93 protein-coding genes (1 of these 93 running past the window's edge) are annotated in these 115,343 nt (G+C 41.7%); 52 read left to right on the forward strand and 41 right to left on the reverse strand.

Features of this window, described 5'->3' with window-relative positions; translation table 11 throughout:
- Positions 1-179: 179 nt before the first annotated feature.
- Both H6G41_RS16505 and H6G41_RS16510 read left to right on the forward strand, forming a co-directional pair.
- On the forward strand, positions 180-5,630 hold the full coding sequence (locus tag H6G41_RS16505) for a hypothetical protein (RefSeq protein ID WP_190747276.1): 5,451 nt from the start codon (positions 180-182) through the stop codon (positions 5,628-5,630).
- Positions 5,631-6,027: 397 nt separating this feature from the next.
- Complete coding sequence (locus H6G41_RS16510; RefSeq protein ID WP_190747277.1) at positions 6,028-6,465, forward strand: hypothetical protein; 438 nt, start codon at positions 6,028-6,030, stop codon at positions 6,463-6,465.
- A 38-nt stretch (positions 6,466-6,503) separates the two neighbouring features.
- Here the strand turns inward: H6G41_RS16510 and H6G41_RS16515 are convergent, their stop codons facing one another.
- Positions 6,504-7,067 carry a Uma2 family endonuclease gene (locus H6G41_RS16515; RefSeq protein ID WP_190747278.1) on the reverse strand — a complete coding sequence of 188 codons (564 nt, stop codon included), beginning with the start codon at positions 7,065-7,067 and terminating at the stop codon, positions 6,504-6,506.
- A 271-nt stretch (positions 7,068-7,338) separates the two neighbouring features.
- On the opposite strand from H6G41_RS16515, the gene leuB reads away from it, so the two are divergent.
- The 4 genes from leuB (at position 7,339) to accD (ending at position 11,650) form a co-directional block, all read left to right on the forward strand.
- Positions 7,339-8,421: a 3-isopropylmalate dehydrogenase gene (leuB, locus tag H6G41_RS16520; protein ID WP_190747279.1), complete on the forward strand. Its 1,083-nt coding sequence runs from the start codon at positions 7,339-7,341 to the stop codon at positions 8,419-8,421.
- Positions 8,422-8,671: 250 nt separating this feature from the next.
- Positions 8,672-8,941 (forward strand): hypothetical protein, encoded by a 270-nt coding sequence (locus H6G41_RS16525; RefSeq protein WP_190549830.1) that lies wholly within the window; start codon positions 8,672-8,674, stop codon positions 8,939-8,941.
- A 175-nt stretch (positions 8,942-9,116) separates the two neighbouring features.
- Positions 9,117-9,938 carry an A24 family peptidase gene (locus tag H6G41_RS16530; protein ID WP_190747280.1) on the forward strand — a complete coding sequence of 274 codons (822 nt, stop codon included), beginning with the start codon at positions 9,117-9,119 and terminating at the stop codon, positions 9,936-9,938.
- 761 nt (positions 9,939-10,699) lie between these two features.
- Positions 10,700-11,650 carry an acetyl-CoA carboxylase, carboxyltransferase subunit beta gene (accD, locus tag H6G41_RS16535; RefSeq protein ID WP_190747281.1) on the forward strand — a complete coding sequence of 317 codons (951 nt, stop codon included), beginning with the start codon at positions 10,700-10,702 and terminating at the stop codon, positions 11,648-11,650.
- A 146-nt stretch (positions 11,651-11,796) separates the two neighbouring features.
- Here accD and H6G41_RS16540 read toward each other — a convergent pair whose 3' ends face one another.
- On the reverse strand, positions 11,797-13,209 hold the full coding sequence (locus tag H6G41_RS16540) for an MFS transporter (RefSeq protein WP_190747282.1): 1,413 nt from the start codon (positions 13,207-13,209) through the stop codon (positions 11,797-11,799).
- A gap of 231 nt (positions 13,210-13,440) precedes the next feature.
- Between H6G41_RS16540 and H6G41_RS16545 the strand changes: the two genes are divergently transcribed.
- On the forward strand, positions 13,441-14,652 hold the full coding sequence (locus H6G41_RS16545) for an ABC transporter substrate-binding protein (protein ID WP_190747362.1): 1,212 nt from the start codon (positions 13,441-13,443) through the stop codon (positions 14,650-14,652).
- A 139-nt stretch (positions 14,653-14,791) separates the two neighbouring features.
- Here H6G41_RS16545 and H6G41_RS16550 read toward each other — a convergent pair whose 3' ends face one another.
- From H6G41_RS16550 to H6G41_RS16560, 3 genes are all read right to left on the reverse strand, one after another.
- Positions 14,792-16,051: an FAD-dependent hydroxylase gene (locus tag H6G41_RS16550; RefSeq protein ID WP_190747283.1), complete on the reverse strand. Its 1,260-nt coding sequence runs from the start codon at positions 16,049-16,051 to the stop codon at positions 14,792-14,794.
- A 192-nt stretch (positions 16,052-16,243) separates the two neighbouring features.
- The gene (locus H6G41_RS16555) at positions 16,244-18,973 is read right to left on the reverse strand and encodes a cyclic nucleotide-binding domain-containing protein (protein WP_199316196.1); all 2,730 of its coding nucleotides are present in this window, start codon (positions 18,971-18,973) and stop codon (positions 16,244-16,246) included.
- Between the two features lie 1,112 nt (positions 18,974-20,085).
- Positions 20,086-20,844 (reverse strand): YebC/PmpR family DNA-binding transcriptional regulator, encoded by a 759-nt coding sequence (locus H6G41_RS16560; RefSeq protein ID WP_190747284.1) that lies wholly within the window; start codon positions 20,842-20,844, stop codon positions 20,086-20,088.
- A 326-nt stretch (positions 20,845-21,170) separates the two neighbouring features.
- On the opposite strand from H6G41_RS16560, the gene H6G41_RS16565 reads away from it, so the two are divergent.
- Both H6G41_RS16565 and H6G41_RS16570 read left to right on the forward strand, forming a co-directional pair.
- A complete protein-coding gene (locus H6G41_RS16565) occupies positions 21,171-22,514 on the forward strand; it encodes an ABC transporter substrate-binding protein (RefSeq protein WP_190747285.1) in 1,344 nt (447 codons plus the stop codon).
- Between the two features lie 231 nt (positions 22,515-22,745).
- A complete protein-coding gene (locus tag H6G41_RS16570; RefSeq protein WP_190747286.1) occupies positions 22,746-24,236 on the forward strand; it encodes a S8 family peptidase in 1,491 nt (496 codons plus the stop codon).
- Positions 24,237-24,386: 150 nt separating this feature from the next.
- Here the strand turns inward: H6G41_RS16570 and H6G41_RS16575 are convergent, their stop codons facing one another.
- From H6G41_RS16575 to H6G41_RS16585, 3 genes are all read right to left on the reverse strand, one after another.
- Positions 24,387-25,883, reverse strand: coding sequence for an HlyD family efflux transporter periplasmic adaptor subunit (locus H6G41_RS16575; RefSeq protein ID WP_190747287.1), 1,497 nt, complete (start codon positions 25,881-25,883; stop codon positions 24,387-24,389).
- 24 nt (positions 25,884-25,907) lie between these two features.
- Entirely contained in the window at positions 25,908-26,093 is a 186-nt protein-coding gene (locus H6G41_RS16580) for a hypothetical protein (protein WP_190747288.1), read from the reverse strand.
- Positions 26,094-26,170: 77 nt separating this feature from the next.
- Positions 26,171-27,046 (reverse strand): SDR family oxidoreductase, encoded by an 876-nt coding sequence (locus H6G41_RS16585; protein WP_190747289.1) that lies wholly within the window; start codon positions 27,044-27,046, stop codon positions 26,171-26,173.
- Positions 27,047-27,596: 550 nt separating this feature from the next.
- Between H6G41_RS16585 and H6G41_RS16590 the strand changes: the two genes are divergently transcribed.
- Complete coding sequence (locus H6G41_RS16590) at positions 27,597-28,109, forward strand: tetratricopeptide repeat protein (protein WP_242037951.1); 513 nt, start codon at positions 27,597-27,599, stop codon at positions 28,107-28,109.
- Positions 28,110-28,300: 191 nt separating this feature from the next.
- Here the strand turns inward: H6G41_RS16590 and aroC are convergent, their stop codons facing one another.
- Entirely contained in the window at positions 28,301-29,389 is a 1,089-nt protein-coding gene (aroC, locus tag H6G41_RS16595) for a chorismate synthase (protein ID WP_190747291.1), read from the reverse strand.
- 64 nt (positions 29,390-29,453) lie between these two features.
- The gene (locus H6G41_RS16600) at positions 29,454-29,687 is read right to left on the reverse strand and encodes a hypothetical protein (RefSeq protein WP_190747292.1); all 234 of its coding nucleotides are present in this window, start codon (positions 29,685-29,687) and stop codon (positions 29,454-29,456) included.
- A 410-nt stretch (positions 29,688-30,097) separates the two neighbouring features.
- Between H6G41_RS16600 and H6G41_RS16605 the strand changes: the two genes are divergently transcribed.
- From H6G41_RS16605 to H6G41_RS16615, 3 genes are all read left to right on the forward strand, one after another.
- Positions 30,098-30,637: a GAF domain-containing protein gene (locus H6G41_RS16605; protein ID WP_190747293.1), complete on the forward strand. Its 540-nt coding sequence runs from the start codon at positions 30,098-30,100 to the stop codon at positions 30,635-30,637.
- Between the two features lie 407 nt (positions 30,638-31,044).
- A complete protein-coding gene (pabB, locus tag H6G41_RS16610) occupies positions 31,045-33,162 on the forward strand; it encodes an aminodeoxychorismate synthase component I (RefSeq protein ID WP_190747294.1) in 2,118 nt (705 codons plus the stop codon).
- A gap of 159 nt (positions 33,163-33,321) precedes the next feature.
- Positions 33,322-33,741 (forward strand): helix-turn-helix transcriptional regulator, encoded by a 420-nt coding sequence (locus H6G41_RS16615; protein ID WP_190747295.1) that lies wholly within the window; start codon positions 33,322-33,324, stop codon positions 33,739-33,741.
- 128 nt (positions 33,742-33,869) lie between these two features.
- Here H6G41_RS16615 and H6G41_RS16620 read toward each other — a convergent pair whose 3' ends face one another.
- From H6G41_RS16620 to H6G41_RS16640, 5 genes are all read right to left on the reverse strand, one after another.
- Positions 33,870-34,625: a phycobilisome rod-core linker polypeptide gene (locus H6G41_RS16620; protein WP_190747296.1), complete on the reverse strand. Its 756-nt coding sequence runs from the start codon at positions 34,623-34,625 to the stop codon at positions 33,870-33,872.
- Between the two features lie 150 nt (positions 34,626-34,775).
- Positions 34,776-35,066, reverse strand: a complete 291-nt coding sequence (locus H6G41_RS16625; RefSeq protein WP_190747297.1) for a phycobilisome linker polypeptide — start codon at positions 35,064-35,066, stop codon at positions 34,776-34,778.
- Positions 35,067-35,300: 234 nt separating this feature from the next.
- On the reverse strand, positions 35,301-37,976 hold the full coding sequence (locus H6G41_RS16630) for a PAS domain S-box protein (protein ID WP_190747298.1): 2,676 nt from the start codon (positions 37,974-37,976) through the stop codon (positions 35,301-35,303).
- Positions 37,977-38,064: 88 nt separating this feature from the next.
- The gene (locus H6G41_RS16635; protein WP_190747299.1) at positions 38,065-38,820 is read right to left on the reverse strand and encodes a phycobilisome rod-core linker polypeptide; all 756 of its coding nucleotides are present in this window, start codon (positions 38,818-38,820) and stop codon (positions 38,065-38,067) included.
- Between the two features lie 13 nt (positions 38,821-38,833).
- The gene (locus H6G41_RS16640; protein ID WP_190747300.1) at positions 38,834-39,166 is read right to left on the reverse strand and encodes a CpeR family transcriptional regulator; all 333 of its coding nucleotides are present in this window, start codon (positions 39,164-39,166) and stop codon (positions 38,834-38,836) included.
- 512 nt (positions 39,167-39,678) lie between these two features.
- Between H6G41_RS16640 and H6G41_RS16645 the strand changes: the two genes are divergently transcribed.
- Positions 39,679-40,359, forward strand: coding sequence for a response regulator transcription factor (locus H6G41_RS16645; protein ID WP_190747301.1), 681 nt, complete (start codon positions 39,679-39,681; stop codon positions 40,357-40,359).
- A 176-nt stretch (positions 40,360-40,535) separates the two neighbouring features.
- On the opposite strand, the gene H6G41_RS16650 is transcribed toward H6G41_RS16645, so the two are convergent.
- The 4 genes from H6G41_RS16650 to H6G41_RS16665 form a co-directional block, all read right to left on the reverse strand.
- Positions 40,536-40,910: a hypothetical protein gene (locus tag H6G41_RS16650; protein ID WP_190747302.1), complete on the reverse strand. Its 375-nt coding sequence runs from the start codon at positions 40,908-40,910 to the stop codon at positions 40,536-40,538.
- 442 nt (positions 40,911-41,352) lie between these two features.
- On the reverse strand, positions 41,353-41,715 hold the full coding sequence (locus H6G41_RS16655) for a phycobilisome linker polypeptide (protein WP_190747303.1): 363 nt from the start codon (positions 41,713-41,715) through the stop codon (positions 41,353-41,355).
- Between the two features lie 273 nt (positions 41,716-41,988).
- Positions 41,989-42,468, reverse strand: coding sequence for a cupin domain-containing protein (locus H6G41_RS16660; RefSeq protein WP_190747304.1), 480 nt, complete (start codon positions 42,466-42,468; stop codon positions 41,989-41,991).
- A gap of 216 nt (positions 42,469-42,684) precedes the next feature.
- Positions 42,685-43,533 carry a thermonuclease family protein gene (locus H6G41_RS16665; protein ID WP_190747305.1) on the reverse strand — a complete coding sequence of 283 codons (849 nt, stop codon included), beginning with the start codon at positions 43,531-43,533 and terminating at the stop codon, positions 42,685-42,687.
- A 147-nt stretch (positions 43,534-43,680) separates the two neighbouring features.
- Between H6G41_RS16665 and H6G41_RS16670 the strand changes: the two genes are divergently transcribed.
- Positions 43,681-45,639 carry a response regulator gene (locus tag H6G41_RS16670; protein ID WP_190747306.1) on the forward strand — a complete coding sequence of 653 codons (1,959 nt, stop codon included), beginning with the start codon at positions 43,681-43,683 and terminating at the stop codon, positions 45,637-45,639.
- On the opposite strand, the gene H6G41_RS16675 is transcribed toward H6G41_RS16670, so the two are convergent.
- A complete protein-coding gene (locus tag H6G41_RS16675; protein WP_190747307.1) occupies positions 45,620-45,775 on the reverse strand; it encodes a histidine kinase in 156 nt (51 codons plus the stop codon). The two genes, H6G41_RS16670 and H6G41_RS16675, sit on opposite strands and share 20 nt — an antisense overlap.
- Positions 45,776-45,871: 96 nt before the next feature.
- On the opposite strand from H6G41_RS16675, the gene H6G41_RS16680 reads away from it, so the two are divergent.
- The 3 genes from H6G41_RS16680 (at position 45,872) to cpcA (H6G41_RS16690) (ending at position 48,670) form a co-directional block, all read left to right on the forward strand.
- Positions 45,872-46,636, forward strand: a complete 765-nt coding sequence (locus H6G41_RS16680; protein WP_374939433.1) for a phycocyanobilin:ferredoxin oxidoreductase — start codon at positions 45,872-45,874, stop codon at positions 46,634-46,636.
- Positions 46,637-47,589: 953 nt separating this feature from the next.
- Positions 47,590-48,108: a phycocyanin subunit beta gene (locus H6G41_RS16685; RefSeq protein WP_190747308.1), complete on the forward strand. Its 519-nt coding sequence runs from the start codon at positions 47,590-47,592 to the stop codon at positions 48,106-48,108.
- A 73-nt stretch (positions 48,109-48,181) separates the two neighbouring features.
- A complete protein-coding gene (cpcA, locus tag H6G41_RS16690; protein ID WP_190747309.1) occupies positions 48,182-48,670 on the forward strand; it encodes a phycocyanin subunit alpha in 489 nt (162 codons plus the stop codon).
- On the opposite strand, the gene H6G41_RS35775 is transcribed toward cpcA (H6G41_RS16690), so the two are convergent.
- Positions 48,654-48,788, reverse strand: coding sequence for a hypothetical protein (locus H6G41_RS35775; protein WP_277878139.1), 135 nt, complete (start codon positions 48,786-48,788; stop codon positions 48,654-48,656). The genes cpcA (H6G41_RS16690) and H6G41_RS35775 overlap by 17 nt on opposite strands.
- Between H6G41_RS35775 and H6G41_RS16695 the strand changes: the two genes are divergently transcribed.
- From H6G41_RS16695 to H6G41_RS16705, 3 genes are read left to right on the forward strand one after another with little or no spacing between them, the layout of a single operon-like run.
- The gene (locus tag H6G41_RS16695) at positions 48,787-49,596 is read left to right on the forward strand and encodes a phycobilisome linker polypeptide (protein WP_190747310.1); all 810 of its coding nucleotides are present in this window, start codon (positions 48,787-48,789) and stop codon (positions 49,594-49,596) included. The two genes, H6G41_RS35775 and H6G41_RS16695, sit on opposite strands and share 2 nt — an antisense overlap.
- Before the next feature lie 43 nt (positions 49,597-49,639).
- Positions 49,640-50,512 carry a phycobilisome linker polypeptide gene (locus tag H6G41_RS16700; protein WP_190747311.1) on the forward strand — a complete coding sequence of 291 codons (873 nt, stop codon included), beginning with the start codon at positions 49,640-49,642 and terminating at the stop codon, positions 50,510-50,512.
- Between the two features lie 14 nt (positions 50,513-50,526).
- Positions 50,527-50,784 carry a phycobilisome linker polypeptide gene (locus H6G41_RS16705; protein ID WP_190747312.1) on the forward strand — a complete coding sequence of 86 codons (258 nt, stop codon included), beginning with the start codon at positions 50,527-50,529 and terminating at the stop codon, positions 50,782-50,784.
- 130 nt (positions 50,785-50,914) lie between these two features.
- On the opposite strand, the gene H6G41_RS16710 is transcribed toward H6G41_RS16705, so the two are convergent.
- A complete protein-coding gene (locus tag H6G41_RS16710; RefSeq protein ID WP_190747313.1) occupies positions 50,915-51,487 on the reverse strand; it encodes a Uma2 family endonuclease in 573 nt (190 codons plus the stop codon).
- A 255-nt stretch (positions 51,488-51,742) separates the two neighbouring features.
- Between H6G41_RS16710 and H6G41_RS16715 the strand changes: the two genes are divergently transcribed.
- The 15 genes from H6G41_RS16715 to H6G41_RS16785 all read left to right on the forward strand — a co-directional run bounded on the left by H6G41_RS16715 (position 51,743) and on the right by H6G41_RS16785 (position 68,301).
- A complete protein-coding gene (locus tag H6G41_RS16715) occupies positions 51,743-51,949 on the forward strand; it encodes a hypothetical protein (protein WP_190747314.1) in 207 nt (68 codons plus the stop codon).
- A gap of 744 nt (positions 51,950-52,693) precedes the next feature.
- Entirely contained in the window at positions 52,694-53,212 is a 519-nt protein-coding gene (locus tag H6G41_RS16720) for a phycocyanin subunit beta (protein WP_190747315.1), read from the forward strand.
- A 96-nt stretch (positions 53,213-53,308) separates the two neighbouring features.
- Positions 53,309-53,797: a phycocyanin subunit alpha gene (cpcA, locus tag H6G41_RS16725; protein WP_190747316.1), complete on the forward strand. Its 489-nt coding sequence runs from the start codon at positions 53,309-53,311 to the stop codon at positions 53,795-53,797.
- 182 nt (positions 53,798-53,979) lie between these two features.
- Complete coding sequence (locus H6G41_RS16730) at positions 53,980-54,810, forward strand: HEAT repeat domain-containing protein (protein WP_190747317.1); 831 nt, start codon at positions 53,980-53,982, stop codon at positions 54,808-54,810.
- A 51-nt stretch (positions 54,811-54,861) separates the two neighbouring features.
- Positions 54,862-55,686 (forward strand): HEAT repeat domain-containing protein, encoded by an 825-nt coding sequence (locus H6G41_RS16735; protein WP_190747318.1) that lies wholly within the window; start codon positions 54,862-54,864, stop codon positions 55,684-55,686.
- Positions 55,687-56,448: 762 nt separating this feature from the next.
- A complete protein-coding gene (locus tag H6G41_RS16740; protein WP_190747319.1) occupies positions 56,449-59,514 on the forward strand; it encodes a PAS domain S-box protein in 3,066 nt (1,021 codons plus the stop codon).
- Positions 59,515-59,622: 108 nt separating this feature from the next.
- Positions 59,623-59,850 (forward strand): ferredoxin family protein, encoded by a 228-nt coding sequence (locus H6G41_RS16745; RefSeq protein WP_167723064.1) that lies wholly within the window; start codon positions 59,623-59,625, stop codon positions 59,848-59,850.
- Between the two features lie 182 nt (positions 59,851-60,032).
- Complete coding sequence (locus tag H6G41_RS16750; protein WP_190747320.1) at positions 60,033-60,758, forward strand: ABC transporter ATP-binding protein; 726 nt, start codon at positions 60,033-60,035, stop codon at positions 60,756-60,758.
- Between the two features lie 236 nt (positions 60,759-60,994).
- Positions 60,995-61,735: a carbonic anhydrase gene (locus H6G41_RS16755; protein WP_190747321.1), complete on the forward strand. Its 741-nt coding sequence runs from the start codon at positions 60,995-60,997 to the stop codon at positions 61,733-61,735.
- Between the two features lie 1,291 nt (positions 61,736-63,026).
- Complete coding sequence (locus tag H6G41_RS16760) at positions 63,027-63,386, forward strand: four helix bundle protein (protein ID WP_190747322.1); 360 nt, start codon at positions 63,027-63,029, stop codon at positions 63,384-63,386.
- A complete protein-coding gene (locus H6G41_RS16765; RefSeq protein ID WP_190747323.1) occupies positions 63,386-63,844 on the forward strand; it encodes a Mov34/MPN/PAD-1 family protein in 459 nt (152 codons plus the stop codon). The genes H6G41_RS16760 and H6G41_RS16765 overlap by 1 nt, the downstream gene beginning before the upstream one ends.
- Positions 63,845-63,910: 66 nt before the next feature.
- Positions 63,911-65,083 carry a molybdopterin-synthase adenylyltransferase MoeB gene (gene moeB, locus H6G41_RS16770; protein ID WP_190747324.1) on the forward strand — a complete coding sequence of 391 codons (1,173 nt, stop codon included), beginning with the start codon at positions 63,911-63,913 and terminating at the stop codon, positions 65,081-65,083.
- Between the two features lie 79 nt (positions 65,084-65,162).
- Positions 65,163-67,052 (forward strand): DUF3370 family protein, encoded by a 1,890-nt coding sequence (locus H6G41_RS16775; RefSeq protein ID WP_242037952.1) that lies wholly within the window; start codon positions 65,163-65,165, stop codon positions 67,050-67,052.
- Positions 67,053-67,139: 87 nt separating this feature from the next.
- Complete coding sequence (locus H6G41_RS16780; RefSeq protein WP_190747326.1) at positions 67,140-67,679, forward strand: Uma2 family endonuclease; 540 nt, start codon at positions 67,140-67,142, stop codon at positions 67,677-67,679.
- A gap of 148 nt (positions 67,680-67,827) precedes the next feature.
- Positions 67,828-68,301, forward strand: coding sequence for a DNA phosphorothioation-associated protein 4 (locus H6G41_RS16785; RefSeq protein WP_190747327.1), 474 nt, complete (start codon positions 67,828-67,830; stop codon positions 68,299-68,301).
- Positions 68,302-68,316: 15 nt separating this feature from the next.
- Here the strand turns inward: H6G41_RS16785 and H6G41_RS16790 are convergent, their stop codons facing one another.
- Positions 68,317-69,519, reverse strand: a complete 1,203-nt coding sequence (locus tag H6G41_RS16790) for a DNA sulfur modification protein DndB (RefSeq protein ID WP_190747328.1) — start codon at positions 69,517-69,519, stop codon at positions 68,317-68,319.
- A gap of 88 nt (positions 69,520-69,607) precedes the next feature.
- The gene (locus H6G41_RS16795; RefSeq protein WP_190747329.1) at positions 69,608-71,206 is read right to left on the reverse strand and encodes a DGQHR domain-containing protein; all 1,599 of its coding nucleotides are present in this window, start codon (positions 71,204-71,206) and stop codon (positions 69,608-69,610) included.
- A 217-nt stretch (positions 71,207-71,423) separates the two neighbouring features.
- Between H6G41_RS16795 and dndC the strand changes: the two genes are divergently transcribed.
- The 3 genes from dndC (at position 71,424) to H6G41_RS16810 (ending at position 77,302) form a co-directional block, all read left to right on the forward strand.
- Complete coding sequence (dndC, locus tag H6G41_RS16800; protein WP_190747330.1) at positions 71,424-73,154, forward strand: DNA phosphorothioation system sulfurtransferase DndC; 1,731 nt, start codon at positions 71,424-71,426, stop codon at positions 73,152-73,154.
- A 159-nt stretch (positions 73,155-73,313) separates the two neighbouring features.
- The gene (locus H6G41_RS16805) at positions 73,314-75,842 is read left to right on the forward strand and encodes a cyclic nucleotide-binding domain-containing protein (RefSeq protein ID WP_190747331.1); all 2,529 of its coding nucleotides are present in this window, start codon (positions 73,314-73,316) and stop codon (positions 75,840-75,842) included.
- A 602-nt stretch (positions 75,843-76,444) separates the two neighbouring features.
- Positions 76,445-77,302, forward strand: coding sequence for a hypothetical protein (locus tag H6G41_RS16810; protein WP_190747332.1), 858 nt, complete (start codon positions 76,445-76,447; stop codon positions 77,300-77,302).
- A gap of 355 nt (positions 77,303-77,657) precedes the next feature.
- Here the strand turns inward: H6G41_RS16810 and H6G41_RS16815 are convergent, their stop codons facing one another.
- Both H6G41_RS16815 and H6G41_RS16820 read right to left on the reverse strand, forming a co-directional pair.
- Positions 77,658-77,891, reverse strand: coding sequence for an antibiotic biosynthesis monooxygenase family protein (locus H6G41_RS16815; RefSeq protein WP_190747333.1), 234 nt, complete (start codon positions 77,889-77,891; stop codon positions 77,658-77,660).
- A 149-nt stretch (positions 77,892-78,040) separates the two neighbouring features.
- Complete coding sequence (locus tag H6G41_RS16820; protein ID WP_190747334.1) at positions 78,041-79,054, reverse strand: NAD(P)-dependent alcohol dehydrogenase; 1,014 nt, start codon at positions 79,052-79,054, stop codon at positions 78,041-78,043.
- Positions 79,055-79,177: 123 nt separating this feature from the next.
- Here H6G41_RS16820 and H6G41_RS16825 point away from each other — a divergent pair, with 123 nt between their 5' ends.
- Positions 79,178-81,442, forward strand: coding sequence for a lipopolysaccharide assembly protein LapB (locus tag H6G41_RS16825; RefSeq protein ID WP_190747335.1), 2,265 nt, complete (start codon positions 79,178-79,180; stop codon positions 81,440-81,442).
- A gap of 143 nt (positions 81,443-81,585) precedes the next feature.
- On the opposite strand, the gene secA is transcribed toward H6G41_RS16825, so the two are convergent.
- The 4 genes from secA to H6G41_RS16845 form a co-directional block, all read right to left on the reverse strand.
- On the reverse strand, positions 81,586-84,378 hold the full coding sequence (gene secA / locus H6G41_RS16830) for a preprotein translocase subunit SecA (protein WP_190747336.1): 2,793 nt from the start codon (positions 84,376-84,378) through the stop codon (positions 81,586-81,588).
- 320 nt (positions 84,379-84,698) lie between these two features.
- The gene (locus tag H6G41_RS16835) at positions 84,699-85,064 is read right to left on the reverse strand and encodes a type II toxin-antitoxin system RelE/ParE family toxin (RefSeq protein WP_190747337.1); all 366 of its coding nucleotides are present in this window, start codon (positions 85,062-85,064) and stop codon (positions 84,699-84,701) included.
- The gene (locus tag H6G41_RS16840; RefSeq protein WP_190747338.1) at positions 85,054-85,311 is read right to left on the reverse strand and encodes a hypothetical protein; all 258 of its coding nucleotides are present in this window, start codon (positions 85,309-85,311) and stop codon (positions 85,054-85,056) included. Before H6G41_RS16840 ends, H6G41_RS16835 begins: the two co-directional genes overlap by 11 nt.
- 96 nt (positions 85,312-85,407) lie before the next feature.
- A complete protein-coding gene (locus H6G41_RS16845; protein WP_190747339.1) occupies positions 85,408-86,001 on the reverse strand; it encodes a diheme cytochrome c in 594 nt (197 codons plus the stop codon).
- 152 nt (positions 86,002-86,153) lie between these two features.
- Here H6G41_RS16845 and H6G41_RS16850 point away from each other — a divergent pair, with 152 nt between their 5' ends.
- On the forward strand, positions 86,154-89,729 hold the full coding sequence (locus tag H6G41_RS16850; protein ID WP_190747340.1) for a CHAT domain-containing protein: 3,576 nt from the start codon (positions 86,154-86,156) through the stop codon (positions 89,727-89,729).
- 487 nt (positions 89,730-90,216) lie between these two features.
- Positions 90,217-90,591, forward strand: a complete 375-nt coding sequence (locus tag H6G41_RS16855) for a hypothetical protein (protein ID WP_190747341.1) — start codon at positions 90,217-90,219, stop codon at positions 90,589-90,591.
- A gap of 153 nt (positions 90,592-90,744) precedes the next feature.
- Here H6G41_RS16855 and H6G41_RS16860 read toward each other — a convergent pair whose 3' ends face one another.
- From H6G41_RS16860 to H6G41_RS16875, 4 genes are all read right to left on the reverse strand, one after another.
- The gene (locus tag H6G41_RS16860; RefSeq protein WP_190747342.1) at positions 90,745-92,022 is read right to left on the reverse strand and encodes a dihydroorotase; all 1,278 of its coding nucleotides are present in this window, start codon (positions 92,020-92,022) and stop codon (positions 90,745-90,747) included.
- 330 nt (positions 92,023-92,352) lie between these two features.
- The gene (locus H6G41_RS16865) at positions 92,353-93,705 is read right to left on the reverse strand and encodes a histidine phosphatase family protein (protein ID WP_190747343.1); all 1,353 of its coding nucleotides are present in this window, start codon (positions 93,703-93,705) and stop codon (positions 92,353-92,355) included.
- Positions 93,706-93,849: 144 nt separating this feature from the next.
- Complete coding sequence (locus H6G41_RS16870) at positions 93,850-96,183, reverse strand: serine/threonine-protein kinase (protein WP_190747344.1); 2,334 nt, start codon at positions 96,181-96,183, stop codon at positions 93,850-93,852.
- Positions 96,184-96,533: 350 nt separating this feature from the next.
- Entirely contained in the window at positions 96,534-96,749 is a 216-nt protein-coding gene (locus H6G41_RS16875; RefSeq protein WP_190747345.1) for a hypothetical protein, read from the reverse strand.
- 366 nt (positions 96,750-97,115) lie between these two features.
- Here H6G41_RS16875 and H6G41_RS16880 point away from each other — a divergent pair, with 366 nt between their 5' ends.
- Both H6G41_RS16880 and H6G41_RS16885 read left to right on the forward strand, forming a co-directional pair.
- Entirely contained in the window at positions 97,116-97,637 is a 522-nt protein-coding gene (locus H6G41_RS16880; RefSeq protein ID WP_190747346.1) for an NYN domain-containing protein, read from the forward strand.
- Positions 97,638-97,733: 96 nt separating this feature from the next.
- Positions 97,734-99,338 carry a 2-isopropylmalate synthase gene (locus tag H6G41_RS16885; RefSeq protein ID WP_190747347.1) on the forward strand — a complete coding sequence of 535 codons (1,605 nt, stop codon included), beginning with the start codon at positions 97,734-97,736 and terminating at the stop codon, positions 99,336-99,338.
- A gap of 186 nt (positions 99,339-99,524) precedes the next feature.
- Here the strand turns inward: H6G41_RS16885 and H6G41_RS16890 are convergent, their stop codons facing one another.
- Together H6G41_RS16890 and H6G41_RS16895 are read right to left on the reverse strand one after the other, a co-directional pair.
- Positions 99,525-101,252 carry an MHYT domain-containing protein gene (locus H6G41_RS16890; protein WP_190747348.1) on the reverse strand — a complete coding sequence of 576 codons (1,728 nt, stop codon included), beginning with the start codon at positions 101,250-101,252 and terminating at the stop codon, positions 99,525-99,527.
- Positions 101,253-101,461: 209 nt separating this feature from the next.
- Positions 101,462-101,899 carry a GNAT family N-acetyltransferase gene (locus H6G41_RS16895; RefSeq protein ID WP_190747349.1) on the reverse strand — a complete coding sequence of 146 codons (438 nt, stop codon included), beginning with the start codon at positions 101,897-101,899 and terminating at the stop codon, positions 101,462-101,464.
- 128 nt (positions 101,900-102,027) lie between these two features.
- Here H6G41_RS16895 and H6G41_RS16900 point away from each other — a divergent pair, with 128 nt between their 5' ends.
- Complete coding sequence (locus H6G41_RS16900) at positions 102,028-103,485, forward strand: ATP-dependent DNA helicase RecQ (RefSeq protein WP_190747350.1); 1,458 nt, start codon at positions 102,028-102,030, stop codon at positions 103,483-103,485.
- 68 nt (positions 103,486-103,553) lie between these two features.
- Here H6G41_RS16900 and H6G41_RS16905 read toward each other — a convergent pair whose 3' ends face one another.
- Genes H6G41_RS16905 through pheS form a run of 3 tightly spaced genes read right to left on the reverse strand, consistent with a single transcriptional unit; the run spans position 103,554 to position 105,062 of the window.
- Complete coding sequence (locus tag H6G41_RS16905; protein ID WP_190747351.1) at positions 103,554-103,838, reverse strand: type II toxin-antitoxin system mRNA interferase toxin, RelE/StbE family; 285 nt, start codon at positions 103,836-103,838, stop codon at positions 103,554-103,556.
- Positions 103,835-104,050, reverse strand: a complete 216-nt coding sequence (locus H6G41_RS16910; protein ID WP_190747352.1) for a hypothetical protein — start codon at positions 104,048-104,050, stop codon at positions 103,835-103,837. The genes H6G41_RS16905 and H6G41_RS16910 overlap by 4 nt, the downstream gene beginning before the upstream one ends.
- 19 nt (positions 104,051-104,069) lie before the next feature.
- Positions 104,070-105,062, reverse strand: a complete 993-nt coding sequence (gene pheS, locus H6G41_RS16915; protein ID WP_190747353.1) for a phenylalanine--tRNA ligase subunit alpha — start codon at positions 105,060-105,062, stop codon at positions 104,070-104,072.
- Between the two features lie 249 nt (positions 105,063-105,311).
- Here pheS and surE point away from each other — a divergent pair, with 249 nt between their 5' ends.
- The 6 genes from surE to H6G41_RS16945 all read left to right on the forward strand — a co-directional run bounded on the left by surE (position 105,312) and on the right by H6G41_RS16945 (position 113,472).
- The gene (gene surE / locus H6G41_RS16920) at positions 105,312-106,109 is read left to right on the forward strand and encodes a 5'/3'-nucleotidase SurE (protein ID WP_190747354.1); all 798 of its coding nucleotides are present in this window, start codon (positions 105,312-105,314) and stop codon (positions 106,107-106,109) included.
- Positions 106,110-106,401: 292 nt separating this feature from the next.
- The gene (locus tag H6G41_RS16925) at positions 106,402-107,286 is read left to right on the forward strand and encodes an MBL fold metallo-hydrolase (RefSeq protein WP_190747355.1); all 885 of its coding nucleotides are present in this window, start codon (positions 106,402-106,404) and stop codon (positions 107,284-107,286) included.
- Positions 107,287-107,700: 414 nt separating this feature from the next.
- Complete coding sequence (locus H6G41_RS16930; RefSeq protein WP_190747356.1) at positions 107,701-108,810, forward strand: bifunctional riboflavin kinase/FAD synthetase; 1,110 nt, start codon at positions 107,701-107,703, stop codon at positions 108,808-108,810.
- A gap of 160 nt (positions 108,811-108,970) precedes the next feature.
- Positions 108,971-109,879, forward strand: coding sequence for a MoxR family ATPase (locus H6G41_RS16935; protein ID WP_190747365.1), 909 nt, complete (start codon positions 108,971-108,973; stop codon positions 109,877-109,879).
- 190 nt (positions 109,880-110,069) lie between these two features.
- Positions 110,070-112,433, forward strand: coding sequence for an adenylate/guanylate cyclase domain-containing protein (locus H6G41_RS16940; RefSeq protein WP_199316199.1), 2,364 nt, complete (start codon positions 110,070-110,072; stop codon positions 112,431-112,433).
- Positions 112,434-112,854: 421 nt separating this feature from the next.
- Positions 112,855-113,472, forward strand: a complete 618-nt coding sequence (locus tag H6G41_RS16945) for a LuxR C-terminal-related transcriptional regulator (protein WP_190747357.1) — start codon at positions 112,855-112,857, stop codon at positions 113,470-113,472.
- A 44-nt stretch (positions 113,473-113,516) separates the two neighbouring features.
- On the opposite strand, the gene H6G41_RS16950 is transcribed toward H6G41_RS16945, so the two are convergent.
- Positions 113,517-113,996, reverse strand: a complete 480-nt coding sequence (locus tag H6G41_RS16950) for a DUF4168 domain-containing protein (protein ID WP_190747358.1) — start codon at positions 113,994-113,996, stop codon at positions 113,517-113,519.
- A gap of 127 nt (positions 113,997-114,123) precedes the next feature.
- Positions 114,124-115,113 (reverse strand): DNA polymerase III subunit delta, encoded by a 990-nt coding sequence (holA, locus tag H6G41_RS16955; protein WP_190747359.1) that lies wholly within the window; start codon positions 115,111-115,113, stop codon positions 114,124-114,126.
- Between the two features lie 105 nt (positions 115,114-115,218).
- Here holA and H6G41_RS16960 point away from each other — a divergent pair, with 105 nt between their 5' ends.
- Positions 115,219-115,343 carry the 5' end (the start) of a hypothetical protein gene (locus H6G41_RS16960; RefSeq protein WP_190747360.1) on the forward strand. 256 nt of this gene lie beyond the right edge of the window, so 125 of the gene's 381 nt are visible here — the first part of the coding sequence; the start codon lies at positions 115,219-115,221; its stop codon lies beyond the right edge, outside the window.

The following is a 115,343-nucleotide window of genomic DNA, read 5'->3' on the forward strand; positions in this document are numbered from 1 at the left end:
TACATCAACTTTTAAATGAAGGAGAGTTAATTATTAAATGGGGGCGAAAACTCAAAAATAAAGGCGACGCTGTTATCACAATTTAAATGCACAACAGCTTATCTGTCGCATTATTTTTTAAATTGATATAACTATATCTGGGTTGCGGTGGGCATTGCTCACTTTAAATAAATGATTTTATGACTCATGAAGAAATCCACAATTTAGACGCTGGTAACGAAGAATCATTGCAAACTTTGGTGAGAGCGATTAGGCTTTCTCAAGGTGAATTTTCGCTGATATTATTACGCTGTAATTATGCAGCTTTACGTCAACACATTGTCCAACGGCTGCACCAATTATCTCCGGTGGAAATTCGGGAAATAACTTTACCTGCGTCGGTGAAAACTCTTTACACGGCTATTAAATCGCAATTGGGAGATGAACAGCCAAAAGCTTTAATGGTTTTTGGTTTGGAGTCGGTGAAGGATATTGATACTGTACTGACTGCGGCGAATCAAGTTAGGGAAGAGTTTAGAAAGAATTTCCCCTTTCCGATTTTATTGTGGATTAATGACCAAGTACTGCAAAAAATGATTCGCTTGGCGGCAGATTTAGATAATTGGGCGACGACAATTAATTTTAATAATAGTACGCAGAATTTAATTGAGTTGCTGCGGCAAAAAACTGATGATATATTTGCGGGGAATGTTACACCAAACCGGCAAATTTGTTGGGAACTCTCTACAGCGCAACAAGATTTACAAAGCCGCGAGGAATTTTTAGATGCAGCTATTCAAGCGAGTTTAGAATTTGCGCTTGGTTTGCACGATTATTTATATGACAGAATTGATGGAGCTTTAACACAATATCAGCAAAGTTTAGGGTTTTGGCAAGAAAGTAATAATTTAGAACGGCAAGGTATATTATTAGCTCATATCGCTTTAGCATATCAACGAAAGGCTACGATTAATGAGGAAGAAAATCAAGGCAATTGGCAAACAGCTAGAATTTATTTTCAGCAAGCAATTGAGATTTTAGAACAAGCACAAAAGCCGGATTTAATTGCTCAATATATTAGTAAATTGGGTGAAGTGCTGCGGAGTTTACAAGCATGGAGCGATTTACAAAGCTTGGCGGAACAATCGCTGATACTCCATGAAGATTATGGCACGCCGCGACAGATAGCTCAAGATTATGGCTTTTTGGCTGAGGTAGCGTTACAAAATTCCCACTGGGAAGAAGCACAGCATTTTGCACAACAAGCACTAGAAGTTTTAAATATAGCGATTTCTGTGGGGATGCAACACCCTTTTACCCCACCCCTTAATCCCGTAAACGGAGAGGGGAGAGTAAGCATCGGTTTGGCGGGGTGGGGTTTTTTGGGTTTAGTAAGTAATCAAGCAGGTATGATATTACAACCCCATGAGTTGAGTTTTTACCGGGTATTGTTAGCGCGTGCGCAACAGGGTTTAGGCGAAGTCAGCGCCGAAATTAGTACTTTAGAACAAGCAAAATCAGAAAGTAATGTGCAGTATAACCCGCAATTATATATATCGATTTTATTAAGATTGTGGGAACTTTACTTTGAGCAAGCTAGATATTTAGATGCATTTCATCTCAAGTTAGAGCGATTACAAATTGAACAGCAATTTGGTTTTCGCGCTTTTGTTGGTGCATCTTATCTTAACCCCCAGCGACAAGCAATTAACCCCGCACAATTACAACTAGAAAATACAGAAACAATCGCCCAAGAAATTACAGTTTCTAGCCGAGTTCAAGATGTGCGGCGGTTACGGGAAAGAGTTAGTGGAACTGAACATAAATTAACTGTAATTCACGGACAGTCGGGAGTGGGGAAAAGTTCAATTTTACAAGGGGGATTAATCCCTGCTTTGCAACAACAACCAATTGGTGAGCGAGATGCTTTACCAATTTTGTTGCGCAGTTATACAGATTGGCTGGGGATGTTAGGCAGGAAGTTAGTAGAAAGTGTTGAGAGATTGCAGGGAATATCTTTAAATTCACCTGATGATATTATAGAGCAGTTGCGGAATAATGAAAGACGAAATTTATTAACTGTTTTAATATTTGACCAATTTGAAGAGTTTTTCTTTGTTTATCAAGACCAAAGACAAAGACGACCTTTTTATGAATTTCTCCGTGTATGTTTAGATATACCTTTTGTGAAGGTGATTTTGTCTTTGCGGGAAGATTATTTACATTATTTATTAGAGTTAGACCGGATATTTGATTTAAAAGTTATTAATAATAATATTCTTGATAAAAATATTCGTTATTACTTGGGTAATTTTTCGCCCGCAGATGCTAAGACGGTAATTCAGAGTTTGACGGAGAGGACACATTTTTATTTGCAGCCTAACCTAATTGATGAATTGGTGAAAGATTTGGCGGGGGAGATTGGGGAGGTACGCCCGATTGAGTTGCAAATTGTGGGAGCGCAATTGCAAACTGAGAAAATTACGAGTTTAGAAAGGTATCGTCAGGCGGGGACGAAAGAAAAATTAGTTGAGCGATTTTTAGAGGAAGTAATTAAAGATTGTGGTGCAGATAATGAAGATAGTGCGAGATTAGTTTTATATTTATTAACTGATGACAATGGAACAAGACCGTTAAGAGCTAAGTCTGAATTAGCTGAAAATTTGCGAGAAGCAGACAAATTAGATTTGGTGTTGGAGATTTTTGTTAAATCTGGTTTGGTATTGCTTGTACAAGAATCGCCGACAGAACGTTATCAATTAGTACATGATTATTTAGTTGATTTGATTCGCCGCCAACAGAAAGATGAGTTATTAGAAGAATATACTAAAGAACGCAATCGTCGTTTGCAAGCAGAAGAGAATTTACAACGGGAACAAGCAGCTAAGAAAATATTAGCTGATGCTAACAGAGAAGCGAAACAAAAAATTAAACAAGGGCAGAATAGATTAGCTTTGAGTTCTGGTTTAGCAATAGTTTTATTAGTGTTGGCAGGTATCGCATCTATATACGCTGTAAATCAACTGCAAGCTGCTAAGGAAGCTGATGACAAGAAGCAAGAAGCAGAAAATAAATTTAAGAATGCTGAAGGTAACTATAACCAGGCAAGTCTTCTGTTAATAAATGCGGAAAGACGACAGATAGAACTTAATAACAAAGCCAGGGAGTTAGAAAGAAAAAATCGAGATGCTCAGAATAAACTGATATCTGCGGAGAAAAATAAGCAAACCGCAGAAACTAATTTAGAAGCAGCAAAAGCAGAAACTCAAACAGCCCAGCAAAACTTAGATAATGCTCAAGCCAACTTGAGAAATACTCAGCAGCAAGCAGCAAAACTGGCAACAGAAAATCAAAAAGCTAAACAGGATATTGAAGCAGCAAAAAAACAAGTAGATGTAGCCCAAGCAGCAGTAGATAGGGCAACAAAAGTACAACGAGAGGCAGAGGCTAACGCAAAAAAAGCACAAGCTAACCTCAAACAAGCCCAAGTAGATAGTGAGAAAGCAAGCCAAGAAGCCAAAGCAGCACAGAAAGGAACGGAATTAGAACGGGCAGGAGTCGCAGCTTTAAAACAGTTTGAATTTGCCCCCATTCAGGGTTTAATTTCCGCAATGAAAAGTGGGCGAGAGTTGCAAAAATTGGTTAAAGATGGTCGCACTTTAGAACAATACCCAGCTGCTAGCCCAATTTTAGCTTTACAAACCATTGTGAACAACATCCGAGAACGGAATCAGTTGCGCGGGCATGTGCGTGGAGTTAAGTCAGTGCAGTTCAGCCCTGATGGAAAGTACTTGGCAACTGCTGGAGAAGATGGCACAGCCAGGCTGTGGGATACAACAGGCAAGAAGTTGCTACAGTTACGCGGATATCAGGATTTAGTTTACTCAGTGCAGTTTAGCCTCGATGGAAAGTACTTGGTAACTGTCGAAGGATACAGCACAGTCAGGCTGTGGGATATATCGGGTAAGGAGTTGGCACAGTTGCGCGGGCATCAGGGTGGGGTCTATTCAGTACAGTTTAGCCCCAATGGAAAGTACTTGGTAACTGCTGGAGGAGATGGCACAGCCAGGCTGTGGGATATATCGGGTAAGGAGTTGGTACAGTTGCGCGGGCATCAGGGTGGGGTCTATTCAGTACAGTTTAGCCCCAATGGAAAGTACTTGGCAACTGTTGGAAAAGACGGGGTAGCTAGACTGTGGGATATATCGGGTAAGGAGTTGGCACAGTTGCGCGGGCATCAGGGTGGGGTCTATTCAGTACAGTTTAGCCCCGATGGAAAGTACTTGGCAACTGCTGGAGGAGATGGCACAGCCAGGCTGTGGGATACATCAGGCAAGGAGTTTGTACAGTTGCGTGGTGAAATCAATTCAGTGCAATTTAGTCCTGATGGAAAGTATTTGGCGACTCTTGGAGATAACAGCAAAGTCAAGTTCTGGGATATTTCGGGCAAGGAGTTAGCACAGTTTCCTGGGCATGAGGGTAAGGTCACTTCAGTAAAGTTTAGCCCTGATGGAAAGTACTTGGCAACTGCTGGAGAAGATGGCACAGCTAGGCTCTGGGATATTTCGGGCAAGGAGCTAGCACAGTTACACGGGCATGAGAGTGGGTTCTTATCAATGAAATTTAGCCCAGATGGGCAGCGCTTGGCGACTGGTGAAGTTGGTGGTATGGCTAGGTTATGGGATATATCAGGTAAGGAGTTGGTACAGTTACATGGGCATGGATCAGGAGTGTATTCAGTGCAGTTTAGCCCAGATGGGCAGCGCTTAGTGATTGGTGGAGGAGATGGCATAGCCAGACTCTGGAATATATCGGGTAAGGAGTTGGCACAGTTACGCGGATATGAGGGTGGTATAATAGCGCAGTTTAGCCCCGATGGAAATTACTTGGCAACTACCGGAGAAGGCAGCACAGCAAGTATTTGGAATACATCAGGCAAGGAGTTGGCACAGATCAAGCATCCACTTGGGGTTACTTCAGTGCAGTTTAGCCTCGATGGAAAGTACTTGGCAACTACTGGAGAAGATGACACAGCCAGGCTCTGGGATTTATCTGGCAAGGAACTAGCACAGCTGCACGGGCATGAGGGTGGGTTCTTATCAGTGCAGTTTAGCCCCAATGGAAAATACTTGGCGACTCTGGAAAGGGACAGCACAACCAGGCTCTGGGATATCTTAGGTAAGGAGTTAGCACAGTTGCGTGGGCATCAGGGTAAGGTTAATTCAGTGCAGTTTAGCCCTGATGGAAAGTACTTGGCTACTGTTGGAGACCACGGTACAGCCAGGCTCTGGGATATCTTAGGTAAGGAGTTAGCACAGTTGCGCGGGCATCAGGGTGATGTCTATTCAGTGCAGTTTAGCCCCGATGGGCAGCGCTTGGCGACCTTTGGAGGAGACAACACAGTTAGGTTCTGGGATTTGGCTGGAAGGCAGATAGCAGAATATGAAGGTACTTTACGAGATATTAGTCCTACTTGGCAATTAATTGCTACCTCACCAAAGGACAATGACTATTACAGCACAGTTAAAATTTGGCGTGTGGAAAGCAGTTTAGATGAATTGTTGGCGCGTGGTTGTGATTGGCTGCGGGATTATTTGCAAAATAATGCTGATGTGAGTGAGAGAGAGTCTGGAATTTGCAAGGGAAATTAATAATTCGTAATTCGTAATTCGTAATGAAAAATTGGTGATTTGGGATAAAGGGCGATCGCCTGTGATATTTTTCAGTAAATGCGATCGCTTGTGATATTTTTCATTAAATGCAATCGCTTGTGATATTTTTTAGGGAGTGCGATCGCCTGTGATATTTTTTAGGGAATGCGATCGCTTGTGATATTTTTTAGGGAGTGCGATCGCCTGTGATATTTTTTAGGGAATGCGATCGCTTGTGATATTTTTTAGGGAGTGCGATCGCTTGTGATATTTTTTAGGGAGTGCGATCGCTTGTGATATTTTTCAGTCAATGCGATCGCTTGTGATATTTTTCGGTAAATGCGATCGCTTGTGATATTTTTCATTAAGTGCGATCGCTTGTGATATTTTTCGGTAAATGCGATCGCTTGTGATATTTCTCAGTGATAACGATCAAAACGACTTTGATAACGATCAAAACGACTTTGATGACGATCAAAACGACTTTGATGACGATCAAAACGACTTTGATGACGATCAAAACGACTTTGATGACGATCAAAACGACTTTGATGACGATCAAAACGACTTTGACGACGATCAAAACGACTTTGATGACGATCAAAACGACTTTGATGACGATCAAAACGACTTTGATGACGATCAAAACGACTTTGACGACGATCAAAACGATACCAATTTGAAATTATGGAAAGTGCGGGAAAAATGCGATCGCTTTAATTGTGTTGCGGGTGGTGAGAAATGCGATCGCTTGGCATCTGGAATTGGGTATTGGGGGTTTGTAGTAGCTAAGAGCAAGAAGTCAAAACTTGTTCATTTAACACTCCTAACTTAGTAACCAGGCGCGAGCGATCGCGTCTGTTTATTTTTTGGCTATTTTATTTTTGGTAAACCGATAAGACGCTGCACCTGTACAAATACATCAGGAAAAGCCAAGGGCGAAATAGTACCTTTAGTGAATGTTAGTTCAGTTTTGTATTCTCCATTATTGAGGTCGCGAAATACCTGTAATTGCGGAGTCTTGAGGTTAACAACCCAGTATTCAATAATTCCTGCTTCCCCATAAATTGCTTTTTTCTCGTTTAAATCTTTACTGAGGGTAGCTTGGGAAAATTCAATTACCCAGAAAATATCTTCCGGGTAAGGGTGATGTTGCAGATAAATTTCGCCTAAAGGTTTAACAACTGCAATATCAGGGGCGGGTTCGGAATCATTGGGTAAAGTGATAGGTTTCGCATCGCGGATTTTTACCCGTTCACCCAGTAGTGCGCGGAGATAATCGGCAGTTTCTGTGTTGTAATAGGCGTGAGGTTCGCGTTCTGGGGGCATAACAATAAGATCGCCACGCAATAGTTCAATCGGCTGTCCGTCAAAAATGCCTGCTTCTATTGCTCGGTGATAGCGTTCAAGTGACCATTTATAGGTAGTTACGGTCATGGCATTTGATTTAGCCTTTTTTATCCTGTTTTTACCAGAGATTTAGTTTAATTGTAGTCTTGCGGGTCAATTTGCTGATAAAAAGAATTCAGGACTTACGCAAAAATTACCAGAAACCTTAATTTATTGAACCGCCAAGACGCCAAGAACGCCAAGAATTCGTAGAGTGTGCATAAGTCCTAGAATTTTTACTGCATATCTACTAACTCATGAGTACACGTTGCTCGGTATGATATTTAATCTGCAAGCATTTACCCAGTAAAAACTAGCTATGACTCAAAACTACCGCATTACTTTACTCCCCGGCGATGGCATTGGCCCCGAAATTATGGCCGTAGCGGTAGATGTGCTGAAAGTCGTGGGGAAAAAATTTGATCTAAGTTTTGATTTTCAAGAAGCTTTAATCGGTGGTGCAGCTATTGACGCTACTGGCGAACCCCTCCCAGCTGCAACTTTAGATACCTGTCGCAACAGCGATGCAGTATTACTCGCTGCTATTGGTGGTTACAAGTGGGATACCTTACCATCTCATCTCCGCCCAGAAGCAGGATTGTTAGGATTACGTGCGGGGTTGGGATTATTTGCCAATTTGCGCCCAGCGAAAATTTTACCCCAGTTAATTGATGCCTCAACTTTAAAGCGGGAAGTTGTCGAAGGCGTAGATATTATGGTGGTGCGCGAACTTACTGGAGGAATTTACTTCGGTAAACCCAAAGGGATTTTTGAAACTGAGACGGGAGAGAAGCGGGGTGTAAATACAATGGTTTACACCGAATCAGAAATTGATCGCATTGGCAGAGTCGCCTTTGAAACCGCCAGAAAACGCGGTAAGAAACTTTGCTCAGTCGATAAAGCCAACGTTTTAGAAGTATCTCAACTATGGCGCGATCGCATCACCAAACTTTCCCAAGAATATCCCGATGTGGAACTTTCGCATCTCTACGTCGATAATGCGGCGATGCAATTAGTCCGCGCCCCCAAGCAATTTGATACCATCGTCACAGGTAATTTATTTGGCGATATTCTCTCCGATGCTGCTGCCATGCTCACAGGTAGTATTGGAATGCTCCCCTCAGCTAGTTTAGGTGCTTCCGCCCCCGGCGTCTTTGAACCCGTTCACGGTTCCGCTCCAGATATCGCCGGACAAGACAAAGCCAACCCCCTAGCACAAGTATTAAGTGCAGCCATGATGCTACGGTACGCCCTAGATCAACCAGCCGCCGCCGACGCCATCGAAAACGCCGTTTTCCAAGTTCTTGAACAAGGCGATCGCACCGGCGATATTCTCTCCCCCGGTACCAATCTTTTAGGCTGTCGCGCTATGGGTGAAGCTTTAATTACAGCGATTAGTTAGTAGTCAGTTGTCAGTTGTCAGTTGTCAGTAGGGGCGGGTTTATTAAGATCATCGTTGATCGGCAAAGATATCCGTGAACCCGCCCGTACAGTTGTCAGTTGTCATTTGTCATTATTCTGCCTTGTCCCCCTGCCCCCTGCCCCCTGCCCAATGCCCAATGCCCCATACCCAACAACTGGATCATTTTGGCAACCGTTACGGAAACTTTCATATAAACTAGAGACAAATCTAGAAAGCAATAACATCCATAGTGTACGCTTTACGACAAGGAAACGAAAATTATACGGCTCCCCGCAGCCAGCATTCTCAGCCGCCCTTGGCTGATCCTGCTGTCATTCGGGCTGCTGGTCAGATTTACTACACTCTCTGCGAAGCACATCCAGAAGTTACTGGACAGCCTACAGGTGTAGCTATTAATCGTGTTACTCATCGCGGTAAGGTAATTTTTACTAATCAGCCAGTTTTGTTACCGCAAGAATGTTTTGTGCCGTTAAGTCAAATTGAATCCCAGATGTATTAGTCAACAGTCATTAGTCAACAGTCAACCGTCAACAGTCAACCGTCAACAGTCACTAGTCATTAATCATTGGTTGCTAGACAAATGAGGAATGACAAGGGACAGATGACACCTAAAAACTGACAACTGACGACTGACAAAGTACAAATGACAAAGGACTAATGACTAATGACTAATTATGGACATTTTAATAATCCTCCCGGCGAGTGCAGTTGTCTTCGCCTTAGGTGCATCTATTGGTAGTTTTATCAATGTTGTGGTGTATCGGTTACCAGCCGGATTATCGGTACTTTGGCCGCCGTCTCGCTGTCCCCATTGCCTCAACCAACTAAAAGCCTACGATAATGTGCCTGTTTTTGGCTGGCTATGGTTAAAAGGTCGGTGTCGTTATTGTAAAAGCAAGATTTCTGCCCGCTATCCGGTGGTAGAAGCGTTAACGGGCGTAATATTTTTACTAGTTTTTCTCTTATTTAAAGTTTCTATTTTAACAATTGGTTATTGGGCGTTTTGTAGCTGGTTATTGGCCTTATCCCTAATCGATTTAGATACTATGACATTACCAAACCAACTAACGCAGTCGGGTTTGGTATTGGGAATAATATTTCAAATAGTTATTGGATTATTTCCTGAAGGTAGTTCTGTGGGAGCTATTAGACATTTAATGATGGGGATTGTCGGCGCTGTGCTGGGCTTATGGTTATTTGATGCGATCGCCCTTTTTGGCTCCATTGCTCTGGGTAAAACCGCAATGGGCGCAGGGGACGCCAAACTAGCAGCCATGATGGGGGCTTGGCTGGGTTGGAAGTATTTGCTCGTAGCTGGTTTTATCGCCTGTACAGTCGGAGCCTTAGTGGGAATTGTCTCAATTACATTATCAAAGCGCAGATTTGGTCAAAAAATACCCTTTGGCCCTTTTCTTGCTTTTGGGGCGGCGATCGCCTTATTTGGCGGTGAAGCGATTTTATCGGCGTACTTGCGGCTATTTTTTCCAGTAAGTTAAATAAAGGAGGCAAAAACAAAGTCGTACATGGACAACTTAAGGGACTTCCAAGTAAAAAAATATTCCATTGCTATTGTTGTACGGGCGGGTTTAACCGACATATCTGTTAGGAGCGTGAATATCTCACAAAACCCGCCCCTACAGACGGTTCACGGTTAACAGTCAACGCTCAACAGTCAACTACTTGAACGGAGTAATTTATTTTTTGGAGTTTTTTAAAATCCCATTTTAAACCCCATTAATCAATCATAAGAAATTTCTACCCCCATGACTGTAACTGTCATTACGCCATTAATTCTTCAGATTTTGGTAATATCATCCTGTGACCAGTATTACCCTCTTAACGAGCTAACTGCTCATAACCTAGCAATACGAAGTCTTGATTTGGGAGCAAGTGTCCCCTTGGAGGGGTTGGGGAAGAGCGTCCTGTTGGGGGGATTAATATGCAAGACCTTTGCCAATACTTTCACAAAGATAAAACTGACAACACAGTTGTATTGGCATCAGCATTTTCGTTAAGCTGGCAACCAAAGATGCAAAATAAGGTCTGAATAGCTAAGAAGCGTAATTTGACGATTAGTCATATAGTCAAGAGCCAAACGGGATGAACAAACGTGTCTTTCCCCTAGCGGAGCCACCACACAAAGCATATGCAGTCCACAGTCCCAAATTACGACTGGGGAATGAGGACTTTTTACCCTGTAATCCCTCTAGCTTCTTGACTCAGTTTTCGACCTCATTACCCAATTAATAAGATAAAAATGGCAAACAACGAAGAATCACGCGGTTTAAAGTCACTATTGGATTGGTTTGCAAATCGCCGGAAACCTGGGACAATCAACCTGGAACGTCAAGAAAGAGAAATTGCTGATGGGTTATGGCACAAGTGCACTAAGTGTGGTGTACTCACCTATACAAAAGACCTCAAAGCAAATCAGATGGTTTGCGTTGAATGCGGTCATCATAATCGGGTAGATAGCGACGAACGCATTCGCCAACTAATCGACGCCAACACTTGGCGACCAATGGACGAGCATTTACGCCCTACCGATCCGCTACAATTTCGCGATCGCAAACCTTACAGCGATCGTTTGCGGGAAATGCAAGACAAAATTGGTTTAATCGATGCGGTAAAAACTGGTTTTGGTGAAATTAATGGTTTACCCGTAGCTTTAGGAGTAATGGATTTCCGCTTCATGGGTGGAAGCATGGGTTCCGTTGTCGGGGAAAAACTCACCCGCATGATTGAGCAAGCTACCCAGCGCCGTTACCCGGTAATCATCGTCTGCACCTCTGGGGGAGCGAGAATGCAAGAAGGTATGCTTTCCCTGATGCAAATGGCGAAAATTTCCGCCGCTCTCCAACGCCATCGCGACGCCAAACTTTTATATATTCCTGTTTTGACTCATCCTACTACCGGGGGTGTAACAGCCAGTTTTGCCATGTTAGGCGACATCATCCTCGCAGAACCCAAAGCTACCATTGGCTTTGCCGGTAGACGAGTAATTGAGCAAACCATCCGCGAAAAACTACCCGAAGATTTCCAAAGCGCTGAAGATTTGCTCAAGCACGGTTTCGTTGACGAAATCGTTCCCCGTACTCAGTTAAAGAATACTCTCGCCCAGCTGATTGGTTTACACCAACCCGTACCCACCGCCCCACACATGGTTTTATGGGAAAGCATGAGCTTGAGTTCTAGCGCTGCTGAGTAGAGTTTAGGGGCTAGAGGGGGCAGGGGGACAAGGAATTTTAGATTTTAGATTTTAGATTTTAGATTTTAGATTCAAAGCCAATCCAAAATCGCAAATCCAAAATCCAAAATTGAATTGCCCCATGCCCCATGCCCCATGCCCAATGCCTATTCTTTAACAAATATCAGGGGTAAAATTGCTGCTAGGCGGCACAAGCTAGATAGGGCGAATAAGCCAAGTAAAGCGCCTTGTCCGGCAAATTGGGCGATGAAGCCGCCAATAGTTGTACCTAAAGCACCACTAAAACCAGCGACAGCAGAAGCGATCGCAAAATAGATAGACTGATTTTTGAGTGGTGCGATCGCTAATTGCAAATTGTTATTGCATAGATCAATCGCTGCTAAGGTTCCGCCTGTGAAAATGTGTAATAGCGGTAACCACAGCCATATATTCCAGCTATCCGCACTCACACCCAGCCACAATAACGGTGTCAGTGCTACAAAAATTCCCACCAACATTAAAATCCGTCGATTTCCGATTTTATCGGCTAATTTACCCCACAGCACAATCAGCAGCATACTAGCTCCCGCCTGGAGGCTACCATAAAGTGTCACGCAACTCACATCTAGATGCAGCTGATCTAGCATGTAGAAGTTGAAAAAAGGCGCGCTGATATTAAAAGCCAGCATCCATAAGCCAAAATATAGCAAGAACCGTAAAAAGTTCCAGTTATTCCAAATACTTGCAAACTCATTGGGTGGGCTAGTTATTTGGGTGACAGTAATAGTTTTTTCATTTGTAGTCACCGCAGATTCACTATTTTGCTGGTACTTTACAAGACTACTGTTTTGTAATGCGGGATTCATGTCAATTTGAAAGTACTGACAGCAGATACTAATTATCCCGCAAGCGATCGCAGCAAATAAAATTATCCCGTAACCTTGTAAAGTCCCACCATACCAATGGGATACCGCTAGCCCTGCTAAAGGTACGCACAGCAAATTCGTCAAGCTAGCTGCACTATTACGCAAACCAAAATACCTACCTCGCAACCTTCGCGGAACAATCGTTGCTAGCCAACTCAGCCAGGATGCACTTCCTAAACCTCCTAACAAGCCGCTGAATAGTACAACCAACAGAGTTAATACTATTAATTGTTCGGAACTTATGCCAATCCAGGTTGAAGTAATAATACTAAAGCCGAGAATCAGCCAAAGTAACCGCGCAATTCCATGAGTTTTCAGCGAATATTGGAAACGGCTGCTGCTGCGTTCCGACAACAAAGCACCTAATGGCTGAACCAAATTCACCAACATCGGAATAGATGACAGCATCCCAAACACCACGGGACTAGCACCCAACTCTAATAGAAAATTGCTGAGTAAAATACCACCAGTAGCCACACCAAAAACGGCGGCGAAAACAGCATCTAGAGTTGAAGCCCGCAAGCTGGTGCGAATAGCATCCTTATAATCTTGTGGATTGGGCTTTGTAGTTGTAATAAATGCTGATTGTGGCGCGGAAATCTGGGTAATTTCCAGAGTTACAGGCGCAACTGTTTCAATCGGAACAGAAGTCATAAATTAAATTTGTACGGATAATGAACCGTAAAAGTGTCTCGTTGCCGATAATTTCTCGCCATTGTAGCTTGGGTAACAGGGGCTAGGGGCTAGGGACTAGGGAATAGAGATTGCAACAAAAATTCAGATGCGGAAATATCGGGTTTTGACGACAAACGATATAAGTAGAGACAGAGTGACTGTGATAATTACGTGATTAGCAGCAGATTGTACAAGTTTTTGGGATTGGCAATGGCGATCGCGATCGCTATTATTGGTTGCCACAGTCTATCACTTACCAAAGCATCTACAGCGGTGACTGTCAAACTTAGCGGTTGGGGGGGTAATCAAGTTGAGCAAAAACTCCTCAAGCAGGTAATTCAAGACTTTGAAGCACAGCACCCCCACATCAAAGTTAAGTATGAGGTAATTTCCGAGCAATACATGGATGTCATTAAAACTCGCTTAATCGGAGAAGCTGCACCGGATGTATTTTATCTAGATGCGCTGGAAGCTCCTTTTTTGATGAGTCAAAATGTCCTCGAACCGCTAGATGGTTATATTACCCCCGAATTTGATTTAGCAGATTTTGAACCTAATCTACTTAATAGCTTCAAATACCAAAACCAAATTTACGGCTTCCCCAAAGATTATTCCACCCTGTCGTTGTTTTACAACAAAAAAGCCTTCGCTAATGTCGGCTTAAATACTCCGCCTACGACTTGGGAAGAATTACGCAGCTACTCTGGGCAATTAACAGGTAAGTTAAACAAATACGGCTTTGGTGAAATTCCTGAATTAGCGCGTCAAGTTTATAAAATTAAAGCCTTTGGCGGGCAAATTATTAGTCAAAATGATAACGCAACCTTTGCCAGGGAACCTGGGTTACAGGGTTTGCAATTAGTGATCGATCAGTATCAAAAAGACCGTACCTCTGCCCAAAAATCTGATGTGGGGACAAACTCAGGTAGCGAAATGTTTGGACAGGGTAAAGTTGCAATGGTAATTGAGGGTAATTGGGCGCTGACTTATCTTCAGGACACCTTCCCTAATTTGGAGTTTGCTACCGCAGAAGTACCGACTATTAATGATAAAAAAAATACGATGGTGTTTACCGTTGCCTATGTAATGAATAAACAAGCCAAACATAAAGCTGAGGCTTGGGAATTAATTTCTTATCTCACAGGTAAAGCAGGAATGGCAAAGTGGACGGGAACGGGGTTTGCGCTACCGACAAGAAAATCTGTAGCTGAGAAATTAGGTTATGACAGAGATCCTTTGCGATCGCCTTTTGTGAGTGGTGTGTCCTACGCTACGCCTTGGCAAGCAGGTAAATATCCAGCCGCTATTGTGAATAATTTTGATAACCAATTTATTAGCGCTTTGTTAGGAGAGCAGCCGTTAAAGCAAGCAATGGTGCGGGCAGAAAATGCAGCGAATAAGGAGATTAAAGCGATGGAATAAGTATTCTCTCTGCGCTCTCTGTGCCTCTGCGGTTCAAAAATAATTTATTTAACCACAGAGACGCAGAGAACACAGAGAAAGAGAGGAAAAAGGGACTGTTTCACCAAAATTTTGACTCACCTTGAACTAGCTATTCCATTTATCTTTTCGCCAATTCTGGAGTCCGCCCTTTTAACCCAATCATTAACTTGAGAGTATAAACTTTGAGCAATGGTACTCGTCGCATAATCCATAAACCTAGACGACGCACCAATAATAAAGGTAAGAAATTGTTAGAAAACATCCGATCTAACAAATCGGTGAAACCTAATATTGTCAAATTTTCTCGCTGACGCCAGTTTTCATAGCGTTTGAGAATTTTGATGTTACCAATATCTTCGCCTTTGGCGTTGGCTGTCTGTATTACCTGTGCTAAAGCTGCTGCATCGCGAATTCCTAGATTTAACCCTTGTCCGCCAACGGGATGACAATTATGGGCTGCATCGCCTATTAATGCTAACCGGGGTAAGACATAGCGATCGCTTTGCATGAGTTGCACTTGAAATATAAAGCGATCGCCTAATAATTCCAATTTACCCATCTGATTACCAAAGCGGCGGCTGAGTTCGCTTAAAAATTGCTCGTCATCTAAACCACATAGGGCTTTAGCTTCTTCATGGGGTGCTGTCCACACGATGCGGCAACGGTTCCCCGGTAAAGGTAAGATTGCAAACGGGCCGCTAGTCCAAAATTTTTCGTAGGCGGTGTTATTGTGGGGTTTTTCTGGTTTGACGAAGGCGACAATACAAGATTGCCAATATTTCCACCCGTGGGTTTTAATTCCCGCAGCTTGGCGAATTGGCGATCGCGAACCATCGGCGGCGACTAATAATTTACTCCGTATTGTTCTTGTATGTTCTGCAACTTTAATATCAAGGGTTGCTATGTCTTTTTGGTACTCGTTTTTCAGTACCTCTGCGGGACATAAATAAGTTACATTAGTACAATTGCGGACAAAGTCTTGTAGCGGCTCTAACAGTGCTTGATGTTCGGCTACATAGCCTAACTCTGGCGTACCTAAATCTGCGGTGTTAAATTCCACCACCTCAGGAAAATCGGCATCAGATAGGCGTACATGCTCATATTTGGCGATTTGCGGTAATATTTTATCCCAAATGCCAATTCCTTGGTAAATTAGCGCCGAAAGCATGTGAATGGCGTAGGCTTGCCCTTTAGCTACGGCTGCTGATGCTACTTTCGCTTCCACCAGCAAGATACTCAAGCCGGAATCTTTCAAAGCTGCGGCGAGGGTTAATCCTGCGATTCCGCCGCCGACAATGACTAAATCGTAATCGTATCCCCGCTTTTCTGTGGCTGTTGGGGAAGAGTTAAGGGTTTGCAAAGGCTGTGTTAAGGGCATTGTTACGAGAAATTACAGCATCTTACATATTATTTTGACGCGATCGCCCTGTTTAGAGCAAGTCAAAGAAGAGGAAAAGGGGCAGGGGGACAAGGAGGACAAGGGGGACAAGGAATTTTAGATTTTAGATTTTAGATTCAAAGCCAATCCAAAATCGCAAATCCAAAATCCAAAATTGAATTGCCCCATGCCCTAAAACATCAAGTTAAAAAAGAAGGCGGTAAAACCTAACATTAGTAATAAATGTGGCAGGTTTTGGAAGAGCGATCGCTTCGTAATGCGTAGCAGTGGATAGGGACTAAACACCATCACCGAAATTAGAGTAACACCTTGGAGAAATTGGGCTACATCTAAACTCCAACTGAGTTTAGGTAAGCCTGCGCCACTGTAACCCAAGGTTTTTGCTAAAACTGGCAGAATTTGCCCTGCTTCGGTGATAGCAGCCGGAATGTAATGAGCGAGATTGACTGCTAGAGTTAAAGGCAGGTAGGCATAAATCACGGTGAGATAGTCTGGTTGTTCTTGATCGAAAAAGCGCGCGATCGCATGAGTGGAATAAGTCAGAACGGCGGGTATGCTCAGAAGCACTAGCACAATCGGCAGGCTAATGAGTAAATGCTCGGAATCAAGGGAAATATCCCCAAATCCCAACCAGCCGAGAATTTTCTGCCCGTTATGCATGAATACGCCGCCCAACAGTAGCAATAAAAGGGCGACTTCTGCCCAAAATCCCTTGTGGTTATCGAGTAAATCTGAAGCTGGGAATCGCAAATTCAATTGTGCAGAGCGATTGGGACAGCCTTTAAGACAAGTCATACATAGCATACAGTCGCGGTTGTCTTGCAATTGCGCTGGATGTAAATAAAGCGGACAACCTCCCGTTTGCTGTCCTTCGCTTGGTAAGGCTTCGGCAAAGGTGATGGGGGTTGGTTGAGTGCCCTTATAACAGCCAAAGGTGCTGCACTGACTACCACACACCTGTTGCGCCGAACGCAATTCAATTACCGATAGTTTGGCAAATAAACCATTCATCCCACCGATGGGGCAAAGATACCGACACCATAATCGCCGTTCGTAGATGAGGCTGAAAATGACGGCTCCGGCTGCAATTGTCAACAGCAACCAAGCAGACAGGTAAGCATGGTGCGGTAAGTCCCAGAGTTTCTCCCAGAGGTAAATAGCCACAAAACCGGTGAAGACAATCCAACCGCCCCAACGGTTTAACCATTTGCTATTCCAAGTGAGTTGCTGACGGGGAAATAGCCACATAGAAATGCGCCTAATTACGGCTCCCGTAATCATAAATGGACAAACGGCACACCAGAGCCTACCCACAAAGGCAAAGAGAAATAGATAACCAGGCCACCACCAAGCCCAAAATAAATTCAGGGTAATACTGCTATCCCGATTTTGCGGGCCAATAAAACCGAGAATTACTACAGGAACAAAAATTGCCATCATCATTACCCAAATACTTCTGGGATACCAGCGACTCAACAAAATTTGTCGCAACCAGGGTACATGAGTTAACAGATCTAAGCGGAAGGCGTTCTTTGTTGATTCAACTGACCATAATGCTTGTTCTGGTATCACAGAATACCCTGATGGTGTCATCATCGTAGCTCGGTGTAAAATCTCCGCCAGTTCTGTCACGTTTCCGGGGTAGTCATAACTAATTAAGCGCCGGAGATCGGATTGATCTAGTTGTAACAAGGGGCGATTTTGTTCGCAGCAAAATTGCTTTAAAAAGTACCGAGCAAAATCGGAAATATCGGCTTTGCGTTGAGTTAAGGTAAACAGTTTGATGGTAAGCGCCTTAATATCCGGTAAATCCAGTTTGTTAGGTGATGCGAGGATGAGGCGCACGCTAGATGCAATTTTTGGTGCAGTTTGTTTAATCGGATTAATTTTGCCAACAATGCCTTGGTTTGGCAGAATTAATCCAGTTTTGATGTAATGAACTAAACGATCGCGATCGCCTGGACTCAACACATGTACATTATCTAGTAGCAGGGTTCCTCGCTCTAACAGTTCTAAAATCCCTCGTTGCTGTCCTACTCTACCAAACAACACATCCGTATCCAGCCGCCCATCTTCTGCACGCTGTAGCGCCCCACAGTCAATTTCTCCAAAGGTTTGGGAGGCTAAGCTAGAGCCAGCATGAATTAAACCTGCGACAAATGTTTTCCCCGTACCTGCTTGTCCTTGTAACACCACAGGCTGAAGATTAGCTGCGGCTTGATTGATTTGTTCTGTGAGTTTTTGTGCGCCTTTACTACTACCAATAATGCTTGTATTTGTTGGTAATGGCTGGATATAAGCCTGTAAAGCTTGAATCCGTTCTTGTTCCCAAGCAATCCGACTAGTATATTCATACAAATCTTGTGATAGCTGGGAATGAATCAAATGTTCAATTTCGGGGAATTCTGCAATCAGCTTTTGAAATGCAGCCTTTGGTAAAAATAATATTTGGCATTTTGTCAAAGCGATCGCATTAGTTTGATATGTGCCTTCTGCGCCATTAGCAATCAAAATATAGCCAAATAAATCGCCTGCATTTCGATAGCGAATTAAAAATTGACCAATTAGCGATCGCCGAAAAATCTCAACCTTTCCCGACTGCAAAAGATATAGCCCTATAGGGGTGTGTCCCTCTTGGTAGATTAAGGTTTCCGGTTCTACGTTAAAGCAATGAAACGATTGCGCGATCGCTGCTTGTGCCTCTGTGGGTAATTTCCCCCAAAGTTCATGCAGACTGAGCCAATTGAGGCAATCTTTCACATCATTAACTATATTTGTCATCAACGGCAATGGTTGTTCTAAAATTGCCGTCACAGGTTGATTTTGCCTGTTTTCTTGGACATCATATTCCAAATTCAGGCTTTGTACAAACGAGGAATGATTATATTTATTTAAGTACAATTTCGTAACTCCAAATATTAAATTAAATTTTTAATTTAATTTGCCAGTATTTATTTTTAGAAAAATTGAATCAGGTTTGACTAATTAATACATCAAGTATGTTCATTTTAAAACTCTGTTATAGACCAGGATGATTTAATTTGTCAAAATATACATATATTTGTAAATCCTGCTTTTTTGTTACCTTTTTTCATTTATTTGTCTGCAACAGAGATACGATCGCAATTTTATCTGCCGATAAAACTTAACTACCAAGATGCATAATAACAATTTACTAAAATATTAATCCACATATAGCGATCCTATTTTAGTTGTGAAGAATATCGGTTTTGGCTGTTGACTGTTGACTGTTAACAGTCAACAACCCTACATGTAATATTCCACAAATCATTTAGGATTGCTATAGAAAAACTTGTAAGGGCGAACGTATGTTTACCCTTACACCTGTTTTGATATCATCGATCAAGTGAAATACTATTAAATTCATCAAAAATACAAAAAACCCACTACCAAAGGCAGAGGGCTTAAATGGTATAGTGTGTAGTTACGGGAAAATCAAAGAATTAATTGATTATCTACTATGAAATGTATAAATTAGCAGTCATGGGTTTTTAGGGAAGGCTGCTGCATAGTTATCTCAAATAGGGGATTATCACATAGGTCTACAGTTAGGGCAGCTAGCCATAGAGCCGGGTTTGCGAGTTCAATCTCTATTTTCTATTTGAGATTTTAGCGATCATTTAATAGCAGACTATTATAGTATCGCAAAAGAGTGTGTAATTATGTTATTAGTTATATAAACTTTCTGTGTAGATTTCTATATTATTCTCTGGGCAAATTGTTTTTTAATTTGTAAATCATCTGCACCTGGTTAAAGTTTTGGCAGAAAATTATCGTCACAGCGAAAACAGGGAAACTAGAGAAACGGCTATAGATGCCAGACAATATTATTCAGAAAAATAAGGCTTTATGCAAATAATTTATGGGATTTAACCATAAAGCCTGAAAATTTCCAGCATCCTATAGCCGTATGTCATTGATTTGTAAATTATATGAAATTTGTATGTCTATTGTTGCAGATGTATATTAGACAACAAATTATACATATTATTCTAAACAATACTCAAAGCCATCAGACTTTCTGCCATTTCAAAGTTGGATGTGACGTTTTGAACATCATCCAAACTTTCTAGAGTATCAATTAATTTGAGAAGCGATCGCGCCTGATCAGCATCGGTAACTTCTACACTATTACTAGGAATCCAGCGCAATTCTGTATCAGTTACCTGAAAGCCTTGTTCATTGAGGGTTTTATTCAGGGTTTCTAAATCTTCAACAGCGCTATATACTTCCGCAATTTCTTCCTCAGTCATTTCGTAAGATTCAGCGCCACCTTCTAAAGATGCTTCTAAAAGCTGTTCTTCATCAACTACGCCCTCAACAGTACAAACACCTTTTTGTTCAAACATCCAGCTAACACAGCCCATTTCCCCCAAATTTCCGCCATTTTTGCTAAAAGCAGCTCGTAAATCAGCCGCAGTGCGATTGCGGTTATCTGTGAGGGCTTCAACTAAAATTGCGACACCACCAGGGCCGTAACCTTCATAACGAATCGCTTCTAGACTATTGTTATCGCCGCCAAATGTACCTGCACCTTTAGCGATCGCCCGTTCAATATTATCATTGGGAATGCCCGCCGCCTTAGCCTTATCAATTGCTGTACGTAATTGAAAATTTCCTGCTGGATCTGGAATTCCACTTCTAGCCGCGACAATAATCGCCCGTGACAGTTGGGTAAAAGTCTTCGCCCTTTTTGCATCTACCACAGCCTTTTGGCGCTTAATATTTGCCCACTTACTATGTCCCGCCATAACTTTAACTTCATCTCAACTCTATTTCCAGATTAAGATATAGTCCAAAGTCAATAGTCAATAGTCAAGAATCCAAACAACTGACAACTGTACGGGCGGGTTCACGGATATCTTCGCTGATCAACGATGATCTAAATAAACCCGCCCCTACTGACAACTGTACGGGCGGGTTTACAGATATCCTCAAATATCCATAACGATCTTTCATAAACCCGCCCCTACTGACAACTGACAACTGACTCTTCCCTAAGATAATTGCGCAATAGTTGCAGAAAGTGAGACATTTGAGGCGATCGCTTTTCTGGAATTGCTGATTCCTCAAGATCATGTACAACTTTTTTTCACCTCATCGCCATATCCAGCGTCTTAGCAGAAAGTTCTCTCGCTACCTGAAATACTGGCTGTTGATGCTGTTTGTGGCGGTATTAGTTGTTAGTGGCTGTCAAGCAATTCTCCGCCAGCAAGAAGCAAAGGTAATTAATGTCACCTTATGGCAAGGGGTGAATCCACCGCAAAATCGGGATATATTGCAAAAACTAGTAGATAAGTTTAATCAGACTCACCCGGATATTCATGTAGAGTCGCTGTATGTTGGGCAACAGGATCAGCAAATGCCAAAAATTTTGGCGGCTGTCGTTGGCAATGCACCGCCTGATTTACTATGGTATAACCCCACGATCGCCGGGCAACTAGTAGAACTAGATGCCATTATCCCGGTGGATGAAATGCTGAAAAATTCAGCAGTTAAAGCCGAAATTGACCCAACTTTATTTGCATCAATGGAATATCAGGGGAAAATTTGGTCAATCCCCTTTGCGACAAATAATGTCGGCGTTTTCTACCGTCCTAGTCTGTTTAAAGCTGCTGGGATTGAGAACTTACCCCGGACTTGGGAAGAGTTGCGCCAAGTAGCGCAGAAATTAACCCGCGATACTGATAAAGATGGCAAAATCGACCAATATGGTATGCTTCTCCCTTTAGGTAAAGGTGAATTTACCGTGTTTACTTGGTTACCCTTTATGTGGAGTAGCGGTGGTGAACTTGTCAGTGGTGATGCACAGCAAGCCGCAGCGGTGAATTTAAAAGATAATCAAGGTGCGATCGCAGCTTTACAATTTTGGCGCGATTTAATTGTAGATGGTTCGGCGATGTTATCTGAACCAGAACGGGGTTATGAAGTAAATAACTTGGTTAGCGGTAACGTCGCCATGCAAGTCACTGGCCCCTGGAGTTTGGGAGAATTCCAACAAAGTGGTGTAGATTTTGATGTCTTCCCCATTCCCATTAACAAAAATCCGTCTACTAGTATTGGTGGCGAAAATTTATTCTTATTTAAAACTACACCAGAACAGCAAAAAGCCGCCTTTAAATTTGCTGAATATGCTGTCAGTCAAGCATTTCAAACAGAATTAGCTTTAGGAACTGGTTATTTACCTGTAAATGTGCGATCGCGCCAAAGTAGCCAATATCAAAAATTTATTCAGAAATTTCCCCAACTCCAGGTATTTTTAGACCAAGCCAAATTTGGGCGATCGCGTCCTATTTTTCCAAATTATACGCGCATTTCTGATAACTTAGGCAGGGCGATTGAATCTGTATTATTAGGTAAAAATTCGCCCGCCCAAGCTCTTAATATTACTCAGCAACGCCTAGATTTGATTTTTCAGTAATTAAATGTACAGATAAATTTTCAGGGAGCCAAAACCCTTACCATTATCACTTAAATTCAAAATAAACAAACACTTTTAATTGCAGTATTTGTGATTAAATTATCATTTTAAAAATTAATTTCATAGTAATTATTAATATTAGAAATTTATTTCTAAATATACACCTTTTTGTGATAAAAGGTTGACAATTTCCGGCTGCAAAAAAATGTCATCTTTGAGGAGAAATTACTTATGCCCAATGATTATAGTAGTAAACAAACATTGACTAATAACGGGCTAAATATTAATACTATTTCCTCCGCAGATACTTTTACTTCTCAAGATGACTACGCTTTTAATATCAGTGGACGGAGTAGTTTTGACAATAATATCAATGCTTTAAACACGAATCATACTCAGGCTCAATCAGTAAATCCTGAAGAGACAATGAGTACTATGAGTTATAACTCTACCACTGGTTATGGGTTAGTCAATGCCGCAGCCGGAGTTTCTAGAGCTATTGGTCAAAATACCTTTACCGATGTTGCCGATTTAGGTGGTAATAGTTGGAATGTTGACATGGTAAAAGCTCCAGAAGTTTGGGCTAGGGGATATACAGGACAAGATGTTGTTGTGGCTGTGATTGATACGGGAGTTGACTATAATCATCTAGATTTAAGAAATAATATTTGGACTAATACTAGAGAAATTGCTGGTAATAATATAGATGATGATGGCAACGGCTATATTGATGATGCCCACGGTTGGAATTTTGTTGATAACAGCAATGACCCTATAGATAGAAACGGTCACGGTACCCATGTTTCGGGAACTATTGCCGGCGAAAATAATGGTACTGGTGTTACAGGTATTGCCTATAATTCCCGAATTATGCCCGTGAAAGTTCTGAATGATTCGGGATCTGGCTCGATTAGTTCGATTACTCAAGGCATTTACTATGCTGTCAATCAAGGCGCTAATGTCATTAATCTGAGTTTAGGTAGCGATTTTCCTAATAGTTCCTTAGCATCAGCCATTGAATATGCTAGCAGTAAAGGCGTAGTAGTGGTGATGGCAGCAGGTAATAATGGATTACCAATTATTTCTTATCCCGCCAGCTATGCAGATAGGTGGGGCTTGGCTGTTGGCGCAGTCGATCGCAATAATCAGCTGGCAAACTTTTCTAATTCACCAGGACTCAGTCAACTAGCCTACGTCACAGCACCAGGGGTTGGTATTTACTCATCACTACCAGGCAATCAATATGGTAATTATAATGGCACATCAATGGCTGCGCCTCATGTTGCTGGAGTTGTAGCTTTGATGCTCAGTGCTAATCGTAGCCTGACTGATGCCCAAGTACGTCAATTTATGACCCAAACCGCAGGTAATAGCGGCCCCAATCCAGACGTTGGCTTTGGTGCTGGTTGGTTAGCTGATGAATTTATCGCAGAGATGGCAACAAATAGGTATCAATTTTCTACTGCTAACTGGGATAGCAGTGCGATCGCTCAAGACCAAACTATAGATTTGACCTTGAATAATCCCACTCCAGCCTCAAGCCTTGACAGTTTCAGCAATGCTAACATCAGTTCCCAATACCGTTATTATGACAGCAATCTGACTACCAACAGTTACAACAGCCTGGAAGAAAATGACCAAGCAACTGATATAGAAGAAATGCTGTTAGGATTCCAACAACAAATGGATGAATTGCGCAAATTGTTTGGTAGATTACAATAACAATTTGCTGTAGATACTGTTGATTGTTGACTGTTGATTGTTGACTGTTGACTGCCAAAGCGGATGTTTTTATGAGGTATGCGCTTCGGGGCATGGCAGTGCCAGTGCCCCTACAATCAATGATAATTTGTACCTCACGAACTAGAAAATCTATCTCACAGAAAATGCTTCGCTAAATCGGCGCGTCACTGGCTCCATAATAAAGGTCAAAACTGACTTCTTACGAGTGACAATTTCGCCATTAGCCGCCATACCGGGAGTGAAGGGAACTTCTTGCCCACGCACGTTAATTGAGTGTTTATTTAACTTAATTCTCGTGGGAAATACTAAGCCTAAATCCTTATCAGTAATGGCATTGGGGCTTACCTGCAAGACTTCACCATTAATTACACCAAATTCCTGAAATGGGAAAGTTGCCATTTTTACTTTAGCTTTCATCCCCCGACGAATAAATCCAATATCGCGGTTGCGGACTTTCACTTCTAAGAGCATTTCTTCCCCTTCTGGCAAAATAGAAAGTAACTCTTCACCAGCTTGTACCGGGCCTTTAGTGGCTTTGATTTTGTAAATTGTGCCAGCAACCGGTGCTTTAATTGTTTCTTCGTCTTCTTGCTTTTTCGCTTGCTCTAATTGCCCAGCAACGTTAGTCAGTTCTTCTTTACGCTTGTTGATTTGGGTCAGAATTTCCGTTTGGCGTTCTGATGCTACACGTTGTGCTTGATTGCGTGCAGCTTGATAGGCTTCTTGGGCTTGGCGAATTTCTTGAACTTGAGCCGCAATATCTTTTTCTAAAGAAGTAATTCTGTCTTGAACTTCGATAATTTTATTTTGGGCGTTGGTAATTTCATCTTTGGCTCTAGTAATATCTGTATTCGCCCGATTTAATCTTTCTTGCGCTTCTAGGTAATCAACTCTCGGTACAGCACCAGGAGACATGAGAGTACGCAAACTTTGTTCTCTTTTTTGAGCAATTTCTAAATTGCTTTCCATTTTAGAACTAATACTTTGGGCGTTTGTGAGATTAGTTTTGGCGTTCACCAAAGCACTTTTAGCGTTGGCTAAATTTTCTTGTAATCGTGTCAGTCGTACTTTTGCTTGATCCGCGATCGCTTGTTGGCGATTGGCTTCGGCTTCGGCTGTCGCTTGGCGTGCTTGATAATCTGCTAGTCGGGAATTTAACAGATCGTCTTGGAGTTTAGTACCGGTACTTTTAACTCCCACCCGTTCCGCGTCTAAACGTTGCAAGTCTTCCTGAATCAACTTAGTAGCTTGAGCCAAGCGATTGACATCAGTTTGCTTCAAGTCGGGATCGCGTTGAATTAAGACTTGATTTTTCGTAACGCGATCGCCTTCTTTAACTTTGACTCTGACAATTGTGCCACCACCTAGGGATGTCACAGGCCTGACTTGGGTAGATGCGATTAATTCCCCTGAGGCGATCGCAACTTCATCAATTTCGGAAAAATTTGCCCATGCGATCGCCCCAAACACTATCAGGCTGATCGTTCCCGCTAACAATCTCGTGTATAGCGGTGGTAATTCCTGTACTGCTTTACCCAATTCATAAGATAGTTGTTCATCTGGTTTAGCAAACCGCTGTTTTGTCTGACGCGCTTGCGCAGCATTCGCCACTAGGGAATATTTCATACAATTTTTGTTATTTGTCCTTAGTTATTGGGCATTGGGCATGGGGCATTGGGCATTGGTGTCAACTTGACGCGAAACCCCCTTTGTAGAAAGGTTTTTCCCCTCACCCCCAACCCCTCTCCCACCGGGAGAGGGGAGCAAGAGATTTAATTCCCCTTCTCCTGGGGGAGAAGGGGTGAGGGGATGAGGGCGAGGGTTTTTGTACAACACGCGCCGTATATAGCTTTTAGCTTCAGTTGACACCTATGGGCATTGTATTTCTCCTCTGCTACCCCAGCCCTAGCCATTTACACTGCTAAATAACGCCGCACAAAATTTTCTAATGTCTCCAATTTAAAATCAAAAATCCTTTCTAAATTAGAGATTTCCTCTTTTGTGCAGAAAAATTCATTGGCGAGCAAAGTCCGGTAGGTTCCTAAAGCTTGTTGTGTTTGGGAATTAAATAAACCTAATGCACCCCGCAACCCATCAACCGCAAACAATGGCGGATTAATGACAATTGGTTCTTTGTTGAAGATACGACCAAAAATTTGGGGAATATCCCCACGCCAGAGAATTTCTGGCCCCCCTACTGCTAAAGTTTGGTTTTTTGCGCCTTCAACTGTCAAAGAATCCACCACTATCTTGGCCAAATCATCGGTACTGACAATTGAAGTCCGATTTTTGGGATCGCCAATCAGCAAATACCACCCTGTTTCGCGAAACCTTTCTGCTAATGTTAGCAAGTTAGATGCTAATCCAGCCGGACGTAAAATAGTGTAATTCACGCCACTAGCTTGGAGATATTTCTCTACCGCCCGTTTAGCCTTAAATACAGGCGCATCTTCATATCCGCGCTCGGCTCCTAATACAGAAATGAAAACAAAATGTTTGACTCCATTGGCTTTGGCTTGGTCAATCAGTTCAATATTGGCACGATAGTCTAAGGATAAGGCATCGCCACCCGATCCGTGAGTGCTAATAATATATTCCACACCCTGACAAGCTTGCTGAATATCTTTTTCTCGCTGTAAATCACCGATAAAGATTTCCGCGCCTCGGTGTTCCAATTCGCTGTACCGAGAACTGAGGCGCACAAATGCTCTGACTGGCTTCTCCTGTTGGCGTAAAAGTCGCACGACTCGGCGACCAATTCCCCCTGTTGCTCCAGTGACTAGAATCATAAAATTACCTAATATAAATACTTTCAGTCTTTAGCGTTCTCAAAAACCTAGATATCTGCTCAAACCAGCGATCGCCTATTATTCACGAGCATACTTGTATACTTAGTAATCATCTGAAGCTATCCTCTGACTAACCATACGAATTAAGCCACGCTTTATCTATCTTAATAGTTCACCTAAAATTTTTATTATGGGTGGCGATCGCTCTATTGCTTCTATGGTGAAGCAGGAGCTAAAAGACAGAAGGGAAGAGGGTTTGCAGCTTTCAATCTCCTATTTCCCCAAGGTTCACAACAAATTTATCAAATCTTCAGCATTGTTACTCAGGTGGATACTCCACAATATTATCAACAGACAAAACTGCATAAGCTCACTCCCCTGAGAGATATTAATCGGTAAGACAGCAAAGGATAGAAATATTCCCCTGCTATTGTTCACAGTCAACCGTCAACCGTCAACAACTTAAAGCGGAATTATTCATTTTTGAGAATTTCCTAATTTAAGTAAATACTTAACACTTTTTGGAATGTATTTTATTGGAGAATTACACATGAAAGGCTTAAAAGTTTTAGCATCAGGAATGATTTTATTCGGCTTAATGGTATGTGCCCCCAAAGCTAATGCAGAAAACTTAGTTAACAAATTATCAGTAGAACCAACAGCAAATTTCACTCAATTACCAGATAATAAATCTAACGCCAAAGCTTACATAGACCAAGGCTTTGCATTGCTAGATAAAGAGAATTATCGCGAAGCTATTAAAGCTTTTAGCCAAGGAATCAGCCTAGAACCTAATAACCCCTATGGTTTCTTAGGTAGAGGTCTTGCCTACTTTAATATTAAAGAATTTCAGTCAGCTAAATCAGATTTCGGACAATCTATAACTATCGATGCTAATATTCCTTACGCTTATTTATTCCGTGGTATGTCTAATTTTGCTTTAGGTAGTAAAGAACCAGCAATTTCTGATTTAGAAACAGCAGCTAATCTCTTTGAAAAAGAAGGTAAAACAGAAATGGCGCAAAAATCGCGTGATGCTATTCAGCGGATACGCAATTCCTAAGAGGATGGTTTAAAAGTCCTGTTGTTGGTAGCAAAACGTTTTAGATCCCCCTAAATTCCCCTTTTTAAGGGAGGTTAGGGGGGATCGAAAGTTTATGGTACTAAGAGAGATAACCTCAAAGACTTACGCTGTATACATCTAAGCGTAAGTTGACAAGTATGGTCGAAGTGCTGCCCTCTGCCTTTCTTACTCTAAAATAATTGACACTGCCCGTGATTCCTTAACAGATGATCGCACAATACTAAAGCTACCATCGCTTCTACCATTGGCACTGCACGCGGTAATACGCAAGGATCATGTCTACCTTTAGCGGCTAATAAGGTTTCTTCACCTTCACGAGTGACGGTTTTTTGTTCCTTTCTAATTGTCGCGGTTGGCTTGAAAGCAACTCGCAAAATAATATTTTCGCCGTTGGAAATCCCCCCTTGAATCCCGCCGGAACGATTGGTAACGGTGCGAATTTCACCTTGTTCATCAATATAAAATTCGTCGTTATGTTCAATTCCGGTTAATAGGGTTCCTGCAAAACCTGAACCAATTTCAAAACCTTTGCTAGCTGGAAGCGACATGACAGCCTTAGCAATATCAGCTTCTAATTTATCAAAAACTGGTTCGCCTAAACCTTTGGGGACATTGCGGGCTACACATTCGACTACGCCACCAATAGAATCACCTTGTCTCCCAGTTTGCTCAATTAATTCGATCATCCGCTCTGCTGATTCTCCATCGGGACAGCGAACAATATTGCTTTCTACTTGTTCTAAAGTAACAGTGTTGGGATCGATAACACCTTCTAAATCTTTGATGCGCTTAACGTAACCAATGATTTCCACATTGGCGATTTGACGGAGAATTTTTTTAGCGATCGCACCTGCGGCTACCCTGCCAATTGTCTCACGGGCTGAAGACCTACCGCCACCTTGCCAATTGCGAATTCCATATTTAGCATCATAAGTCGCGTCAGCATGAGATGGGCGGTACTTTTGTGCCATCTCGTCATAATCTTGAGGACGAGTATCTTTGTTGCGGACTAAAATAGCGATGGGCGTACCTAAAGTTTTGCCTTCAAACACCCCAGATAATATCTCGCAGCTATCAGCTTCTTTACGCGGCGTTGTAATCTTACTTTGTCCCGGACGCCTTCTATCTAGTTCTACTTGAATTTCCTCAGCAGAAATTTCTAGCCGCGGTGGACAACCATCAATCACAACTCCCACACCACCGCCGTGGGACTCACCAAAAGTAGTAATGCGAAATAAATGACCAAAAGTGTTGCCCATGATGTTGCGGAAATAGACCAGAGCTTATGTATTTTACCTGGTCAAGTGTCACCTCGTGCGGAATTCAAAATTCAAACCTTCCGCCTGTGGAAGGATGGAAGTATGCAAAATTTCCCATCAAGACAGCATCAGCGTTTCCTTGGTTAGTCAAGGCAAATCTTCCGGTGGTAACCACACAACTGCTGTGGTAACGACACTGAATCTGGTGGTAACCACACAACTGCTGTGGTAGCGACACCGAATCTGGTGGTAACCACACAACTGCTGTGGTAACGACAATGAATCTGGTGGTAACCACCGCTGTTTGTGAAATAGCGATCGCGCTGCTATTTTTACAATACTTAATACTTTAGTTAATAAATGCAAGTTTTTATTTATACATCTACCTTCATCACTCCTTAACTTTTCTAACTAAAATAAACAATTCTTAATAAAACTTAGCGATTACTATATAAATTTCCAAAAACATAAATAGTTTTTAATTTTTCCATAATATTTATCACTGAAGAATAAAAAATTTTAGAGTTTTCTCAACTAAGAATACAATTAAGAAAAATGGAAATTAATCGTGATTTTGCAGCGACTTAATGCCAAAAATGTTATTATTTTCATCATTGAATATTTCAATTTCATTTAGTTTGTAGTAAAAGCCTGAGTAAGTTACTATAGAAATCCGAAACCATTCACCCATCTCCTAATTTTAGTCCTGTGCAAATTCATTCCTACTCAGAATTTGACCCCAGTCCCCGAAGGAACTATGAGCAGGGGTTACGCAGGGTGCTTGACAGACTAGTCATCACCATGCAAAGGGATGCATTAATTCGACAAACCATTAACCAACTTAGAGAATCACTTCAAGTCGATCGCGTAGTTTTATATTACTTTTATGGTTCTTGGCAAGGACAAGTAACCTGTGAATCTATATCTGATAGTGAATATTCAATCTTTGGTTCTACAGGGCCAGATAATTGTTTTAATCAAGAATATGCAAATTTATATTTAGCAGGAAGAATCCGAGCCATATCCGATATTGAATTAGAATCAATACATGATTGTCATCGCGAATTTCTCCGCAGCTTGCAAGTTCGTGCCAGCTTAGTAGTACCAGTTTTAGTAGCTAGGGGATTATGGGGATTATTAATTGCTCATCACTGTCAAGCACCCCGCTGTTGGTCGCCATTAGATATTGAAAAAATGCAGCAAGCCGCGAAAAGTATGGCAACAGCCTCATGTATCCTAGAGAGTTAATTTAGTTTGGTATATAGTCTCTCACTTCATTTTTATTTCTCAAGCTAATTAAAACTTACGCAAAAACAACACCCAAATTCTGAATACCAATTTTATATGAGGCTGCACATTAAAGCTGCAAGCCTGTAAGCCACTGGCTCTCATGACATAGACGCATAGCGCATCTTCATCTTGAATTGGTATCAAGGAACTCCAGAAAATAAATTATCCCAAATTGTAGGGGCATGGCAATGCCATGCCCTCTAGAATATATTGATGTGTCGCAAACATTATTTGAATTGGTATTAGTCTGTTTTTATCGGCGTAGTTTTTGCTTTATGGCAACAACAAACGGATACAATCGGGGTTGAATTTCTGCTAATCTTCGTAAATTCGTAAATGTATTTATATATAATCATTCCTAGAGTATGCGCACATTAATTATTGATAATTATGACTCTTATACTTTTAATCTTTACCAGATGATTGCCGAGGTTAATGGAGAATTACCTTTGGTAATTTATAACGATCGCATTGACTGGGATGAATTAAAAGAAATAGCCTTTGATAATATTGTAATTTCTCCTGGGCCTGGTCGTCCCGAAAAAGCCGCAGATTTTGGTGTTTGCCGGCAGATAATTGAAAAAGCAGATGTACCTTTATTAGGTGTATGTCTCGGACATCAAGGAATTGGTTATTTATCTGGTGGTAAGGTGATTCATGCACCAGAAGTAAGACATGGAAGAATTAGCAAAATTTATCATCATAATTCCCCTTTATTCCAAGGTATTCCTCATGAATTTTCTGTCGTCCGCTATCACTCTTTATTAGTAGCTGATGAATTACCCGATTGTTTAGAAAAAATTGCTTGGACAGCAGAAGGATTGATAATGGGATTGCGCCATCGAGATTTACCTTTTTGGGGCGTGCAGTTTCATCCAGAATCTATCTGTACAGAATATGGACATATATTGCTCAAAAATTTTCGCGAAATTACGCGAGAATTTATGCAAAAATCATCGAGAAGTAAACAAAAACAATCTTGGTCAGGATATGGATCTGTAAGTTCTTTAATAAATGAATCACAGCCAAAACAATCGGCAAATTTTGCACTGTATACCCGCAAGTTAAATATCTGCCCAGATACAGAAAAAATATTTACACAGCTTTTTCAAAACGCAATCAATGCATTTTGGTTAGACAGTAGCCTTGTAGAAACTGGTCTTTCTCGATTTTCATTTATGGGTGATGGTAGTGGTATTAATAGTTTATTGGTGCGCTATCATACCCAAACACAAGAATTAATTATTGCCCAATCAGATACTATTATCCGGCGTCACGAAAGTATTTTTGATTATCTCAAGCGAGAACTAAATGAACGGCGTTGTCAATCTGATGAATTACCGTTTGATTTTAACTGTGGGTTTGTTGGTTATTTTGGCTATGAACTCAAAGCTGAATGTGGTTCTCAATTAGTACATTCTTCACCATTACCTGATGCTATTTTCTTACTTGCCGATCGCGCGATCGCTATCGACCATCAAGAAAATTGTGTATATTTGCTGCAATTAGTCAAACAAGGACAAACCCAACATGTAGAAACTTGGTTTGACAATATGCAACAACAACTGGAAAACCTTGCACCTCTGCCCCAGATTGTAGCCCAAGAACATCAACAACCCCTTGAATTCCGGTTGCATCGTCCTTACCAAACTTACATTCAAGATATTCATCAGTGCTTAGCAGAAATTCACGAAGGGGAAACCTATCAAGTTTGTCTGACAAATCAACTGCAAGCTGAAGGCAGTCCCGAACCCTTGAATTTCTACCGCACATTGCGTAAAATCAACCCTGCACCTTACTCCGCATTTTTACGCTTTGGCGATTTAGCGATCGCTTGTTCATCCCCTGAAAGATTTTTGCGCATCAATCGTCAAGGTTGGATAGAAACTAAGCCGATTAAGGGAACCCTACCGCGAGGCGAAACCCCCGAAGCCGATTTTTTATTACGCGAGAAGTTACGCCACAGCGAAAAAGATCGGGCGGAAAATCTCATGATTGTAGATTTGTTGCGCAATGATTTGGGTCGAGTTTGTGAAGTCGGTACTGTTCACGTACCCAAATTAATGGATGTAGAAACCTACGCCACAGTACATCAGTTAGTCACCACAATTCGCGGACATTTGCAATCGCACTTACAAGCCGTCGATTGTATCCGCGCCTCCTTCCCTGGCGGATCGATGACTGGTGCGCCAAAAATCCGCACCATGCAAATTATCGATCGCCTAGAACAACAAGCGCGGGGAGTTTATTCAGGCGCAATCGGTTTTTTAGGCTTGAATGGTGCAGCCGATTTAAATATTGTCATCCGCACAGCTGTTTTAACTCCCCAGCAAACCTCTATTGGTATCGGTGGCGGAATTGTCGCCCTTTCCGATCCAGAAATGGAATTCCAAGAAACCCTTCTCAAAGCCCAAGCTTTAATTCAAGCAATGGGGCATGGGGCATTGGGCATTGGGCATGGGGCATTGGGTCAGAGTCAATAGTCAACCATCAACCATCAAATTTTACGCAAAGTTATGTTAACTTTAGGTACCAAATGCGATAAGTTATGTATGGAAAGGTCAAGTAATTTCTAACTTGGTCTAGCTTAGATCTAGCAGTCCGCTATATTGTAAATATTCTGATTTTCCTCATCCCAAACAATGCCAGCAAGGTTGCAAATAAAAGCTGAAGATTGCTCACCTCTAGGACGATACATTCTTCAATATTTAGAAGAACAAGGTATCAGTATGAATCGTCTAGCGGATTTGTCTGGTGTGCCGCAACCCCGACTGCGAGGTGCTTGCTTTAAGGGAACTTGTCCAACGCCGGAAACCCTGAGAAAACTGGCGAGAGTCATGGGAAAACATCACCTGGAGCTGTATACCTTAGCCTACGAAGCCAGAATTGAGAAGCTTCCAGAAGAAGCCAATGATATTTCCTTGGATATTTTACTGCGGGATTTATTTGAAACTGCCAGAGAAATGGGGTTAACTGTGCCTAAAGTGCGTCCTTCCAAGGCAAAACTGCGTAAAGCATTGCTGGAACTGGGATTTCAAGCTGAAAATGATGAATGTGCTTGATTAAATGCGTAGAGGCGGAGAGATATCGCTTTCCAATCTACTCAGAAAAATAAAAATTACTGGAAAATAGCGTATGTCGTATCTTCAAGCAGGTGCGACATACGCTGTGCTTAAGTTATGAAATCGACTTACTTACGACGATAAGGAACGGATCTCTCAATATCGATATTTTGTACAGAGAGCTGCTGAGGAGCGTTACCTGTGGGGTTGATGCTCTTAGCCATATCCAAGAACAGAGCGGGGTTACCTGCTGTAGGCTTCCTTTCGGGTGGGGTAAAGCGGCGAACGCTGGTTTGCCAAATAACTTGTGGGAAGCCTAATTTAGCACGATGGTAAGCATCGTAGCGAGGAGACTTGATGTTGAAAGGTAGTTCTCCAGATGTTCTACCGGGTAATACGCGACGACGTTGGTAAGGTACTGTATCGTAGCCAAAAGCGTTGAGGTATTCATCGCTATTGAGTAGGTCGTCAACAAAGCCTTGAAGACCCTTTGTTGCTACCACAATTGACCAAGCAATCTTTTCCCGGTTGTCGTAAACATCACGACCGAGAACCCGCTGTACAGTTTGTTCTACAAAGCGATAGTTGCTGTTGAGGTCGTAGAAACTCCGCTTGTAGGTGTTAGATAACAGCAAGCCGCGAATGAAATCACGTACTGTAATCTGACCGCTGCGTAACTGGGACTCTAGATAACGTTCGCGATCGGCAGCAAACGCATGGAAAAATATCTGACGATAAGCTGCTTCGATCAGAATGTCTAAATCTGTTGGCGAAAGTAGATTTTCTGTTGAGAAGACCCGGGGTTGCTCATCTCCAGGAACTTCAAAGCTTGCTACCCGTTGGTTTTGAGAAATAGGGGAATATTCTAAAAGAGGAATTGCCACGAATACAAAATCTCCCTTTCCTTTATGAAATCTTACAAATTTCTCATAATCATAAAGGACAAGGGGGACATTATTCGATTTAGTTTAATAAAAATTACATAACTTAATTGAGACCTTCAGAAAGGCACAAACCGTTGCATTCACGGTCAATCATTCGCGTCTACCACGACCGCGGTAAGGTATAGCAGCAGCAGTAGGATGATCGATGCTAAAATTCAATGGCTCAATGTTGACAATTTTGCCACCTAGACGGTTAATGCGTTGCATTTCTTCATTCATCCGACTGTAGGGCACAGTAATAAATACGCTCCCACTATTACGAATGCCGAATTGGTAATTTTCAGTTGCAGAGGTTTGCCTTAAGCCGATAACTTCATAGCGAAATACTCGACTGGCAGATGTAGACAGGTGACTAACGCCTAGTTTAGTGTGACCAAACATTAATTCTATTATCTCCTGGAAATAAGTTTTGCGGAATAGCACTTACCGAAAAGCTAAAAGTTAAAACAAACACAAATGCAATTGCACTATTTATAATGCAAGTAAAGATTGATGGGATGTAGGAATTCAGTATATAACTGTAAACTCAATAAAGTACGTGATGAAAATCACTCGAAAACATTTTAGCCAAGAATGTCAAAATTGCAACTATAAAATCTCATAAGATCTCAAATCTTATGCTGGGGGAGATGAAGAGGTATGTGAATTTGATATTGGTAAGGTGACTGTGCAGATAGTACCAACTCCAACGGTACTAGCGATACTAATCCTACCGTGATGTAAGTCCACACATTTTTTGACTACGACTAATCCTAGTCCTGTACCGGGAATAGTGCGGACATTCTTACCACGATGGAACGGTTCAAACAACTGCTTTTGATCCTCTTGAGACATTCCAATTCCTGAATCCTGTACTGTGAGAATCATCTGGGCTGGCTGGAACTCTAAACTTAGATGTACAACTCCCCCTTGTGGAGAATACTTAATCGCATTGGAAAGTAAATTAGAGAGCATGGAGCGCAATAACTTTTCATCCATGCAAACAAAGACGGATTTTCCCTGACAACTAAAAGTGAGATTGTGCTGACTACCTAAACTTTCGCGGATTTCGTCCAGATAATCCCGACAATATATTTCTAAATCTAAGGGTTGAGGATTAAATGCAAGTTTTCCGGTTTCGGCGCGATTGATAGTTAAAATATCATCGAGCAACTGCACCATATGCTTAACAGAATCTTGAATCCGGTGCAGGTTTCGCAGCCTTTTGGCGGAATTATCCCATTCATCTCGACAGTTTTCTAAGACTTGAGCTGCTGCTAAAGCCACACTTAGAGGTGTGCGAAATTCATGGGAAGCCATTGAAAAGAAACGAGTTTTGAGGGCGCTAAGTTCTTTTTCGCTTTCCAGCGCCAAGCGAATTTCGTCAAGTCGCTTTCTTTCGGTAATATCACGAGCGTTCACCATAATTCGCAGCGTGGCGACATTATCTACAAAGGGCTGGCTGATGGCTTCTAAGATGCGCCAAGAATTATCTTGATGACGATAGCGGAACTCAATGGGGCGGGTAAGTTCGAGATTGGGGATTGTATTCGTCAAGCGATCGCCACTGATAATGAAATCATCTGGATGAACTAATTCCATCACATTCTTGCCTACCAAATCCCCAACTGCATAACCTAGGATTTTTTGCACTGAGGGGCTAACGTAGCTAATGGTACCATCAGTCTCAAGAATCATAATGATATCCAAGGCGTTTTCGATTAGCGATCGCCACCGTTCTTCACTTTGACGCAGAGCCTGTTCTACCTGTTTGCGTCCTGTGGTATCGCGCTGCACAGCAATCCAATGGGTATACCAACCTTGATTATTAGCTACCGGGACAATGCTAAACTCATTCCAAAATTCCGTGCCATCTTTGCGATAATTGATTGCTTCCACGGTAACAGGTTCCCACCGAGAAAGAGCCAAGCGAATCTTTTGCAATTCCGCCCTATCAGTTTTCGGCCCCTGCAAAATTCGGGGAGTTTTACCTAACACCTCATGGGGTTGATAACCTGTGATGCGGGTAAAAGCTTCATTAACATAGAGAATGCGCGGCCCTGGTTCATCAATCGTCTCGGCTTCTGTAATCAAAATGGCATCGTTGGTATTTAGCACCACAGATTGCAGCAACCGTACCTGCTCAGCTTGGCGCTTTTGTTCGGTAATATCAGCAATTACCGCCACAACACCGTTAATCTGTTCCTCAGTATCTAGTAGGGGCGCAGCCGAAAACACGATATCAATGGAAGTACCATCTTTTTTCTCTTGGCGAAATTCTAATTGAGAATAGGTTTTGCCCTGTAAGACGCTCTGTTGTAGGGCGGGATCATCTTCTAAACTGATGGGATTGGGGCGATTAAGTATCTCGGCTTCAGTCCAACCAAACATTTGCTCGGCGGCTGGATTCCAAATTTTAACTTTTCCTTGGCGATCCAACATGACAATGGCACGGGGGGAAGCTTTAATCAAGGCTTGTAAGGTGTCATTGGTGTGACGCAAAGCTATTTCTGTGCGCTGACGTTCGGCAATTTCTGCCCGCAAAGAACTGTTGGCGATCGCTAATTCGGCGGTGCGTTGTTGTACCCGCAATTCTAGCTGGGTGTTGAGTTGCTGGAGTTGATTATACAATTGTGATTGTTGAATGGCGATCGCTACTTGCGTCGCTAGTTGGGTCATCAGTTCTACTTCCCAAGCTTCCCATTGGCGCGGCTGACTGCACTGATGGGCAATTAGTAATCCCCAAAGATAGGGCACAGAATCCGAATTTTCCTGACGATTTTCTTGGATAATTGGCACTACCAATTTTGCCTTGACGCCAAATTGCTGGACGAAGTCTACCAAACAAGGCTGGATATCTGCCTGCTCAACATTAGTAATAGTGCGGGTTTTCCCTAGAGAGTAGGCTTGATGGTACTGTTTGGGAAAAACTTCCTCAGGAAATACATGCCCTAAAACCCTAGGATATGGCGCTAAAGCTGTTTCGTGAATCGCGCTACCAGTGCCATCATTCCATAAACGATAGATGAGGACGCGATCGGCTACTAGAAAACTTTGGACTTGGGCTACCGTCGTCGCTAACACCTGATCAACATCCAAAGATTGTCTTATTTGCTGGGCGATTTGATTCACCAACCGTTCGCGATCGCTTTGTTGTCGCAACAAAATCTCTGCCCGCTGACGCTGCAAAATTTGCCGATGCAATAGATAGTAGATACCCAAAAGCAACAAAATACTCAATCCCACACCAACACCATAAAGGCTCAGAACATTGGCAATATCAGTAACACCAAACTGCATCAGGGAAAGCATCGCAACATCAAGCTAAATGGTAGCTGCATTTCTATTATCAAGGAAATAGCCCAACCAAAGGACTCTTTTCTCCGTTATCCTCCTTACCTCATCCCCAGATTAAGTTGTTCATTTCATAAAAGAAGATCAACAGGGTAATCAATACCATCAACAAAGCGATCGTCGTAAATGTGTTAGTCCAGTTAGCGCGATTGACGAATTTATAGACAGTAAACTGCTCAAACTGGTCAAAAAGCCCTGTAGGTAAGGAACGGATAGGATAGAAAGGAACAGGAAGTTGATTGCGATACTCAACACCATAACGCGCCATCCGGGCAAAGGGTAATTCTCCTTGAGTACGTTGTGGGAGGATGCGGCGACGTTGATAAGGAACGGTATCATACCCGAAGTTACTGAGGTATTCTTCGGAATTGAGTAAGTCATCAATAAAGCCTAGTAATCCTTTGGTAGCCAGGACAATTGACCAAGCAAGTTTTTCGCGATCGCTATAAACATTCCGACCTAAAAGCCGCTGAATACAAATTTCGGCAAACCGATAGTTATTGTTACTGTCGTAGGTAAGTCGGCGAAAGGAATCAGATATTACCAATCCCCGAATAAAGTCTCTGACTGTAATTTGACCAGCCCGCAACTGCGACTCTAAAAATCGTTGACGATGGCTCTCTAGCATCTGTTGCTCGTTATAAACCTGACGGTAGGATGCCAAAATCAACATATCCATCTCCGCAGCCCCTAGGAGATTATCGGTTGTATAAATCTTCGGTTGTTCATCACCAGGAATTTCAAACCCCTCTACTCGATGATTTCCAGACAAGGGTGCATACTCTAACAGCGGAATTGACATAAGCATTCTCCAGTCATATTTGTTGCGCAAATCTCGTCCGAAAACTGCCGCATTTAATCCAGTATTCTTTTAAGTCATGGTGAGGAGTGTGCAAACTGGCTCTAACTCGATACAGAATGACTTGACGATGAGCGCCAATCCAAAATTTGCCAATTGAGTTTACAGAAATTACCGTTCCCCCTAAGGCTGCAATACATGCACTAAATCGTTCCAGCGCCGTGTAGTCTACAGTCTCAAAGATAAAAAAGTTTCTTGAACAAATTAGATGGCGACTGCGAATCCAGCTTTGCAACTTTTTTTCGGCAGTGGATGGTACTATGCCAACGGAAGCGATCGCGAGACTCATACCATTTGGGATTGTAGATTTTGCGAAAAGTTGAGCCAGTGCGTTGTCAGGGTTTCTCCCTGTTTGAATTGAGGATTGCTTGTGGTATTCGGGCTAGATAAATCCATTTGTCGCCATCATTTTTCCAATTGGTATAACAAAGCCGATGGGAGGATTTATACCAATTCAAAATTAAGCAAGCCGAATGTCACCAGGGCTTGTGAGTTAAGATGTTTGCCCTCTTTTCCAGAATTGGTATCACTTCGTCCTCAAGGCCTCTGAAACTAGATGATTGCATACCGCCAGTAAGGAAACTGGTGAGAAAACGGTAAAGAAATCGGAAAGAATTACCAAAATTAATAATTATTAATATTTTGTTTTAATTATTAAAAGATAGGAGTCGCAAAATATGATATTTTTTGACTTCTATTGCCAATCAAAACAACTAACAACTGACACGCAAAGCGCAGTAAAATTGTGGAGGGGATCTCAGGTCAAAAGACGCAAAGTTATCAAAGATATTGCCATTTTTTATGAGGATTCTCCTAGTTGAAGATGATGTGCGCCTTGCAGAAACCTTGGCAGAAGCCCTAACCGACCAACTTTATGTAGTCGATGTTGTTCATGATGGAGAAGCCGGGTGGGATCAAGCCAAAGCCCTAGATTATGATTTGCTGTTGCTGGATGTGATGCTACCAGAATTGGATGGCATGAGTCTTTGTCAGCGTTTGCGATCGCATGGTTATAATTGGCCGATTCTCATGCTTACCGCCTGTGACACCATCAACGATGAAATCAACGGGCTAGATATGGGAGCAGATGACTATGTAGTTAAACCTGTTGATTTACAAAAACTATTTGCACGAATTCGCGCTTTGTTGCGTCGAGGGGGCGTGACATCGCCACCAATCCTGGAATGGGGCGACTTGCGTCTCAATCCCAGCACTTATGAAGTCAGCTACGGACAAACTCCCATCCATTTAACACCCAAAGAATACGGAATCTTAGAGTTGCTGTTACGCAATGGTCGCCGCGTTCTCAGTCGTCGTGTAATGATTGAACATGTTTGGGCGTTAGAATCCCCACCAGAAGAACATGTAGTCAAGGTGCATATCCGCAGTTTACGCCAAAAACTCAAAGCAGCAGGCGCAAATGAAGACTTGATAGAGACAGTTCATAGCATGGGCTATCGCCTCAATCAACATAATTACTAAACCACATCTATTTTCCCACTCCTAGCTTTTTCAATATTAGGCTTTATTCCCAATTTTTTTAATTTTCCCTGTATCCTTGAAAAAAACTTCAGTTCACAACTTGAACAAGTTTTAATTCTTTCTCATTGGGGAGATTTTCTAAACTATTCTCCAGTCCTAACTCAATAGATTTGCTATCAACTATTTTGTCTTTTCCAAGAGAAGTAATTATTTAAATCCCTGCTACTAGCCAGATAAATAGCAACAATAGCGCTGAGAACAGCCATAATCAAACTGCCGACAATAAGAACAGTAGAGAGCCGAGAACTAAGAGCTATCACCATTGCAATCAGAATTACAGTCAAAAAACTACAAATGCTCATCATGAGCCATTTTGCCCATTTTTTCCCCTGTATAACAAAGTACATGACAACAATGGTAAATAAAATGCGCCCAATAGCCCATCGATCGCGTGCAATTATGACTAGCGTAGCATCTAGTATACAAAGCACCACAAACATAACGATTAATGTATTTCGGGCTTTTAAGGCAGATTGCTCGATTTGCTCCATGAGTTTTGTAATGATTTTATGGCATGAATAATTACTATTTATTTTGCAATAAATTGACGTACTAAGTTAAGCATTCAGAAATAATATAGCCATCCTAAGTGATTTGTGAAATATTACAAGCAGGGTTGTTGACTGTGAACGGTTAACAGTCAACAGTCAACAGTCAAAACCGATATTTTTCGCAACTGAAATAGGATTGCTATATGCAAATTTTAATTTTCAGAAACGGGAATTTCGGATTTAGTACTAGGAATAAATTATCTTGCTATCAGGAAATTTTAAATTGAAAATTGGAAATTCACAGTAGAAATTAAAATAGATTTCTCTGATCAAAAGACGCACGCAAAGTGAGCCAATCTATTTGCAGAAAAAATCCAAAAATTCTCTGTGTCCATAGAAAATCCGAAATTCCAAATGTCAAATTATCAAATTAACTGACTGATTACCACTCCTCTGTAAAAGAGTAGTCTACTGAATTAGCAACTGCGATCGCTGGTTGTTCCAGTTGCGTTGGTTTTGTTATCTGACTATCTTCAGAGAAATTTTGCCTTTGAGGCTGGGGTAATGAGGATAGGGATTCAACTTTTGAGACTTGAGTATGGGAAGGTGATAAGGTGACATGGTTAATCTTGCCACCAAGGCGATTAATGCTTTGAATCGTTTGAGAAAGACAACTATAAGGAATTGTCTTTGTGTACTTAGCCTTCCGCATCAACTCTCGATGACAGCCCCCTGTCACTTCAATTGTTACTTGGCGACTGCTATAGTCACTGAAATCGCCAGAATCGGTGCTTGTGGTTGCCATACAGATCACCTTGAAATTCGATGCTGTAAGCAACTTATCATCAACCGGAATCGACCGACAACCGAAGGATTTAGTAAAAGTTTTGTAGTTTATCGGTTGACGGTTGACTGTTGGCTGTTGACTGTTGGCTGTTGACGGTTGACTGTTGGCTGTGGTTACTTAGCTTGTCGGAGTTTGATGCTTAACAATAGCAATAAAATCTTGTTTTACTTAGAAGTCTCTAAAAACGCTAGACATAATATATCTGCGCGATCGCACTTTTAAGTTCAGCCATCAGTAAGGCGTTCCGTCTTTGTGGACGAACTTCCACTTTCCCTCCACCAGCAAAGCTTGGAGATCGTCATCGGGATATTGTCCTTCATCTGGCGCAGTTCTATCACCCACTTCGAGGTAAACAACATCCTCAGCAGTCTCGTTAATCAAATGGTGAGCGTTACCAGTCCCCGCTTTGAAGCCCGCACACATTCCTGGAGAAAGTACGGTACGACCTTCATCAGTATGTAGCGTTGGATACCCCTGCAAAATGTAGATGAACTCATCTTGCTTGGTATGTGCATGACGGAGAGAGGAAACAGCATGAGGTGCTAAGCGGGTGAGATTGACACCGAAGTTAGTCAGCCCAAACAGATCGCCAAGGGGATGTTTTTCCCTACCCTGCATCCGCGAAGCAAATGGTTCGGGATAGTTGGAGGGCTTAGTCCTTGCAGGTACCTCAGCTGCATTGATGGCGATCGGCCTTGTGTCTTCTGACATACACGCTTTGGAAAGGGGATAAAAGCTAACTATTTATTATACGGAGTGGTGCGCGATCGCTTATTGCTTAAATATGTCCATTAGTGCGATCGTCTAATTTAAGTACCTACGCATAATTATTTAGATATTTTTCAATACAGGTGGTAGATTTGTCCAAAATTCAACTTACAGTTTCAAACCCCTGGCAAAATGCTAGGGGTTTTAGAAAAAAGATGCTTATGCAAAGATAGAGGAGGTATTGATACTAGCAGCTTGACGCTCTAAGCGCAGATCGGACTCAAACACCATCTCTTCAGGTTTGTACAGCATTTTTATTTTGTTACCATCAACTTTGATCGCGGTGGAAAACTTAATTGAACGTTGATCGGGAATAGTAAACAGCCGATCTTTTCCTCTAGCTAACTCGCGAATAAATAACTTAATTCCTTTAGTACGGTTAGATGGGCGTCGATAAAACGATTGCATTCGTCGCCAAAGTTTAGGAAAAATAGGTGGTAATGTTGAAAGATCAGGAGGAATATCTACTTCAAAACCATCGATAGAGCGATCGCCAGACCAAATTTCTCGATTTGCGGCTCGTGCTTCCTCAGTTGCAGCCACCATCTCATCGCGCAACTCTTTATAAAGGGTTTCATAAAACATCGGGTAGACATGACCCTCTTGAAGCAACTTGTAGTTGATGCTTTGACGCAGCAAGTCAGCTTGAAGTTTATTCCCTCTACCGCTGTTGTCCCAATCTGGTGGATCGCCAGTAAACACAAAACAAACTGGTCGTCCATTACCATCAGCATGGCTAGATAAAATATATCCAGGCAAGTTTGATTGCTCGCCTCCTAGTAATTCGATATTCCGTTGAGTCGCATTGCTAGAGAAGGGTTTAATTGCTGCTTTTTCCAAAGCATCGATACCCTCATAGCGAAGCTGAACTTGTCCGCCACTTTTGAATTGAATTCGACCTTCTAATTGATCAAACAATGTATCATCCTCTGCCTGAAACCTAACTGAATCTCCATCAGGAAACCCACTGGTCGGGTCAAAAGTTCCTCTAATCAGCACAAACGGCATAATTTTATCCTTTGTCGGGAAAAGTTAAATGGATTAATCACAGATACAATTACTAGCAATGTAATTCCTTGCAAAATATACTCATTACACTTACCTGTCAGGGAAATGTAGGTAGTTCACGAGAATTCTCCATTGGTTGCTGCATCAATGAAAATCTTACTTGTGGAAGATGACGATATCTTAATTAAAGTCCTAAACAAAAATCTGGCAACCCATCACTATGTTGTAGATGTTGTCAAAGATGGAGAAATGGGTTGGACTTATGGCTCAACTTTTGAATATGACTTGATCGTCCTGGATATCATGCTGCCAAAATTAGACGGCATCAGCTTATGCAAGCGTCTCCGGACACAAGGATATACTGTGCCGATTTTATTACTCACGGCTCAAGATAACATTACCGCCAAAGTGCAGGGATTGGATGCGGGCGCAGATGACTATGTGGTTAAACCGTTCGACCCCATAGAACTGATCGCCAGAATTCGGGCATTGCTGAGGCGCGGAAGTAATAATCCTTTCCCTTTACTAACTTGGGGAGATTTGCTGCTCAATCCCAGCACCTGTGAAGTGAGTTACAATGGTCGTCCCTTAAACCTGACCACAATGGAATATGATTTGCTGGAAGTTTTACTGCGGAACTGCCAGCATGTGTTTAGCACAGAAGAACTTCTCGATCGATTATGGTCTTCGGAAGAATTTCCTTCTGAGGCAACAGTACGTTCTCATATCCGGCGGGTAAGGCACAAGTTAGTTGCGGCTGGTGCACCCCATGATTTTATCGCCACTATGCATGGAAGGGGCTATTATCTCAAAGCCACAAATACGGAAGAATCAACCGCGCGATCGCCAACATCTCATGCGAGTAATCCTATAGATGAGGCGGAAATTGATGTATCTTTAGAAACCTTAAGCGATTCCCCAAAATATAGCCCTCCTGCCGATTCACAACAACAATATCTGGCTTTCCTCAACGAAACTTGGAAAACGACAAAAGCGAAAATCCTCGACCAAATTATAGTTTTGTTACAAACTGTCAGGGATTTACAAACAAATCAACTCAAACCCCAAAAACAAGTACAGGCGCAACAAGTGTCTCACAAACTGGCAGGTACTCTGGGAATCTTTGGCTTGAACAAGACAGTACAAATCGCCCGGCAGTTAGAGTACTGGTTGGGTGGTCGAGAACCGTTACAACCGAAACACGCACCATTGATGAAAACACTGGTGATGGCGCTCCAACAGGAGATTGAGCAGACTACAATAATTCAGATGTCTCAGGTTCCTAATGGACAATCACCGCTATTACTGATTGTCAGTTCGGACAACGATTTTAATCAATCTTTAGCAGCTGTGGCAGCAACGCGGGGAATTCGCATTGAAATTGCGCCACTGCTGGATATGGCTAAAGCTTTGCTGACAACTGAGTCACTCTTTGATGCTGTCGGTCAAAATCCTGATGTTGTTTTGTTGCGGTTACCGACAATTTCATCGACATCGGCAGTTATGGACGGATCGACTCTCCCAGGAACTAACTTTTGGGAAATATTGCAGATACTAGCACAGCGTTATCCTGAGTTGCCAATTGTGGTTATGAGCGATCGCAGTGAATTAAGCGATCGCCTGGAAGTAATGCGAAGGGGTGGAAAACTGTTTTTAGCAGCACCAATTCCTCCCGAACAAGTGATTGACACAGCTGTAAACTTGCTGCGCGGTTCTGAAATCACCAAAAAGGTAATGATTCTCGATGATGATCGCGAATGGTTACGCACCCTCCCCACTTTGCTAAAACCTTGGGGATTTAAAGTCACAACCCTTGCCGATCCGCAACAATTTTGGACAGTACTGCAAGCAGTCACTCCCGATGCCCTAGTTTTAGATGTCAACATGCCACAAATCAGCGGATTTGAACTCTGCCAAATTCTCCGCAGCGATCCTCATTGGCAGCGCTTACCTGTATTATTTCTGAGCGTGCTTACAGACTCCGCCAGTCAGAATCAAGCTTTTACTGTTGGTGCGGATGATTATCTATGTAAACCTGTTAAAGGAGTAGAACTAGCTAACCGCATTCTGCGACGCTTACAAAGAGTTAAGGCTTGGGCAGGTTGATTTTGGGCATTGGGCATGGGGCATTGGGCATGGGGCATTGGGCATTGGGCATGGGGCATGGGGCATTGGTTTGTTCACCTTCTGTTGCTGAACCCATTGATGGAAGGGCGGCCAGTTGTTGGTAAAACCAACGCATGGGAAAATACTTTTGGTCGCTGACTCGCCTGAATGACCATGAGACCTGTTGAGGTACTCGGCAGAGATTAGGGTAGAGAACTGTAAGCTAATACCTATTGACCTATTATCATTCCCAATTATGATGCAAACATCGATCAGAAGCCGCCAGCATTCTCTTATCCACAAATTGGCGGATTCCATTGAAGAAATTTGGCAACAGCACTTGGATTTATCTCCTTACTCTGTCCCTGAAGGTTTGGGCTATGTTGAGGGACACCTGGAAGGCGAACGGCTGATCATTGAAAATCATTGCTACCAGGCTCCGCAATTTCGCAAACTGCATCTAGAATTAGCTCAGGTCGGCAATGGTTTAGATATTCTGCACTGCGTTATGTTCCCCAATCCTGAATATGCCATTCCTATGTTTGGTACAGATTTGGTTGGCGGAAGAGGTGTAATTAGTGCGGCGATCGCGGATTTATCTCCGATTAGTAGCGATCGCACTCTCCCACTACGCTATTATCAAAAGTTATCTGTTCTTTCTCCTGTGGAATTTTCCCAACCCAGAACTTTACCACCTTGGGGGGATATCTTTTCGGAATTCTGTCTGTTTATCCGTCCGGGAGACGCTGAAGAAGAAGATAAATTTCTCTACCGGGTGCGGGAATTTTTAACTATCCATTGTCAGATTGCTACTACAGAAACACCCTTAACTTCAAATCTTGATATCTCCAAAGTTCTCGCCGGACAGCGCAATTACTGTACAAAGCAGCAACAGAATGATAAAACCCGGCGCGTTCTTGAGAAATCCTTTGGTACAGAATGGGCAGATCGCTACATGACAACTATGCTCTTTGATTATGTAGATTATGTAGCCTAAAGTGATTGTCAGAATTTTTCATACCAGGACAGCGATACCTGTGGTCAAAGCTTTGCCCCACGCTATCCTGGTAATTTTGCATTTTTGCCACTTGCGCTTTGGGATATTAGATTTAATAGTCTTTCAAAAACTAACAATATTTTTTTATTTGGAAGTCCCTAACTGTGCTTGAGCATCCTGAAGCACAGTTATGGCATATATTAGCGATCGCTTTTTGAATTCGACAATTTATTTTCCCCATATAAGCTTCCAGCCCCAAGCTCAAAGTTGAGAGTCATGATTTGTGCTTCTCCCATCTGCCTGAGAAATTTAAGGAACAGAGATTTATTAAATTAAATGAAAAAATATTAAAGAAAATTTAGCTTAGGAAAACCTCAGTTGATACAAAAACTGGGGCGAAAATTTTTTGCTTAACCCAAGTGTGTCTGAATATTGCTAAATGTAACGATAGTTTAAATCTAAAGACAAAATTAAAATACAATGAATCCTTGATATTACAGGGTTTGCAGGCTTTCTTAATATTTTGTAACTAAATCTCTGAACCTAGATTAAAATTTGCACAAAATTTGCACAAATGGATTGCTTTAATCAGATTCAGGTTCAAAAAACCGCTGAACTCTTTAAACCTGGATGGGAGGGTTCAGTTTCTGAAAACATTGAGTCTCAACTATTTCACGATCTGAGCTTGTGAGTCTTAGAGAAATGGTTGTTATGGATATTTGCAGTATTGGATTGATTGATAGCTGTACCGTTAGTTAATCGTAAATAGCTAACAGTTTGGGGCAGAATTTGCCCTGATTTCCCAGCGAGTGAAACTTGCTAGTTACTGTTTGCTTGTTTAGTGATGATAGCGGAGCCATCATTCTGCCAGTGGCGGTGCGTATCTAAATCAAAAATCAGATTTTGAACCGAATTTGAATCCACAGCATAGTTATTATTTAGGAGATGCTGGAATGCTTGACGCTTTTACCAAAGTAGTTTCCCAAGCTGATACTAGAGGCTCATACGTTAGCGATGCAGAAATCGATGCATTGAAAGATATGGTAGCTGCTGGTTCTAAGCGGATGGACGTTGTGAACCGCATTACTGGTAACGCATCCACAATCGTTGCTAACGCAGCTCGGGCACTATTTGAAGAGCAACCCCAGTTGATTCAACCAGGTGGTAATGCTTACACCAACCGTCGGATGGCAGCTTGCTTGCGCGACATGGAAATCATTTTGCGTTATGTAACCTACGCTGTATTTGCAGGTGATGCTAGCGTTTTAGACGATCGCTGCTTAAACGGTTTGCGTGAAACATATTTGGCATTGGGCGTTCCTGGCGCTTCCGTAGCGACTGGCGTTTCCAAGATGAAAGAAGCTGCGATCGCGATCGCAAACGACCCCAACGGTGTTACCCGTGGTGACTGTAGCTCCTTAATGGCTGAATTGAGCAGCTACTTTGATCGCGCTGCTAGCGCAGTAGGCTAGTAATTCCTGACTAGCTCAATCTTTCTACTTTCTAACGCACACCTTTACATAATTTGTTGAAAGGATAATCAGCATGAAAACACCTTTAACCGAAGCCGTCGCTACCGCAGATTCTCAAGGTCGGTTTCTCAGCTCTACAGAAATTCAAGTAGCATTTGGTCGCTTCCGCCAAGCATCTGCTAGCTTGGATGCAGCTAAAGCATTGAGCAGCAAAGCTTCAAGCTTGGCTTCTGGCGCTGCTAACGCAGTTTACAGCAAGTTCCCCTACACCACCCAAATGCAAGGTAAGAACTTCGCTTCTGACCAACGCGGTAAAGACAAATGTGTGCGTGACATCGGTTACTACTTGCGCATTATCACCTACTGCTTAATCGCAGGTGGTACAGGCCCTCTAGATGACTACTTAATTGGTGGTTTGGCAGAAATCAACCGCACCTTTGATCTATCTCCTAGCTGGTATGTTGAAGCTCTCAAGTACATCAAAGCTAATCATGGCTTGAGTGGCGATCCTGCTGTAGAAGCAAACTCCTACATCGACTATGCAATCAACGCCCTAAGCTAAGGGTTGACTGTTGCCCAGAACAACTAAAGGCTGTGGATGCTAACTTTCTAGCATGGGCAGTTTTATGGGGTTCTGGGCATGTTTTTTCTGATTGATTGAAATTCAGGAGAGTAGTCATGACTAGTTCCCAGGCCGCCAGTCAGTTAGGATTTGAGCCATTTGCCACCACACCCCCCACAGAGTTGCGGGCAAATGAAGATGTCAAAGCAGTGATTCTTGCTGCTTATCGTCAAGTGTTTGGCAATGACCACTTGATGCAAAGCGAACGTCTCACCAGTGCAGAATCGCTATTGCAACAAGGCAACATTAGTGTTCGAGACTTTGTGCGGGTATTAGCACAATCTGAACTATATCGGCAAAAATTCTTTTACTCTACACCTCAAGTCCGCTTCATTGAATTGAACTATAAGCACCTCCTTGGTCGTGCGCCTTACGATGAAGCAGAGATTGCCTACCATGTCGATCTCTATACCCAAAAAGGATACGAGGCAGAAATCAATTCTTATATTGATTCGGTTGAATATCAAGAAAATTTTGGAGAATCAATCGTTCCCTACTATCGCGGATTTGCAACTCAACCGGGACAAAAAACAGTAGGCTTTAGCCGGATGTTTCAGATCTATCGGGGGTATGCTAACAGCGATCGCGCTCAAGGTAAAAACAAATCTGCATGGTTGACCCAAGATCTAGCAATGAATGTGGCTCAAAGCATTCAGACACCTACCTTTGGTAGGGGACTGACTGGAACAGTCGCAGGCGATCGCGGACAGCTTTACCGAGTGCGCGTTATGCAAGCAAGTAGCGGACGAACTCCTCAGATCCGACGGAGTATGAGTGAGTATTTGGTTAGTTATGACCAACTTTCACCCACATTGCAAAGACTGAATCAAAGAGGTAGCCGGGTAGTCAATATTTCTCCTGCCTGAACCAATCAATTTTGCAATATCAAATATATAAGGAGAGCTATTCGTGCCCATCACAAGTGCCGCATCTCGTTTGGGAACTTCAGCTTTTGACCAAACACGCCCGGTTGAACTGCGTCCAAACTGGACAACAGAAGATGCCAAGATTGTTATTAGTGCAGTTTATCGTCAATTGTTAGGCAACGACTACTTGATGCAGTCAGAACGTCTTAGCAGCCTGGAGTCATTGCTGACCAATGGTAAACTGAGCGTTCGGGATTTTGTCCGGGCGGTTGCTAAATCCGAATTATACAAAACCAAATTCCTTTACCCACATTTCCAAACTCGGGTAATTGAATTAAACTTCAAACATTTGCTAGGACGCGCTCCCTACGACGAATCGGAAGTAATTGAGCATCTCGATCGTTACCAAAATCAAGGTTATGATGCAGACATCGATTCTTATATCGATTCTGCTGAATATGACACTTACTTTGGAGATGCGATCGTTCCCTACTACCGTGACTTCGTTACCACAGGAGTTGGTCAGAGAACCGTTGGTTTTACTCGCATGTTCCGCCTATATCGCGGTTATGCTAATAGCGATCGCTCTCAGCTAGCAGGTAGTAGTTCTCGTCTAGCGGCTGACTTAGCTAAAAACAGCGCCTCTGCCATCATCGCTCCGGCTGGTGGTACTCAAGGTTTCTCTTACCTGGCTTCCAAGCAAGGTACTGCACCCAGCCGCACCTTTGGCAGATCCTCCACAGGTTCTACTCCACGCCTTTATCGGATTGAAGTTACCGGTATTAGTTTACCTAGATATCCTCGAGTTCGTCGGAGCAACAAAGAGTTTATCGTTCCTTACGAACAGCTATCCAGCACCCTTCAGCAAATTAATAAGCTGGGCGGTAAAGTGGCTAGCATTACCTTGGCACAATAGGAGAGAGAACCATTATGTTGGGACAATCTGCATTGACAAGAGGGTCAAGCTCCAGCGCAGATCGCGTTTTTATCTACGAAGTAGAAGGCTTACGCCAGAACGAGCAAACCGATAACAATCGGTATCAGATTCGTAATAGCAGCACGATTTTGATTCAAGTTCCTTACAGCCGCATGAATGAAGAAATGCGTCGTATCAGCCGTTTAGGCGGTAGAATTGTTGGCATCCGTTCTGCCAATGATACATCCACTGAAAACGCATCAGAAAACTGAAAAAGCATCGAAGAACGGATAGCAATCCTATGTAATATTTGCATTTATGGGTGGAGAAAAATTTAATTTCTTCGCCCATTTTATCGATTATAAATTTAAGTTTGAGTTTTGAATTTTGAATAGCTACAAGTTAGGGAATTCCTGCTTGTTGGAAGATTTGTTGAGGTGTAATTTCCAGTCCTTCAAATAACGAATCTGCCAACTTATCTTCACCGCGCTTGGTTTGAGGAAGAGCATTGGGGTAAAAAATAGTAATCGTTTTAGCTCTAGTGTCAATAACCCAAACTCTTTGAACTTGAGCTTGCAAATAATCAGTAGCTTTTTCCATCATTTCTCCAAAAGTTTGACCGGGAGAAATAATTTCAATCACTAATTCAGGTGCAACAGGACAAGCTTCATCTTGCAACCAATCAGCAGGAAGACGGTTATAAGAAATATATGTCAAATCTGCTATCGGCACCCAGTCTTGTTGATTTCTGGTGAGCTTAATTGCCCATTCAATTACAACCCGCCCCTTTTGTTGTGCCCATGCTGACAATAATATAAATAGCGCACCTGTTACAGAACTGTGAAAAAATTTTGGTGCCATGTCATCAGTTTTAAATTTTGGGACAGCTTCTCCATCAATTAATTCGTAGATCGTATCTCCTTGGGGAAGTCTGAGAAATTCTTCCAAAGACAGTTGGGTGTTAAATTTAATCACGATCGGTTTTGACCTTGCTAGATAACTCTAGTTTAAATTTTGAATCTTGCCAGGTAGAGAGCAAAACTACTTCTTTGAGTTATAGCTAACTCAGTTATGGAAACCTATAATGTATCCATGCTCTTACAGCAATTCAACACAATAGTCTAGGGGTATGGTAACAAAGTTGACAGAATTTAATATTGAGGCTGACAGAATTTGGTAAAGAGCAAACTGTTACTGAGTATTTTCGTTTGCACTATTTAGGAGAACCATATGGCTGAAATTCCCACTGGCGGTCAAATGCTCTGGAAACTGGAAGGGGACGATCGCGTTTTATACCTGCGCCATAATTCCTCAGAGCCGTGGCGGCCGTATGAAGAATTTCCAGACTATGTTCTACCCGATCCTCAAGGGTTTTCTAAAGGAATTGCTACCTTTCTGGCATTGTTAAAGAAAGATTGGACAGCAACTAAATCTTGACATAATCTCTTCTCTTCTGGGCTTGTTATTACCCACATTTTTGTAATAGTCAAAACTATTGCACTGACCGTTCTTCCACCAAAAACTGAAGTTCTTCGCTTACGCTTATAGCTTAAGTCCACTTAAGTGGACTTAAATCAAGTTTAAAACTCAGCAGCAATCAGCGATCGCTGTACATGATGCGCTTGCTGTCGGTTATGGGCAAAAATTCTGGCGATCGGCATTCCTTTCTTAAGGGCTATTGACCTCTAACACCCACAACAACAAAAACTCATTTTTTTAACATTTCTTAATTTTATTGATCATTTTTGACTGGGCGATATAGGAAGAATATCTGCTCGTGGCAACAACAGATTTAGGTAGATATAACTGAGAGTTCATTAAGGAATGTTAAGAAACAAATCAATGCTAATCAGAACGAAAAGCTTAGTAAATAAGCATTTCAAGTCATGACAACATAAACTTGACAATTTGTAATAAACAAACGATCCAACGATATAGTATAAACAACAATGAAGAGATAAACAGAGCAGATGAGCGCTTTAGCCATTCATCTGAGATGAGACAAGCTCTTCAATTATTAAAGAAATCAGAAATCTTCCCAGGTTCCTCAGGGAAAAATCGGAAAGGTTTCAGCAGTTATTCAACCTACTGCTTTGAGTTGATTGGGCTATTAGCCAAATCAAATTGGGTTGTAACCTAATCCAAGCCATACTCGACTAAACGAATTAGGACATAGAGTGTATGTTTGACGCATTTGCAAAAGTAGTCTCCCAAGCTGATGCACGAGGTGAATATCTGAGTGCTTCTCAACTAGATGCTCTAAGCGCTATGGTTGCTGATGGCAACAAGCGCATGGACGTTGTCAACCGCATCACCGGCAATTCCTCCACAATCGTTGCGAATGCAGCTCGTTCTTTGTTTGCAGAACAGCCCCAATTGATCGCTCCTGGTGGTAACGCTTACACCAGCCGTCGTATGGCTGCTTGTCTGCGTGATATGGAAATCATCTTACGCTATGTCACATACGCTATCTTCGCTGGCGATGCAAGCATCCTCGACGATCGCTGCCTCAATGGTTTGAAAGAAACCTATTTGGCTCTAGGAACCCCCGGTTCTTCTGTAGCAGTTGGCGTTTCCAAGATGAAAGATGCTGCTCTAGCTATTGCTGGTGACACCAACGGTATCACCAGAGGCGACTGTGCCAGCTTAATGTCTGAAGTAGCTAGCTATTTTGATAGAGCTGCTGCTGCTGTTTCATAAGCACAGACTAATCAGTTTTTTTTATCAGCTTCAGAATAGCTGACAACAATTGCTAAAAGCTCTTTCATCAAAAAAGATATTGGGAGAAAATCCGACATGAAAACCCCTTTAACCGAAGCAGTAGCAACTGCTGATTCCCAAGGACGCTTCTTAAGCTCCACCGAAATCCAAACCGCATTTGGTCGTTTCCGTCAAGCTAAAGCTAGCTTAGATGCTGCAAAAGCTTTGACTGAAAAAGCTTCTAGCTTAGCTTCTGGTGCTGCTAATGCTGTATACAGCAAATATCCCTACACAACCAGCACCCAAGGCCCCAACTTTGCTTCTACTCAAACAGGCAAAGACAAGTGCGTTCGTGACATCGGTTACTACCTGCGCATGGTTACCTACTGCCTAGTTGTTGGTGGTACAGGCCCAATGGACGACTACCTCATCAGTGGTATTGCTGAAATCAACCGTACCTTTGATCTATCTCCTAGCTGGTATGTTGAAGCTCTGAAATATATCAAAGCTAACCACGGTTTGAGTGGCGATCCTGCTGTTGAAGCTAACTCCTACCTCGACTACGCCATCAACGCATTAAGCTAATTTTTAGATGGTTTGACCCGGAGGGGTATACAATGACTGACAGAAGTTAGTGATTGTTTGCCCCTCCGGGTATTGTTTTTTGGTTATTTGTTCAGTTGTCAGTTGTCAGTTGTCAGTGGTGAACAATCAACAGTCAACAATCAACAGCCTCCTAACCCTTCATCTCGTTTCAGCAATTTTCTATGGAAAACAAAGCTAATATCCAGGATGATAGCCAACTAACTGTAGAACAGGCGATCGCTAATCTCCAAGGTGAAGATTTGGGATTGCGCGTGTATGCAGCCTGGTGGTTAGGACGGTTTCGGGTGGATGCACCAGAAGCCATTGATGTCTTAATTACAGCCTTAGAAGATGAAGACGATCGCACTAATGCTGGTGGTTATCCTCTACGACGAAATGCAGCCAGAGCATTGGGAAAACTAGGTGAAAAACGGGCAGTACCAGCATTAGTTCGAGCGCTGGAATGTTCTGATTTTTACGTCCGGGAAGCCGCAGCCCAATCTTTGGAAATGTTAGGGGATACTTCCTGTATTCAGCGATTAATAGATTTACTCAACGATAAAGTTCCGGGAACCCTACCAGCACCAGAACCGCCCCAATTAGCCCAACCCTTTGACGCGATTATTGAGGCCTTGGGAACCTTGGGTGCAATTGATGCTATTGGAGTAATTGCAGAATTTTTAGAACATCCCATTCCGCGAATTCAGTATGCCGCAGCTAGGGCAATGTATCAGCTAACATCGGAACCAACGCAACTATCTAACCAGTATGGCGATCGCCTCATACAAGCATTGGCTAATAATGATTTGCAACTACGCCGAACCGTGTTGTCAGATTTGGGAGCGATTGGATATTTACCTGCTGCTGATGCGATCGCTCAAACTCTAGCAGAAAATAGCCTGAAGCTGATAGCCCTCAAAGGTTTACTAGAAAAGCAATTGCAACAAACCACACCACCCGATTTGTCTGCTGGAGCAATCAAAGTAATGCAATTAATGGATGCGTTATTGTAGCAGAAAGAGGGAAAATATAGAAGGTAGAACTTATTGCTTCTCTTCTCCCTCATGGCTGATTACCTTAACACTCTAATTCGTGCAGTAGAAGACGCAGATTCTTCTCTCCTTTTGCAAGAAGCTGTGAAAAACTTAGCAGCATCTCATTTAGAAGGAGCAATTCCCACCTTGATTGCTTCTTTGAGTTATAACAATCCCGGTGCAGCAGTGGCGGCTGTGGATGGGCTAATCCAAATTGGCGAACCCGCAGTACCCGCTCTATTAGAGCTACTGGATCTGCATAACTACACTGCTAGAGCTTGGGCAATCCGTGCCCTTGCAGGCATTGGCGATCCTAGAGGATTAGTCACCTTGTTGGGAGCAGCTACAGCTGACTTCGCCCTCAGCGTCCGGCGGGCAGCCGCTAGGGGTTTAGGAATGATGAAGTGGCATTGGTTTCCCAACAATGAGCTGCTAGAAATTGCCCAAGCAGAAGCAATGGATGCCTTACTATTTGTCGCCCAGGAAGACGACGAGTGGGTAGTACGCTATTCAGCAGTCGTCGGCTTACAGTTTCTTGCAGATGCAGTTGCTGTTACTTATCCAGAATGGCGATCGCAAATCCTGTCTCAATTTGAGCAAATAGCTGTTAAAGATGATAGTTGGGCAGTAAAAGCCCGCGTCTTGCTGGCACAGCAACACCTCGAAAAACAGACGGCGATTGAGCAACAGCAAACACTAGACGATCGCCCCTCACCCTTGTCTTCGATGGACTGGCAGAAAATTATGGAAGACTTGTACGGGCGCAAAGGGCAAGAACGGCAGGTATTTGCAGAAGGCGATCCTCGACGTTATCAAAAATTAGCAGTAGCGATCGCTGAAAATTCGGATGAATAATTTCGTAGTCAGGACTTCAGTCCTGAATTTTACTGTTTATCTTAATTCAACCCGACACTATCATTTAATTAAGTGTCGGGTTTATTTCTGAATAAACTTATATAAAGTATCTTAACTTAAGCTTTCTTTAGGATTTTTTTCATTAAATGTGTTTTTTATGAAAAATCATAAAAATTTTTTATTGAGAATCGATTTTTATTAGATATTGAATTTGAGAGCAAGAAAATAATTCTGGACTCGAATATCCCTAGTTTAGACTGCAACTACCCTGAGTATTTTTACGAAAAAAGCTGAGAAACCTTGCTACTCAATAAATTTTTGCTTTGATATCCTCAATTTTTGTACCAGTATAAAGTCTGCATTCTTAGGCACATCTATAGATAATATCAAAAATTAGGGTCAACGCCACAAATTCTCTCTGCAATAACATTTATCAATTTTTGCCCAGTAAGAGAGATTGAACGAGGTTGAAAGTCTTTCTGCATAGGAGTTACCTTGATTTACTCAGGGAGAACTACAATTGAGAAGATGTGCATATTGATTCAGGTGGGTTTAACGAAAAAGGCTGTAAGAGACTTCCAACCAAAAAATAACCAATCACTATGCAGGCAGGGAGGTAGGAGGAATAAAGAAAAATCTCACTAAATAAATGGGGTAATTTATTCTCTGCAAATCCCTAAACCAAATGAATAAAAATCTTGATACTATCCTGAATCACTAATTGATGTTCTCGGTTTTCCTGGTGTAAACCGGGGGGGTAAAGTGACTATATTTACAATAAATGTACTAATTATTGATGATTGCTTGGAAGACCGAGAAACTTATCGCCGTTACTTACTGCGGGATAAACAAAACACATACAGAATTTTAGAAGCAGAAACCGGGACACAGGCTTTAGAACTGTGTCGGCAACAAATTCCCGATGTGATTTTGCTTGATTATCTGCTGCCAGATAGAGATGGGCTAGAGTTACTCAACAAATTTAAGACTCTGTTAGGTCAAACAAACCCTCCGGTAATTATACTCACTGGTCAGGGAAATGAACAGGTAGCAGTACAAGCAATTAAAAGTGGTGCTGCTGAGTATTTAGTGAAAAGAGATACCACATCAACTCGTCTGTGTGTTGCTATTCAAAATGTATTAGAAAGAACTCGCTTGAGTAGGGATTTAGAAGAAAGCGAAGCACTTTTTAGAGCTACATTTAACCAAGCAGCTGTTGGTATCGCCCACGTAGGAATAGATGGACAATTGTTGCTAGTAAATCAGAAACTTTGTGATATTTTGGGCTATACTTGCGCAGAATTGCTCACGCACAGATTGCAAGATATTACACATCCTGATGACCGAAATCTCGATTTGGATGAAGTTGAGCGGATTTTAGCTGGTGAAATCTCAAGTTACTCGCTAGAGAAACGCTACATCCGTTACGACAATACGCATATTTGGATTGATTTAACTGTATCTGTAGTTCGCAAAAAATCTGGTGAACCAGAATATTTGCTCTGTGTCATTCAAGACATTAGCGATCGCAAAGGCTTAGAAATAGAGCGCAACCAAGCAGAAATGGCACTGGGAGCTAGTGAAGAACGGCTACGCCTAGCCTTGGAATTGAATTCCATTGGTATGTGGGAATGGGATGCGGTGACAGGAAACGTGAGTTGGAATGATTACAACTACCGCTTGTTGGGCTATCAGCCAGGAGAAGTTGAGCCTAGCTATAATCTTTGGCACGATCACATTTACCCCGATGACGTAGCTGAAGTTGACCGAAAGCTTGCTCAAGCTCTAGCAAATCAGACCGATTATGAAGCTGAGTTACGGGTGATTTTAGCTGATGGCAGTATTCGCTGGCTACTGGGCAAAGGACGAGGAATATACGATGAGTCAGGACAACCCCTACGGATGATAGGCGTGAGTTTTGATATCAGCGATCGCAAACAGGCAGAAATTGAAATTCGCAGATTTGTTTCCTTGGCGGATAACAGTTCAGAATTTATTGGCATGTGCGACATGAATTTTGTGCCCTTTTATCTCAATGAAGCGGGCAAACAAATGGTCGGATTAGATGACATTCAGCAATATAAGGAAACACCTGTCAGAGAATTTTTCTTTCCCGAAGATCAGGATTTTATCATCAATGAATTTTTCCCGCGTGTTTTGCGTGAAGGACGAGCAGAAGTAGAAATTCGTTTCCGTCATTTCAAGACAGGGGAAGCATTATGGATGGTTTACAGCGTTTATTACATTAAAGATACCAACGACCAGCTAATTGGTCTAGCAACCATTAGCCGCAATATTAGCGATCGCAAACAAGCCGAAGAAAAAATCCGCGAACAGGCTGCTTTGCTTGATGTTGCTACCGATGCCATTTTTGTTCGTGATTTAGAACATCATATCCTTTATTGGAACTCTAGTGCTGAACGTGTATACGGCTGGCAAGCAGCAGAAGTACTGGGAAAAAATTGTTGTGAGTTTTTATGCCAGCAACCATTGTCATCTATGTCAGAGGCTCTCAAAACAGTTACTGAGAAAGGAGAATGGCATGGTGAAATCAATAAAATCACCAAATCGGGACAAGAAATCATTGTCCAAAGTCGCTGGACGCTGATGCTTCCTGAAGCGAGGCAAGCACAATCTATTCTTGTCGTTGATACCGATATCACGGAAAAAAAACATTTAGAGCAACAGTTTTATCGGGCACAACGGCTAGAAAGTTTAGGTACATTAGCCAGCGGTATTGCCCATGATTTAAATAACATCCTCACACCCTTGCTGGCAGTTGCCCAACTCTTACCTCTGAAACTTCCCCATTTGGATGAGAAAAATCAGCGACTCTTGAAAATCTTGGAAGACAACTCTAAACGTGGTGCCGAACTAGTCAAGCAAATTACAGCCTTTGCCCGAGGAGCAGAAGGGAAGCGCGTTCTTCTACAACCAAGACACCTAATCAAAGAAATTGAGCGAGTAATTAAAAGTACATTTCCCAAAGAAATTGAAATTTGTATTGATATAACAACGGCAAATCTTTGGACAGTCTTAGCAGATCCCACCCAAATACATCAGGTATTGATGAATTTGTGTGTTAATGCTCGTGATGCTATGCCCGATGGGGGAACTCTGACAATTTCTGCGGAAAATTTTTATGTCGATCAAAACTATGCCCAGATGAATCTCGAAGCAAAAGTTGGTAAATACGTAGTTATCACTGTGTCAGATACAGGCTGCGGCATACCAAAAGAGTTATTAGATCGTATTTTTGAACCCTTTTTTACAACCAAAGAACTAGGAAAAGGCACAGGATTAGGCCTTTCCACTATTATTGGTATAATCAAAAACCACAATGGTTTTGTCAAGGTGGATAGTGAGGTAGGCAAGGGCAGTCAATTTCAAGTATACTTGAGTGCTAGTGACACTCCCACAACAGAAGAAACTGATAATTCACAGATAGCAAAAGGAAACAGTGAATTAATTTTGGTTGTGGATGACGAACCATTTGTTCGGGATATTGCCAAAACTTCACTAGAAGAGTTCAACTATAGAGTGCAGATTGCCAGTGATGCTATTGAGGCGTTCTTGTTCTATGCACAACACAAAACTGAAATCAGCTTAGTGCTGATGGATATACAAATGCCGCATATTGATGGATTTAAAGCGATTCGCGTCCTGCAACAAATGAATCCCGCCATCAAAATTATTGTCATTAGTGGTATCAAATCCAACCAAAATTTGTTAGAAACTAGAGGTATTAATGTGCAAGGATTTTTATCCAAGCCATACACGATTAAGGAATTGTTAGACACTATTAAACTTGTTTTGAGTGCGCCATAGGGCAATTGGGGATGAAAAAAGCCAATCTCAAATCTGACTGGCTCACTAGGGAACATCACTAATTGCTAGGCTAGAAATGGCCGATTTTAAACAGAGGGAATCAAAAACATGCCACACACAATTGTTACCGATGTCTGTGAAGGCATTGCTGACTGCGTAGATGCTTGTCCAGTAGCCTGCATTCATGATGGGCCTGGTAAAAATGTCAAAGGAACCGATTGGTACTGGATTGACTTTGCTACCTGTATTGATTGTGGCATCTGTATTCAAGTATGCCCCGTAGAAGGCGCGATCGTTCCCGAAGAACGACCAGACTTGCAAAAAACGCCAGAATAGTCCATAGTCCAGGATTAAGGTAGAGGCGAGGGGAGCAGGGAAGGGAAATGAAGGAAACAGGGGAGACAAGGGGAATGAGGGAGAAATAGCAATTTCAAATGCCCAATGCCTCATACCCAATGCCCCATGCCCAATGCCTCATGCCCAATGCCCCATGCCCAATAACAAATGACTATTGACAAATGACTATTGACTATTTACTAGACGTTCAAAATGTTCATGCTGGATATATTAAAGATGTAGATATCCTGCAAGGTGTGAATTTTCGAGTAGAAGCTGGGGAATTAGTAACCGTAATCGGCCCTAATGGTGCGGGTAAATCTACCTTAGCAAAAACCATTTTTGGATTATTAACTCCCCACACAGGCGCAATTACCTTTAAAGGTGAAAATATTGCTGGCTTAAAGTCGAATCAAATTGTGCAGCGGGGAATGTGTTACGTTCCGCAAATTGCTAATGTGTTTCCATCCCTGAGTATTGAAGAAAATTTAGAAATGGGGGCTTTTGTGCGGAATGTGCCCTTAAAGCCCCTCAAAGATAAAATATTTACCATGTTTCCGCGATTAAGCGATCGCCGTCGTCAACGGGCTGGTACCCTTTCCGGTGGAGAACGTCAGATGTTAGCAATGGGTAAAGCTTTGATGCTGGAACCAAGTTTACTGCTTTTAGATGAACCCTCTGCCGCTTTATCCCCCATCTTGGTGACACAAGTATTTGAGCAAATTAAACAAATCAACCAAGGGGGTACAGCAATTGTTCTTGTAGAACAAAATGCCCGTAAAGCCCTAGAAATGGCCGATCGCGGTTACGTATTAGAATCTGGACGCGATGCTATCACAGGCCCTGGGAGAGAGTTATTAAATGACCCCAAAGTCGCAGAATTATATCTAGGTGCAGGGAGACATTAGGGACTAGGGGCTAGGGGCTAGGGAAGGGGGACAAGGAATTTTAGATTTTAGATTTTAGATTTTAGATTCAAACCCAATCCAAAATTGCAAATCCAAAATCCAAAATTGAATTGCCCAATGCCCCATGCCCAATGCCCAAAACTTAAATCACTCTTAAACGGTGTCAGCGGGTACTCTTGTATCTGGCTGAATTTTGCTATCTTCCAGGCAACAACGAAACGTTGTCAGGTAGATGAATGGCTAGAATTAATGGATTTATTGGGCGGCGTAATTTTTTACATTTAGCTGGGTTGGGTGGCGTTACTATTGGGGCTATTGTTGGGACTGGCGGTATACTTTGGAACAAAGAACCATCTTTAGCTGAAGATCCATTTGTTGATGGTGTCAAAAGACCAAAACCAGTTAATCCGCAAACTGCATTAAACAGATTGATAGCCGGAAATCAACGATTTACCAGAGGTAAGCGTCTTCTTCCTCGTCAATCTAAGTTTCGCTTGCAAGAAACTGTTGCAGCTCAATATCCATTTGCTGCTATATTAGGCTGTGCTGATTCACGAGTACCCGCAGAAATTGTCTTCGATCAAGGATTAGGCGATTTATTTGTGGTGCGAGTAGCTGGTAATATCGCCTCCCCAGAGGCTATAGGTAGCTTGGAATATGCGACATCAGTATTAGGTACGCAACTCATTTTAGTTTTAGGTCATGCGAAATGTGGTGCAGTTCACGCAGCCGTTGAGGGTAAACCGCTTCCTGGCAGAATTGGTGCTTTTGTCGAAGAAATTAAACCGGCTGTAGAAATTGCTAAAAAGAAAAATGGCAGTTTAGAAGCAAATACTATTATTGCTAATGTGCAATATCAGGCAGAACATTTAGCTGAACGCTCTACGATTTTAGGCAATTTAATTCAGCAAGGTAAATTGAAAATTGTTGGTGGTTATTATGATTTGGCTACCGGGAAAGTGACGATGCTTTTTTAATAGCAATTCAATAAAAATATGAATCTAGCCTTTGGGAACACTTTTTGTCTACAGATGAATTTCGCTATGAGCCAGTAAATTCAGTTCCTTGTGGGGAAAAACGTCATACCAATTCCAGAAAAAAATGATACAGATGCGTAGGTTGGGTTGAACAGAGTGAAACCCAACAAATGCAAGACTTTGGAGTGTTGGGTTTCGTTCCTCAACCCAACCTACATCCACATCATATTTTTTGTGAAATGGTATCACGTTAAGTTTTTTTGCTCCCAAAGCGCCAACTTTATCATTTACACATATTCAGTACTCATTTTTATATTTTGTGTAAACAAAAATAGCGATCGCTTTCTCATTTATCTAAATCAAGTACTCATTTTCATGTTTTCAGTAAGCCAAAAGCCATTTCACTTTCTCGTTAAGCCTTTTCGCCTTCTCATTTTAGTGTTTTCCGCAAGTGAAATACCATTTCACCTACTCAAAAAGCCTTAACACTTACTCATTTCGGTGAATCACACACTCATTTTGGTGTTTTCCGCAGGTAAAAAGCCTTAACACTTACTCATTTCGGTGAATCGCGCACTCATTTTGGTGTTTTCCGCAGGTAAAAAGCCTTAACACTTACTCATTTCGGTGAATCGCGCACTCATTTTGGTGTTTTCCGCAGGTAAGGGACTTCCAACTAAAAAAATATCCCGTCGCTGAGTAGTCAGGGAGCAGGGGGAGAAAGAAAAATATTATCTGAGTAAATTGGATAATTTATTTTCTGGAAGTCCCTAAAAAAGTATATTGCTTGCTCAAAAATTGCGATGTCGGACAATAAGTGGCTGTGTAGCTAAGCTTTGTTGTTTTGTGCAATGCCGAAGGCGGGCTACGCCTACGCACTTATTCTCAAATCAAATTGGATAATTGAAGGTAGAAGCCTAAAAGGTAGTGACACTGTATGTTAAAAAATACGTCATATTTTTAACATATATAGAATCCGATTAAAATATGTATTATGAGAACCAAAGCCTAATTAACCATGAGTGTCATAGTGCAATACAGTTCAGTTAGCGCCAAAAACCTTAAGTTGCGTAGGTTGGGTTGAGGAACGAAACCCAACATTTTCAGGAGTTTGTTGGGTTTCACTTCGTTCAACCCAACCTACAATTATCCTTAACTGAACCGTATTGTGTCATAGTGTTAATCTGGGTATTAGCGGTGAGTATAATTTCGTAGTCAGAAATTAAAGCCTGTTTTTTCAGTACTAGCATGACTCACATTATCAACCATCAGTTTTAGCAAAATATTTAAGATGTCAGAATTTAGAAATCTTCCAGAATGGGATAAAGCCCATGAACTTACAGTAGCAGTTTATGATTTAACCAGAAATTTTCCCGACGATGAATTACTAGGTTTAACGCAACAAATACGTTTAGCTGCTTCTGCTGTCCCGATTAAAATTGCTCAGGGAAGCCATCGCGATGAAATAGAAGCAAAACTAGATTTTTTGGAAATGGCTAGAGATGCAGCCATAGAGATGGAATATTACTTGCTGCTGTGTTATGAGTTAGAACTGGTGCAACCTTCAGATTACGATCGCCTTGTCAGCGGCATCGTGGAAGTGAAAGAATTACTAGAAAATACGATTGAGAAACTCAGCCGCAATTATTAATGATTCTGCGACTTCTTCCCCAACACCAAGAAATTATCCGTAGCCATGCCGAAAGCGCTTACCCCGATGAATGTTGCGGTATAATTTTGGGTCACGGGTTGAGTGAAAGCAAAACTGTTGTGGAAGTGATGCCCACAGAAAATGCCTGGAATAATACAATAGATGATTTCCCAGGCGATCGCACTCAGGAGACCCCACGCCGAAGATATGCGATCGCACCTCAAGTAATGTTACAAGCACAAAGAACAGCCCGCGATCGCGCCTTGAATATTATCGGTATTTACCATTCCCACCCCGACGCACCCGCTATACCTTCCGAATGCGATCGCCTCTATGCTTGGCCTGAATACTCGTATATAATAGTTTCCGTTCAAAAAGGCAAAGCGGAAAAACTCCAAAGCTGGAGTCTAGATGATAATCATCAATTCCAACTAGAAGTAATTAACAACATAATTTGAACAACTGCTGAATACGGATATCATTTTTCGCTACGATTAATAATCCGCCCTCCACGGAAAATTGCTATGCTCAATCCCAATCTGGAAGAAATCCAGTTAACCAAAGACGATTACGAACGCTACTCCCGCCACCTAATTTTGCCGGAAGTGGGACTAGAAGGACAAAAACGCCTCAAAGCCGCCAGTGTACTCTGTATCGGTACAGGTGGACTTGGTGCGCCACTGCTGTTATATTTGGCAGCTGCGGGTGTTGGTCGCATTGGTATTGTTGATTTTGATGTCGTTGATACATCTAACCTGCAACGCCAAGTGATTCACGGTACATCCTGGGTAGGTAAACCCAAGATTCAATCAGCTAAAGAGCGAATTTTAGAGATTAATCCCTATTGTCAAGTCGATCTGCATGAAGTTCGCCTTAGTTCCGAAAATGCTCTGAGTATTTTGGAAGCCTATGATATTGTCGTCGATGGAACTGATAACTTCCCCACTAGGTATTTAGTTAACGACGCTTGCGTGTTGCTGAACAAGCCTAACGTTTACGGTTCGATTTTCCGCTTTGAAGGACAAGCCACCGTATTTAACTATGAAGGCGGGCCGAATTATCGTGACTTGTATCCCGAACCACCACCACCAGGAATGGTTCCCTCCTGTGCAGAAGGTGGGGTGTTAGGAATATTGCCGGGAATTATTGGCGTGATCCAAGCCACAGAAACTGTCAAAATTATTCTGGGACAAGGTAACACTTTAAGCGGACGATTGCTGCTATACAACGCCTTAGAAATGAAATTCCGGGAGTTGAAACTGCGTCCTAACCCCATTCGCCCAGTCATTGAAAAACTAATAGACTACGAAGAATTCTGCGGTATTCCCCAAGCGAAAGCTGAAGAAGCGAAACAGCAGCAGGAAATTCAAGAAATGACTGTGACAGAATTGAAACAGTTATTAGATAGCGGCGCAAAAGACTTTGTACTGTTGGATGTACGTAACCCCCATGAATACGAAATCGCCAAAATTCCTGGTTCTGTTTTAGTACCATTACCAGATATTGAAAATGGTAATGGCGTGCAAAAGGTAAAAGAAATCCTCAACGGACACCGCTTAATCGCTCATTGTAAATTGGGCGGGCGATCGGCAAAAGCCCTAAGTATTCTTAAAGATGCAGGGATTGTCGGAACAAACGTCAAAGGCGGAATTACCGCATGGAGTCGGGAAGTAGATTCTTCAGTTCCTGAATATTAAATTTCTAGATTCTACATTACCAACTTGGATCAAATATAAGCGATTATAGGGCACAGCAATGCTGTGCCATTATCTCTGGATGCGACTGACACTAATATTCGCCTCAATTTTTACCTTATCAAATCCCATCATCCTCGCCTTTTCTGATACCCAAAAATATTGGGCAAAAGATTGCGTTCAACAATTAGGAGAACGTAAATTAATTACAGGCTATCCCGATGGTAGTTTTCGACCAGAAGCAACGGTAACAAGGGCGGAAGCAGCAGTATTAATGTTAAATGCTTTCCCCGATGCACCAATCAGGCGCAGTGCAATTACATTTAAAGATGTACCTGTTAATTATTGGGCAAATAAAGCAATTACCACTGCTTATCAAAAAGGCTTTTTCTCTGGTTATCCTGGGGGAATTTTTCAACCAAATCAACCAATTCCTCGCGCCCAAATTATTGGTGTTGTGGCTGGGGGGAAAAATTATAGTCCTGTATCTAACCCAGCGCAGACATTAAAACAGTATTTTGAAGATGCGGCGCAAATTCCTAACTATGCTCAAAGTGCGATCGCATCTGCTACCATCAACAGTATTGTCGTCAACTATCCCCAAGTTAAACAGCTAAAACCCCAGCAAAGCGCCACCAGAGGCGAAGTAGCAGCTTTGATGTGTCGGGCGTTAAATATCTACACCGTACCCCCACAATATATAGCTGGTGTGGAAGTCCAACCACAAGAAGTCCGCCCTTTACCGGGAAAACTCGATAATATCCCTACTTTTAATAGTAATAGTCCAGAATTAGTCACTACTGAAGGAATTTTACTCTCTACCTTCCCCCCAGATAATAAACAAGCTCCAGAAGCACACCTTAATTATCCCTTTTCTGGGAGATTTGATGTATTTGCCCATCATATCGTCAGGGCGGAAACCCCAGCCCAAAGTCGCACTGTTTACCAAGGAATCATCGTCTACAATCCAGGGAATGAACCTGTCACACTGCAAGTATTACACGCCGCCAGTTACCTTTCTTCTGAAGCACCGTTTATTGCTTTACCGGATATGGTAGACAATTCCCAAAGTACAGTTTACGCTGGCCCTGGTAGTAGGACAATGAATGATGTACTACGAGGAATTAGGCAGAGTAATTTCAGTGAAAAGCTGGTAATTGAACCAGGAAAAACCCAAATATTAGCGAATTTACCCATACCTGTACAAGCTCCCTCTTCTAATGGTCGCACAACGATGATGCGATTAGCGAGCGATCGCCCAATTTATCTGGCAAACTTAGCTAAAAATAGCTCTACAGCTCCTACTGTGGCTGAATGGCAAAGGCTGTTAGATACAGGCAGTTTAGCAGGAAAACGCGATCCCATTCCCACCCCTCTCGACCCTCCCAGGGAACCGACGGTATTTAGCCGCGTTGCTGGTGTCTCCCAAGGGGCGCAATGGCAAGCTAATCTGACGGATAATGCTAATGTGTCCGAGTTAACCATACCCCAACCCGGAAAAGCTTTTGCTTATCCTTTAGGAACTGTGCATTTAATCACCCTTAGCACCGGGCAAATACAGAGTGCGCCAATGTTGAAACGCTATCCTGATACAGCGTATTTTGCTCACAGTAACTATGGTGTCGAGTACAATTTGACTTTACCGTTACGTAATAGTAGTAATCAAAGTCAGATAGTTACCGTATCAATGCATACACCTTTAAAAGATGAAGGGGGAACCGATAGACTACTATTTTTAAAGCCAAGGATGGAACAGATATTTTTTCGCGGTACTGTGAGGGTGCGTTACACCGATGATAATGGTGGGGAAAAGACGCGCTATGTACATTTAGTACAACGTCGGGGACAAATGGGTGAACCTTTGGTGAGGTTGAAAATGTTAGCGGGAGAGCAGCGACAAGTACAGTTAGATTTTTTGTATCCTCCTGATTCTACGCCGCCGCAGGTGGTGACAGTGAGGACGGAGAGGTAAATATCTCACACAGAGAAAACAGAGGCGCAGAGTTTTTTAGTTAGAGTTAAAACAGGTGGCTTTTGAGAGGGAGTAAGTTGCAAGTATATGACTCCTCAAGAATATCTGGAATGGGAAGTACGTCAAGAAATTAAATACGAATATATTGATGGTGAAGTTTTCGCCATGACTGGGGGTACTCTTCCTCATAATGATATTGCTTTAAACTTGGCTTCAGCGTTAAAAAGCCATCTGCGGGGAAGTAGCTGTATTCCCTTTATGACTGCTGCAAAAGTAGCTGTGTCAGAGAATACCTTTCATTATCCTGATGTTGTAGTGAGTTGCGATGAACGAGATAAACAAGCGATTCAATTTCTCCAGTATCCTTGTTTAATTGTGGAATTCCTTTCCCCAAGTACGGAAGCTTACGACAGGGGGGCTAAATTTACGCGGTATCGCCGGATTGAAACTTTGCAAGAATATGTGCTGATTGATGCTGAGAAAATTGGTGTAGACTGTTTTCGCTTAAATGATAGAGGACTTTGGGAGTTACATCCTTATGAAGCAGGGGATGAAGTTCAGTTAACCAGCGTTGATTTTCGCTTTCCCATAGCTTTGCTGTATGAGAACGTGCAATTTCCTACGTAGGGTTTTTGAAATTGTAGCAGGTGCGGTGGGAAGAAAGAGCGATCGCTTGGATGTGGACATGAAGTAGTGCGTAGACGCAAAGCGGCTTGTCGTTAGACATCGCTCTTTGGTTTCGGTTAAAATTGCCACAATGTAGATATGCAAATCAATGGCTGAAACTGGCAGAATCAGGGTTGCAAAAGATAAAGCTGAGTTAGTCAAAGCTTTAACATCCTCAGACGGGGAAACAGGGCCTTTTCAAACTTTTGCTGATGTAGTTGTCTTTGCAGCCGCTTTGGGTGTCAAGCATAAAAAGCGTGTTCCTTTGGGGGAAATTTCTAAAAGAGAACCTTCACCAATTAGAGTAGAATATTTTGCTTCGGTGGGAAATGATGTGGTGATTAAGTTACTGGGAATTACCGAAACTCAAGATATTAATATTTTATCTGCCTATGAGGAAGAATATGAAACTCAACGCAATCATATTTTTGAAGAGTATGCTAATGGTGGGCTAGAGATATTACAAAATGAGTTACGTGGCGCAGTAGATTATTCTGAGCGTATTTTATTATTCTTAAGTTATCAACGCAACCAGCAAGAAGAACAGGAAGAGGAATTTGATTTAAGCAAATTCCTTTTTTGAGCTTGCGTATCCTTATTAGAATGAATTATCTGTCCATCCTAATCTATCTTTAACTGTTTTTACTGCATCTGTTACTGCATTGGCACCTGTAGATAGTTTATAACGCTTAGCTAGATTTTTAGGGTTAGGGTCTATCCTAATTAGATTATTTTGCCAAAGAGGATTCTCTCTTGTCCAATCTATCTGTGCAAGCTGAGAAACTTTATCTTCATCAAAATAATTACTATTTTTATCGTAAGTTAAGTATAGTAACCGACCTAAAACTTCTAGGCCAACACTCACACCTAGTAGACATTCCTCCTTAAATTTCTTGAGTTCAGAAGTAGTTAAATCAACTGCATTTGTCTCAGAAATATATCTTGTGTTACTGCATTCAAAGAAGAACTTATTCAGACAATTCGCTAGAGCATTAGATGAATTCTCCACATCATAGTCATGGAGTTCAGAATCAGGATTCTTTGTAAAAGCACAACTTACGGCTCGTGTTATGTAGTTATTTGTGTAAATAAATTTCTTTTGAATACGGGGAGAATCGTGAATTTTATCTGTTTTTTCATAAAATATTTTTACTTTCTTCACCAAGTTTTTAGTAATACCAACACGACCTTCAACTTCACCAAATGATAATAGTAATGCTTTACCTAGTGGTTTGGTTTGAGCCATATCTCCAAAATCTTTTCTACATTGGTCAATATCGTTTTCTAAGACCAGTGTAATCGGAAAATCATTATCACTAATTAAGGAACTTTCCTCACTTTCGATTAACTTTTGAATAGCTGTTTTACGATGTTGTCCATCTGTAATTTCTAATTTTACATCACGAGGAATTACAACTATACAAATACCTCTGCCCAGTTCGAGAATTGTTATTTTATCTGCAGGTACATTTGCTGTTAGCGTCCCTAAAATCCAAGGCTTTCCTTTTCGGGCTTGCTCTATAATATAATTTTTTATTTCCTCAGCGTGTCCTGGAACTTCTGGGCGTTGTTTCCCTAATTCAGGATCATCGTCCTTCGCAGGTTTTGCTACTAAAAGTGCTGGAAAGTCCTTAGCAGGTATATTTATTTGTAGCATTTTTCGCTTTCCTTGGCGAAACATCAGCCCCGGATAGCAGGAATCTCGATAATGTTCTTCAAAGAAAGGTGCAAGGAACGTACTAAACTGAGCTTTTACCTCTGGTGGAACGTGGTTGTTATTATTTTTATCTATTTGAGCCATATATCAATCTGAATTCCGTAATTTTCACTTTCTGATACATTGTAGCTCGTAAAATCCCTATAATACAACGCGGGGTTAACGCTGCTAGTTATAAAATTGGTGGAAGCCCTACCGCTTTAGGTTCAACAAAATTTCCATCAAAACCTATTGTTTTATCTTCTACAGTTCTCGCATCAGCTAAAGATTTGCGAAGTTCTGCACGTTCCATTTGATCCTGAATCCCACCAAGTATATATATTAGTAACTTGGCTGCTAATTCTCGACCAGCAACTTGTACTCGTTTTTTATTTGGGTCATATAAAACACCATACCAAAGCGATTGCGGATACTCCATTCCACTAAAACCGCCTTGTTGGTCAAACTTCCGCAATTTTTTAAATATATCTGCCAATGCAAAACCTTTTTTAAATAGTAAAATTCCTAAAGCTTGGGCTAATGCGACTTGACCAACAGGACGGAACAGCATATTTCCTTCTCCCCCATCTTTTTCAAAGCTGAAGCGTCTTAAAGCTGGTGTATCTTCATCCTCTAAAAGTTTATAACTGGGAAGGACTGATAAATTATCAAATAGTCTGGTAAATTCCTCAATTCCCTCTTCAATTTCGTTATCCTCTGGGCGCATAGGAATTAAACCTTTTTCTAAAGGTTTCCAATGCGGAAATTTTTGCCCTAAATATCTTTCTGACATATCTTGAATAGCTTGCAAAGTTGTTAACACTGTAGAATTTGCTGCAACTGTTGCACTATTCCAATTAACACGAGGTTTGCGTTCTGGCTGTTGTGCTAAAAGCGGATGATTTGTCGCAATTTTGCGCGCGACAATTGCAAAACCATCATCTTCATTTAACTGGGCTAATTGACCTTTAGTTAAAGGTGCAGCCATGAGGTTAACATGAACAAAAATTGATCTCACTCTGCGCCTTGCTTGAGTGCGAGTTTCTCCAGAAGCAACCGCGCAAATAAATTCAATTCCGATTTTCTCTTTAGATAGACTTTGTAAATAAGCAGGATCTACTTGATATTGCTCAATCAAATCATCTATTTTAATGAAGCTATCATCAGCAGTTTTATCTTTCTTATAACGCTGAAGTTTCCCTGTTTTAATCAACTCCATTAAACCTTGTACACCCATCAATCGATGTTGACCATCTAATGCATAAATGGTGACATTATCTTCAGAAATATTCAGTAAACCTACTTTACCGTCTTTATCCAAAGGTGTAAAATCGGTAGTTGATTGAGTGGCGATTCCCTGACTGTTCCACTCACTAGCTTTGGGATCGTCCACCCAAGATTGATTAATGACTACCAACACCGGGGGAAACTTATGATTTCTCCTTGCTGCTAAATACTGGACTAACGGTGCTTGACGCGACCAATCTAAGGGACGCTGCTGTATTTCATCAATGCTATCAGCGTCAATTTCGATGTTATCTGTGTCGGAATTGTACTTATTCTGAAACAAAGGTAACCCAGAAGCGAAGTGAACCCGACCTGCGAACCATTCCAGGGTGACAGAACCAACATAAGCTTCCGTTCCTCCCATCTCGGTTTTTTGGACGAGAATCCGATCCTTTTTCTCCAAGAAATTTTCTAAGAGTAAAGCAAGCACCTGTTTATCCTTGGTTTCCCGTTCTTCGTATTCTCTAGCGATGTCAGCAGTTGGATCGGATTTACTGTCTTTCATGTTAATTTTTAAAATCTAGATGATGTAAGGTAGTTGAATTGTGAGAAAAGTTCGCTAATAATAGTACAGTTTTTAAAAACATATGGGAAACCCATATTTTCCCTTGGTGTTCTGTTCCTGCTGTGTCTGCGTCAGGATAAGGGTAAGTGAGTTTTAATTGTGTCCGCGCGAATGGGTTCACCCAGATCGCGAGATGAGTTTCCAGAGGTAGGGATAAATGACTACAGCACAACAACCAGAAAATAAAGGTCAGCGATCGCGTACTGTAGCAGATTTAGTGGAGGATATCCAAGCGCTCACCACTGAAATTCAAGATTTGTATTGTTTAGATGAGATCCCTTGGGTTGTGGGTTATTCCGGGGGTAAAGATAGCAGTGCGACATTACAGTTAGTTTGGAATGCGATCGCCGGATTACCACCAGAGAAACGCAAGAAAACCATATATGTGATCACCACCGACACATTGGTAGAGAATCCGATCGTTGCTGCTTGGGTACGGAATTCCATAAAACAAATGAAATTGGAAGCGCAAGCGCAAAATTTACCATTTGAACCCCATCTGTTACAACCAGAAGCTAAAGAAACTTTTTGGGTCGGTTTAATTGGTAAAGGTTATCCAGCACCGCGCGGGAAATTCCGCTGGTGTACAGAAAGGCTGAAAATTAATCCCTCCAATCGCTTTATTCGGGATGTCATCCGCTCCAGTGGAGAAGCGATCGTAGTTTTAGGAACTCGCAAAGCCGAAAGCACAAAACGTGCAAACAGAATGAAGAAATTAGAAGCTTTTCGGGTACGCGATCGCCTCAGTCCAAATATGAATTTACCAAACTCTCTCGTTTACAGTCCCATTGAAGACTGGGACAATGACGAAGTTTGGATCTATTTAATGCAGTGGGAAAACCCTTGGAATTATAGCAATAAAGATTTATTTGCTATGTATCGCGGTGCTTCTGCTGATAATGAATGTCCCTTAGTTGTTGATACTACTACACCTAGCTGTGGTAGCTCGCGTTTTGGATGTTGGGTTTGCACTCTCGTGAGTCAAGATAAATCTTTAGCCGCAATGATTCAAAATGACGAAGAAAAAGAGTGGATGCAACCTTTACTGGATTTTCGTAAAGAATTAGATTTAGAAGAAAACCGAGATAGACGCGATTTTCGCCGGAGAAATGGCGATGTTCAACTATATGAACGTAACCTAGATGGGGAAACATCTGTTGAGCCAATTCCCGGCCCATATATTAAGTCAGCAAGAGAAGATTGGTTGAGAAAACTATTAACAATACAAGCACAACTGCGGCGAACAGCACCAGAAAATATGCGCGATATTACCTTAATTACTATCGAAGAAATGAGCGAAATTCGCCGTATTTGGTTAGAAGAAAGACATGAGTTTGATGATAGTTTACCCCGCATTTATCAAGAAGTCACTGGTGAAGTATTCCACGATCCTCGTCCTGGGGCTGATAATAGTTTACTAGGTAGCGATGAATGGGTGGTACTAGAAGAAATTTGTGCAGATGATGATATGCACTTAGAATTGATGGCAAAATTGTTGGACACAGAACGCCAGTTTCGTAAAATGGTGCGGCGCGTGGGGATATATGAAAGTTTAGAAAAATGCTTTACAACCAGTTCCCGTTCTAAAGAAGAAGCAGTGAGAAATGCTCATTTAAAACGGGATTTAAAAACAGCAGTTGACCAAGGTGATGTGGAACGGGTTAAGCAGTTAACTTTAGGAGATTTTACCGTTACGACAACAACTACAGATGTAAAAGAAACAAACTCAGAAAAAACGCTAAAAACTCAGGATCTAGTAGCCACAACTTCAAAAGTAAATATAGAAATTGTGGATGAAACAAATGATTTACCAAATAGTAAATCAAAAGCTTGGGGAAAAAAGAAATTTAAAAATAAAGAAACAACGCCGGAAGGCGATTCTCAATAAAGAGTCAAGTCTGGATGGAAGGAGACAAGGGAAGGGGGACAAGGAGGACAAGGATTATTATCCCATGCCCAATGCCCAATGCCCCATGCCCAATGCCCCATGCCCCATTATCACCCAAGTGTTTTAACATTTGAATAATACAGCCGACACGGGGAATCTATGCTTGCATCTGGTGATACAGTGATTTGGCTACAAGAACGGACGCCTTTAGGAATTCTCTCACCTAGGGTGTTAGAGGCGATCGCGCAAGCGATGGAATTACAAATTATACCTGAAGGTAAAACTTTAGTAACCGCAGATACTCCACCAGAAGCACTTTACATCGTTCAAGATGGACACTTAGAGTGTGAGACTAGTAATCAAAATAACTCCGCTTTGGCCCGTGGTTTCCTTCCTGGTGAGGTTATTAATCTGCAAGAATTACTCTTAGATGAATTCGCTCCATTCACAATTATTACCCTGAATGAATGTCATTTGTGGGTAATTCCGGCTGATAAATTTCGCAGTTTAGCTAGTCAATATCCAGAGATAAATCAAGCTTTTTCGCGCTTATTAGCTCAAGAATTAGCCGAGGTGACATCTGCTTTAACCTACGAACAAGAACGGGCGATCGCATTACGTCCATATTTAGTCACCAAAGCACAACGGGGAATTGTCGGTACTAGTCGTTATGCTGTACGCTTGCGGGAACAAATTCGCGCTGCTGCGGGCGATCGCTTATCTGTGGAAATCTTTGGCGAACCGGGTTTAGAAAAAGATAATATCGCCACCCTAATTCATTTTAGTTCGCCTCGTCGCCGCGAACCGATCATTAAAGTTAATTGCAGTATTCTGCAAACGAGTGGTGCAGATTTATTTGGTCGTGCTGGCGGTAAACCCGGACTTTTAGAATGGTTGGGAGAAGGTAGTTTAATTCTCAATAATATTCAAGAATTACCCACAGAACTATTACCAGCTGTCGCCCAATTACTGCAAACAAATATATATACTCCTGTGAGTCGTCCGGGAGAACCAAAAGCTGAACCCCGTACCAGTAAAGTTAAGATTTTAATTGTCTCAGAAAAAGCCCAATCACTTATCGAACGCCAGGTAGGTCATGTAATTAAAGTTCCACCGTTGCGGGTACGCAAAGCTGATATTCAAGCGCAAGTAGAATATTACACCAGCCTCTACAGTCGGGCGCGAGGTTTAGCTAAACCCCGTATCACCCCGGAAGCTTTACGCCGCTTGCAAGCTTACGATTTTCCCGGTAATCTCAAAGAATTAAAAAATTTAGTTGAAAGAGCGATCGTTCAAGCTGGCGAAGGGAAAGAATTAACAGAAGAAATATTTTGGTCAGCGGAACCGAAGAAAAAGCAATTTCGCGTCAACTTATTAAATGTGTATCCAGGGTTGCGCAGGTTTTTACGCAGTGATTGGTGGCCCGATCGCATTAATTATGGTTTTACTGTTGCGGCTTTTGCATTTTTGATCGGTGTATTATTTATTGGGCCGCAAACACGCGATCGCAATTTCGGTTTAATCTTATTTTGGGCTTGGTGGTGGCCTGTCTTTCTCTTCCTCTTTCCCTTTTTAGGGCGGATTTGGTGTGCAGTTTGTCCCTTCATGATCTACGGGGAAATTACGCAAAAACTATCACTTTGGTTGTTTCCCAGACAACTTAAACGCTGGCCGCGGGAGAAAGCGGAAAAATGGGGAGGATGGTTTTTATTTGGGCTATTTACCTTAATTTTTCTCTGGGAAGAACTCTGGGATTTAGAAAACACCGCTTACCTCTCCGCTTGCTTGCTACTCTTAATCACCGCCGGCGCAATGATTTGTTCTGCAATATTTGAACGGCGGTTTTGGTGTCGCTATCTTTGTCCCATTGGGGGAATGAACGGTTTATTCGCCAAACTATCGATGACAGAACTCAGGGCGCAACAAGGTATCTGTTCTGCAACTTGTACTACCTATCAATGCTACAAAGGGGGGCCGCAAAAAGGCGAGGGAATGGAAACTGATGGTTGTCCTTTATACTCTCACCCCGCCCAATTGGAAGATAACAGAGATTGCGTATTATGCATGACTTGCTTAAAAGCCTGTCCCCATCGTTCCGTAGAATTTAATTTACGTCCGCCAGGAATTGAACTTTGGACAACTCATGTACCCCGTAGCTATGAAGTCGCGCTGTTATTTTTGTTATTAAGTGGTGTATATCTGCATCGGTTACCAGAAATTCAAGCTTGGTTAGGACTAAACTTTGATTTAACTGTTTTTTGGCAACATGCAGAATTATCTCTCATAACTTTACTTATCCCTGTGACCATTCCCTTAGCAGCTTATGGCTTAACCAAACTATTTAATTTTGGTCGCAAACCGAAAGCATTTATTGAGCTAGCCTATGGTTATTTACCATTAGTATTAGGAGGTAATTTAGCCCATTATCTCCGCTTAGGCTTAGGGGAAGGCGGGCGCATTTTATCCATCTCTTTTGCTACCTTTGGTTTGCATAGCGAGCAGTTACCAGTGTTAGTAGCGCACCCAGCAGTAATTAGTTTTTTACAAGGTACAACTTTAATTTTTGCGGTTTTATTTACGATAATACTCACGCAAAAAATAGCACGTCAACCAATAATTTCACTTATTTGGCAACACTTAGCAACTATTACTCTAGCAGCTAGTTTGTGGGTAATTAGTGTGTTATAGGTTGTAGGTAAATTGCTCCAGTCAGTTGTCAGTTGTTAGTTGTCAGTAGGGGCGGGTTTATGGGAGATCGTTATGGATATTTGAGGATATCTGTGAACCCGCAAGTACAGTTGTCAGTTGCTTTTCTTTACCACTAACGCGGCGGTTTATTATCACTCCTAGCCCTTGAAGGGATAAGCTTCCCGCCGCCTTTGGTGAATTTACATCTAAAGATTGAAAAAAACTGGAATTTTTTACATCTAAAGATTGATAAATTTTTAGCATATAGGAGTTATTGTAAAACTACAAGATGAAACTAAAACCTTCATCACAATAGAGTTGTTTGTTTGTTGCCCGTGGTCTAATTAAAAGCGTGTGTCAGGTGTGGGGAGACAGAAGTTTAGCTAAGTGCATTTACCAGCTATCAGTAAGCTTGGCTAATAATTAGGAAAAATAGCCTAAACTTACAAATGTTAAGTAAAGGACAAAGCAAAAGTAACCCTTGGATTGAATTTTATGTCAATCTAAGGGTTAGTTTTTGAAAGATGAATTGCGAATTGCTATTATGGGCTGCTAGCTCGACAAATTTGTTGAGAGTTGTCCTAAACTAGCATTGAGAACGAATGAAGTTATTATTTACTGCACTAGCTATTACTTCAACTATCTTCTGGACTCAAGGTTGCGCTTCAGTTGTTCAATCTACTGATAATTCAACATCAAAGCATCACGATAGTGCTGGTGCATCAAATAGCCACGAACATCATGGAGGTCATTCTGGGTTAGAATCGACGACGATCGCGAAACTCACAGTTCCGGGAAAGCTGGCGGCGCAAACTCCTGTATCCTTGGTGATTGATGTTCAAGACAAAAATGGTCAAGCGATCGCTAATTTTGATAAATTCCAAGAACAATTAATGCATCTGATTATTGTTGGCGATAATCTTGATACCTTCAATCACATTCATCCTACTTATAAAGGTAACGGACGCTTTGAAGTCCAAACAAGTTTTCCCCATCCTGGTAATTATACCCTGTTCAGCGATTATAAACCAGGGGGGAAGGCGGAAGAAGTATCCCTGTTAAAAGCACAAGTTCCCGGAGAAGCACCAAATACACCGAAAATTGACTTTTCCACTACTAATACTTTTGGGAATACGCTGGTGAATCTCCAGTTTTCCCAACCTACTTTAACAGCTGGGAAAGAAGTAAATGTAATGTTTAATTTACAAGATGCTGCTACTAAGGAACCAATTAAAGATTTGCAGCCTTATTTAGGCGAAAAAGGACATTTAGTAATTATCAAACGGACATCGCAATTAACAAGAGCAGATTATATTCACGCTCATGCTGTGAAAGATACCCCAGCTAGCAAGGTGCATTTTCTCACTAGTTTTCCTCAACCAGGAAATTACAAACTGTGGGGACAATTTAATCGTAATGGTAAAGTTGTGACGGCTGAATTTTGGGTAACTGTGCAGTAGATTGTTGACTGTTGACTGTTGACTGTTGACGGTGGTGACTGAAGCTCACTCAAAGTTTTGACAGCAATTTTTCACAACTGTAATAGGATTGCTATATCCCCGACTGCGCAACAAATCGGGGATTTACAGGAATTTAAGATTAATTGCTAGAGACTTCTATCCCATGACTATATACATGAGGATCGACGGAAATGATCGCATCAGAAAATTCTTGATTATGTAAGTCTTTAAAACCCAATACGGTTCAGTTAAGGATAATTGTAGGTTGGGTTGAACGCAGTGAAACCCAACAAGCGACCGGAAATGTTGGGTTTCGTTCCTCAACCCAACCTACGCCATTTTAAGATTTTTGACGCTAATTGAACCGTATTGCTTTAAAACCCTGGGTGTTTTTCATCGCCGCCAGTTGTTGTGTCGTTTCCCAATTAGCGATCGCAGTTACTCTTGTAGCATCATCGCTCTTGAGTAATTTAGCACAGATGAATCCTGGTTGATATTTGACAACCTCAAAATAAAGTTTCTCGATATTTTTCAGCGCTTGTTCCTGCTTTTCGGGAAGGACGGTAAACACATTGACAACAGTAATCATGATGGTAAGTAGTTACTAGTTTATAATTTGGCTCTCCCTGGGCTAAAAGGCGCAGGAATTCTGATAAATTGTGGCATAGCAGCTTAAATTTAGGCGGTTGCGCTCCTGAAAATTTATTATCCTAACTTGGACAAGTTACTGTCAGGATGTTAATCAATCTCAATTACCACTTTGCCAAAGTGAGCGCCACTTTTGAGGTAATTGTATGCTGCTTTGACTTCAAAAAAGGGAAATACTCGGTCAATGACTGGCTGTAATTTATTTTCTTGAATGGCGTGATTCATCGCCTCAAACATTTTCCGACTGCCAACATAAATACCTTGAACTGTTATGCTTTTGAATAATATGGGCATGGGGTTGATTGCATCTGTTTTACCTGAGAGTACCCCAATTAAACTGACTCGTCCTCCTATACGCACTGCTTGTAAAGATTGGGGTAAAGTACCTGTACCACCTACTTCTACTACATGATCTACACCTGTGCGTTGAGTCAGTTCGTAAACTTTCTTTTCCCAATCTGGCGTTAATTGAGAATTAATCGTTTCATCTGCACCTAAATTCTTGGCTTTGGCTAATTTCTCATCGCTGCTGGAAGTGATGATGACTTGGGCACCGTATAATTTAGCAAATAACAAAGCAAAGGTAGAGACTCCGCCTGTACCCAGCACTAAGACACTGTTACCTTCAGTAATATTACCTTTACTAACTAAAGCGTGCCAAGCTGTCACCCCTGCACAGGGTAAGGTTGCGCCTTGAATATATGAGAGGTGATTGGGTAATAAAACTAAGCCATCTTGATGTAAAACTACATATTCAGCCAACATCCCATTAATACCACCACCTAAATCAGACTTCATTGCTTCCCTAGTTAAAGCGCCAGCAATCCAGTCTTGAAAGAAGATACCTGCGACGCGATCGCCTATTTTTACTCTGGTGACACCTTCTCCTACCGCCACAACTTCCCCAGCACCATCAGACATGGGAATTAGGGGATATTTTACCCCCGAACCATAAGCACCTTCTGCTACCAGCAGATCGCGGTAATTCAAAGCTACAGCTTTAACTTTCACAAGCACTTGTCCCACACTTGGCTGAGGTTGGGGGCGATCGCTCAATGTGAGTGCATCAATTCCCGAATTACTTGCAAGTACATAAGCTTTCATTAAATTACTCCTGGGTAAAAAATACAAGAAAAATATAATTTGGCTAATTTTACGTAATTAACAAAAATCCGCTTGTAGGTTCACATCATGAATTAAGTAAAGCCTAAAACTAGAATTTCCACTATGAGTATTTCTTATTCACATTTCACAGTTCCGTCAATCTCACTTGCACTATTATTAAGTACTGTCAGCATTCCCTTTTCATCCAGGATATTAGATCGGCTAAAACAGCGCCGCGAGCAGCAACAGCAAAAATTACTGGAACAAATTACTATTCTTGATTCCTCTCTAGAACAAGATACTTCTAGCAGTCAGACAGAGAAATTTATTGAGCAACTGCACCAAATTCTACACAGTTCTCGCAAAATTGCCAATCCAGAATTTAGGTTAACTGTACTTAATACTATTATCAATACTTACGACACAACAGATTGGCTGTTGGGTAAAGTAATTAACAGAGTCAAACCGCAGCAGAAAAAGTCAGCGACAAAGCTATTAATGTTAGCGGTACACCTCGCCCAAATGTTGGGACATCCTTATTTAGTAGAGAAGACGATCATTTTCACCAAGCTTGCTAATTATTGGCAAAGAATTGGTGAACAAAAATCAGCTTTGCAACTCCTAGCCGCCGGATTAAAAATCATTGAGATGATTCCAGGCGCAGAAGCTCAAGCTAGATTACTAGTGCCCATAGCTCAAGAATATCTCAATCTCCAGCAAACTGCACAAGCCGAAGAAATATTAACCAAATCGCTTCAAATTGCGCAACAAATTAATTCTCCAGATGAAGCGGCTCAAAGTATCCCCCTAGAAGCCATTGCGCTTACCTACATTCGCCTGGGTAAAACTGAGATAGCTTTAGAAATTGCCCAATCAATTTCTTATCTTTATTATCGAGCAAATGTAATTTCTGAAGTAGTACGTCATTTGGTAAATATAAATCAATTACCAGCAGCGATAGAACTGGCACAAAAGATAGAAATCGTGGAAATGAAGGGACAAAGACTTCTAGAAATTGCTGTTATTTATGCCAATGAAAAAGAAGCAGAATTAGCCTCTCAAGTATTTAACATCGGATTAGCAGCATTTAGTCCCGAACAAGAACCTGCTAAAGGAAATTTCATTCAATCTTATGCTAAAGCTGGGCAGTTAGATGCAGCTTATGTAGCAGCATCCCAGCTACAAAATCCAGAAGTCTTAGCAGTTACTTTGGGCATATTAGCCATTGAATATAATATCTCTGGCAAGATAGAAGTCGTTGAGGAAATTGTTGCTCAAATTATCTCGCTGATTCAAACTACACAAGCTGTCGAGCCAATGGGAAGCTTGTCTAGTATCATAGGCAATGCGATGGCTGCTAAACAATATAAATTAGCATTCGACCTATTGCTGAGTGTTAAACATCCTAATTTTCTAGATAAATCTGCTTGGATTGTCATAGTAGGTGAAGCAGCAATTCAAGCAGGAGAAATAGAACTGACATTACAACTCGCGCAAAGTTTAGAACCCAGCTATGTTGAAGCGCGTAACCTGTTATTGCAGAAAATAGCCTTAGTGTATGCCCAAACTCAGCAAATGGAAAGGGCACTAGCTTTAGTAGAGCAAATAGATAATTCTGGTAGCTTACCCTATCAGATAGAGACTTTAGCCTTAATTGCAACTGTGAATGGTAAAACTGAGTCAAGCGATCGCCTCTTGACTCAAGCGATCGCCAATGCTAAAAAATTAGAATTAAAATCTCAGGCTTTAGCCTTGACGATTGTGGCGCGAGAACTATTGAAGATTGCTAATCAACAGCTAGCCGATGAACTTTTAACAGCAGCTATACAGTTAGCTACCAGCGAACCAGATGCAGCTATACGGGAATCTCTGCTGTTAAAAATGGAAGAATTATTAATGACAGCCCAACAATATCTTGCAGCTTTACAAGTTCTGCAAGCCAACCCCACAGACTACCAAGAGTCTAAATTAACTTCACTGGTTTATTTACTAGTAGAAAATGGCAATGAACAAATTGATGTAGTTAGCATTTACCAACAAATCAAAAATCCCGAAACTAGAACCAGCGGCTTAATTAGTATTGCAGAAAGTTACATCCGCCAGCAAAAACATCGTTTAGCCTCAGAACTTCTCGACTTAGCCTTTGCAGCCGCTAAAACCATCCCCGGCGAAGAATCCCGCGTTTGGACTTTTGGCGCAGATCCTAATGGTTTCCCCACTAGCATTATTGAAGATGAATATGACAGAGGTAGTTCCTTAGAAAAAATTGCTCTGTTAAAAGCGCAAATTGGCTACTATCAACAAGCTGTACATATTGCGCAAGTACTGGAAGATCAAACAACCCGCGATAGATTATTGACAAAGCTGGCAGAATATAAAAAAGGATGATTGCAGCAGATTCAGTATTACTGATTGAATTGAGGTGTTTGCTTTAAAAGTAAAAATCAGTCAAGAAGTCTAAATTTTTCTGACCTCTTGACTGCTATTTCTGTAATATTCAGTTATTTAACTAGCTGAAATAATCAGCAGTTTTATACCATCTCCGAGGAAGTCTGCACCATCGGCTGCGGCTGCGGCTGGAACATGAACAAGGAGTAAACTACATCTCGGCGGATGTTGACCATCATATCCAAGAAGAGTTCATAACCTTCGCTCTTGTATTCAATTAACGGATCTTTTTGACCGTAACCGCGCAAACCTACAGATTCGCGCAGTGCATCCATTTGTTGCAGGTGTTCGCGCCACAGGGTATCAATCCTTTGCAAGATAAAGAAGCGTTCGGCTTGGCGCATTAATCCTGGCTGAATTTGGTCAATTTGCGCTTCTTTCATGTCGTAGGCAATTCTTACCTGTTCGTGGAGAAAAGCTTTAATTTCCGCGATCGCCATATCTTCTAATTGACTTGGTTGTAAGTCAGCTAGCAGATAGACAAATTCTTTGACTTTTTCCACCAATTTATCCAATTCCCACTCTTCTGAGGGTAAATCGGGGTTGATGTAGTAAGTAACGATGTCATCCATCGTTTTTTCGGCGTAGGTAATTACCTGTTCTTTTAAATCTTGTCCTTCTAATACTCGGCGACGTTCGGCGTAGATGGCGCGGCGTTGATTGTTCATTACCTCGTCGTACTCAAACACCTGTTTACGGATGTCGTAGTAGTAGGTTTCAACTTTTTTCTGTGCGCCTTCCAAACTGCGGGTTAACATACCCGATTCAATGGGCATGTCTTCCTCAACGTTGAAGGCGTTCATTAAACCAGCAACGCGATCGCCTCCGAAGATCCGCAGTAAGTTATCTTCTAAACTGAGGAAGAATCTGGTGGAACCGGGGTCACCTTGTCTTCCCGCCCGTCCGCGCAATTGGTTGTCAATCCGGCGGGATTCGTGGCGTTCTGTACCAATTACGTGCAATCCGCCTAATTCTACCACTTCGTCATGTTCGCGGTGGGTGAATTGTTCGTATTCTTCCTTAATTCGGTTGTAAGCCGCTCGCAATTTTTGAATTACTGGGTCGTCAATGGGAGCTTTTTCGGCGGCAACAGCGACTTTTTCTTCGGCTTCTAATTCTGGTAAACTGCGATCGCCATATTCCCGCACCGCCAAATCTACAGCTTCTTTTAATTGCTGTTCTGCTTCTTTCGATAACTGGGTGGGGAAAATTTCTGGCGAAGCTTTCCAAGTCTTAACTTTTTTCCCAGGGACAAAGCCTTGTCCGCCACCGCTTCCTGTAGGTAAGCCAGCAGCCCTTTGAATACCAAAGGTGTCTTCATCTTCTGGCTGGACAATCCGGGGCATAAAATATTCCCGCAGTTTTAGCCGCGCCATATATTCGGAGTTACCACCCAGGATGATATCAGTACCTCTACCAGCCATGTTTGTGGCGATAGTTACTGCTCCTCTACGTCCTGCCTGAGCGACAATTTCCGCTTCCCGTTCTACGTTTTCCGGGCGTGCATTCAGTAACTCGTGGGGAACTTCCATCTGCTTGAGCAGTTGGCTGAGATACTCAGATTTTTCGACGCTGGTAGTACCGACTAACACAGGCCTGCCGAGTTCGTGCATTTCGCCACATTCCCGCGCGATCGCTTGCCATTTACCTGGTTCTGTTTTAAACACCATATCAGACAAGTCTTGGCGCTTTCTGATCCGGTTTGTGGGAATGATTGTGACTTCTAGCTTGTAAATTTTTTCAAATTCGGCTTCTTCTGTCTTGGCTGTTCCCGTCATTCCCCCCAGTTTGGGATAAAGCAAGAACAGGTTTTGATAGGTAATTGTCGCTAGAGTTTGGGTTTCCGGCTGAATTTCTACATGTTCTTTCGCTTCAATGGCTTGGTGCAATCCATCACTCCAGCGTCTTCCGGGAAGCACCCGTCCGGTAAATTCATCAACAATTACTACTTCGCCGTTACGGACAATATAGTTCACATCCTTGAGGAACAGTTCCTTCGCTTTAATCGCATTAAAGACAAAATGCGCCCAAGGATCTTCCGGATCAAATAAATCTGTCACACCCAACAGGTTTTCTGCTTCCGCAAAGCCTTCATCGGTTAACAGCACGTTCCGCGCTTTTTCATCAACCTCATAATGCTCATCTTTTTTGAGAGTGAAGGCGATTTCGGCTGCTTGCAAATATTTTTCCGTTGGTCTTTCTACCTGACCAGAAATAATCAGTGGTGTCCGCGCCTCATCAACTAAAATTGAATCTACCTCGTCGATGACGCAGTAATTAAAGGGGCGTTGTACCACATCTGCCATTGATGTAGCCATGTTATCCCGCAGGTAGTCAAAACCGACTTCACTATTGGTGACATAAGTAATATCACACTCATAGTTTTTCTGGCGTTCGCTGGGTATCATGTTCGACTGAATCAAGCCTACACTCAATCCCAGAAAGCGATGCACCTGACCCATCCATTCTGCGTCCCGACGTGCCAGGTAATCGTTTACGGTAATAACATGTACACCTTTACCAGTTAGGGCATTTAAATAACTTGGCAAAGTTGCCACCAGGGTTTTACCTTCCCCGGTTTTCATTTCCGCAATTTGCCCAGTGTGGAGAATAATACCGCCTAACATCTGAACATCAAAGTGCCGCAGGCCTAAGACTCGCCTTCCTGCTTCCCGAACCACCGCAAAAGCTTCCGGCAGAATATCATCTAAGGTTTCACCTTTGGCAAGCCGTTGTCTAAACTCGCCTGTTTTCCCTTTCAACTCATCATCGGAAAGTGCTTTAATGTCTTCCTCTAAGAGGTTAATTTCCGTAATGTAAGGTTGGTATTTCTTAAGTTTACGAGCGTTGGGATCGCCCAACAAGTTTTTTAGCATGGCAGGTTATGGCACTAAATAAAGGAGGATGGGAATTAAAGTTTTGGCATAGATTATAAGAATTTAACCCAACCCAGCCCTGTTGGTTGTTGATGGGTATAAAATGAGAATTAACTCACAAACAGCAAAAAGGCTGGCCAACCAGTTTACTAAATGATTGGTTTTATTTTCATATCTTATATTTGAACTTTATTAATAGTATCATTTCACCCCCTGCTGGGGCAGAGAACGCCCACCATGCTCAAGTAGCGATTTCACCCATTGGGGCATGGGGCATTGGGTATTGGGCATTGATTATATCTGTGTGTCCTTCCGTCTTCTTAGCTTTGCTCGCTAGAGAAATCAGCTACAATAGAGCGAATTTCATTGGCGTCAATATCTTCTCGGTCAGATTTAGCATAAATTGTTAAGAGCAAAATACTTGTAGGTGACTCAACTTGATAAATGAGACGGTATCCCGCACTTTTACCTTTTTGAATATTGCTGTTGCGGATTCTCACCTTGTAAACAACATACTGCTCGCCTAAACCGCTAATCCTGTCGCCTAAAATATTTCCTTGTTGTAGTTCTTCGATAATCGGTTGAACATCAGAACGAATATTGCGAAATCTTTTATAAAGGTCTCGCAAGTTTTGTTTATATTCAGGAGTTAAATCGATGAAGACCAATGGATGTTCATTCGGCATCAATTCCCTCCCACATTTCCGATAGTGGAATGCGTTGTCCTGCTTTTGCTTGTTGTAAGGCTCTCCTCAAGCTGGCTTTAATTTCCTCAACAGGTATATCGTCAGGATCTAACTCTTCTGCTTCTGCTGGTTCTGGAACTAGTACAATCACCCTGACTTGATGGGGGTAAGTTGTTCCCTGAATTGGCTGATCTAAAATGAGGTTTCCCTGAGCGTCAATTTTTCCAGTTACTTCAATCGCTTTCATCTGCTATCTACTTGATTTTGTTGCAGATCCTAACACTCATTGGGCATGGGGCATGGGGCATTAGGCATTAGTCCCCCTTGTCCCCTTTCCAAATCCTTACGGCGAATTCTCCATCTCCGGACTCAGGCGACGGAAATTATAGTCAGTGGCGCTGGGGTGACAGCTTACACAGCTATTAATTTGCACTGGCTGGGGTAATTTGACTTTGGGATGTAGGGCTTTAAAATAACGAGAATCTTTGACGCGATAAGGTGTTTCTTCGTCTTTACGTTGAGCACGAGAGAAGAATTGCAGATACCTCCATACTAGAATGCGCGGTGGATCGATTAAAGGCTGTAGCTGTGCGCCGTAGTGCTGGGAGTCTTCTAAAAGATTTTTCCAGGTTTGGCTAGGTAAAACGGCTGGCGGTAGGGCTATGTGACAAGTTGCGCAGTTTTCTATATATAATTCTTGCCCCAGTTTATATTGTGCGGGTACTACGTCAACAGTGCCAATTTCTGTGTTGGGGGTAGCGCCTTGGACGTTGCTAGCTAGGGATAACAGCCAACCCATTGCGAGACTCCATGCCAATACTACCAAAAGTAAACCTAAGGGTTGACGTTTTAATTTGTTGCTTTGGCGTAGGCGTAGCCAGCCGTAGGCATCGCGTTTTCCTTTATTACCCAATCTCCGCTTGACAAAATTTGACATTCCTCACATCCCCAAATATTTCCCTATAGCACTGATATCACAGTCTTTGAATCATCACTAGATTCTGGGACGCGGAAAGTTTTGCATATGTTCACCCTGTATGGGAGATATAGATGATTGAGCTATTTGATTACTGCTATTTGAGGAATGTTATGTCATACCATTTTCAGTCCCTCACCCTGTTTACTTTAATATTTTCTTTAACTTGTCCCGTCGCATCAGCAGCAAGTAACCGTCTAGCGCTCAAGGATACTTTAGCCCAAAATACAACTTCTCAAACGCATCAAAACCGTCAAACCCAAGCCGATAAATTATTACAGCAAGGAATTACTCAATTAAAGGCTAATCAGTTTGATGCTGCAATCAAGTCTTTAGAACAAGCATTAAAAATTTATCAACAAATTAAAAACCGTGGGGGAGAAGGGGAAACACTCAAAAATTTAGGAACTGTTTATGTTAATAAGAAAAATAATCCTCAAGCTATTAAATTATATCAGCAGAGTTTAGTAATTGCGCAAGAAATTAAAAACAGAAATTTAGAGGCTGAAAATCTGCTGAATTTAGGTACTGTTCATAACAGCATCAAGCAACCCGATAAAGCATTGGTTTTCTTACAGCAGAGTTTGCTTATCGCCCAAGAGATGAAAAACCGTGAGTTGCAATTTAAGGTTTTACCGCAGTTGATAGAAGCTTATACAGCTAAAGGTGATAGTAAAAAAGTTGAAGAGTATACACAACAATTATTAACTGACTTTCCCGGATTATCAAAATATTTCGTTGGATTTATTTTATTTGGTCAAATATCAGTTAATAATCAGCAAAAAAATTATCCTCAAGCTATTGAAGTAGGTCAACAAGCATTAGAAATATTTCAGGAAACTAAACTAGAACCAGTCGAATTAGATTTGTTTGTCAGTTTAGTTGGTGAAACCTTTAAAGGGATATCACCAGAATTATTACAGACAATTTTTCAAGTTCTAGTTATGGGAGAACTGTTAAATTCCTATGAGGCGATCGCAGATTATCCCAAGGTTATTGTTTTAGGACAGCAATTTAGAGAAATTACGCAAAAACTGAAGGATAATGACTGGAAATTCATGGCCGAAATTTCCCAGGAAGGTAAAACTAAACAATCACCGGATTACTTCAAGAAAAACTTTCAATTAACTAGTGCATTTTTATTGAGTAAGGCCTATGACATTTCTGGTGAATATGCAAAATCTTTGACTTTTGCTCAAGAAGCATTACCCATTGCACGGGAACTCAAAAATGCCGAAATGGAAGCAAATATTTTACTCACTCTCGCGAGTGCTTCTAGTTCCTTAGCCGTATCTGATGCAGAAAATGAAAAAAGTTTAGCTTTCGCGCAACAAGGTTTAAAAATTGCCAAACAACTGAAAAATCTCCAACTCGAATCTGAAGCTTTAAATCGAATAGCTTACATTTATGACAGCTTGGAAGAGTATCAAAAAAGTATTGAGTTTGCTTCGGCTAGTTTAGAAATAGCTAAAAAAAGTAAAGAGCCTTCGGCAATTATTCAACCTTTATTTACATTAGCTGTTACTTATATAAATTTAGGAGAATATCAAAAATCTAATCAATTGGCACAAGAAGCATTAAGTACAGCACGAAAATTAAAAAATCTCCCAGAATTTGAAGGAATATCTCTGGTGTTTTTGAGTATCAACCATTTTATTAAAAGCGACTATCAAAAAACTATTGCTTTTGCTCAAGAAGGTTTAAATCTAATACCAAAAATCAAGATTCCTTACTATAAACAGCAGTTGTTAATGCTGAATAATCTGTTTATAGGTATAGGACATGGTGGTTTGAATGATAATCAAAAAGCTATTGATTACTTGCAAAAAAGCTTGCAAGTAGTTAGGGATACTAAAGAAGTCAAAACGGAATCACAGATATTAGTATTTTTAGGGGGATTTTATCGACGGACTAAACAATATCAGCAAGCAATTGATACTTATAATCAAGCTGCGGCTCTAGCTGATCAAATCAATTCTTCGGGTAGTAGAGCGGTATTATATGCAGGTTTAGCACGCACATATCGAGAATTAAATCAGCCAACTACGGCGATAACTTATTATCAAAAAGCAATTAACGATATCGAAAAGGTGCGGGAAAAAAATCGTGGTTTATCACGAGAATTACAATCATCGCTTCTACAAGCAATTCAAGATGCTGATAGAACTAGTATTACTGATATATACCGGGAATATGCCAATTTATTGATGTCCCAAGGGCGGAATGTAGAAGCTGGTCAAGTGTTAGAATTGTTAAAGGTACAAGAATTAAGCGAATTTGCTAATCGCAAACCTAGCACTACTCCTAAGCCAATAGCACAAACTCCCACTGAAGCGAAGATTATTAAAAATTATGGTAGTTTGATTGCTTTTGGGCAAAAGTTTGATGAATGTCAAAAAACCAATTGTCCAGAAAAAACTAAATTAGCTGATGAACGAGATGCTTTGATTTCGGAATTTAATCAGAGGATTCAAAACCTAGAGAAAAATGTCCGCGATCGCCTTGCTAAAGACAGAGGTACTTTAGATGCGCAAGACTTACGCAGTGTGGGTAAGAAAATTGTCGAATCTCAGGAAAGTACAGTTTTAATTAATGTCTTTGTAGTTGAGGATAAAACTTGGATTTGGTGGGTATCTAAAGGTGGTGTAGTTAAAAGTGTCGAAGTTCCTGTAAGCGAACCAAAAATTCGGGAGACAGTGAATAAATTCCGCAGATTGTTACAAAATCCTAATTCTAATATCCAAGAATTAAAAGCCACAGGAAAACAACTTTACGATTGGTTAATTAAACCAGTAGAACCAGAATTAAAAGCCAATAAAATTCAAAATCTGGTATTTTCGTTGGATCGGGCTGCACGTTATATTCCCATAGGCGCTTTATTTGATGGTCAACAATACCTGATTGAAAACTATAATATTTCTACAGTGTTATCTGCGGGGTTAACAGATACCGAATCCCGTCTACCTTCAGGAAAAGCAAATACTAAAGTTTTGGGCTTAGGTTTATCTAACGCTGTACCAGGGTTTAATCCTTTACCTAATGTCCCCACCGAATTAGACGCCATTATTCGCCAAACACCCAGCGATCAAAATGGTATTTATCCAGGAAAAAAATACCTGAATAAAGAATTTGATTATCGGACTTTGCGAGATAATCTCAAGGGACATAATATTTTGCACATTGCGACTCATGGTGTATTTGTTCCTGGAAAACAAGATGATTCTTATTTGGTATTAGGAACAGGAGAAAAATTACCAATTCCCCAAATTGATAACTTAGAAGATTTAAGCGATGTACATTTAGTAGTACTTTCAGCTTGTGAAACTGCGCTGGGAGAAACTGCAAAAGATGGGATAGAAATTCCTGGTGTCAGCTTTTATTTCCTCAACCGTCGCGCTAAGGCGGTAATGGCTTCTTTATGGTTGGTAGATGATGCTAGTACTAGTTTGTTGATGCAGCAATTTTATGCAAATTTAGCCAAAGATAATCAACCGACAAAAGCCCAAGCTTTGCGTCAAGCACAATTGAGTTTGTTGCGTGGTAATAATACTGCAAATTCAAGTGGTGATAGGGGTGCGATTAATGTGGAACCAGTACCTGGTACATCAACAAAACCAGGTAGAAATATCACGAATTATTCCCATCCATATTATTGGGCACCATTTATTTTAATTGGCAATGGACTGTAGATAATTCGTAATACTTCTCTTCTCCCAAGGGGAGACGCGCAAGGGACGAGACGCTCCGCGTAGCTTGCTTCCCCGAAGGGGTACGACTTTGCTCAGTACAAGTTCCTGATTCGTAATTCGTCATTGCGAATGTAGCAAAGAGAAGCAATCGCGAGGGCTGGGATTGCTTCTTTTTGCTATGCAACGCTACCGCGAACGAGAGGCGAACGCGAACGCTTCGCTCACAATGACAGTTATAATTCAACTCAGTTGTGGTAGGTGCGATCGCCAATTTTGCCTTAAGTTGCGTAGGTTGGGTTGAGGAACGAAACCCAACATTTCCAGGAGTTTGTTGGGTTTCACTTCGTTCAACCCAACCTACAATTATCCTTAACTGAACCGTATTGAGTTATAATTCAACTCAATTGTGGTAGCTGCGATCGCCAATTTTGCCTTAAGCTAACTTATTCACCAGTCTTTGATACTCATGAATGAGGCTCGGAAGCTCATGAATGAGCCTCAGAAGCTCATGAATGAGGCTCAGAAGCTCGTGAATGAGGCTCAGAAGCTCGTGAATGAGGCTCAGAAGCTCGTGAATGAGGCTCGGAAGCTCGTGAATGAGGCTCAGAAGCTCGTGAATGAGGCTCGGAAGTTCATTAATGAGGCTCAGAAGTTCATTAATGAGGCTCAGAAGTTCATTAATGAGGCTCGGAAGCTCGTGAATGAGGCTCAGAAGTTCATTAATGAGCCTTTGATATTTGTTTACCTGCTTTTTTGGCTAGTACTTGGGTTATTCTATCTTGCGTTTGCCCCAATTCAGCCTGAAGCCAATTCTCAACCAAAGAATCTGACATCCTTTACCCGCATTTCTCACAAGCAGTAGGGGCGGGTTAAGCGAGATAGTCGTGAATAATGGAATCATATCTGTGAACCCGCCCCTACTGAAGTAGACTCAGGATATGCAAAGAAATTTAGTCATCTAAAGATGATTTTCGCTATGAGCAAGGAACTTCAGTTCCTTGCGGTACTGTCCCTACTAACACCAAATCTGCACAACACGCCCTTGCAATTGTTGCCCTAACCAAGGTGTATTACTAGAAAGTGTATGCAAATTTTTACTTTCAACTTTCCAACTCTGCTGCGGATCGAATAGGGTTAATTCTGCTTTTTGATTTGCTGTCAACGCAGTTAACTTTTGTCGCAAACATTCTGCTGACTTTGTACTCAAAGCACGCCATAATTCTAAAGCTGTAAATTCTCCAGTCTCAACTAGATGTTGCCATAATAAAGGTAATGCTAACTCTAAGCCAATTGCTCCCGGTGGTGCTTCTGCAAAGGCTTGGACTTTTTCTTCATAGGTAAAGGCTGCATGATCGATCGCGATCGCATCGATGATTCCTGTACGTACCCCTTCCCGTAACGCTGCCATATCTTTAGGAGTACCCAAGGGTGGATCTAAATGCAAGCTGGTGTGATAACTCTTAACAGCTTTGGTATCTAATAATAAATGCATCCAGGTAGTACTAGCGGTAATTGGTAAACCAGATGCCTTAGCTGAAGCAATTAATTCTACACTGCGTGCCGTAGAAACACGCATAATATGTACGTGAGAATTACCGATGCTGGCGACTAATTCTAATAAAGATGCGATCGCAGATGTTTCTGCACTTTCTGGTATTGGCGGTAAACCAAACCGCAATGCATCGGCACCTTCGCGCATAACTCCATTCACAGCCAATTGGCGATCGCAAGCCCAAAAAGCCACTGGTTTAGCAAAAGGCAGTAAATATTCTAACACCCGCCTTACCAGCCCCAAATTCTCTCTTGGCTGCCCATCAGTAAAGCCAATAACACCAGCAGTCGCTAAATCTGCCAACTCCGTTAACTGCTTCCCCGCCAAATCCAAAGTCATCGCCCCCCAAACTTGCAACTGGGGTAAAACAGAAGACACAGAAGCAATTTCCCTTTCCCTCACCTTCTGCAACTGTGCCACAACTGCCGGGTTATCAATCGCGGGAGATGTATTAGGTAAAATACTAACTCTGGTAAAGCCACCCGCCGCCGCCGCTTGCAACAGAGAACAGAGGGTTTCCCGTTCTTCAAACCCTGGTTCACCAGAGTGGCTGTACAAATCCACTAACCCCGGCCCTAGAACTAAACCCCGACAATCTCTAATTTGAGTATCAGAACTAACATCGGTAATATGAGATGCGATCGCTTGAATATAATTATCAGCAATTAGCACATCCGCTATTTGGTCGGTTCCAGAAACCGGATCTATCACCCGTACTTGTTGTAGCAATTCAGTTGTCATGTGAGCTATCAGCTATTATTTATCAGTGCTTTAACTGTTAGTCTATTTTCATCTAGGAAATTCCAGAATTAAATTATCCAATTTGTCAGAGCAAAATAGGCAGGGGGCAGGGAGCAGGGAGCAGGGGGAATAATATTAGGTAATTCATTGTCTGGAAGTCCCTTAAGTCATCTTTAGAGGACTAGATGTGCATCAAAATTCTTAGTCTACTAAAGTAGACTTGAGCTATTAGCCTGGGAATTCATGCCCAGGCGGGCGAAGAAGCCTTAATGCACATTCATCTATAGGTTTCTCTCCCCTGCCCCTTTTCCTCTTCCTTAACACCAATCTCTACAATGCTCCAGCAGCTGTTTTATCAAATACCCCACCACCTAAGTGAGTAGTAATATTCATCGCTTGCAGCACTGGTAAACCATCCGGGCCAGATGGATAATCGATGACACTAACTGCACCATTACCCTGGCGGAAATTCCAGAAGTTATCTGCGGGTAAACCCAGAATATGACATAGTAAAGTTTTGTTAGTAGCATCGTGAGCTACGACTATGCCTGTTTTGAGTTGGCTTTGAGCTGCGGCTTGCACAATGGCTTGCCAAGCTGCAACACTGCGTTCCCATACTTGTTGTAAATTTTCCCCTTCTGGCATTTGCACCTCGGCGGGAACTGTGCGCCAGCGTTCCAATTCACCGGGAAATTCTTGTTCGATTTCTACTTCTAATTTTCCTTCCCAAAGTCCGTGGCTAATTTCTCGTAAACCATCTTGCAATTCCAACTTTATACTAGGATGGTGCTGCAAAATAATCTCTGCTGTTTCTTTGGGACGTTGCATAGAACTGCTAACAGCGAAATCAATAGCCACATCTTTCAGAAATTCTCCGGCTTTTTGCGCCTGACTTCTGCCGTTGTCGTTGAGGGGAACGTCAATTTGTCCTTGAAATCTAGTTTGGCGATTCCACTCTGTTTCCCCATGACGTACCAGTAATAATCTCACGCCTTCATGTCCTGGTCTCAATGAAGGCAAAATTTCGCCTGTATGTTGTGTTTGATTTAAAGACTCTAGCTGGACTGCATCTGCCAAACCGCCAGCAAAATTTAAAATTGTGATACCACAATTAGATTGCTGTATGGAATGGTAGCGACTGGGGGGAATGCCTAAAGCTGTGCTGATTAAAGCGCGATTAATGCCGTTATGCCCCACAATCAAAATAGTTTCGCCTTGATGATGGGGTAATATTTCTTGCCAAAATTCTTGAGCTTGGGCGTATAAAGACACAACAGGGAAATGTTCTTTAGTTCCCTGTGCATCTTCTAGCAACATCCGCAGTTCGTCAGGATGTTCGTGCCAAGTTTTATAATCTTCAGCATACTTTTCCTTGACCTCAGATGTGAGCATTCTCTCCCACAAAGGCAAGTCTATTTCCAACAATTTATCAGAAGTTTGGATAACAGCAGCTTTTCCCGTAGCATTGGCTAATTCATGATGAATAATTTCTGCTGTCTGTTTTGCCCTTTGTAAAGGACTGCTGTAAATGGCGTTGAATGAAATATTACTGAGGGCCTTGCCTAATTTGGTAGCATCATTCTGACCTTTTTGAGTCAATTGTGACGCATCAATGCGTCCTTGAATACGCCGCTCGGTGTTATAGCTACTTTGACCGTGGCGTACAATGATGACTCTTGTCATCTATCTTGCCCTCCTCTATCTAAAGGACTAATTTTACTGCAAACTGGGTAAGCAGAATTATCAATATACAGCGTCTTGCAGTTAGGAAACTCCAAAATATAAATTATCGAAGAAAGCAACAATCTCTGCTTCACTGCTTCTTGATCAATCTTGCCAAGGTGTAGTCGGTGCATCTGGATCGTCTGAAGGTGCAGTGGGAATTGATGAATTATTTTGCCTAATAGTATTTTTAGTAATATAAGTGCTCAACTGCTCAAATGCGATTAAAGCCTCAGTTGCAGTTTGATAGCGTTGCTTATAGTCTTCCAATACCATTTGGCTGAGAATTTCTGCTAAGGGTTCGCTGACTTCTACTTTATCTCTCCATTGCAACTCTCCCTCACTATCCCTTTTAAATTCGTGAGGGGAAATACCAGTCAAGGCTTTGATGCCAATCATCCCCACTGCATAGATGTCACTACTATATTGGGGGCGACCAAAACATTGTTCGTTGGGTGCATAACCTTTAGTGCCAATGCCAATGGTGAAGGGGGTGTGTTCTTGATTTTCCATTGGCGGCGCAGATACGTCTTTGACTGCACCAAAGTCGATTAACACGAGTTTCCAGTCAGAATGGCGACGAATAATGTTGCTAGGTTTAATATCGCGATGAATTACTTTATTTTCATGGACAAATGCTAATGTTTGCAATAAATCTCTTAAAGTATCGATGACAGTGTTTTCCGATAGGGATTGACCAGGAGATAATTCTTGGCTTAATGGATGACCTAATATATATTCTTGAACTAAATAAAATTCTTCATTCTGTTCAAAATAAGCTAATAATTGGGGAATTTGCGGATGTGTACCCAATCTTTCTAATGTTTGCGCTTCAGAATTAAATAAACGTCTGGCTAGTTGCAATCCTGTGGATTTAGTATTAGCAGGTTTGAGCTGTTTAACTACACAACGGGGATTTCCCGGACGATGGGTATCTTCTGCAATGTAAGTCTCGCTAAAGCCACCAGAACCGAGGACTTTGACAATTCTATAGCGTCCGCCAAGAATTGTGCCAGCTAAGGCTAAATTCCGTTGCTGGAGAAGGTCTTGCAAGTCATCTTGTTGACTGATAATTTCTTGCACTACTGGCGAAGATTGATGTTTGCGAAATATATCGATTAATTGCCGTTTTTTAATACTTTCTCTAACTATTTCAGTTCCTAGATAAGTGAAGCCACTAAACGCGATCGCAATTATGGGTATGGTTGTGGGGAAAATTAAATTGCCCGATGTAAATAATACATAGCTGATACCGCCCCAAATCGTTGCTAGTCCCAGGCTAGAGATAAATCGCGTTATCCCGCGCTTGCTTCTGGTAAACAGGAGTATGCCACCCCCAACTAGAACTAGTACAAATAAACCGCGTAATGGGGGACTAGTTATGCCTTGGGCGATCGCTTTATCGTACATTAAGGTAGCGATCGCATTGGCATGAATTTCTACTCCAGACATGCGTTCGGGATATAGCCAGTTACTTCCAGTCGCTACTGCATAAAAATCATTGCCTAACTGGGCTGTAGCGCCAATAATCACAATTTTATTTTGGAAAACCTTACCCCTTTGCAAATAGTTTTGCCAATTTTCTGGGTCGAGTAAATACCAAAAGGGAATCTGTTCAAATGTCCCCGCCGGGCCCCAAAAATGAATGTGATCGCCCTTGGGTCGAGGATAATTAATTTGCGCTGCTCTCAGTACTGCTTCATCAAAAGAAGGTACCTTATCAGTAATTAAATCATTTGCTGTTAATAACTGCGTATACTCACTGGCTAAACGATGAATTTTGCCATCTACTTCTATGGGAAAATTTACCGTCCCGATTGATACTGAACCTTTATGAAACATCCGCTGCGGTTGTGTTAGCTGGACGAAGGTTCCTTGATGGGTTTGAAAGTTCTCGTACAGCGCAGCTAAAGTCACTTTACCACCGTATTTTTCTAAGGCTGCTTGCAATTGGCGATCGTCCGCCGGGCCATAACTACTTGGAGTATCAAATACAACATCTACTGCAACAGCCTTGGCACCAGCCTGCACCAATTTTTCAATAACTTGGGCATATGCAGCACGTTTAAATGGAAAAGATTTCAGTGGTTCCAGGTAAGCATACTGTTGTGGATTTGTTTTATAGTACTGTTCAGGGACTGATACAGACTGATTGTCGATTGCCAAAATCACAATGTCTTCTGGAGGATCTACTGGCCCCCGCAACTGAAAAAAAGTCGAAATCGCCTGACTTTCCATCAATTGCACCATACCCATACCAGAAGTACTCAGCATTGCTGCACCAATTGCTGAAGCACCAGTCAACAGATGACCCAACCAAGTTATCAACTTGGAACGGTAAGTTGAAGTGGTCGAAGTTGCTTTTGTCGGTTTACTTAACCGCCCATTGGCAGCAGAGACATCTTGTTTAGTTGCGGTAGAGGTAGGTTCTTCTGCCATATCGTGTTATTGAATGATTAAGGTACAACAACTTTTATTTATTCAGACCCTGTTTTAGTGCAACCACATTGAAATCTGACTTAAATGAGAAACTTATACATTTGTTATCTATCGATTATTTTCCCCCAAATTTCTATTAATATCGCTACTTTGCTTACCTCTAGTTATTTTTACAATCCTGACCTCATTCTTGCAAACAGCTGCAAGCTGTAATGTTCCCAAGAACCCAGCTAAAAATGCTTGGCCTTTACACTTGCTTGAGATGAGATCTACCCCACCCAAAATCTATACCCCCAATAGCGAGTTGAGTGCGCAAGGCTTGTCAGTTGTCATTTGTCAGCAGCTTTATTTTAGCCAATGACATCAGTATTAGTGACGATCGTAGCATCACCCAGAAGGTCAGTTATTTTGGCATCTGGTTTCATAGCCCTCCCTGAGTTAACGATCTCAATATATATTTGCCATTGACTACTGACAAAATCCTTATCTACTAGTGGCGTGAGGATTTTTAACAGAAGTTTATTTTTAGCAACTTCTGTCACTGCTGCAACACCGATATACCACAAAAATTGTGTCCTGTTGATGATGGCAAAAATTAGAGATGCGCATTAGCCTACCTTCTCCCCTACTAGTTGCACTATACCTCTTTAGGAGTAAACTGAACTGTTATACAGTTAAGATTACTGTTATTAAGTCTAATTTATTGGTAGATTTTGATCGTAGGGTAACGCTTGTAGTACCTGAGATGCAAAACTAAGAGCCTCCAGGATATGCTCTAATGTTGCCACCATTATTAATGAATTAAAAGGGGTTAAGATAAAAGCTATACATGAAGATACACTTTATAGATATTAGCAAATTGGGCGATTGATAATTGCTATAATCTATTGTTCAATCTAAAATTCTTTTCTATTATTTAGGTGTAATTTTTTATGGTATCTCCTATGAATCGTCTGTCTATTTTTGTAGACGGAAACAATATGTTCTATGCTCAGCAAAAAAATGGCTGGTTTTTTGACCCCAGGCGAGTATTAGAATATTTTAAAAACGAACAACAAGAAACAACCTTAATTAATGCCTTCTGGTACACTGGCTTAAAAGACCCACAAGATCAACGAGGTTTCCGCGATGCTCTGATTAGTTTAGGATATACAGTCCGCACGAAAATTCTCAAAGAATATTATGATGATTCTTCTGGGAGGTACTCGCAAAAAGCTAATCTAGATATTGAAATTGTTGTAGATATGTTCAATACAGTAGACCAATACGATAGAGTAGTTTTATTTAGCGGCGATGGCGATTTTGAACGGGCAATTGAACTATTACGCTCAAAAAATACACATATTACTGTAGTTTCCACAGAAGGCATGATCGCCAGAGAATTACGTAATGCTACTGATAGATATATAGATTTGAATGATATTAGAGACCGCATAGAAAAAACTGAAGCCTAATATAGTTAATAAATATTTACAAATGTAAATAGTAAAAAACCTAAAATCAAAGTGTAGTTATAGCAAAAAGTCCACCCTAAACTAAACAAAGAGAAAATGAGCAGCCAACCAGAGCGAATTATCATATTTGATACGACATTGCGCGATGGCGAACAATGTCCGGGAGCGACCTTAAATATAGATGAAAAGCTAGTAATAGCCAAGCAGTTGGCGCGGCTTGGGGTAGATGTAATTGAAGCGGGTTTTGCATTTGCAAGTCCGGGAGATTTTGAAGCTGTCAACAAAATCGCCCAAGTCGTCGGTACAGAAAATGGCCCGGTAATCTGTAGTTTAGCCAGAGCCAAGCATGATGATATCAAAGCCGCAGCCGCAGCGATTAAACCAGCAGCGAAAGGCAGAATTCACACATTTATCGCCACATCTGATATTCATCTCAAGTACAAGCTGAAAAAAACCAAGTCAGAAGTAATTGCGATCGCCGAAGAAATGGTCGCCTATGCCAAAAGCTTCACCGATGATGTAGAATTTTCCCCAGAAGATGCCGGACGCTCCGATCCAGAATTTTTGTACCAAGTATTAGAAAGAGCGATCGCAGCTGGTGCAACAACAGTTAATATTCCCGATACTGTGGGTTACACAACCCCCAGCGAATTTGGGGCAATAATTAAGGGGATAAAAGAAAATGTCCCCAACATTGACAAAGCGATTATTTCCGTTCACGGACATAACGACCTAGGTTTAGCCGTTGCTAACTTCTTGGAAGCAGTCAAGAATGGCGCGAGACAATTAGAATGTACCATCAACGGTATTGGCGAACGTGCAGGTAATGCCGCTTTAGAAGAATTGGTAATGGCGTTGCATGTCCGGCGACAATATTTTAATCCCTTCTTGGGTAGACCAGCCGATTCTGAACAATCTCTGACAAATATCGACACCAAGGAAATTTATAGATCTTCACGCCTGGTGTCTAATTTAACCGGGATGCTAGTGCAGCCAAATAAAGCCATAGTCGGGGCTAACGCCTTTGCCCACGAATCCGGCATTCACCAAGATGGTGTATTAAAGAACAAGCTGACCTATGAAATTATGGATGCCCAATTGATTGGTTTAACAGACAATCAAATCGTCTTGGGTAAACATTCTGGAAGAAACGCTTTCCGCACCCGCTTAAAAGAATTGGGCTTTGAACTTTCTGAAAGCGAATTGAATAAAGCCTTTGTCAGATTCAAAGAAGTTGCTGATAAAAAGAAAGAAATCTCCGATTGGGATTTAGAAGCGATCGTCAACGATGAAATTCAACAAGCCCCGGATTTGTTTAAAGTAGAATTGGTGCAAGTTTCCTGTGGAAGCAACGCCCAACCTACCGCCACAGTCACCTTGCGCACTCCCGAAGGTCAAGAATTAACCGACGCCGCCATTGGTACCGGGCCTGTGGATGCAGTTTATAAGGCAATTAACCGTGTAGTTAACGTACCTAACCAGTTGATTGAGTTTTCTGTACAATCAGTTACAGCAGGTATTGATGCGATTGGCGAAGTAACTATCAGGTTAAAGCATGAATCGCGCATATTCTCAGGTCATGCAGCCAATACAGACATTATTGTAGCTTCGGCGCAGGCTTACGTGAATGCACTGAATAGGTTGTATGCTTCTTTGCAAAGTAAAGAAAAGGCGGAAGAAGCAACTCCCCAAAAAGTCTAGATAAATCTTAACTTTTAGCCCTTGCAATTATTCTTAATTGGAGAATTGCAAGGGTTATTTTTATGGTAGATAAACGTTTTCACACAATCAATTATGCTGTAATCTCTTATTATCTGTGGTTCATAAATTAATTTTTAACCGCAGAGGGCGCACCAGATGCAGAGAGAAATACCCATATTTTTTGCTTTAAAAGCAGAGTTTGGATGGAGAGTGGGGGGAAGTTGCTGTGACTAGAGGAATTTGAATAATAAACTCTGTACCTTGTCCTAAAGATGAGACGCAATGCAAACTGCCAGCGTGAATTTCTGTGATAATTTGATGACTAATTGCTAATCCTAAACCTGTACCTTTGCCTTCTGATTTCGTGGTAAAGAAAGCATCAAATAATTGCGATCGCACTTCTTCTGACATTCCTGTACCATTATCGGCAATTTGGATAATTATATAATTATCCTCGCTACTAGTAGTAATTGTAATTACATTCGGATGCTCAACTAGATCGACAAAACTTTTGTCTTTATTTGATTCTTCTAAAGCATCAATCGCATTGGCGAACAAATTCATCAAAACTTGGTTGATTTGTCCCATGTAACACTCAACTTGAGGCAAGTTACCATAATGCTTGACAACTTGAATAGCGGGACGATTTGCTGTAGCTTTGAGACGATGTTTTAAAATCATCAGAGTAGTGTTAATTCCCTGATGAATATCGGCGGTTTTTTTATCAGTTCCATCTATGCGCGAGAAATTGCGCAACGATTCCATAATTTCTTGAATGCGATCGCAACCCAACTGCATCGAAGAAATCATTTTGGGTAAATCTGTTAATAAAAATTCTAAATCAATAGCTTTTGCTTGCTTTTCAATTTCCTTACCAGGTTCGGGAAATTGTTGGCGGTAAAGGTTAAGTAAATTAATTAAATCTTGGATATAGTCGTTAGCCAGAGACAAATTACCAGAGATAAAATGTACGGGATTATTTACTTCATGGGCGACACCTGCAACTAATTGTCCTAAAGAAGAGATTTTTTCTGTATGCACTAATTTGGCTTGAGTGCGGTGCAATTTTTGTAAAGCTTGTTCTAGTTTACTTGCTTGTTGCTGCTGGAAATATTTTTCTATCTGTTGACGTTGGATAGTTTCATGTTCGAGATTAGCTAAAGCTACTGTTCTTTCAATTGCTGTTGTCTCTAAGGAAATTATTAATGCTAATCCTAAAATTGCAAAGGTGACGATACCAATAGTTGTAGCTAGCGCAGCAGCATCAACAGTCATCGCTGAAGGTGTATGTAATACTGCGATCGCATGAAAGCTAGTAGCGGTCATTCCGGTATAATGTACGCTGGGGATAGCTGCACCCATAATCATGGCACTGACTATTTTCTGCCTTCTATAAGCCAGAGTATGCCGATCGGGTAGATGAAATGCTAACCATAAAGCTGCGAAAGAAACGATAAAGGCGATCGCTACGGAAATTCCTACTAATAGATAGTTGTAATGAATACTCGCATTCAGACGCATCGCCACCATTCCCGTGTAGTGCATGGTGGTGATACCCAGCCCCATCAACAGACTACCAGCAAGTAAATTAGAAATATCCATCACTTCGCGACTGACAACAAATAAAGCACAGCCTGAGGCGAAAATAGCTGCGAAAATTGATATCAGCACAGTGAAGATATCGTATTTTATCGGAATTGGTAAATGAAAGGCTAGTATACCGACAAAGTGCATAGACCAAATACCAGTTCCCATTGCGATCGCACCGCCAATTAACCAGCCGATTTGCGCGTAACCTGTTGATGTGCGCACTCGTTCAGCTAAATCCAAGCTGGTGTAAGCAGCCAGTAGTGCGATCGCTATTGAAAGAATTAATAATCGAATGTCATAACTACCAGTTATAAGTGTACTCATACAATGAATTTATTTTTTCTTCAAGCAAAATTAATCATCAGCACGGGTGCCAATTTTATAAAGAAAAAATAAAGAAAATATGAGCTTTTAAAAAATTAATAATTGCTCAATAAAAAACCAATCCTTATAATTCCCATTTTCTCACAAAAAATCACAACTAATCTTTATCTTGTGTTTGCTTTATTTAATTATGTCCAACAGTAATTACCCTAATACTGAGTAGCGTGAGAATGTAACCGCATCATCATTTTTTCTGGTGCTGCTAAGTTTTTAAACCCACAACGTCGGTATAAGCCATGAGCATCTTTGGTTCCTAAAAACCATTTGGGAACATCTTGTAATTCTGGATATCCCAAAATGTACTGGACAAACCATTTGCCTAAACCTTGTTTGCGATAAGGCTCAAGAATAAACACATCTTTTAACAAAGCAGAAGTAGCATAATCAGTAATTACCCTAGCAAAACCTACTTGTTGTTCATCTTCGTAAAGTCCGAAGCATAAAGAATTTTGAATTGATTTTTCTAAAATTTCTAAGGGCATATTTTCTGCTAAATCAGCACTGCAAAGAAAATTATGAATCATGGGGATATTCAGTTTAGATTTATCTAGGCTGATATAAAATCTATGTTTTAAATCTTCATTCATAGCGACCTCAAGATATTTACCGATAAATTTATCTGAGATATGTAGATGCAAATGATGAAACTACTGAAACGTTAGCTGAATCAAAGAGGCTATATTCAGCAAGAGCAGGGATATATCTATTATTAATTATGAATCAAATAGGTACCACATCTTGGAATTTAGTTTTGGATACCTTCAAAAAAATTTGGGGCTATGATGATTTTCGTTCCCCACAGGGAGAAATTGTCAGCAGTTTATTAGCTCAAAAAGATGCCTTAATTATTATGCCCACAGGCGGGGGAAAGTCGATTTGTTTTCAACTTCCTGCACTGCTCCAAACAGGATTAACTTTGGTAGTTTCCCCATTAGTGGCGTTAATGGAAAATCAAGTACAGGAACTACGACAGTTAAACCTCAGCGCCGCATTGTTGCATAGCGAATTACCAGCATCCCAACGTCGTTTAACAATGCAAGCATTAGCACAACAGAAACTCAGGTTATTATATTTATCACCAGAAACTTTACTGAGTGCGCCAGTTTGGGAAATTTTATCTCAGCCGCAATTGCAGATTAACGGCATCATTCTCGATGAAGCCCATTGTTTAGTGCAGTGGGGTGAAACCTTTCGTCCAGCTTATCGCAGATTAGGTGCAGTGCGCCCAGCTTTACTGAAATCGAAACCAGTCGGAACGAAAATTAGCGTAGCAGCTTTTACCGCCACTGCTGACCCTGTGGCGCAAAAAACCATCGCCACAGTTTTACAATTACAACAACCAGATATTTATCGTCTCAATCCCTACCGTGCGAATCTGCATCTTAACGTCTGCATAGCTTGGACTCCGAGAGGGAGAAAGCAGAAATTACGCAAATTTATCCAAAATCGACCGCAACAAGCCGGATTAGTCTATGTGCGCACCCGCCGTGATAGCGAGACTTTAGCCGCATGGTTTACGGAAATGGGTTATGCTACAGCTGCGTACCATGCTGGGTTGAGTGCAACAGAACGCCGCGCTGTGGAAACTAGCTGGTTAAGTGGTAAGATGCCGTTTGTGGTATGTACCTGTGCATTTGGTATGGGGATTAATAAACCAGATGTACGTTGGGTTATACATTATCACGCACCCTTGCTGCTTTCGGAATATGTGCAAGAAATTGGGCGCGCTGGGAGAGATGGGAAACCAGCCGAAGCTTTAACGTTAATCAGCGAACCCACAGGATGGTTAGATGGGGAAGATAAGCAGAGACAGGAGTTTTTTGAACAACAAATGCGATCGCAACAACAAACTGCACAGCAATTAATCAAAAAACTACCCAAACGAGGAGAAGTGAATACTGTAGCGCGACAATTTCCCCAAGGTGCGATCGCTCTTTCTTTACTCCATAGTAGCGGTCAATTAAACTGGCTTGACCCATTTCATTATCAAATTCAGCCAGGAGTCAACAAACAACCAGTAAACCAACTTGCAGCCGCCAAGCAAATGCATCAATATTTACATAGTAAACATTGTCGCTGGCAATTTTTATTAACCGCCTTTGGTTTTGACAAAGAAGCAGCTAACTGGCGTTGTGGACATTGCGATCGCTGTTTATTAATTCGTAGTTCGTAATTAAAATATAAAAGGTGGAACTCAGTTCCACCTTAACAAAAGGAAAGTACCAAAATCTCAGCTACCAATCAATAGACTTCATCATGAGTGCCAATATCAATTAGCACAATTTCCTCTTCACCTGAGTCCGGATTTTCTGCGAAATTGAAAACAATACGACAATCATACTCCACTGAACAAGCCCAAGCCCCAGACAACTTGCCTTTAAGCTTATGGGTCTGCAATAGTGGATCAAATGGATCGGCTGTTAAAATTGCCAATCTTTCTTCAATTTGCTGTTCTAATTCTGGTTGTCGTCGTACCAATCGCTTAAATGCTCGTTTAAACGATGATGTCAGAACCAGATTTCTCATTTGCGTAACTCATCCATGATTTGACTCAGGGTTCCCCGAAAAATCTTACCAGATGCGTATTCTACCTGCGCTTGAGCGATATTCGCCGCAATTGCATCACGACGACGTTCTTTGAGTCGATGACGTATCACATCAATTAATGCTTCTTGTTCATCTGCTGATAAGTTTTCAACGCTTTCTAGAATTTGATTAAACCTGGAGATTTGGGTCATTATTGTTACCTTTTAATGACTAAAACTGGCGTAAAAAGCGCAAATCGCTGGCGTATAAACGACGAATATCATCCATTTGATGTAAAACCATCGCAAAACGTTCTACACCAAAACCAGCCGCAAACCCAGTATAAATTTCTGGGTCATAACCTACAGATTTTAAAACATTCGGATCGACCATCCCACAACCCATCACTTCCAGCCAGCGACCATTCCATTGCAAATCCACTTCCGCAGAAGGTTCGGTAAAGGGGAAGTAACTTGCACGGAAGCGAATTGGTAAATCGCCAAATATAGCTTGTAAAAATACCTTAATTGTGCCTTTGAGGTCTGTAAATGTTAACCCCTCATCAATGGCTAAAAGTTCTATTTGATGGAAAACGGCTGAGTGTGTCGCATCGACGTTATCCCGGCGATAAACTCGTCCTGGCGCTACTACCCGAATTGGCGGTTCTTCAGTTTCCATGTAACGAATTTGGACTGAGGATGTGTGAGTCCGCAGCAGATTACCATCAGGCAAGTAGAATGTATCTTGCATATCGCGGGCGGGATGGTCAGGCGGAGTATTCAACGCCTCAAAATTGTAATAATCTGTTTCCATTTCCGGCCCTTGCGCCACAGTGTAGCCCATGCCCACAAAAATATCCAGCGCCCGGTCAATAATACCATTGAGGGGGTGAATTCGACCTTGGGGGCTGAAAATTCCTGGCATAGTTACATCCAGTGTTTCCGCTTCTAACTGGGCTTGAATTTGCGCAGTTTCTAAAGCGGTGCGCTGCTTATCTAAACTATCTTGTAAAGATTCTTTAACAGTATTGGCGATCGCTCCAATTTTCGGGCGTTCTTCTGCACTCATCTGCCCCATACTGCGCAAAAGTGCCCCTAGTTGCCCTTTTTTACCCAGATAGCTGACTCTGAGTTCTTCTAGGCGTTCTAAGGTATCAGCAGCTGCGATCGCTTGTTCTCCTTCCTGCCGTAGTGCTAAAAGTTGAGCCTCTAAATTGCTAGTCATTAGTTAATACTCAAGAGTCAATGGTCAATAGTCAATCGTCCAAATTTTTGGACTTGTCGGCAAATAACCCTAGTAGTATGCCATTAAATCACCCAAGGTCAGAGTTAAAACCAAACCTCTGTTTACCAGTTTATAGGGGATTCAGTGTTTGCATCTGTTTTTTGTCTGCTATTTGTGACCCTCGACATTGACAAATGGCCAATAACAAATAACTAATGACAAATGACCCATGACAAATGACCAATCACCATGAAATTACTCATTAGCAATGATGACGGAGTTTCTGCTTTAGGTATTCGTACCTTAGCCAACAGTTTAGCAGAGGCTGGCCATGATGTGACTGTAGTTTGCCCAGACCGAGAGCGATCGGCCACTGGTCATGGATTAACCTTACACCAACCAATTCGCGCTGAAATTGTCGAGTCAATTTTTCATCCAAATGTCAAAGCTTGGGCTTGCGATGGTACGCCCTCAGACTGTGTGAAATTGGCGCTTTGGGCTTTGTTAGAATCTCCCCCCGACTTAGTACTGTCTGGAATTAATCAAGGCGCTAATTTAGGGACAGAAATTCTCTATTCCGGAACCGTGTCTGCCGCTATGGAAGGTATAATTGAAGGTCTTCCCAGTATAGCTTTCAGCCTTGCCAGTCATACATATAAAGACTTTCAAGCTGCTGCTCGCTTTGCCCAAATTCTCGTAGCCCAACTGGCTGTCAAACCGCTCCCAGAGTTAATGTTACTCAATGTAAATATTCCCCCAGTTAAATGGGAAGAAATTGCTGGAGTCGCGATCGCGCGTCAGGGAGTACGGCGCTATGTGGATGTTTTTGACAAGCGCGTCGATCCTCGTGGTAAAACCTACTACTGGTTAACAGGCGAAGTTCTTGAGGATATAGAACCCCCAGAAGGTTTAAATTTACCTCAGAACATCCCCATAGACGTGCATGTTATCCGTAAAAATTACATTAGTATAACGCCATTACAATACAACCTCACCTACGCAAGTGGCATTGACCAATTAGCGGAGTGGGAATTTAAATTTAAGTAAAAACTTTGTGTCCTTAAGAAAACTTTGAAACTCTGGAGGTATTTAAATACATTCTCCCCAAATTTAGGCTATAAAGTAGGAGCGCTGTTGATATCACTGCTAACTAAGTCCCATTAACTTAGGGCTTGTGCTTAGTAATCTCTCACTCAGGTTCACAAAACTAGCCTGAAAAAGTGTATGCTGTTTTACCAAGAAATTCTCCTCTATTAAAATGGTAAGACCGCATAAACTGAATAACAATAAGTAACAATTTGTTTTATTGATCGCCCGCTCAGTCCAGAAAGCAACACCCATGTCTAGGTTAGAAAACCAATTTACCGTGCAATTTTGGGGCGTTCGCGGCAGCATCCCCAGTCCAGGGCCACATACCGTGCGTTATGGCGGTAACACTCCTTGCGTCGCTATGCAAGTAGGTGGTAACCGCTTAATTTTCGATGGTGGAACTGGGCTACATGTTTTGGGGCAATCTTTGTTGTCACAAATGCCGTTGGAAGGTCATCTATTTTTCACTCACTCCCACTGGGATCACATGCAAGGATTTCCTTTCTTTGCACCAGGGTTTGTGAAGGGAAACAGTTTTAAGATCTACGGTGCAATTGCTCCTGATGGTTCTACCATCGAACAGCGCCTGAATGACCAAATGCTCCACCCAAATTTTCCTGTGCCTTTGCAAATTATGCAGGCTAATTTGAATTTTTGTGACATTACTCCTGGGCAACCAATACATATTCATGACATTACTGTGGAAACAGCACCACTCAACCATCCAGGTGAAGCGGTGGGATATCGAGTCAACTGGCTTGATGGCGCTGCTGTCTACATTACTGATACAGAACATTTTCCCGATCGTCTGGATGAAAATGTCCTGTGGCTAGCTCGAAATGCTGACATCCTCATCTACGATTCTACTTATACTGATGAAGAATACCATTCTCCTACATCACCCAGAATCGGTTGGGGTCATTCCACTTGGCAAGAAGCAGTCAAACTAGCTAAAGCTGCTAATGTCAAGACTCTAGTAATTTTCCACCATGACCCCGCACATAACGATGATTTTTTAGACAATGTGGGCAAACAAGCGGCTGAGGAATTTCCGAATGCAATCATGGCCAGGGAAGGAATGGTACTGAATGTGCCCGTTTCTCTGCCTTTATCGGAATCTTTATCAGTAAGCTAATTTTCTGTCCCAAGGTTGCAGTCGCAGCGATTCGAGATTTTAGATTAGATTGGTGATCGGAAGTTCTCAGCATGAGAGTAACCTTTGAGGTAAACTGCGAAAACTGGAGGACACGCTTTGCGGGTTCACTCCTAAAAGCAAAAATATCTGAGAGTAACTCTGTGAGGGCTTTTGCGGGTCAATTCCTCGCCACAACCCAAAATGTCTTGAGGGAGTTCGCTGATTCCAAATTCGCTGATTCAAAATTAAAAAACCTAATATTTAATCAAGGTTGGTAATTTTGGATCGAGAAATGAATTTTGGATAATTGGTGTGAAATCCCAGGAAGAGCCGATCGCATTTCCTCCTCTAGGCGGTTATCCATCGGGTAGCTTGTGGCTGATAGCTAAATAAACCTAAAATCCCAGAATCCAAGTGCTAAATTTGTCTCAAAATGGGTGTTCTGTGTGGGTTGCTTCTGCGACCGAAGGGCTGCTCACGCCAACGGCTGTTGCTCTTGGCAAATTTGATGGTGTGCATCTTGGCCATCAAAGAGTGATTCAACCAGTTTTGCAGCTAGCAAACAAACAAGTCTCGCAGAGGACTTTAGGCGCAGATGAGAGAAATTTGCGCGAACTCTCACCCACAGACTGTAAAACGCCAGCACCCCAAGCAACAAACCACATATACTCTACTGTTGTTACTTTTCATCCCCATCCACAGGAGTTTTTCACAGGACAACCCCGGGCGTTGTTAACTCCACTTGATGAAAAAGTTGAACAATTGCGATCGCTCGGCATAGAACAGCTGGTACTATTGCCCTTTGATAAAGAATTATCAGCTTTATCTCCCGAAGAATTTGTAGAAAAAATTCTCGTGCAACAACTGCGATGTCAGCAACTGAGTGTTGGACAAGATTTTTGTTTTGGCAAACAGCGTACAGGTACAGCCAGGGATTTACAACTACTCGCCGCAAAATATGATATCCCTGTGACAATAGTTACCTTAGAAAAATATACAGGTAAGGCTGAATTACCACAGGAAAATAATTGTGCCAGTCTTCCACCTACACCAGACCTACCAATTAGCACTTCGCTAATCCGCCAAACCTTAGAAAATGGCGATGTCAAAAACGCAAATCTTTTGTTAGGTAGGCCTTACACTCTTTTTGGTGTAGTGATTCAAGGTCAACAACTGGGCAGAACTATTGACTTTCCTACCGCGAATTTGCAACTACCAAAGGATAAGTTTTTGCCCCGCTTTGGTGTTTACGCTGTGCGCGTTTTCCTCACAGAGCAAACATCAGATACATCTGTCCCCCTATTGGGAGTGATGAATATCGGTAACCGTCCCACCGTTGCAGGTACCAATACATCAGTGGAAGTCCATTTATTTGATTGGGCTGGAGACTTGTATGATAAAAAGCTGGCCGTGCAACTTGTACAATTTTTACGCCCCGAACAAAAATTTTCTTCTCTAGAAGCACTCAAAGCACAAATTCAACTAGATTGCAATATCGCTAAACAAGTTTTGCTGTTTCCATGATGAGTTGTGCAGCTTGGTTGGGAACAATAAAGGGGACTAGGGGCTAGGCTTCGGCTCCGCTCAGCCTAAAGGGGTTAGAGAATTTGAAGAGTTTTAATGCCCACCTACCCTGAGCGCAGCCGAAGGGATGCCCAATGCCCTATACACCCAATCCTGGTGCATGAGAGAAAAAATTGACGCTTTAACACAAAACCTGTCTCGTACCATCGTTGGTAAAACTGAAGCAATACGTTTGGTGCTGGTTGCTCTTTTTGGCGGTGGTCATGCTTTATTAGAAGATGTTCCTGGTGTTGGTAAAACCCTGTTAGCTAAGTCTTTAGCTCGTTCTATTGATGGTAAGTTTCAACGGCTACAATGTACCCCTGACTTATTGCCAACTGATGTTACAGGTACTAACATTTGGAACCCAAAAAGCGGTGAATTTAGCTTTCTTCCTGGGCCTATCTTTGCTAATGTGTTGTTAGCTGATGAAATCAACCGCGCTACACCCCGCACTCAGTCAGCGTTGTTAGAGGTAATGGAAGAACATCAGGTAACCGTTGATGGGGTTTCTCGTGCTGTTCCTATGCCTTTTTTTGCGATCGCTACTCAAAACCCTATTGAGTATCAAGGGACTTTCCCTTTACCGGAAGCGCAGATGGATCGGTTTATGCTGTCTTTGAGTTTGGGCTATCCTTCAGAGTCAGAAGAACTGCAAATGCTGCAAAATCTGGCTCATCATATCAAGACTGAAGATTTGCAACCTTGTATTACCTTAGACGAAGTGACGAAATTGCGGCAACTGTGTTCGCAAGTGAGGGTAGAACCAGCTTTACAGCAATACATCTTAGATTTGGTGCGGGCGACAAGGCAGGATGAAGAAATTTCTCTTGGTGTGAGTCCGCGTGGTACGGTAGCGTTACAGAAAGCCACCCAAGCCCTAGCTTTTATTTTAGGGCGTGAATATGCCATCCCCGATGATGTGAAATTTCTTGTGCCCCATGTGCTAGGCCATCGCTTAATTACAAGAGGCGGGCGCAGTTCTCGCAGTGTAGTTGAGCGATTATTGCGATCGCAACCTATTCCCTAAATAAGTGCTTTCATCTTCTATTTAGCCCGCTCATGCGGGTTTTGTTATTTTAAACACAATTATCTCTAAAATAGTTCGGTAAATACAGTCAACGGTCAACCGTCAACCGTCAACGAAAAAAATATTACCTTCACTATCCAATCTGGGAATCCTGAGTAGAGAGGAACATTCACCTGGAGGATATCTGCTGATGCGGCATTACGCATCCAGCTATGAAGTTATGTATAAAAAAATGCCCCTACGAGTAATTTTTGTTGTCTCTACACTACTCCAGGTGATTACGGCTGTAGGACTTACCGGATATTTCTCCTTTCGCAATGGGCAAAAGGCTGTGAATGAAGTCGCCACAAAGCTGCGGGATGAGGTGACTGCAAGAGTTAAGGATCAATTGCTGGTTTATATAGAAACGCCTCATTTGATTAATCGCCTCAATGCTAATGCGATTGATTTGGGGGAGTTAGATAGACAAACTCCTCAGTATAAACAGAAGTATTTTTGGCAGCAAATCCGGACTTTTTCCGTGATTACCTATAATTTTTATGGTAGTGCTTCTGGGGAATATTTAGGTGCTAGAAGGCTAGCAAATGGTGAGTTGCAGGTAATGCAACGCGATCGCACTACAGGACATAACCAGTATTTTGCTACCAATAACCAAGGCGATCGCACAAAATTGATCCAATCTCTGCCAAATTTTGATGCGCGTCAACGTCCTTGGTATCAGGAAGCTGTGGCGGCGGGTAAACCAACATGGAGTACAATCTATCGCGATTTTAGTACGGGAGGATTAGCAATTACAGCGGCTCAACCTGTTTATGACAAGCAGGGAAAACTTAAGGGGGTACTGGGTAGCGAATTCATATTTTACGAAGTGAACAAATTTCTGCAAAGTTTAAAGATTGGTAAATCTGGTCAGACTTTTATTATGGAGCGATCGGGGTTGCTGGTGGCGACATCTACCCCAGATGCAAGTAATCGCCAGAGTAAGAATCCGCCCACACAAAGAATTAAAGCTTCTGAAAGTCAAAATTATCTCATCCAAAAGAGTGCGAAACATTTAGAACAGAAATTTGCTAATTTTTCGCAAATTCACAATAGCCAATTACTCGATTTTGAGATTCAGGGAGAACGTCAATTTCTCCAGGTGACACCATTAAAGGATAGTCGGGGATTGGATTGTTTAATTGCGGTGGTGATTCCCGAAGCGGATTTTATGGGACGCATTCAGGAAAACACCAGACTCACGGTGGTGTTGTGTCTGCTGTCGCTGATTATTGCAACGGTGGTGGGTTTGCAAACATCTCTGTGGATTGTGAAGCCAATTCAGCGTTTGAATTATGCGGCTAGGGATTTGGCTGATGGAAATTGGGAGCAACAGTTAGCAATTGAGGGATATTATGAAATTGGTGAACTGGCTGAATCCTTCAGCAGCATGGCGCAACAGTTAAAGGAATTGTTTGACACTTTAGAACAAAAAGTACGCGATCGCACTCAAGCATTAGCGAAGACAAATCAAGAACTGAAAAACCGCAATGCACTAATTCGGCAAATCTTTGGGCGCTACCTCAGTGATGAGATTGTCAGCAATTTACTAGAAACTCCCCAAGGACTAGAGTTAGGGGGTACGCGCAAAAAAATTACTATTCTTATTTCTGATTTGCGTGGTTTTACGGCGACAGCCGAACGATTATCACCAGAGGAAGTGATTAAAATTCTCAATTTTTACCTGGAATATATGGCAGATGTGATTACCCACTATGAAGGAACAATTGATGAATTCATGGGTGATGGGATTCTCACATTCTTTGGTGCGCCTACCATGAGAGAGAATGATACAGAAAGAGCGATCGCTTGTGCAATTGCCATGCAACAAGCCATGATTCCCGTCAACCAGCAAATGCAAGTATGGGGTTTCCCTCCCCTAGAAATGGGGATTGGAATTCATACAGGTGAGGTTGTCGTCGGTAATATTGGCTCAGTCAAACGCACAAAATATGGTGTGGTGGGGAATCATATTAACCTCGCCTACCGCATTGAAGCTTGTAGCGTCGGTGGACAAATTATTATTTCTGAGGATGTGTTAGGGGAAGTAGGGGATATTGTCAAAGTAGATGGTAAGCAACAGGTGCAGATGAAAGGAGTCAAAGATCCGATTAATCTGTATGAAATTAGCGCTATTGCGGGAGAGCATAATTTATATCTCACCAAATCAACAGAAGAATTCCACGAATTGCCTGAGCCGATTTTACTCCAGTACGTCACCTTAGAAAGCAAACATGTAGGAGATCGCTTGTATGCAGGAGAAATTATTCAACTTTCCCATCGAGAAGCTTTGATTAAATACAACAGCGATGGGGGAGAATTACCGCCACCTCTGACAAATCTGAAGTTAATTTTGCTGAATAAGGATTTGTCATCAGGGGTAGGGGAAGATTTTTATGCCAAGGTGTTAGAAAAACCTGCACCGGAGAATAGCTTTTATATTCACTTTACAGCCTTACCGCCATCAGTGCGGGCAATGCTCGATCGGCTTTATGATCTTGGTTGTCTAAATTGAAAATGGGCATGGGGCATTGGGCATTGGGCATGGGAAAGACAGATTTTCATACTTGGTTGTGTGTTTTTCCCATGAGGGGCTGACTTGAACAGATAAGCTAATCGCGTCTAAATTGCATAACTATTCATCAGGGCTGTCAACTGTCAACTGTCAACTGTCAACTGTCAACACAACTTGAGTGCAGCACCCTCTAAGACTACGGTGTATACATGGTAGCCTCTTGAGGGGTGAGATAAGCTTAAATATCCGAAATAGATATTTGCTGAGTTGTATATAAATTATGTTGGCAACAAGACTCTAGAAACTGAGAATAGCCAGCCACATTTTTATAATTTTTAGCAAATAAAAATTATAAGTGCATAATTGACTTCAGTTCAATCTATTAAATAAATGATTAATATTTTGTAGATTCGTTCGTCCTATGTCTACCATCACAAAAACTTCCCTCTCGGCAACCTCTAAAACAACTCAGCTAGATAAAATTAATTATTTTGAATCCCTACAAGTTAATTTTTTCCAAGCAATCATTGAAAATTTAGGCGATGGACTGTTAATTTTAAATACGTCAGGTGAATTATTTCATGCAAATGCAGTGGGCTTAAACATATGTAATCAATTAAATCCAGAAAAACATAATAAAAAATTTATTCACCCGGTGATTGAGCAACTTTGTCAATCTTTAATTACAAACTACATTAGCGCCGAACAACCAATTATTTTATCGGACGAAATTAGAGTTAACCAGTCAAAAGTATTTCGGATTCGGGTGAGATTGTTAACTTTTAGTATTGCTCATACTCCTGGTTTTTTAGTAACAATTGAAAATCGCTGTGAGTCTCTCAAAAATGTCGCGATCGCGGAAGTTAAAAAATACGATTTGACGCCGAGAGAGGCAGAAATTTGGTCTTTGTATAGAAGAAACTATAGCTATAAAGATATAGCGGCTAAGTTGTACATCACGCTCAACACAGTAAAGAAGCATATGAAAAATATTCATGCTAAGCGTCAAGCGTGTCTAGCAACCCAGGATATTTATTAATTAAAGATTACATAGCTATTTCTCGGCGTTGATCGCTGTAACAGTTAACGAGCTTTTGAAGCATTTTGGAGACGAATTAATTCATTAGAAATCTGACGTTTTAAGTTTTCATCTTTTTGAGTTTCTACAGTAATCAGATTAAAACGCTCAATCGTCAGATTATTATCTTCTACTATTTTTTGAGAATGTTTACAGTAATTTACGGCGATACCTTGAGCTTTTTTTGGCAAAGCACCTATGCTTTTTGGATCGTTACAAACTATTTTAGGTATTTCTCTACCACCCATAAGTTTTTTAATTTCGTCAAAGGCTTGTTGACGAGCAGGCTCCATTGCTAATACGGCTTGAGCATAGCTGGTGATTTCATTACTATTAACTGGTGATGAATTTTGAGCATTAGCTTCGCTGCTAAATATGAGAATACTAGCAATTAAACCAGTAGTAGCGATCGCAGTATAAGACAAAGTTTGGGAAAACATCTGTTTTAAGCTACGTCGGAAAAATAAATTAGCAGGTTTTTTCATATAACGTGTGACACAGAACTCAGTAGGGATATGATATTCGCTCTGAATTATTTTAGGAGTAAGAAGTTCCACAAACTTTGCAATCTATGGAATTTTTATATAATCTCGGAAATTTTAATATTTTGTCTCAATTTCCTCTAGCGACTTGACAAAGTTCTATTACTTTTGTCTGTATTGTCGCTATATCTGAATATCCTTGCTTCAGGCTAACTTCTAATTCTAGCAACAGAGGTAAAGTGCTGATTAGTTGCTCTACAGAGAGGGATTTGACTTCTTGCTGTAAGAAGTAAATGCGTTTGGGGTTTCCAATTTCCGCAGCTTTGGCGATCGCATCTTGATTGCGTTCACCACTTTCCATCATAATTTTTACCCATAACCAGGTGCGAAATTGACCTATTAAAGTTGCAACTATCCGTAAAGCCGGTTCTGAAGCATTCATCAAATCGCTTAATGTCGTTAAAGCTTTACCTGTATCCCCAGTTCTAATGGCTGCGGCTAACTGTAAACTATTTTGTGTAGTATTTCTGATTAATTTAGTAATAATCGCTACATCTACAGGCTGATTACTTCCCGCAGTATACAGGCGCAATTTCTCCATTTCATTATATAGAAGGCGTGTATCGTTGCCGACAGACTCGGCAATTAGTTCCGCAGCCATTGTTGTCAATTTTACACCCAAACTTTGGGCAACTTGATTCACAGCTTGCACCAGCAACTCTGTTTTCCAAGGGGGAATCAGGGGAAATTCGCGAAACTCTGAAGCGAATTGCTTTAATGTCTTAGTCGCTTTTAAGCGTTCATCGGGTTTGTTGCGACAAGTGAGCAATAAAAATGAGTTATCGGGAATCACAGGTAAAGTGCGCGTTAGTTCTGCTAACAGATGATCTGGACAATGCTGACACAGAGTAGTATTGACTAACCAGACTAACCTCCCACCAGCGCCAAAGCTGGGTGTCATGACTTGGTTTAATGCTTGAACTACCGCATCAGCTTGATCTGGGAGAAAACAAGTGTAATTAAAACTAGTCCATAGGGGATCGAGAATGCGATCGCTTAATGCCGTCACCGCCTTTTCTATGGCAAAATCATCTTCACCCCAGTAAACGTAAATTGGCATAGAAAAATCTCAGTTCTCCTGTTTCTTCACCCTATCACGCTAATTGGGGTTTAGGGGGTAATAATGCGATCGCCTGTCAATGCATTAATATAACAAACCGATGCAATGCGATCGCATTGTCAGTTGTTACAAATCGCAATCAAAGTCGATCTGATCGTCATCAAAGTCGTTTTGATCGCAATCAAAGTCGTTTTGATCGCAATCAAAGTCGTTTTGATTGTCGTCAAAGT

It is taken from the genome of Tolypothrix sp. FACHB-123, assembly GCF_014697075.1.
Classification (GTDB): Bacteria; Cyanobacteriota; Cyanobacteriia; order Cyanobacteriales; family Nostocaceae; genus Aulosira.

Excerpts from the sequence above, each read along its gene's own strand:
- H6G41_RS16895 (WP_190747349.1), bottom strand. The coding sequence starts at position 101,899 with ATGAATGAAGATTTAAAACATAGATTTTATATCAGCCTAGATAAATCT.
- H6G41_RS16560 (WP_190747284.1), bottom strand. The coding sequence starts at position 20,844 with ATGGCGGGACATAGTAAGTGGGCAAATATTAAGCGCCAAAAGGCTGTG.
- H6G41_RS16720 (WP_190747315.1), top strand. The coding sequence starts at position 52,694 with ATGTTTGACGCATTTGCAAAAGTAGTCTCCCAAGCTGATGCACGAGGT.
- H6G41_RS16885 (WP_190747347.1), top strand. The coding sequence starts at position 97,734 with ATGAGCAGCCAACCAGAGCGAATTATCATATTTGATACGACATTGCGC.
- H6G41_RS16780 (WP_190747326.1), top strand. The coding sequence starts at position 67,140 with ATGACTCCTCAAGAATATCTGGAATGGGAAGTACGTCAAGAAATTAAA.
- H6G41_RS35775 (WP_277878139.1), bottom strand. The coding sequence starts at position 48,788 with ATGACTACTCTCCTGAATTTCAATCAATCAGAAAAAACATGCCCAGAA.
- H6G41_RS16640 (WP_190747300.1), bottom strand. The coding sequence starts at position 39,166 with ATGAGTCTCGCGATCGCTTCCGTTGGCATAGTACCATCCACTGCCGAA.
- H6G41_RS16590 (WP_242037951.1), top strand. The coding sequence starts at position 27,597 with ATGAAAGGCTTAAAAGTTTTAGCATCAGGAATGATTTTATTCGGCTTA.
- H6G41_RS16785 (WP_190747327.1), top strand. The coding sequence starts at position 67,828 with ATGGCTGAAACTGGCAGAATCAGGGTTGCAAAAGATAAAGCTGAGTTA.
- H6G41_RS16540 (WP_190747282.1), bottom strand. The coding sequence starts at position 13,209 with ATGACTTCTGTTCCGATTGAAACAGTTGCGCCTGTAACTCTGGAAATT.
- H6G41_RS16650 (WP_190747302.1), bottom strand. The coding sequence starts at position 40,910 with ATGGAGCAAATCGAGCAATCTGCCTTAAAAGCCCGAAATACATTAATC.
- H6G41_RS16835 (WP_190747337.1), bottom strand. The coding sequence starts at position 85,064 with ATGCCGAATGAACATCCATTGGTCTTCATCGATTTAACTCCTGAATAT.
- accD (WP_190747281.1), top strand. The coding sequence starts at position 10,700 with ATGGCAAACAACGAAGAATCACGCGGTTTAAAGTCACTATTGGATTGG.
- H6G41_RS16575 (WP_190747287.1), bottom strand. The coding sequence starts at position 25,883 with ATGAAATATTCCCTAGTGGCGAATGCTGCGCAAGCGCGTCAGACAAAA.
- H6G41_RS16810 (WP_190747332.1), top strand. The coding sequence starts at position 76,445 with ATGAAGTTATTATTTACTGCACTAGCTATTACTTCAACTATCTTCTGG.
- H6G41_RS16845 (WP_190747339.1), bottom strand. The coding sequence starts at position 86,001 with ATGTCAAATTTTGTCAAGCGGAGATTGGGTAATAAAGGAAAACGCGAT.
- pabB (WP_190747294.1), top strand. The coding sequence starts at position 31,045 with ATGCGCACATTAATTATTGATAATTATGACTCTTATACTTTTAATCTT.
- cpcA (WP_190747309.1), top strand. The coding sequence starts at position 48,182 with ATGAAAACACCTTTAACCGAAGCCGTCGCTACCGCAGATTCTCAAGGT.
- H6G41_RS16750 (WP_190747320.1), top strand. The coding sequence starts at position 60,033 with ATGACTATTGACTATTTACTAGACGTTCAAAATGTTCATGCTGGATAT.
- H6G41_RS16585 (WP_190747289.1), bottom strand. The coding sequence starts at position 27,046 with ATGATTCTAGTCACTGGAGCAACAGGGGGAATTGGTCGCCGAGTCGTG.
- moeB (WP_190747324.1), top strand. The coding sequence starts at position 63,911 with ATGCTCAATCCCAATCTGGAAGAAATCCAGTTAACCAAAGACGATTAC.
- H6G41_RS16840 (WP_190747338.1), bottom strand. The coding sequence starts at position 85,311 with ATGAAAGCGATTGAAGTAACTGGAAAAATTGACGCTCAGGGAAACCTC.
- H6G41_RS16705 (WP_190747312.1), top strand. The coding sequence starts at position 50,527 with ATGTTGGGACAATCTGCATTGACAAGAGGGTCAAGCTCCAGCGCAGAT.
- H6G41_RS16665 (WP_190747305.1), bottom strand. The coding sequence starts at position 43,533 with ATGCCGTTTGTGCTGATTAGAGGAACTTTTGACCCGACCAGTGGGTTT.
- H6G41_RS16645 (WP_190747301.1), top strand. The coding sequence starts at position 39,679 with ATGAGGATTCTCCTAGTTGAAGATGATGTGCGCCTTGCAGAAACCTTG.
- H6G41_RS16515 (WP_190747278.1), bottom strand. The coding sequence starts at position 7,067 with ATGACCGTAACTACCTATAAATGGTCACTTGAACGCTATCACCGAGCA.
- H6G41_RS16860 (WP_190747342.1), bottom strand. The coding sequence starts at position 92,022 with ATGACAACTGAATTGCTACAACAAGTACGGGTGATAGATCCGGTTTCT.
- cpcA (WP_190747316.1), top strand. The coding sequence starts at position 53,309 with ATGAAAACCCCTTTAACCGAAGCAGTAGCAACTGCTGATTCCCAAGGA.
- H6G41_RS16735 (WP_190747318.1), top strand. The coding sequence starts at position 54,862 with ATGGCTGATTACCTTAACACTCTAATTCGTGCAGTAGAAGACGCAGAT.
- H6G41_RS16900 (WP_190747350.1), top strand. The coding sequence starts at position 102,028 with ATGAATCAAATAGGTACCACATCTTGGAATTTAGTTTTGGATACCTTC.
- H6G41_RS16935 (WP_190747365.1), top strand. The coding sequence starts at position 108,971 with ATGAGAGAAAAAATTGACGCTTTAACACAAAACCTGTCTCGTACCATC.
- H6G41_RS16755 (WP_190747321.1), top strand. The coding sequence starts at position 60,995 with ATGGCTAGAATTAATGGATTTATTGGGCGGCGTAATTTTTTACATTTA.
- H6G41_RS16545 (WP_190747362.1), top strand. The coding sequence starts at position 13,441 with ATGGCGATCGCGATCGCTATTATTGGTTGCCACAGTCTATCACTTACC.
- H6G41_RS16825 (WP_190747335.1), top strand. The coding sequence starts at position 79,178 with ATGAGTATTTCTTATTCACATTTCACAGTTCCGTCAATCTCACTTGCA.
- H6G41_RS16950 (WP_190747358.1), bottom strand. The coding sequence starts at position 113,996 with ATGAAAAAACCTGCTAATTTATTTTTCCGACGTAGCTTAAAACAGATG.
- H6G41_RS16655 (WP_190747303.1), bottom strand. The coding sequence starts at position 41,715 with ATGGCAACCACAAGCACCGATTCTGGCGATTTCAGTGACTATAGCAGT.
- H6G41_RS16550 (WP_190747283.1), bottom strand. The coding sequence starts at position 16,051 with ATGCCCTTAACACAGCCTTTGCAAACCCTTAACTCTTCCCCAACAGCC.
- H6G41_RS16625 (WP_190747297.1), bottom strand. The coding sequence starts at position 35,066 with ATGTTTGGTCACACTAAACTAGGCGTTAGTCACCTGTCTACATCTGCC.
- H6G41_RS16565 (WP_190747285.1), top strand. The coding sequence starts at position 21,171 with ATGTACAACTTTTTTTCACCTCATCGCCATATCCAGCGTCTTAGCAGA.
- H6G41_RS16775 (WP_242037952.1), top strand. The coding sequence starts at position 65,163 with ATGCGACTGACACTAATATTCGCCTCAATTTTTACCTTATCAAATCCC.
- H6G41_RS16815 (WP_190747333.1), bottom strand. The coding sequence starts at position 77,891 with ATGATTACTGTTGTCAATGTGTTTACCGTCCTTCCCGAAAAGCAGGAA.
- H6G41_RS16660 (WP_190747304.1), bottom strand. The coding sequence starts at position 42,468 with ATGTCAGAAGACACAAGGCCGATCGCCATCAATGCAGCTGAGGTACCT.
- H6G41_RS16865 (WP_190747343.1), bottom strand. The coding sequence starts at position 93,705 with ATGACAAGAGTCATCATTGTACGCCACGGTCAAAGTAGCTATAACACC.
- H6G41_RS16760 (WP_190747322.1), top strand. The coding sequence starts at position 63,027 with ATGTCAGAATTTAGAAATCTTCCAGAATGGGATAAAGCCCATGAACTT.
- H6G41_RS16510 (WP_190747277.1), top strand. The coding sequence starts at position 6,028 with ATGCGATCGCTTGTGATATTTCTCAGTGATAACGATCAAAACGACTTT.
- H6G41_RS16745 (WP_167723064.1), top strand. The coding sequence starts at position 59,623 with ATGCCACACACAATTGTTACCGATGTCTGTGAAGGCATTGCTGACTGC.
- H6G41_RS16945 (WP_190747357.1), top strand. The coding sequence starts at position 112,855 with ATGTCTACCATCACAAAAACTTCCCTCTCGGCAACCTCTAAAACAACT.
- H6G41_RS16530 (WP_190747280.1), top strand. The coding sequence starts at position 9,117 with ATGGACATTTTAATAATCCTCCCGGCGAGTGCAGTTGTCTTCGCCTTA.
- aroC (WP_190747291.1), bottom strand. The coding sequence starts at position 29,389 with ATGGGCAACACTTTTGGTCATTTATTTCGCATTACTACTTTTGGTGAG.
- H6G41_RS16905 (WP_190747351.1), bottom strand. The coding sequence starts at position 103,838 with ATGAGAAATCTGGTTCTGACATCATCGTTTAAACGAGCATTTAAGCGA.
- secA (WP_190747336.1), bottom strand. The coding sequence starts at position 84,378 with ATGCTAAAAAACTTGTTGGGCGATCCCAACGCTCGTAAACTTAAGAAA.
- H6G41_RS16675 (WP_190747307.1), bottom strand. The coding sequence starts at position 45,775 with ATGCGTTGGTTTTACCAACAACTGGCCGCCCTTCCATCAATGGGTTCA.
- H6G41_RS16685 (WP_190747308.1), top strand. The coding sequence starts at position 47,590 with ATGCTTGACGCTTTTACCAAAGTAGTTTCCCAAGCTGATACTAGAGGC.
- H6G41_RS16695 (WP_190747310.1), top strand. The coding sequence starts at position 48,787 with ATGACTAGTTCCCAGGCCGCCAGTCAGTTAGGATTTGAGCCATTTGCC.
- H6G41_RS16820 (WP_190747334.1), bottom strand. The coding sequence starts at position 79,054 with ATGAAAGCTTATGTACTTGCAAGTAATTCGGGAATTGATGCACTCACA.
- H6G41_RS16795 (WP_190747329.1), bottom strand. The coding sequence starts at position 71,206 with ATGAAAGACAGTAAATCCGATCCAACTGCTGACATCGCTAGAGAATAC.
- H6G41_RS16790 (WP_190747328.1), bottom strand. The coding sequence starts at position 69,519 with ATGGCTCAAATAGATAAAAATAATAACAACCACGTTCCACCAGAGGTA.
- H6G41_RS16910 (WP_190747352.1), bottom strand. The coding sequence starts at position 104,050 with ATGACCCAAATCTCCAGGTTTAATCAAATTCTAGAAAGCGTTGAAAAC.
- H6G41_RS16940 (WP_199316199.1), top strand. The coding sequence starts at position 110,070 with ATGCGGCATTACGCATCCAGCTATGAAGTTATGTATAAAAAAATGCCC.
- H6G41_RS16715 (WP_190747314.1), top strand. The coding sequence starts at position 51,743 with ATGGCTGAAATTCCCACTGGCGGTCAAATGCTCTGGAAACTGGAAGGG.
- dndC (WP_190747330.1), top strand. The coding sequence starts at position 71,424 with ATGACTACAGCACAACAACCAGAAAATAAAGGTCAGCGATCGCGTACT.
- pheS (WP_190747353.1), bottom strand. The coding sequence starts at position 105,062 with ATGACTAGCAATTTAGAGGCTCAACTTTTAGCACTACGGCAGGAAGGA.
- H6G41_RS16925 (WP_190747355.1), top strand. The coding sequence starts at position 106,402 with ATGTCTAGGTTAGAAAACCAATTTACCGTGCAATTTTGGGGCGTTCGC.
- leuB (WP_190747279.1), top strand. The coding sequence starts at position 7,339 with ATGACTCAAAACTACCGCATTACTTTACTCCCCGGCGATGGCATTGGC.
- H6G41_RS16730 (WP_190747317.1), top strand. The coding sequence starts at position 53,980 with ATGGAAAACAAAGCTAATATCCAGGATGATAGCCAACTAACTGTAGAA.
- H6G41_RS16505 (WP_190747276.1), top strand. The coding sequence starts at position 180 with ATGACTCATGAAGAAATCCACAATTTAGACGCTGGTAACGAAGAATCA.
- H6G41_RS16670 (WP_190747306.1), top strand. The coding sequence starts at position 43,681 with ATGAAAATCTTACTTGTGGAAGATGACGATATCTTAATTAAAGTCCTA.
- H6G41_RS16855 (WP_190747341.1), top strand. The coding sequence starts at position 90,217 with ATGAATGAGCCTCAGAAGCTCATGAATGAGGCTCAGAAGCTCGTGAAT.
- H6G41_RS16890 (WP_190747348.1), bottom strand. The coding sequence starts at position 101,252 with ATGAGTACACTTATAACTGGTAGTTATGACATTCGATTATTAATTCTT.
- H6G41_RS16870 (WP_190747344.1), bottom strand. The coding sequence starts at position 96,183 with ATGGCAGAAGAACCTACCTCTACCGCAACTAAACAAGATGTCTCTGCT.
- surE (WP_190747354.1), top strand. The coding sequence starts at position 105,312 with ATGAAATTACTCATTAGCAATGATGACGGAGTTTCTGCTTTAGGTATT.
- H6G41_RS16570 (WP_190747286.1), top strand. The coding sequence starts at position 22,746 with ATGCCCAATGATTATAGTAGTAAACAAACATTGACTAATAACGGGCTA.
- H6G41_RS16635 (WP_190747299.1), bottom strand. The coding sequence starts at position 38,820 with ATGTCAATTCCGCTGTTAGAGTATGCACCCTTGTCTGGAAATCATCGA.
- H6G41_RS16765 (WP_190747323.1), top strand. The coding sequence starts at position 63,386 with ATGATTCTGCGACTTCTTCCCCAACACCAAGAAATTATCCGTAGCCAT.
- H6G41_RS16805 (WP_190747331.1), top strand. The coding sequence starts at position 73,314 with ATGCTTGCATCTGGTGATACAGTGATTTGGCTACAAGAACGGACGCCT.
- H6G41_RS16850 (WP_190747340.1), top strand. The coding sequence starts at position 86,154 with ATGTCATACCATTTTCAGTCCCTCACCCTGTTTACTTTAATATTTTCT.
- H6G41_RS16630 (WP_190747298.1), bottom strand. The coding sequence starts at position 37,976 with ATGCTTTCCCTGATGCAGTTTGGTGTTACTGATATTGCCAATGTTCTG.
- holA (WP_190747359.1), bottom strand. The coding sequence starts at position 115,113 with ATGCCAATTTACGTTTACTGGGGTGAAGATGATTTTGCCATAGAAAAG.
- H6G41_RS16615 (WP_190747295.1), top strand. The coding sequence starts at position 33,322 with ATGCCAGCAAGGTTGCAAATAAAAGCTGAAGATTGCTCACCTCTAGGA.
- H6G41_RS16880 (WP_190747346.1), top strand. The coding sequence starts at position 97,116 with ATGGTATCTCCTATGAATCGTCTGTCTATTTTTGTAGACGGAAACAAT.